The organism is Ruegeria arenilitoris (assembly GCF_013035425.1).
Taxonomy (GTDB): domain Bacteria; phylum Pseudomonadota; class Alphaproteobacteria; order Rhodobacterales; family Rhodobacteraceae; genus Ruegeria; species Ruegeria arenilitoris_A.
This window is the reverse complement of the sequence record NZ_WQHX01000001.1, coordinates 399046-513898: the sequence shown is the minus strand read 5'-3', so window position 1 is coordinate 513898 and position 114853 is coordinate 399046. Positions and strand designations below refer to the sequence as shown.

Below are 114853 nucleotides of genomic sequence, written 5' to 3'. Positions count from 1 at the left end.
TTTTCTTTTACCCGGTGACCTGGCCGGGTCGCCGGTTTTAACGTTCGCACCGCTACCGATTTCGGGTGTGCTGCGCCGGGGTTCTTTGGGCCGTGAGATGGAACGTAGATACGAAGCCTATAAATCGCAGGTGGTTAAACCGTTTTTTCGCGATCATTTTGCGCGGATAGATCGTCAGGTGGTATTAGTTGACGCATTGGGTGCCATACATAAGGGGCCACAGGCGGTCGAAGATATGCGTCGCGCGATGGTTGACACACTGTCTGCGTTCCGCCCCGGCCGAAATGCATGGCTCAGCAAATTACTGCTGGGTAAGCGTGTGGAGCGTATTCTATTCGCGGCTACGAAAGCTGATCATTTGCATCACCTGCAACATCCTCGTTTGACTGCGATCATTGAGGCTCTCACACGGGACGCGCGCGACAAGGCCAATTTCGCAGGGGCCGAAACGGCGGCCCTGTCCTTGGCCGCATTGCGCGCAACAACTGAGGAGATGCGCAGTCATAACGGGGTTGAGTTGCCCTGCATACGCGGGACCTTACTGGATAGCGGCAAGCAGGCGGCTTTCTATCCCGGCGAATTGCCACTAGACTCATCCCATTTGCTAGGTCTGGCGCGGGATGGTGCGAAAAACTGGTTGGGCGCAGAATATGAATTTATGAACTTTGCGCCGTCCTGTCTGTCCCTGCGTCCCGGAGATGGACCGCCCCATATCCGGCTCGACCGCGCCATGCAGTTTCTGATCGGAGACCGATTGTGACCGTTTTTCTTCGTTCTGCCCGCAGTACAGACGCAGGTGCCACCGGGGAAATATTGTACGATTTTTCCGACGAGCATGATTGGATGCCCAAATTGCATTCAGGCGCTGAAACCATCGCGTTTTGTGGAAGCATGATCGATAGGGATTGGGTGACCGTGGCTGAAAATGATAACAGGGTTGTCGGATTCCTGGCCCGTTGTGGGGTCGAAATCCACTCTCTTTATATCGAGCAAGCATTTCGCGGACAGGGGATTGGTCGCTACCTTCTTGATCACGCGAAATTGGAGCAAACGGAACTGTCGCTGTTTGCGTTTCAAGCCAATGCAGGCGCATGCCGGTTTTACGAGCGCAATGGGTTTTCAGAAGCTGCCCGAAGCGACGGGGCAGAAAATGACGAAAACCTTCCGGATGTAAAGTACGTTTGGCATAGCGGTGAGGCTAAGGATGTCTAAAGGCCCTGTACTGATCAACTTGGAGCAAGACGAACAGATTGCGGATGTCGCACAGGCTCCGCCCGTTCCCGATCTTGTGCAGCCGCAGGGACAGGCGATGCAGAGAGCAGCTCGATTAGCCGCAAGTGGCCCCTCAGTTCTGTCACGCTGGTTCTGGGGCTTGGCGCTTGCAGTAATTGGCGCGGTGGTTTCGGTTTCAGCTTGGGACTTCGCGACTTCTTTGTTGACGCGTGCCCCTGTTCTGGGCGGGATCATTTCCGTTTTGATGGGCGCACTTGTTTTGGTAGCAATTATCATTGCCTTGCGCGAACTGGCTGCGATCGCTCGGTTGTCGAAAGTAGATGAATTGCGCCGTGCCGCAGATGCGGCCATCGCCGAAGATGACTTGGCAAAGGCGCGCGAGGTCACGAACAGGTTGATCAACTTTTATAAGGGGCGTGAAGAAACTCGCTGGGGTCGCGATCGCACACAGGAACGCGTTGGCGATCAGTTCGAAGCATCTACTCTGCTGGGATTAGCCGAAGACGAAATACTTGCCCCCTTAGATGCCGCCGCCAGCAAAGAAGTTGAAGCCGCTGCGCGCCAAGTCGCTACGGTTACCGCGCTTGTACCATTGGCCCTAGCAGATGTTTTTACAGCTCTGGCCGCGTCGCTTCGAATGATCAGACGAATTGCCGAAGTCTATGGTGGAAGAGCAGGTTTTCTGGGTAGCTGGCGCCTGACACGCGCTGTTTTTGTTCATCTGGTAGCCACTGGCGCTGTTGCGGTTGGCGACGATTTGCTCGAACCTATTCTTGGCGGCTCGGTTCTAAGCAAATTGTCCCGCCGCTTTGGTGAAGGGCTTGTCAACGGTGCCCTTAGTGCGAGGGTCGGCGTCGCGGCGATGGAGGTCTGCCGCCCTTTGCCTTTCTCGGCGCGACACAGACCCTCGACTAGCGGCATAGTCAAGCGGGCGTTAAGCGGGCTGTTCTCAAAAACTTGATCCAACGCGCAATGATGGTCTAGCGTTTCCTATGTAAACAGGGCGGAGCCAGCCATGACCGATCACGGCCACAGCGAGCAGGAAATCACCGCCCGCATTAACGCACCGCCGGGGCGCGGAGTGTTGCGCGACGTGGTTTACGGTGGAATAGACGGTTCAGTCACCACCTTCGCCATAGTTGCAGGCGTGGCGGGTGCGGGTCTGTCACCATTCGTGATTGTCGCATTGGGTTTGGCCAATGTCCTGGCGGACGGGTTTTCAATGGCGGCAGGTAACTATTCAGGAACGAAGGCCGAATTGGATAACATTCGCCGCCTTCGCGCCGTTGAAGCAAGACACATCCAGCTTTATCCCGAAGGTGAACGGCGCGAAGTTCGCGAAATTCTTTCGCAAAAGGGCCTGACCGGAAGCGTTCTGGAAGACGCGACAGATGCTATTACAGCCAACCACGAAAACTGGATCGATCTGATGATCGAGGGAGAATACGGGCTTAGTGGCGTCGATCCACATCCGATGAAGGCTGCGATGGCGACCTTCTTTGCCTTTCTTGTCGCAGGAATGATCCCCTTGTTGCCTTTTTTGGCTTCGGTCGAAAACGCATTTACCGTCTCTGTCTGGATGACCATGGGAGTGTTCTTTTTTATAGGCGCCTTAAAAAGCCGCTGGTCATTAGCTCCTTGGTGGCGTTCAGGGCTCGAAACCACCCTGATCGGAGGTGCTGCAGCGTCGATCGCCTATCTGGTGGGGTCACTTTTTCATCCCTGACCCCTTTTCGCTTGATGTCCGTCGCAATAAATGACTTGCACAAAACATTGAAATAATAAGACAATCTGAAACAATCCCGCACATGTGCTGGGGTAACCTAGAGCAACTTAAACTTGGAGGTTTTACTTGGAAACGCTGGTTGCTCTTGTTGTTTTTGCTATTCTGGTCGCCATACCTGTGTCGATTGTCGTCCTGCTGGTCAAGCAAATACGCATGCGTCGCAGGCTGGATGATCTGGAACGCACTGTTGCGCAACTTCGTGGCGCAGATACCGAATTGCCACCGGCATCTTTACAAAAACCCGCGGAACCTCTCAAAGGACCTTGGAACCAGTCTAAAGCCAAGGAAAAACCCGCTAAAATCGAGCCAACCAAGACTCAGCGGCCCGTCAAACCGCCTAAGGAAAAATCCGAACAGAGCAATTGGCTCAGCAGATTTGGTGCTTGGCTTCGTGAAAACTGGTTTTATGCAGTTTCAGCGTTGTCGCTGGCATTGGCGGGCATATTCCTGGTCCAGTATGGGGTAGAAACCGGCTTGTTACCTCCGGCGGCGCGGGTGGTCGCAGCGCTGACCTTCGGCGCTGCGCTAATTTTGTTTGGCGAGGTCGTCCGCCGCCGATTTGGCGACGATGAAAAGTTTGCTTCCGCGTATATCCCGTCGGTGTTTTCCGGGGCTGGCTTGGTTACGCTTTTCGGAGGCGTGTTGGCCGCGCGCCAGCTTTACGATCTCATCGGTGCGGAATCCGCCCTGTTTGCGATGATAGTTGTCGCTCTGATTGGTCTGCTGCTTGGCTGGTTTCATGGTCCATTGCTGGCAGCCGTAAGCCTGATCGGTGCCTATGCAGCGCCCTTTGTTGTGGGTGGAACTTCGGAAGATCCGACATGGCTATTGGGTTACTTTCTCGCTGTTGCTGTTCTGGGTCTCGGGATCGACACGGTAAGGCGATGGGCCTGGATTTCGATCTTATCGCTAGTTGGCGCATATGGATCTGGCGCGATGTTGGTGTTGTCCGCGCCAACGACTGAATCTGGATATCTGATATTTGTTACGGTGATAGCCTTGGTTTCTATTGCGATACCTGTGCGGCGCATTTGGCCTGATCACTCTGGTCCAATGACGTTTGAAATCTTCGAACGAAAGGATGGAGATGCTTGGCCAGCGTTTCCAACGCTTTTGGGTTTCGGCACGGTGGCAGTAACATCTGGGATTTTGTCCTTTAACGGGGCGGATTCAATCGCCGAGTTTTGGCTCAGCGTGTTTCTATTATCTGGCCTCACCCTGTCTCTGACCCTTTGGGCACGAAACGCAAGGGCGCTGCAGGATGCAACCTTGCTGCCTGCTTTAGGGCTGGTTTGGTTTGTCTTAGCGCACGGCCTAGATGGTGGCTTGGCTGCGCGAGACTTTGCGATAACGTATGCTCAGACAGCTGAGGCGGATTTTCCATGGGTTGCGACTATTCTTGTCGCTTTAGGAGCCATTATTTCGGTTTGCGCTGCGTTACGATCGTTCGCTTCCAGGCGCTATTCCGTGGTCTGGGCCGGTGCAGCGGCGGTATTTGCTCCGCTTTTAGGGATAGCGCTTGAAATCGGCTGGCTTCCAGCTGTGGTAATCGGAGCCTATACGTGGGCACTGCATGCAGTCGCACTTGCAGTTTTGATGGTTGTCCTTGCCGAAAGATTTGCCCGTGTTGACGGAGAAGAGCGGATTAGAACCGCCCTGTTCACGCTGTCTGCCTTATCTTGCATGACCTTTGCCTGTGTCATTGTTCTTAGCTCAGCCGCGCTTACTATCGCAATTGTGGTTGCTACCATAGTCGCAGCCGCGCTGGACAGAGCGTTCAAGCTGCCACCGATGAGTTGGTTCATTTGGGCCGGGGTATTTTCTGTCACTGTACGCCTTGTGCTGGACCCTGGTCTTGACTGGGCGAATTCTGCTCCGTTGCTCGAAATGACGCTGGTTTACGGAGGCGCGGCGGTCGGGTTTGTAGTTGCCTGGATTGTGCTTAAACCGCTTGATCGCCCGGTTGCAAAGTTGCTTTTGGAAAGCGCGGCGTGGGCGACTGCAGGTATCCTGCTATCGTTGTTGCTGCTGCGCTGGTTGGAAGGCTTTGGGGAAGGCGGGGCGCAGGACAGTCATTGGGGGCTTGGTCTTCTTTCGGTGATTTGGCTGTTGCTGGCGTATGCGCAGGTGCAAAGGTTCGAAATTGGTGGAAAACTGACAGAATTTCGCTACTTGCTCGCTGTATTCTTTGCAGGTCACGCGGCTTATCGGCTTGGGCAGGCGCTGACCGACGCCAATCCACTTTTGGTCCCGGATGCTGACCCGGTTATGGGTCTGCCTGTTTTCAATACGTTGGCCGTTGCATATCTGCTGCCGGGACTTGCTATGCTATTTTCTGCATTGCGCATCAAGCCGATGCCCAAACTGTTACGTCAAGTCAGTTATGGTCTTGCGGTCCTATTGGGTTCTGTATGGCTCGGGTTGATGGTTCGACATTTTTGGCAGGGTGCGGCTGGAATGTATGCGGACAATGGAGTGTCTCAGCCGGAACTTTATACATATACGGTGGTGCTTTTGATTATTGGGGCAGTGTTGTTTTATCAGTCACTTGCCCGTCAATCTGGCCTGATGCGAAAGGCAGGTTTGGCAGTGATCGGTTTGGCTGTCGGCAAAGTTTTCCTAATCGATATCGCGGGATTGGGCGGTTTAATCAGGGTGTTTTCGCTTTTGGTATTGGGCTTGTCTTTAGCAGGTCTTGCGTGGCTAAACCGCTGGGCCAAACTTCGTCAGTCGCCCCAATCACCGGAACCACTGGACCATTAGCCACTGGCGTCTTATAAGCCCCGCATGTTTGACCGGATGGCCATCATTATTCGAATTATATCCCCGGCGCTCTGATATCGCGAGACGCCGGGCAAAGGTGCTTGAGAATTCGCACTGACCGCTTCGACCCATATACGACAAGATCATCCAAGGGACGCCTCCAATGTGCGCCGACATGACCCAGACACCTGACTACAAAGATACGCTGAACCTGCCCAAAACCGATTTTCCGATGCGAGCTGGATTACCCAAGCGCGAGCCTAACTGGTTGGAGCATTGGGAGAAAATCGGGGTATATGATCGATTGCGTGAAAAAGAAGGGCGCAAACCTTTTACCCTACATGACGGTCCCCCCTATGCGAACGGTCACTTGCACATTGGTCATGCGCTGAACAAGACAATCAAGGATATGATAGTGCGCAGCCATCAAATGATGGGTTTTGACGCGCGGTATGTTCCAGGCTGGGATTGTCACGGCTTGCCGATCGAATGGAAGATCGAAGAGCAATACCGAAAGAAGGGCAAGAACAAAGACGAAGTAAACGTTGTCGATTTCCGGCAGGAATGCCGCAAATTCGCTGACGGCTGGATCGATATCCAGCGTGAAGAGTTCAAGCGCTTGGGCATCACCGGCAACTGGGCCGATCCCTACATCACTATGGATTATCACGCCGAGGCCGTGATTGCCGATGAGTTCATGAAGTTTCTGATGAACGGCACGCTTTATCAGGGTTCAAAGCCTGTGATGTGGTCGCCCATCGAAAAAACCGCGCTGGCCGAGGCTGAAGTCGAGTATCACGACAAGGAGAGCTTTACCGTCTGGGTGAAGTTCAAAGTCGTTAATACGGGCGACGTGACGCTGGATAACAGCTATGTGGTCATTTGGACCACCACTCCGTGGACCATGCCGTCGAACAAGGCTGTGGTCTATGGCGAAGACATTTCTTATGGCCTTTACGAAGTCATCGGTCGCCCAGAGGAATGCTGGGCGAGGATTGGCGAGCGTTATCTGCTGGCTGATGATCGTGCTGCGGATGTTTTTGCGCGCGCGCGTCTGGATGACTCAATGTACCGCCGCGTTTGCGATGTTTCGCAGGAGGATTTAGCCAAGATCCAATTGACCCACCCGCTGGCCGGGGCCGAGGGCGGAAACGGCGAATGGGATGACATCCGTGATTTCCGCGCCGCGGACTTTGTGACCGATACTGAAGGTACCGGCTTTGTCCACTGCGCCCCTTCGCATGGTATGGAAGAATTCGAACTCTACCGCGACTTGGGCATGCTTGAGCAGGTCATCACTTATAATGTGATGGACGACGGCTCGTTCCGCGCCGACCTGCCGTTCTTTGGAGGCAAGTACATCCTGTCTCGCAAGGGTGGCGAAGGCGACGCAAACAAGGCGGTCATCGACAAACTTGCAGAAGTTGGCGGACTGCTGGCAAGAGGCAAGATCAAGCACAGCTATCCGCATTCATGGCGCTCGAAAGCGCCGATTATATACCGTAATACGCCGCAGTGGTTTGCGTCAGTCGACCGTAAGTTGAACGATGGCATGGGTGAGATGGGTGACACCATCCGCGAACGTGCTTTGCGGTCAATCGACGAGCTGGTGAAGTGGACGCCGCAGACTGGCCGCAACCGCTTGTATTCGATGATCGAAGCGCGACCGGATTGGGTTCTGTCGCGCCAGCGTGCTTGGGGCGTGCCGCTGACTTGCTTCACTAAGAAAGGCGCGCTGCCGACAGACCCGGATTTCCTTCTGCGTAGCGAAGAACTGAACGCACGCATCAAGGCTGCGTTCGAGAAAAGCGGTGCAGACATCTGGTACACAGACGGTTTCAAAGAGCTAATGTTGGATGGCATCGCCAACCCGGATGAGTACGAACAAGTCTTTGATGTGTTGGACGTTTGGTTTGACTCGGGCTCCACCCACGCTTTCGTCTTGCGCGATCGCGAGGACGGAACAGAGGACGGTATCGCAGACGTCTATATGGAGGGCACCGACCAGCACCGCGGTTGGTTTCACTCCTCGATGCTGCAGGCCTGTGGCACCAAAGGCCGTGCGCCTTACCGCAACGTAGTTACCCATGGTTTCACGCTGGACGCCAAGGGTAACAAGATGTCCAAGTCGCTGGGCAATACGATCGTTCCGGAGGAAGTTGTCAAGCAATACGGCGCGGATATCCTGCGCCTGTGGGTCGCGCAGACTGATTACACCGCTGATCAGCGTATCGGCCCGGAAATTCTGAAAGGCACCGCCGACAGTTACCGCCGATTGCGTAACACTATGCGTTTCATGCTCGGTTCTCTGGCTGACTTTACCGAAGCGGACCGGGTTGACCCAAGTGAAATGCCGCGCATGGAACGCTGGGTGCTCAGCCGTCTAGCCGATCTTGATGAACAGGTGCGCAAAGGCTACGCCGCATTTGATTTCCAAGGCGTGTTCAGCGCAGTGTTCACTTTTGCAACGGTAGACCTGTCATCGTTCTATTTCGACGTTCGCAAAGATGCGCTGTATTGCGACGGTGACAGTGCTCGTCGTCGCGCATCCCGCACCGTTTTGGACATCTTGTTCCATCGTCTTACGACGTGGCTTGCCCCGATCCTTGTTTTCACGATGGAAGAGGTTTGGTTGGAACGTTTCTCTGGCGACGAAAGCTCTGTCCATTTGGTCGATTTTCCGGATACGCCTGCGGAGTGGCGTGATAAAGAGCTTGAGGCTAACATGGCCAAGGTTCGCCGCGTTCGCCGTGCGGTCACTTCAGCCCTTGAAGTTCAGCGACAAGACAAAGTAATTGGCTCAAGCCTTGAAGCTGCGCCCATTGTTCATGTCGAAGATGCTGAAACACGCGCGCTTCTGTCCACGTTTGACGTTGACGACATGTGCATCACATCAGGCCTGATCGTGTCGGGTGATCCTTCACCTGCCGAGGCGTTCCGTGTACCCGAAATCGAAGGGATCGGAGTGGTGTTTGAAAAGGCAGATGGTGAAAAATGTCAAAGGTGCTGGAAGATTCTGCCAGATGTCGGACGCCATTCCCACTCGGGAGTTTGTGGCCGCTGTAACGATGCGCTTGGATAAAATTTTGGGTCTCCGCCGAACACTAGGGCGGAGACATTGCTTGCGCGGCTTGCGAGGGTCACGTCGATCTGCGAGCCTGAAAATATGGCGATGATAGCAGTCAATACGCAGTTCGGGCGGTTAGGGGTTGAGGAAAAAGACGGTGTTGTAACCCGCCTGATATGGGGGGGTGTCGAAGAAGGCGAAGCAACGCCGCTTCTGCAAGAAGCAGCTGCTCAATTGCGCGCATACGACATGGGTCGACTTCATCGGTTTGACCTTCCGATGAAAGTTAGCGGTTCAAAATTTCAACAGCGTGTCTGCGAAGTCATGTCGAACATTCCGTTCGGGGAAACTTTGACTTATGGCGATATAGCACGAGAATTGGACCAGCCGGCGCAACCAGTTGGCCAAGCTTGCGGGGCTAACCCAATTCCTGTGATTATCCCGTGTCACCGCGTTTTGGCCGCGAATGGTCTTGGTGGATTTTCAGGGCAGGGCGGTATTGAAACCAAAGTTGCCTTGTTACGCCACGAGGGGGCTGCCGGTCTGTTGATATGAAATGCGGAATACGGTTGCATTCTAACAGTTTGCGGCCCAACTTATACAGAATGTTGAATTTGAAGGACCGCATTCCATGAACGCCCAGACCGATCCGGCTACGCGAAAGAAGGCTATCATAGATCACCTCATGTCGCTTGAAGCGCAGGAGCTGGCGACCGCGCAGGCCCATTACGATGCTTTTCTAAAAGACTCGCAATTGGATGATCGCGAGGTGCACGACAAAGATGACATTGCGGCTTCGCGTGAAAATGCGGATTTGGCCGCAGCCTTTGACGCGCCGGTACACGCACATCATGCCAAAATCGACGTGATCGAGAACACCGATTTCAGCCTGACTGATACCGTGCAGCCCGGCGCAGTCATCAAGTTCAATAACCGCCGTTTCGTTGTCTGCGTTTCGACCACTCGGTTTGAAGTAGACGGCCATACTTATATGGGTATTTCAACCCAAAGCCCGATTTATTTGGCGATGGCAGGGCTGCGTCAGGGTGATGTTTTCACCCATAACGGCACCGAGTTTGAAGTGCAGGAAATCCTGTAGGCAAACTTCATGCTTCAACTTTTTTACGCACTGGGACAATCTGCTGGGCGATCCCGGCGGAAACCAGATAAATACTGGTGACTACCAACCCCCAATGCGCCCAGCTTTCGGGGTGAAAGTCGACCCAAGCAGACCAACCAGCGAAGAATGTCCAGGCAAAGGCCATGGGCAGGGACAAATTTCGCCAACGTTCAGTACGTATGGGGTGAATGAATTTTAGTGGCAGAAACATAGCAATCGAAAACAGCGTGACCAACATCAGGATGACCCAAAAATTCGGCTCCAAGGCAAAGACAACAATAACGAACATGTTCCAACAGCCCGGAAATCCTGAAAAAGAGTTATCTTTCGTTTTCATGCGTGTGTCCGCGAAATACATCGCGCTGGCAAACGTAATAACAATGATCGCGAACCAACCGGTCCACCCGTCCATCAAACCGGATTTGAACAAGGCAAAAGCCGGAATAAAGACATAGGTCAAATAATCGATGATAAGATCCAGCAGGACCCCGTCAAATTCCGGCGCATTTTTCTTTACGTGATAGTGACGCGCCAGCGGCCCATCGATTCCGTCCACGATGAATGAAACCACTAGCCACAAATACATAAGGCTCCATTTTTCTTCGACGGCGGCAAGCATTGCCAGCATCGCAAAAACGGCACCTGTTGCGGTAAACAAATGAACGGAAAGAGCTTTGAATCTGATTGTCATGCTGGTGTCATGTACGAACTCATCCAAAGATGCAAAGCAAAAAACCAAAGGCGGACGACCCAGAAATTCAATAATTTATTTGCTGTCAGGCCTTTGGATGCGCTCGATTATAAACCTCCATTAATCGGGCGGTATCGACCGCCGTATAGGTTTGTGTTGTCGACAATGAGGCGTGCCCAAGCAATTCTTGAATTGAACGCAAGTCACCCCCCGCAGACAGCAAATGCGTGGCAAAGCTATGGCGCATTGCGTGCGGGGTGGCTGTCGCTGGCAAGCCAAGTTGCATACGTGCCTTCGCCATGACGCCTTGAATAGCGCGCGGGTTCAAAGCACCGCCTCGAACTCCTCGAAACAACGGGGCGTCGGGCGATTGCGGGTGGGGGCAAAGCCTGAGATATCGATCGACGGCAGCGCGTGCCGCTGGAAGGACCGGTACGATCCGTTCTTTGTCGCCTTTGCCAAGGATACGTATCGTGTCTGGCAAAGGTGCGTCTGCGCCCGTCAGAGAAAGTGCCTCGGATATTCGTAGACCACACCCATAAAGCAAGGTGACAACCGCAACATCACGTGCGGCAACCCAATCTGACGGCGATTGTATCTCGACGGTTTCGATCATCGCGCGCGCTGCGTCCTCGGCCAGCGGGCGGGGTAGTTTCTTTGTGAATTTTGGTGCACGGGTGGACAAAACGGCGGTGGGCTCAAAGCCTTCTCGTTCAGCCAGCCAACGATAGAAGCTTTTTACAGCTGACAGCTTTCGCGCCAGTGATCTGGAGCCGACGCCGGCACTACGCTGTTCGGCCATCCACGCCCGCATATCGGATACTGTAACCCGCTCCAACGCAGACAATCCCTGGCGTTCACTGTGATGCAGTGTAACAAAGGAAAGGAACTCGGTCACATCGCCACGATATGCTGCAAGAGTGTTTTCGGAACGTCCGGCGAGAGCCCCAAGACCATCCAGCCAATGCTGCAAAGCGTCGCGACAGGCTGGAGAGATCAGGCTCACGACAGCCAGTGGCGCATCGAACGCTCGAACACACCGGCAAAGAACGCAAGTAAGTCAGTCCCAAGCTGTGGTGAGAAATGACGAGGATCAACGGCGCCCATTACAATCATTCCGGGCAGTCGACCTTCGCCTAGTTCCAGTTTTAAGCAAGCTTCCGACCGCAGATGCGAGGCTTTTTCACCGTAAATATTTGGGCAAGGATGCTGAATTTCACGTAAAACAACCTCACGCGGCGGGCCATTTCTGTCTCCGGCCATATACCTGTCGACCGAGCCGGGTTCAGCAACTGTAAGGATGCCGCCGAGTTTGTTAACAGCAGGATCTTCTTTGATCACAGTCGTTTCCAGAAGCAAGGTGATGTGATCGACACGTAATATTTCGGCCACATCGTTACCTAAGGCGTAAAGAAAATCTTCAAATTCAACAGGTTCTAACAGACACAGAATGGCACGATGAATCTGATTGGTACCCGCCAAATTCTCGTAAGCCGCGGCGATAACGGATCGGTGCGTATCTTCTAGCCGATCAAGCCTCGCCTCGAGCCGTTGCATCGCTATGCCACGCAGGTCAATGACGTTGTCGCCGCGTGCTTGTTCGTTGGCTGCCACTAGCGCCTGCATCAGATCCTTGTCATCTAATACAACGTCGGGTTCGGCTAATATCGCCGCACGCAAATTGTCTTTAAGTTTAGGGTTGCTGCTCATGTCCTGTCCGGTCTTTTTTTGTTGAGCGGACTTATAACATGCCTCGTTTGATTTGCCTTGAGAAAAATTCCGGTGAAAAAGGATTTACGGTCTGCCTGTGGCCTAAACTTTGCCAACTGTCAGAACCTGATTACTGTTCAGGCCCTGACAGCTTCATCTGGCGCCGATTCTGTCTTTCTATAAGCGTTACTAATTTCAGAGAATTTTTTGCCCTGTCTTCGCCCAGTCGGCTAGGAAAGCTTCCAGACCTTTGTCCGTTAGTGGGTGGTCGGCAAGCTTCTTAATCACGGCAGGAGGTGCGGTGATAACGTCCGCACCGATGCGCGCGCTGTCTGTCACGTGGTTTACCGTGCGGATTGACGCCGCCAGAATTTCGGTCTCAAAGCCGTAATTATCATAGACCTGCCGAATATCCGCAATCAGATCCATACCATCAAGATTGATGTCATCCAAACGCCCTATGAATGGTGAAATGAATGTCGCACCAGCCTTTGCTGCCAGGATCGCCTGATTGGTTGAAAAGCACAGCGTTACGTTGACCATCTGGCCTTCGTCGCTAAGCGTTTTGCAGGTTTTTAAACCGGCCCATGTCAGTGGGACTTTGACCGCGATATTAGATGCAATTTTGGCAAGCTTGCGACCTTCGGCGATCATCTCATCCGCCTCGGTAGCGACAACTTCGGCCGAAACTGGTCCGTCAACCAAGTCGCAAATCTCCTTGGTTACTTCCAAAATGTCGCGTCCTGATTTCAGGATCAAAGAAGGGTTGGTGGTCACGCCGTCCACCATTCCCAAATCGTTCAGTTCGGCGATGGCATCAATCTCGGCTGAGTCTACGAAGAATTTCATTGGGCAGTCCTTTGAAGGGTTGGCGTTGGTCGCGGATGGCTTTACCTCAAAGAGACCCGTGCTGAAACCCCTGCCGAGGATGCATTAGCCTTGAGCGCCCAAGAATTTTTCGAAGAAGGTGAGTTGGTGGCCGTTTTAACCACTCAGCCTCTTGATCGGACTTTGGATTACAAAGCACCCGAAGGAGGGTGTTTTCTTGGTGCTTTCGTCGAAGTGCCACTAGGACCACGTAAGGTGTTGGGAGTGGTTTGGGGGCCAGGGAAAGGTGATTTCGATCGCAGCAAGGTTCGTTCAGTGATCCGAAAACTCGAAGTGCCGCCAATGCGCGAAGAAATGCGGGTCTTTCTTGGACGCGTCGCCGATTATACGCTGACACCAATGCCTTCGATGCTGCGTTTGGCCACACGGGCGCCGGGTCTGGGCGACCCGCCATCGATGCGCAAGATATACCGCTTGGGTGACAGGCAGCCAGATCGAATAACCGATGCGCGCACTCGGGTGCTGGAAGTATTGCGCGAATACGGTGGTCTGGCTTTTACACTAAAGGAACTGGCCGAACAGGCTGGTGTTACTTCGTCGGTAGTAAAAGGACTAGTGAAACAGCGTGTGGTGCGAGAAGAGGACAGTCCGCGTGATTTGCCATACCCGCATCTCGATCCGGATTTACCGGGCAAGGAATTGACTGAGGATCAGCAAGATGCAGTCAATAAGTTGCAAGAGGGAGTACGTACAGAAGATTATGGCACGACATTACTGAAAGGTGTCACCGGTTCGGGCAAAACTGAGGTTTATCTTGAAGCAATAGCAGAGGTTTTGCGAAAAGGTCGTCAGGCGCTGGTTATGCTGCCTGAAATTGCCCTTACAGCAGAATTCCTAACCCGAGTCGAGGCGCGGTTTGGAGCCAGACCAGCAGAGTGGCACTCGGGCGCGACGATGACCGAGCGCCGCAGGGTTTGGCGTATGGTTGGGCAGGGTAATGCGCAGCTTGTTGTCGGAGCAAGATCAGCTCTGTATTTGCCCTTTCGCAATCTGGGCTTAGTGGTCGTCGATGAAGAACATGACACGTCTTACAAGCAGGAAGACGGTGTACATTACAGCGCCCGTGACATGGCGGTTTTGCGTGCAGCCATCTGCGGAGCGCGAGTAATTCTGGCAAGCGCGACGCCATCGCTTGAAAGCTGGGCAAACGCTCAGGCGGGCAAGTACGGTCGATTGGACCTGACTTCGCGTTTCGGAGACGCAGTTTTGCCAGAAATGAAGCCAATCGACATGCGTGCCGAACAGATGCAGCCAGGGACGTGGATTTCCCCTTCGTTGCGGCAGGCCGTTCACCAGCGGATCGAAAGGGGCGAGCAGTCGCTTTTGTTCATAAACCGACGCGGATATGCGCCTGTGACCTTGTGCCGGGCGTGCGGCGAACAAATTGCATGTGATCACTGCGATGCGCGGATGGTCGAGCACCGTTTCCTTAAGCGCTTAATGTGCCATCAATGCGGTGAGACCAAACCGATGCCAGAGGCCTGCCCATCCTGTGGCGTCGAAGGTAAACTGGCCCCGGTCGGACCAGGAATTGAGCGATTAGCCGAAGAAGCTGAGGCGACATTCCCTGATGCCGAAATAGAGATGCTCAGTTCTGACTTGTTCGGTTCGGCCCGTTCGCTGAAAGCCAAAATCGAGGAAATTTCGGAAGGAAACGCAGATATCGTCATCGGTACCCAACTTGTGGCCAAGGGGCATAATTTTCCAAAGTTGACCTTGGTCGGTGTAATCGATGCGGACCTCAGCTTGCATGGTGCGGACCTTCGGGCAGCTGAGCGGACATTTCAATTGATGCGGCAGGTGGCTGGACGGGCAGGGCGGGCCGACAGGCCGGGTCAGGCTCTTTTGCAGACGTTTCAGCCAGAGCACCCTGTCATTCGCGCAATACTTTCGGGGGATGAAGAGGGATTCTGGCGAACGGAGGCGGCGGAAAGGCAGGCGGCGGGTGTGCCCCCGTATGGTCGAATGGCTGGAATTGTATTATCTGGTCCGGAAGCCGCGCTTGTCTTTGACATTGGCAACGCGATGGCACGCAACGACGCGCCACTACGCGAAATCGGCGCCCAAGTTTTCGGGCCAGCCCCGGCACCCATCGCCCGTATTCGCGGACGGCACCGGGTAAGATTACTTGTCAAAGCACCTAAAGCTGCACCGATTCAGGATGCCATCGCCCGTTGGATTGCGCCCCTTCAGTTGAAAGGCGACATTCGTCTGACTGTCGATATCGATCCGCAAAGCTTTTACTAAGGTCTGCATCTATGCAGATCCACTGTGCCCTTGCGCTTTCTCTCTCGCCAAGCCGCTTAAATGGGCGTACAGGGCACTCATGCTGAAACTCATGCCGCTTTCCGAAGCGCGGAGCCTTCCGTTCTGGCGCCGACCCGTCACGTTGCTGTTCGCGATGGCAATTATTATGCCGATCGCATTCAACGCGTGGAGCGCCCTGCTGAACAACTTTGTGATTGAGGTAGCGAATTTCGACGGTGCAGATATCGGGCTTCTGCACACGGTGCGCGAAATTCCCGGGTTTCTTGCTGTCGGCGTGATCGCGGTAATCTTGTTTATACGAGAGCAGGTTCTGGCGATGATTTCGCTGATGTTGCTCGGCGTGGCGACTGCAGTAACGGCGTGGTTTCCCAGTCTAGGTGGCCTATTGTTTGTTACATTATTCAGCTCCATTGGGTTCCATTACTACGAAACAGTCAACCAGTCTCTGCAATTGCAATGGCTACCTATAGACCGCGCCCCTCAGGTGTTGGGATGGCTTGTGGCGATGGGTTCCGCCGCGACCATGGTCGTCTACGGCGTGATCGTACTGACTTGGGATCGTTTTGATCTGTCCTATAACGCGGTATTTATGGCTGCGGGTGGGCTTGCCGCAGTATTGGCGCTGTTTTGTTTAGTCGCTTACCCGCAATTCGATTCACCTACAGCGCAGACCAAAAAGCTGGTTCTTCGCCGCAGATATTGGTTGTATTATGCATTGCAGTTCATGGCCGGTGCGCGAAGGCAGATTTTCGTGGTTTTTGCAGGCTTCATGATGGTCGAGAAATTCGGTTTTGAGGTTCATGAATTAACCAGCCTCTACCTGATAAACTTGGCGATCAACATGATGGCAGCCCCGTTGCTGGGTAAAGCGGTATCCAGGTTCGGAGAACGCCGCACATTGATTTTTGAGTATACGGGTCTTGCCATTGTGTTTGCGGCCTACGGCGGAATCTATTGGTTTGGATGGGGTGTGCTGTTGGCCGCGATCCTTTATGTAGCTGACCATGTGCTGTTCGCATTGGCGCTGGCGCTGAAGACATACTTTCAAAAGATAGCCGACCCGGCGGACATTGCACCAACGGCTGCCGTGGCCTTTACAATCAATCATATCGCGGCTGTCTTCCTGCCAGCGCTTTTGGGATTGTTGTGGGTCGTCTCACCCGGTGCAGTCTTCGCTATGGCGGCAATGATGGCGCTTGTTTCATTGGGCCTGTCTCTGCTGATCCCGCGCCACCCGGAACCAGGAAACGAAACCGTCCTTTCCAAATATGCTCCGGCACCGGCTGAATAAGCGGAAGCTTGACCTTGACTGTCTGTGGCCCTAGGCGCTGGGTTATCTTAGACAGGAGGTCGTTATGCCTACATTCACAGCCTTGACGACTCTTTCGGGCAAAGCCCTTGCCGAAAGTCTTGGCGACGCAATGGAACGCTTATTTCCTGAACCAACGGGGGTTGGAGTATTCGAAGTAGAAGACGGTTCAGGTCTGTGGGAAGTTGGGGGTTACTTTACCGAAACTCCCGACGAAACTGCATTGGCTGTTTTGGCGGCAGCTTTTCAAGCCAGACCTTTTGTCGTTTCCGAACTTCCGGAAACGGATTGGGTCGCACATGTCCGCCGTGAATTGGCCCCGGTCGAGGCAGGCAGGTTTTTTGTTTATGGCAGCCATGATGCCGATAAGTTGCCAGACGGATGCATCCCACTTTTGATCGAGGCTGCGATGGCCTTTGGCACTGGGCACCACGGGACGACCTTGGGTTGCCTTAAAGCGCTGGATCGATTGATCGAAAAGGGTTTCAAAGCCTCCAAGGTGGCCGACATCGGTTGCGGTACCGCCGTGCTTGCAATGGCGGCAGCAAGAGTTTGGGATGGTGAGATCATTGCCAGCGACATAGATCCTGTAGCCGTGGAAGTGGCGGAGGCTAACTTGAAAGCAAATGAAATGCTCAGCGCAGTGAAATGTGTTGAAGCTGCCGGGTTTGACCATCCCGACCTGAAGGCAAACGCGCCATACGACTTGATTTTCGCGAATATTCTAAAGGGGCCATTGATTGCATTGGCGCCTGATATTTTGAGCAATTTGAGGATTGGAGGGTATGCGATTCTATCGGGAATTCTAAATGAGCAGGCAGAAGATGTTCTAAAAGTTTATTCCCAAATCGGCTTCAATCAGTCTCAAAAACAAGAGATTGGTGACTGGACAACTCTAATCTTAACAAATCAGGGCTAAAATTAGACCATTTACAGGAGTTTTTTAGAGTTTCGCCACGGATTCGGCGCATTCTGTTTTTACCGTAAAATGGTGGAAACGGGGGGCGGTTTTCGGAGGCTGCCATGACTGGAAAACAACTTGACTTTGGTCAGCGCGTAACGCGTCTGAACAAAAAACATGAAAAACTAAGTCGGGGGTATCGAGCAACGATGCGGCCTGACGGCTTGGTTGTAATGAAGCCGCAGCGCGTCAAGTCGGCGATCCCGGCCAGGGTTTTGCTGCTGTGTCTGCTTGCTTTTTTCGGGTTCAAGGCGTTGTTGCTGTTCCATCTGGGTGAACCCGCTTACAGCGAACGCGTCGAAATTCTGAGCCAGGGTACGAATGTAGAAGTTGCGGGCGCTTGGATCATGCAGATCGAACCCGTTTCGCAATTCTTTTCGGACCAGATCGCCAAGGTCCTTAACTAAAAGTTTTGATTGAGGCGGTCCTAAAAGAAACACCGCTTGCGTTTTTGCAAGCGGTGTCTGGTTGCCCTTTCATTCAGAAAAGGCTTTTGGGTTGCGAAAATTCACACCTCAGAGGCGGCCCTCGGCGACCACGTCGATATCTCCCCGGCACAACCCGATATCATCCAGTTCGCGGTCAGTTAATTCGTTAAGCGCGTTGCGTGTAACGCGAGCGTCATTCCATTCAACAACGGCGTTAGCGGCCAATGCGAAAAATGCGCCGATACGGCCAACGAGGCCGAATGAGCCAGAGGCGATGCGGGTGTTATCCAGTGCAGCCATATCCTGTTTCCTTCTTGATTGCGTTTTTGCTCGGTCGTGTATTTCAAGCGGCATCTAGTGCTGCAAATTGGATGGTACAAGAACATTTTTTGCATGGGTCGTATGCATTTATTGCAATGCTCAAAATTCCTAAAACGCCTTTAAATCATTGGTTAAATTCAGTTTAGAAACTGGTCGGTTTCAGGATATCTGCTGTCGTAAACTGGTCGCCGTGTCGTGCGCGGAACAGGCTTGTCGTTTTTAGATGTCTGTTCAATTCTCTTGGAAAATGTTCACGCTTCGTGCTAATCAGTAAGAAAGATCACAAAATCCCAAGCAGGCTGTGGCAAATCATGCGAATTCTGGGCATTGATCCAGGGCTTAGAACCCTAGGATGGGGCGTCATCGAATCGCATGGCAGCCGCCTGAGTCACGTTGCCAATGGATTGTGCAAATCAGATGGGGACGATCTTGGAGAACGGCTATTATCGCTGCACAACCAGATTGTCGAAGTGATCGCCGAACATCGGCCGGATCAGGCTGCCATTGAGCAAACGTTTGTAAACAAAGATGGGGCTGGAACGCTCAAACTGGGTCAGGCGCGTGGCGTTGCTTTGCTGACATTGGCGCAAGCTGGTCTACAGATTGGAGAATACGCGCCGAACCGGGTGAAAAAGACCGTCGTCGGTGTTGGGCATGCAGAAAAGGAACAAGTGTTGCACATGGTAAAGTTGCAGCTGCCCGGTTGCAGTCCAAAGGGAGCAGACGCGGCGGACGCGCTGGCGATTGCAATCTGTCACGCCTATTACGGAAAGTCGCAACAGGTGCAAGTCAAAGAGGTGCGGGCATGATCGGCAAGTTGGCGGGTCGGCTGGATTATCGCGCAACGGATCATATCCTGATCGACGTGCGCGGTGTAGGCTATATCGTTTATTGCTCGGATAGAACGATGGCCGCGTTACCTGTGGTGGGCGAGGCGGTCGCACTGTACACTGACATGGTCGTGCGTGAAGACCTGATGCAGCTTTATGGTTTTCCGTCGCTGATAGAGAAAGAATGGCACCGGTTGCTGTGTTCCGTGCAGGGCGTTGGAGCAAAGGTTTCACTAGCCATTTTAGGCGCTTTGGGTCCGGACGGAGTGAGCCGGGCAATTGCGTTGGGTGACTGGGGTGCGGTCAAGGCAGCCAAAGGCGTCGGGCCTAAAACGGCACAGCGAATTGTGCTGGATCTTAAGGACAAAGCGCCGGGTGTCATGGCAATGGGGGCAACGGTAACTGATGCTATCGACGGACCGGAAATTGATGTTGTGGATGTTGGCGAGCCTTTGCCTGTATTAACCAGGCCTACTGCGAAGGTATCTTCGGGTTCTGCGGCGGCCTCGGCCGGCGCGTTGTCTGCGCTTTCCAACCTAGGGTATGGCCCTTCAGATGCTGCATCCGCTGTTGCTGAAGCGGCAGCCAACGTACCGGACTCGAGCGAAGCTGAACTGATCAAGGCCGCGTTGAAACTGCTGGCCCCGAAAGGCTGACGATATGGTAGATGCCGATCCCGCCCTGCGTCCGGAACCTTTGCCCGAAGACAATGATCGCGCCTTGCGCCCACAGGGTCTGGGCGAATTTATCGGGCAGGTGGAAGCGCGGGCCAATTTGGGGATTTTCATTCAATCGGCACGACAAAGGGGTGAAGCAATGGACCATACATTGTTTCATGGTCCACCCGGCTTGGGCAAAACAACGTTGGCGCAGATCATGGCGCGGGAATTGGGCGTGAATTTCCGTATGACTTCGGGACCCGTACTAGCAAAGGCAGGGGACCTTGCTGCGATCCTTACCAATCTTGAGTCGCGGGATGTTCTGTTCATCGACGAAATTCACCGTCTGAATCCGGCGGTGGAAGAGGTTCTTTATCCTGCAATGGAAGACTTCGAGCTGGATCTCGTGATCGGAGAAGGTCCGGCTGCGCGTACAGTTCGTATCGAACTGCAGCCTTTTACTCTGGTCGGAGCAACGACACGCCTGGGGTTGTTAACCACGCCACTGCGCGACCGCTTCGGTATCCCAACGCGTCTTCAATTCTACACCGTGGACGAGTTGCACGAGATCGTTACGCGAAACGCACGTAAATTAGGCGCACCCGCAGACGAAGACGGTGCGAGAGAGATTGCCCGCCGCTCGCGTGGAACGCCACGGATTGCGGGGCGTTTGCTACGTCGAGTGGTTGACTTTGCCATTGTTGAAGGTGACGGAAGCATTACGCGCGAACTGGCAGATAGTTCACTGACCAGACTTGGCGTCGATAATTTGGGCCTTGATGGTGCCGATAGGCGGTACCTGAACTTGATCGCGGAAAACTATGCAGGTGGCCCTGTGGGGATCGAAACACTGTCAGCAGCGCTTTCAGAAAGTCGGGACTCGTTGGAAGAAGTGATTGAGCCGTATTTGTTACAACAGGGTTTGATTCAACGAACGCCTAGAGGGCGCATGCTGGCTCAGAAGGCATGGACACATCTGGGATTGGCGGCCCCCAAAAGTCAAAACGATCTGTTCGGATGACCGAAGCAATTTAGAATTTGGTTGGCGCAAGAGTAATTTTGGAAAGATGAAGGGCAACGCGTGACCCCGGACGAAATCGAAGAACTGTTTACACGTGAAAGTGGGGAGTATTTGTTCGCTCGTTGGGGGCGACCAATCGTTCCTATTGTTTTTGGTGTCGAAGAGGAAACTCTGCGAACAATAAAGGGCGCTTTCGAAGCTGTTGTGACGCTGGCAGGGCACAAGATGGCCGAGACCGATCCTGAACTGGGTGCCAACTGCATGGTGTTCTTTTTTCGGGAGTGGCAAGAATTACTGGAGGTTCCCGACCTTGACCGTCTGATCCCAGATCTTTCACCTCTGGTTGAACGGCTTTTGGCCGCAGATGCCAATCAGTACCGCATTTTCCGGTTTGATGAGGACGGAGCCATTCGTGCATCGTTTATTTTCCTGAAAATGGATAAGGAATTGTCAAAAGTTCCAGCCGAGACGTTGGCATTGAGCCAGGTTGTACAAACAATTGTTCTTTGGTCGGATAGTGCTTTTCGCAGCCAATCTCCGCTGGCATTAGCGGGCGAAAAAACAATCCTGCGACCTGAGATTGCGGCGATAATCCGTGCTGCATATGATCCTGTCTTGCCAGGGGCTGCGCAGGATCCATCTCATGCGTTGCGCCTTTTTGCCCGTTTGGAGCTGCCGCAATGACCCATACTTTTCCCGTGCGAGTGTATTACGAAGACACAGACATGGGCGGTGTCGTCTATCATGCGAATTATCTGAAGTTCATTGAGCGTGCGCGTTCAGACTATGTTCGCGCGCTTGGAAATGACCAGAACGCTATGCGAGACGCTGGGGTGGTCTGGGTCGTGCGGCGGATTGAGGCGGACTATTTGGCCCCCGCGAAATTTGATGATGTCTTGGAGGTTGAGACGAAAGTCATATCAATGTCCGGAGTTCGTTTGACCATGGCGCAGGTTGTTAAGCGTGATGAAACCGACCTGTTTCGCGCTACGGTTACAGCGGTTTGTATCAACAAAGACGGCAAACCGATCCGGCTGCCGGCAGAGATTCGCGCATTAATGTAATAAAACACACCTTTGTGGTGGTTGTGTTGGCATTTCGAACCCAACTGCGTTAGCGTCTGACAAAACAAGGCCAAGAAAATGGCTATCAGGCAAAACAAAGAGCAGGTTCATGGAAGCTGAAACGCTGGCGCTGGCGCAGGAGATCGACTTCTCCATGTGGGGGCTATTTGCCCGTGCAACATTTATTGTGAAACTTGTGATGCTGATCCTTGTGGTCGCGTCATTCTGGTCGTGGGCAATTATCATACAGAAGCTGATAAACTATCGGTCCGCCCGGAAAGAAGCGCAGGTGTTCGATGAATCCTTTTGGTCGGGGAACCCTCTGGACGAACTTTTCGAACAAATTGGAACCCAGCCCAACGGCAGCTCTGAAAAGATATTCGCTGCGGGAATGATTGAATGGCGAAGGTCGCACCGCACCGATGGGGGCTTGATTGCCGGGGCCACAGCGAGAATCGACCGATCAATGGATGTGGCCATCGCCAAAGAGGCCGAAACACTGCAGAAAGGCCTGTCGATTTTGGCGACGGTCGGTTCCACCGCGCCGTTCATCGGGCTCTTTGGCACCGTCTGGGGAATCATGAACGCCTTTATCGAAATTGCAGAGCAGCAAAACACCAATCTTGCTGTCGTGGCGCCTGGTATTGCCGAGGCATTGCTTGCGACTGGTCTTGGCTTGTTAGCTGCGATTCCGGCGGTGATTTTTTACAACAAGCTGAGCGCAGACAGTGACAGAATCGTTGGCGGCTATGAAGCCTTTGCTGACGAATTCGCGACAATATTATCAAGACAGTTGGACAGCTGACATGGGTGCGGCGGTTCAGCAACCCTCGGGCGGTAACGGTCGCAGGCGCGGGCGGCGCCGCGGACGTGCGCAACCAATGGCTGAAATCAACGTCACACCATTCGTTGACGTAATGTTGGTTTTGCTGATCATCTTCATGGTGGCCGCTCCTTTGTTGACTGTTGGTGTGCCCGTGGATCTTCCCAAGACGGCTGCAAGCGCTTTGCCGGGCGATAACGAAGAACCCTTGACGGTGACTCTGACTGCTGATGGCCGGGTGCAGATTCAAACTACCGATGTATTGCGCGACGAGTTGATTGGCAAATTGCGCGCGATAGCGGCAGAACGGAGCAGTGACCGTGTATTCCTGCGCGCTGATGGTTCCATTCCCTACGCTCAGGTGATGGAAGTAATGGGAGCGTTGAACGCGGGCGGTTTTTCCAATGTGGGTTTGGTAACAGATACCGGTGGGCCAACCCTGGACGACGGTTAAGAGTGAGGTCGCGCGGTGGATACCGGCACCAAGATTTCAGCGATTGCTCATGTCAGCCTTATTAGCTGGGCATTGTTCGGTGGCACGTTTAGGTCCGAACCGTTGCCAATGGCTGTTCAGGAAGTGTCACTTATATCAGCTGAACAATTCGCGGCGATGACTGTGCAAAAGGACGCGCCCGAGGTGCCGACAACGCCCGTTGATCTAGAACAGCCAGATGCGTCCTCACAAGATACAAACACTCCGGAGCCCACGACAGAGGAACAACCGAATCCAGAACCGATCATTCCTTCGGAACCCGAAGCGGAATCGGAACCGGAAACAGTTGAAGTTCCTTCCGAACCTGAAGTGACCGAACAACCGCCGGTGCTGGAAGAGCCGAATACCGAAACCGTCGCGTTGCCGGTGCCGCCTGGACCCGAAGCTCAGCCAAGCCCTGCTGAAAAGATTGCGCCGGAACCGATTGCGCCTCCTCCGCCAGAAGCCAAGCCGGATGACGTCGAAACTCCGCCTGTATCATTAGATGACGGTGCAGAAATTCAACAGGAACAGCAGGATCAGACCGCGCCTGAAGAAGCTGCGCCCGAAATAGTAACCGAGGCGGAAGAGGCTGACGATCCTGCGCCCAAGACGTCTCCGCGTCCGCGGGTCCGACCAAACCGCCCGGCTCCTCCGACAGAGCCCGAAGTGGCGGAAACGCCCGACCCCGAACCGACCGAGCCGTCTACCAGCGATCAAACAGCCATAAATGATGCACTGGCCGAAGCATTAGACAGCGACGCAGAGCCGTCCGGCCCGCCCCTTACAAGCGGAGAAAAGGATGCAATGCGACTGGCTGTTTCACGGTGCTGGAATGTCGGTTCGTTGTCTACAGACGCGCTGAACGTCGTTGTCGTTGTTGGTTTTTCTTTGACACCCGACGGAAAAGTCGTTGGTGGCAGCTTGCAACTGCTCGATAGCACCGGCGGTTCTTCCGGAGCTGCGAAACAGGCATATGAGGCCGCGCGGCGGGCAATTCTGCGCTGTGGGGCCAAAGGATACGATTTGCCTGCAGACAAATACGCTCAATGGCAGGATATTGAGATCACATTCAATCCCGAGAGGATGCGGATCAAATGATGAAACTTCTGATCAGTCTCTTTGTTGGCCTGACCCTAATGTCGGCGCCGGTTCATGCGCAAAGCGGGCCTCTGCGTCTGGAACTCGACCAAGGTATCATCGAACCTTTACCATTTGCTGTGCCAAGTTTCGTCCCCGACGGACCTGCAGCATCGCAATACGCTGCGGATATCTCGCGCGTAGTCGCCGCGGACCTTACAGGGACGGGATTATTCCGCGAAATCTCTTCTGATGCTTTCATCAGTCGCGTCAGCAGCTTTGATGCCCCAGTTCAATTTGCCGACTGGAAGGCAATTAATGCAGAAGCGCTGGTAACCGGTGCAGTAAATGTTTCGGGCAATCGGTTGACGGTGCGGTTCCGGGTTTGGGACGTGTTCTCGGGACAGGAGCTGGGGAACGGCTTGCAATTTGCGGGAACTACCGAAGGTTGGCGCAGAATGGCCCACAAAGTGTCTGACCAAGTGTATAGCCGGATCACCGGCGAGGGGGCATATTTCGACAGTCGCGTTGCATTTGTATCGGAAAGCGGCCCTAAGGATCAGCGCCGAAAGCGACTGGCGATAATGGATTACGATGGTGCGAACGTACAGTACCTGACGGACAGTGCGGCAATCGTTCTGGCGCCTCGGTTTTCGCCAAATGGTGAACAATTGCTGTACACAAGCTACGAGACCGGCCAACCGAGAATCTACGTTCTGGACGTAGGCCGGGTAAAGCGGCAGGAACTAAACACACAGGAAGGCACAATGAGTTTCTCGCCGCGGTTCTCGCCGGACGGAAGATCCATCGTCTACTCTTTGACCCAAGGTGGAAATACGGATTTGTGGAAAATGGATTTGGCCTCGGGTCAGAGTGTGAGGTTGACAAACACGCCAGCGATCGAAACTGCCCCCAGCTATTCGCCGGACGGATCGAGGATCGTTTTCGAAAGTGATCGTTCAGGCACGCCGCAGCTTTACATAATGCCTGCCAATGGTGGCGAGGCCACTCGGATCAGTTTTGGACAAGGGCGATATGGAACGCCGGTCTGGTCTCCTCGCGGCGATCTGATTGCGTTTACCAAGCAGAACAAGGGACGTTTTCACATTGGCGTAATGCGTACAGACGGCAGTGAAGAGAGACTGCTGACCGCATCATTTTTGGACGAGGGGCCCACGTGGTCTCCTAACGGACGGGTTATCATGTTTACCCGTGAAACACAGGGGGCGAGCGGAAGATCGACGCTGTATTCCGTCGATATCTCTGGGCGGAACCTTCGGCCCGTGCGGACACCGGACGGGGGTAGTGATCCATCTTGGGGACCACTGCAGAATTGATCGCGGGCCTGTCCGGGTGACGTTCACAACAAGCCTGGGCTGTGCTAAACATATGATAATAAACATACGGAACACGAGGCACTTAAAATGAACCTTTTGAGCAAAGCTGCGGCGCTGGGCATGATTGCCCTTATGGCCGCATGTACAAACAATGATCCTTCTGCGTTTGGCGCCGGGCAGGGCGGCAACGGTGCGTTGGTGCCGGGTTCGCCAAGCGATCCGCGTTCACCTGCCTACTTCCAGCAAACGGTTGGTGACCGGGTATTATTCGAAGTGGATCAGTCTACTTTGACACCGGCTGCTCAGACAGTTCTTCAAGGCCAGGCGGATTGGTTATTGGCCAATACCGACTTTATAGCGACGATCGAAGGCCATGCGGATGAACAGGGAACGCGCGAATACAACTTAGCCCTTGGCGCTCGTCGGGCCAATGCAGCCAGAGAGTTTTTGATCTCGCGTGGTGTCGCAGGCAATCGCTTGGAAACGGTCAGTTATGGCAAAGAGCGTCCGATCGAGATTTGCAGTATTGAGGAATGCTATTCCAAGAACCGCCGCGCGGTTACGGTGCTGACGGGTTCAACCACGGGGTAAAATGATGCGACTTGCGGGTTTGGTTGTGGCGGCGGTTGTGGCCGTCGCAGGTGTGGCACAGGCACAAGATCAGCAAACACTGGCGGATATTCGTCAGGAACTGACCGTGCTGCATGTCGAGCTTCAACGCCTCAAGCGCGAGTTCTCGACAACAGGCTCGCCATCCCCAAACCTGTCCGGAGACTCGGTGCTTGAGCGGGTGGATGCGATTGAAGCGGAGTTGCAGCGCCTGACCCGGCAAACTGAACAGCTGAACCAACGTGTCCAAAGCATTGTTACCGATGGCACCAACAGGATAGGCGACCTTGAGTTTCGGCTTGTAGAACTGGAAGGCGGAGACCTGAGCACATTAGGTGAAACAACCACTTTAGGTGGTGACAATCACGGCACGGTCGTCGCGGCACAGCCTGTCACAACGAAACCAGAAACAGAGCAAGGCGAGCTGGCTGTAGGCGAGCAGGCAGATTTCGACGCAGCGGCGCAGGCGTTAGCTGACGGAGATTACAATACAGCTGTGGATTTGTTTTCTCAGTTCGATTTGGCATATCCCGGCAGCCCCTTTGCGTCGGAAGCCAACCTGAGACGCGGTCAGGCGCTGGAAAATTTGGGCGATACCCGTGAGGCTGCGCGAGCGTTTCTGGCAAGTTTTACCGGCGATTCCGAAGGACCACTGGCGCCAGAGGCCTTGTTTGAACTAGGAGCAGCACTTGGCCGGCTCGGACAGACTGATCAGGCATGCATTACATTGGGCGAGGTCGGAGTGCGTTTTCCGGCATCAGCTCCAGCCGCATCGGCAACACGGGAAATGGCATCGCTGGGGTGTTCTTGAACGCGAACGCCCAAAACCTTCTTGAAAAGATTGAGGCTTTGTTGCCTGATCCGCTGCCTCGCCGATTAGGGGTGGCGGTGTCGGGCGGAAGTGACTCAACCGCGCTTTTGCGTCTTTTGTCTAAAATTGCGCCAACTAAGGGGATCGAACTCTTTGCTGCCACCGTAGACCACGGTCTCCGAAAGGAATCTGCCGACGAAGCTGCATTGGTGGGGGAATTTGCACAGCGATGGGGCGTTCCACATACTATCTTAAAGTGGCAGGGCTGGGACGGTAGCGGAAATCTGCAAGATCAAGCTCGGCGTGCACGATACGGATTGCTGTTGCAATGGGCGCAAGAAAGAGGGCTTGGGGCGATCGCATTGGGCCATAATGCGGATGATCAGGCCGAAACAGTTCTGATGAGATTGGCTCGTGCTGCTGGCGTGTCGGGATTGTCGGCGATGGCCGCCGTTCGCCGCGAAGGCGATATCGATATATTACGCCCTTTATTGTCGGTTACCCGGACGCAACTGCGAGATTATTTGAACACCGAAGGTATCGATTGGATCGATGACCCCTCGAATCAAGATCCACGTTTTGATCGTATTAAGGTTCGAGAAGCACTTACCCAACTTGATGAGATTGGATTGACTGCGGAAACGTTGACACGTGTGGCAGAGAATTTAGCGCGCGCCCGAGAAGCGCTGCAACAATACACACAAGATTCGGCACGAAAAGTGGTGCACGAGATAGATGGGGTTCTGTGCCTGGACCAAGATGACTTTCAGTCGCTGCCCGACGAAATTCGCCGGCGGATTATTGTTGCCGCTGTTGGTTGGATTGCAGGTCAGGGGTACCCTCCGCGCCAAACCGCCATCGATCAGACGATGAAAGCAATCTCAGCTGGAAAATCAGCAACTTTGGGCGGATGCTTGCTGACCCCGGAAGGCAAAAAAATATGGATTAGCAGAGAGCTAAGGGCTGTCAGGGACCAAGTCGCAGACCCCGGTGACCTCTGGGACAACCGCTGGATTGTAACCGGCCCCCAAGATGCCGGAGCGGAAATTCGCGCTTTGGGCGAAGAAGGCGTTGCACAGTTGGAAAATTGGCGGGACCTAGGAAGGCCAAAAGCTACTTTGCTGTCGTCTCCGGCGGTATGGTCCGGCGACACTATCTTGTCTGCACCGCTGGCTGGCCATGCAAGCGGATGGCACATTCAAATGGCAGCTAACAGGCCAGAGTTTTATGCATCAATTTTATCTCATTGAACCTGCTTGAATCATCTCTATTTTATAGAGCAACCTCGGCAGGTCCCCATCCGCCGAAATCTTTTGGGAGAATTTCCTTGGGCAACGCTCGTAACATCGCCTTCTGGGTCGTCCTGTTCTTGTTGATCCTTGCACTGTTCAATTTGTTCAGTGGGTCAGGTGGCACGCTTCAGAATAATGAAAGAACCTATTCCGAATTCGTCAGTGCTGTAGATTCAGGAGATGTCACCAATGTGACACTGGATGGTGAACAGATCCGTTATCGCACAAGCGATAACCGTGACTATGTAACCATCAAACCCACCGACGCCGAGGTGACGAAACTGCTGATCGACAAGAACATCCCTGTTCGGGCCGAAAAACAGCAGCAATCCGGGTTTCAGTCGTTTCTTATAACTCTGCTGCCGTTCCTGTTGCTGATTGGCGTCTGGGTATATTTCATGAACCGGATGCAAGGCGGTGGCAAAGGCGGCGCGATGGGTTTTGGCAAGTCCAAGGCTAAAATGCTGACGGAAAAGCACGGTCGCGTGACTTTCGATGACGTTGCTGGCATCGACGAAGCCAAGGAAGAACTGGAAGAGATTGTCGAGTTCCTGCGAAATCCGCAGAAGTTCTCGCGCCTTGGTGGCAAGATTCCCAAGGGCGCGCTGCTTGTTGGGCCTCCGGGCACAGGCAAGACTTTGCTGGCCCGCGCTATTGCTGGTGAAGCTGGAGTCCCGTTTTTCACCATCTCGGGGTCGGACTTTGTTGAAATGTTCGTAGGTGTCGGTGCATCCCGCGTACGCGACATGTTCGAACAAGCTAAGAAGAACGCGCCATGCATTGTCTTCATCGACGAGATTGACGCTGTTGGTCGGCATCGTGGTGCTGGATATGGCGGGGGCAACGACGAACGCGAACAAACGCTTAACCAATTGTTGGTTGAGATGGACGGCTTCGAAGCCAACGAGGGCGTGATCATCCTTGCGGCTACCAACCGCAAAGATGTTCTGGACCCTGCCTTGCTGCGTCCAGGTCGATTTGACCGTAACGTGACCGTTGGTAATCCCGACATTAAAGGCCGTGAGAAGATCTTGGGCGTACATGCTCGTAAGACACCTTTGGGACCGGACGTAGATTTACGCATTATCGCAAGAGGCACGCCGGGCTTTTCAGGCGCTGATTTGGCAAACCTTGTTAACGAGGCTGCTCTGATGGCCGCGCGAGTTGGCCGTCGCTTTGTGACGATGGAAGACTTTGAGAACGCCAAAGACAAGGTGATGATGGGGGCCGAGCGCCGATCGATGGTGCTTACCCAGGATCAGAAAGAGAAAACGGCATATCATGAGGCTGGCCACGCGGTCGTGGGTATGACCCTGCCGTTATGCGATCCGGTTTACAAAGCGACGATCATCCCGCGAGGAGGAGCGCTGGGAATGGTCGTCAGCTTGCCAGAGATGGATCAACTAAATTACCACCGCGATGAGTGTGAGCAAAAGCTGGCAATGACAATGGCGGGTAAAGCTGCCGAAGTCATACGCTACGGCGAAGATCACGTTTCCAACGGGCCAGCGGGCGATATTATGCAGGCCAGCCAATTAGCTCGCGCCATGGTTATGCGCTGGGGTATGAGCGACAAGGTCGGCAATATCGATTATGCAGAGGCTCACGAAGGTTACTCAGGCAATACAGCGGGTTTCTCGGTATCAGCCCATACCAAAGAGTTGATCGAGGAAGAGGTTAAGCGTCTTATCCAGCAGGGTTATGAGCGCGCGCACGGCATCCTTACCGAAAGAAACGAGGAATGGGAGCGTTTGGCGCAGGGCTTGTTGGAGTACGAAACTCTGACTGGAGATGAGATCAAGCGTGTGATGAATGGTGAGTCACCCAGTGACAGCGATGACGAGGGTGACAGCCCGGATGAGGGCAACGCACCAAGCGTCACCGCCATTCCAAAGACCAAGTCAAAGAAGACTCCGCCCGAGGGTGGTATGGAGCCTGAACCTTCAACGTGACGCTTTAGACCCGGGAATTTCCCGGGTCTTTTTCTGTCGCCGCTAGTGACCTAAATTCAATCGACTTCCTGAACAAAATGGTGCGTCTATGCCAGTATTGCGTGAAACGGAATTCTTGGCCGAAATCGTTTGGCTTGGGCATGTTCCGGCCGGAGAGTCTTTGCGAGCCGAAGCCGTAGACAGCTTGGATCTGGATTTTTCAGGTGATCGCGGGGCACGACACGAAGGAAATAACCGTCCTTCCTGCGTAAGGGTCAAAAACCTGTATCCGCGAGGAACGGAAATCCGAAATGTGCGACAGCTTTCGGTGTTGTCGGCCGAGGAAATAGATGCGATTGCCACGGAAATCGGCTTGGACAGGCTGGACCCGACCTTCTTAGGCGCAAGTATCGTATTGCGCGGAATACCTGATTTTACGCACGTTCCGCCATCGTCCCGCCTACAGATCGAGGGAGGATTGACGATAACGATAGATATGGAAAATCGGCCTTGCGTCCTTCCCGGCCGGGAAATCGAAGCTGACTTGCCCGGTTACGGTGCTGCTTTCAAACCGGCGGCCAAGGGGCGACGCGGTGTTACAGCTTGGGTCGAAAGGCCTGGAATTGCGAAGATGGGCGATAAGATGCGGCTGTTTGTGCCAGACCAACGAAATTGGGCGCCTTAGAGGGCGAGAGTTTCCGATTGTAGCCAGGCTAAGCCGTGCCACGCCGCTTCGTGGCCTGATTATGTCGGAATCCATATCTATTGCCAGTGTACACAATTGTATGGATTGAGCAGCGCCGACGCTTTGCGTTGGTATTGCACGGAATTCAATCAGGGACTCTGGCCGATGAGCTATAAATCCGACATCGAAATCGCTCGCGAGGCGAACAAGAAGCCGATTCAGGAAATCGGTGCCAAGCTGGGCATTTCCAGCGACGATCTGCTGCCCTATGGCCATGACAAAGCAAAAGTCAGCCAGGACTTCATCAACTCGGTGCAAGACCGACAGGACGGCAAGTTGATCCTTGTGACGGCGATCAACCCGACCCCAGCTGGTGAAGGCAAAACCACCACAACCGTGGGGCTTGGCGACGGTCTGAACCGTATCGGCAAGAATGCGATGATCTGCATCCGCGAGGCGTCGCTTGGCCCGAACTTCGGTATGAAGGGCGGCGCTGCTGGCGGCGGCTTTGCGCAGGTTGTTCCAATGGAGGAAATGAACCTGCACTTTACCGGGGATTTTCACGCAATCACTTCGGCCCACTCTCTGTTGTCGGCGATGATCGACAATCACATCTACTGGGGCAACGAATGCGAAATCGACACTCGTCGGGTTGCTTGGCGTCGAGTTGTAGACATGAACGATCGTGCGCTGCGTCAAATTACAGCTTCATTGGGCGGCGTCTCAAACGGTTTCCCGCGCGAAGCCGGTTTCGACATCACTGTGGCGTCCGAGGTCATGGCAATTCTATGCCTGGCGACTGACTTGAAAGATCTGGAAAAGCGTCTGGGTGACATCATTGTTGCCTATCGTCGCGACAGAACGCCAGTCTACTGCCGCGACATCAAAGCCGAAGGCGCGATGACTGTTCTTTTGAAAGACGCGATGCAGCCCAACCTTGTCCAGACACTGGAAAACAACCCTGCGTTTGTCCACGGCGGCCCGTTCGCCAACATAGCGCACGGTTGTAACTCGGTCATCGCCACCAAAACGGCGCTGAAAGTTGCGGACTATGTCGTGACCGAAGCAGGCTTTGGCGCAGACTTGGGTGCTGAGAAGTTCATGAACATCAAATGTCGTAAAGCCGGTATCGCTCCTTCGGCAGTTGTTCTGGTTGCCACTGTTCGCGCAATGAAAATGAACGGCGGTGTGGCCAAGGCTGATCTGGGCGCAGAGAATGTAGATGCAGTAAAATCAGGTTGCGCGAACTTGGGACGTCATATCGAAAACGTTAAATCTTTCGGTGTTCCTGTTGTTGTTGCGATTAATCATTTCGTTACGGACACCGACGAAGAGGTTCAGGCTGTAAGAGACTACTGCGGTGAACACGGTGTGGAGGCGATCCTCTCGCGTCACTGGGAGTTGGGTTCGGAGGGGTCCGCGCCACTGGCAGAAAAGGTTGTTGAAATCGTCGAAGGTGGTACCGCAAATTTTGCGCCGATCTACCCCGATGAAATGCCTCTTTTCGAGAAAATCGAAACAATCGCGAAAAGAATTTATCGCGCGGACGAGGTTCTGGCCGACAACAAAATCCGTAACCAATTGCGGGAATGGGAAGATGCCGGATATGGAAATTTACCGGTATGCATGGCAAAGACGCAGTATTCGTTCTCAACTGATCCAACTCTGCGCGGCGCTCCTACGGGTCATTCGGTTCCAGTGCGTGAAGTTCGTCTGTCTGCCGGCGCAGGGTTCATCGTGGTCGTCTGTGGTGAAATCATGACCATGCCCGGTCTGCCGCGGAAACCTGCGGCTGAGACCATCTGTCTCAACGAAGAAGGTCAGATCGAAGGCTTGTTCTAAGCCACCGAAAAGTAAATCTCGTGGTCCAAAAAACTTGGGCCACGAGGAGATTTTGACGCACTCTCGGAAACCGCTGCGCGATTGTTATTTCCTGCGTGATCTGCAGAGGCAGTTCCGCGAACTTGACCGCCAATTGATCGAGATGTTGATGAAGCGCATAAGTTACATCGACAGAGCGTTCGAGTAAAAACCGGCATTAGGTTTACCGGAACGAGCTCCGGACAGGGTGGAGGAAGTGGAGCAGTGTGTGCGTGCGGGTTCCGAAGATTTGGGGAAGGATCCAGATTTGGCCGAGAAGCTTTGGCGCATTTTGATTGACTGGTTGATCGCACGTGAGGAACTTGCGTTAGGCAATGACAGAGCAGGCGGGGGCGACTGCGCCCTATCGTTTTTGAAGAAAGGAAACTTAGGATGGTAGCACAGGTTATCGATGGCAAGGCCTTTGCGGCTAGAGTGCGCGCACAGGTTGCCGACCAGGTTGCCAGGCTGAAAGAGGAAAACGGTATTATCCCAGGATTAGCCGTCGTTCTGGTGGGCGAAGACCCGGCAAGCCAAGTTTATGTACGGTCAAAGGGCAAGCAAACCGTCGAAGTGGGGATGAACTCGTACGAGCATAAGTTGGATGCCGATACCTCCGAAGAGGATTTGCTGACACTGATTGACAAATTGAACAAGGATCCCGCGGTACACGGAATTCTGGTTCAGCTTCCCCTTCCAAAGCATTTAAACGAAGATCTTGTGATCAACTCAATTGATCCGGCCAAGGATGTTGACGGGTTCCATATTTCCAATGTGGGGCTTTTGGGCACCGGACAGAAATCGATGGTACCTTGTACGCCATTGGGATGTTTGATGATGCTGCGTGATTATCATGGGTCACTGTCCGGCATGAATGCGGTTGTAATCGGTCGATCGAATATTGTCGGTAAACCGATGGCTCAATTGCTTCTTGGGGATAGTTGCACCGTCACAATCGCGCATAGCCGCACTAAGGACCTGCCTGACGTGGTGCGTCGCGCCGATATTGTCGTGGCCGCTGTGGGCCGCCTCGAGATGGTTCCTGGCGATTGGATCAAAGAGGGAGCAACGGTAATTGACGTTGGGATCAACCGGATTGAACGCGATGGTAAGAACAAGTTGGTTGGTGATGTAGATTACGCAAGCGCAGTTGAACGGGCAGGGGCGATCACTCCTGTGCCGGGCGGTGTTGGACCAATGACGATTGCATGCCTTCTGGCCAACACTCTGACCGCTTGTTGCCGCGCTAATGGCTTGCCCGAACCCGAAGGGCTTACGGCATAATTCGTTCGGAATATTCGGCGCTAAGCGTCACACAACAGTTCAAAAAGGGTCGAAGAGCGCGTTCGTTTTTCGACCCTTTTGCCGTGTATTGACTTCTTCTTTGTGGAGCCATTTTAGCTGTAAGGGGCTTCTTGGTTGGCCGCTGCGAAGACTGTTTGAATTTTAAGGCAAAGAATCTGTCAGGATTTGCTCCCCAGCTGAAAAGGCTGGATTAATCTGAGACCTGATTATCTCGGCATTGGCAAAATATATGGTTGCGCGCCGGTCAGAATAGCGCGCGCATCCGCCGCCATGACATCTGCCAAAGCTGTATCTGAACAGTGCAAACCGCCTGTGTAAGTACCGTAGGCTGGCAGGATCAACCGGGCGTAATCGACCAGAAACGCCGGACGAGTGACTGTGCGCCCTTTAGCCCTCAAACGAGCCTTTGGATGGTAATGTCCTGACACTTCACCCACCTCACCCGGCTGAGCAATATGACGGAATTTCAGTGGCCCACATGACCATTCCACCAAGTGGGTACCGCCCAGTTCGACAGGACCGGGGTCGTGATTTCCTTCGATCCAAATCCAGTGACGCCCGGCTTGTAATGAAATAAGTTGAAGGCGATCAGTTGAGACAAATGCATCGGATGCTTCCAAGTCATCGAAACTGTCGCCCAGGCAGACTACTGTAGTCGCCCTGCTAAGTTCCAAATCTGTTGCCAGTCGGGACAGGGTATCGCGGCCCTCGTAGGGCGGAAGAATTTGACCGCTGCGCCGGGCAACTCTTTCAGATTTACCTAGGTGCATGTCAGACACGCACAGCAATTTCTGATCGGGCCACCACAAGGCGCCACTGCCCAAGGCTGCCAACCTTTGTCCTGAAAATTCAAATTCCAGCGCGTTCATGATACGTTCTTTTCGCGGCTTTTCGATGTTGTTGCAAGAGGAGATCACAATGTATTCAAACCTGCCTCCTGAAGCAGGCGTGCGCTTTCCTCCGCCAATAGGCGTTCTTCGGCCTCTCCCTTAACTGGAATTTTCCCAACCTCCAGGAAAAGCGGCGCGGCAAGCGGTGAAACACGTTCCAGCCGCAACATATCGATCCGTCCGTCTATACGGGAAAGCATTTCCTCAATACGTCCAAAATCGACCAACCCGCGCATTGCTTCTTCACGTGTGATTTGCATTAATAAATGGTCAGGGTCGTATCGCATGAGCGTGTCGTAAAGTATGTCAGAGGAAAATGTTGCTTGACGACCGCTTTTTCGCTGGCCACCTGTGTTCCGTTCTATGAGGCCAGCAATCGTGGCAGACGCGCGAAAGGTCCGCTTCATCACGGCGTTGCCAGCCAGCCAATTCTCCAACCCATCTCTCAAAGCACTCGGATCGAAAAGAGGGCGGGGGTCGGTCACTGCATCTAAACCCCAAATCAAAGTGGCGTAGTCCGTCGCCACAAAGCCCAAAGGTGCTAGGCCTGTCTCCTCCATCCGTTTGGTCATTAACAAGCCAAGCGTCTGCTGCGCATTCCGACCCGCAAAGCCGTAGACACAAAGATGTTCCCGTCCGTCGCTTGGAAAGCTTTCAATCAATAGTCGGTCTCTCTGCGGTAAACGTGAAATATCGCGCTGCAGCGCTAACCATTCGGCGGTGTGTTGTGGCAATTGAGGCCATTCCCGTTGCGCAAACATTCGCAAGATCCGGTCGCTCAATTGGGTCGAGGTGGCAAATTTCGTGCCAGAAAATGTTGCGATCTTGGGTTTTCGATCAGCTCGACGGCTGACTTCGACGACCATTTCCCGCAGCCCCTCGTAACGGACAATCTGTCCGCCGATCAAAAATGTATCCCCGGGAGTTAACGAAGCGGCGAACGCTTCTTCCACCTCACCTAATGGCTTTCCGCCCCGATTTCGCTTCAATCGAACTTTGAGCGTGTCAGTATCTTGAATTGTACCCAGGTTCATTCGGATCCGTTGCGCCGTGCGCGGGTCGCGCAATTGCCAAAAACCATCGGGCCGTTGCTGCAGCCGTTGCCAGCGGTCATAAGCACGTAGGGCATACCCCCCTGTTGCGCAGAAATTCAGACAAGCGTCAAATGCGTTGCGGGTTAATTCAGCGAAAGGTCCGGCTGTCGTCATTTCGTCATACAGCGCGTCGGGATCAAAAGGCCCAGCAGCTGCGGCTATTAGAATATGCTGGCACAAGACATCTCGTGGGCCGGAACCGCGCGGTTCCCCATCCAAGTCATGTGCCTTCACTGCTTCGAGTGCGGCAACGCATTCGACCACTTCGAACCGGTTGGCTGGTACAAGCAGGGCCTTAGAAGGTGCATTGTAGCGGTGATTGGCGCGACCAATTCGTTGCACCAGCCGTTTGACATTTTTCGGAGCTCCTATCTGGATCACCAGATCAACATCGCCCCAGTCAATGCCGAGATCTAAACTACCTGTACAGACGATTGCTCGAAGGTCGCCCCGTACCATTGCTGCTTCGACCCGTTCGCGCTGTTGTCGGTCCAGACTTCCGTGATGGACACCGATCGGCAAGGCATCATCATTGGCAAGCCACAGATTATGAAAGAAAATTTCAGCTTGGGCGCGTGTGTTGTGGAATATCAAAGTCGTCTTGTGTCTTTTGATCTGATCCAGAACAGCCGGAACCGCATAGGCAGCACCACCGCCAGACCACGGTGGCTTCTCGTGAGTTTGCAGCATTGAAATGTCGGGATCTGGGCCGGGGTCGGCCTGTATGATGCGACACGGATCTGGGTGTCGTGCCAAAAAACGAGCGATGGCGTCGGGGTCCTCGACCGTTGCCGATAGTCCGACACGACGCAAACCTGGGCAGAGGCTTTGAAGGCGTGCCAATGCCAACATTAACTGGTCGCCGCGTTTGCTTTCTTCCAACGCGTGGATTTCATCCACGATCACCCTTTGCACACCGTCAAACATGCGGGGCGCATCCTCGTAAGATGTCAGAAGTGCCAGGCTTTCAGGAGTCGTCAGAAGGATATGCGGCGGGTCAGCGCGTTGCCTTTTCTTTTGTGTGGCTGAGGTGTCGCCTGTCCTGTCTTCGATCCTGATGGGTAATCCGATTTCACCAACGGGGACACGTAGATTGCGACGGATGTCTGATGCCAAGGCCTTGAGAGGCGAGACATAAATCGTGTGCAAGCCGCCATGGAAACCATCGGCCAATTCCGCCAGCGAAGGCAAAAAACCGGCCATGGTCTTTCCACCGCCTGTCGGTGCTATCAGCAGAGTTGCAGGGTCGCGTGCCCGGTCGAACATCTCTTGCTGATGCGGATGGATGGACCAGTTTTTCGATGTAAACCAATTTGTTATCCGGGCGGGAATCTGCGTCATGTTCGCAGATTACCCGCCCTAATACAGATTGGTATGGGAAAGACGTCTTTAGTGAACGATTTGTTCTTCTTTAACAAACATATTCGCCCAAGCTCGATCGATCAGATCGGGGCTCATCTGATAAGGTATGCCTTCGAATTCGCAGATTGAAATCATCTGATCGATTAAAAAGATCGGTTGGTAGTTGGCGTAGATGTTGTTGATCGTCGGATATTTTACTTTTAACAGATGCACCAGCGCCGCCTCGTCCAATGGCATGCCGCGTTTGCGGGCGACCATTGCAAAGATTTTCAGGAAGTTTTCCTGATTTGGGCCGTCGATTTTGATTTTGAAGAAGATCCGGCGCAGAGCAGCTTGGTCGAAAATCTCGTTCGGGTGAAAGTTGGTCGAAAAGATCACCAACGTGTCAAAGGGAACTTCAAACTTTTCACCAGATTGTAGACCAAGGATGTCTTTGCTTTCTTCCAATGGAACAATCCATCGGTTGATAAGTGCCTGAGGTGGTTCCGCCTGACGACCAAGGTCGTCAACAATAAATATACCGCCTGTAGATTTGAGCTGAAGCGGAGCCTGATAGGTTCGCGCCGTAGGATTATAGACCAAGTCCAGCATATTGAGTGACAATTCACCACCAGTCACAACAGTCGGGCGCTCACATTGCACGTAGCGGGTATCAAATCGCTTTCGGCGGCGCAGGCTGTTTGGATCATCAGCCTCTTGTTCGATCGCCGTGTGCACAATCGGGTCATAGACCGTAATCACCTGACCAGCATATTCGATAGCGCGCGGGACGTAGACGTTATCCCCCAGCGCATCTCTGATGCCGTTAGAAATCGAGGACTTACCGTTACCCGGGGGACCATACATCAGTATCGAACGGCCGGCACTGACTGCTGGACCCAGATGGTCCAAAAGGCTGTCAGGCAACACCAGATGTCCCATCGCCCCAGTCAATTGGTCGCGAGTAACCTGAATGTTGCGAATGGACTGGCGTTTAACCTGCTCGCTGTAGACCTCCAGCGGCACAGGCATGGCACCAAAATATTCCGACTGACTTAGAGCATCCAGAGCGCGCGCTTTCCCGGCATCCGTTAGTTGGTACCCCATTTCATTGCCGCTGTTGGCATTAAGAGTTCCTGTCGCCTCAAGCAGTTTTTGTTCGCGCGCAATATCAATTAACTCCTGCGTAACAGAACTTGGTAAACAGATCGCCTGGGCGACTTCCGTTACCGTGTCAACGTTCTTGCGGAAAATTGTTTTAAGAAGAATATCTCGCATCATCACCAGCGGAAGGCGCATTTCACCCAAGCCCTTAGGGGCAGGCGGGGCAATAACGGAATTGGTCTGCATATTCATCAGCGTTGCTCGTTTATCTACTTGTCACGACAAATGCCCGATACCGGGCCGCTTGCAAAAATTTGACCAAGATTTGTGGCAGTACCAAGGCACAGGCGTGGCGTACAGAAGATTGTTTACGAGCCGTAAATAATGCCCAATATCAAATACATGATAAGAGAACCAGCAAGCGCTAACCCCATCGGGAATTGTTTCCCTCGATCCCAGCTTTCCCAATGGGGCGCAATCTGGCGCAACGGGGTATATTTTGCCAACCGATGTGATGCAACCGCACCAAGCGTGGTTGACATAAGAATGACCATTACAACCATAAAATCCGCAGTCCATATAAAGGCGGAAGCGGCCGCGCAGAACTTGGCATCACCTGCACCCATGGCACCTGCAGCGTTGAGCACGATGCCCACAAGCAGAACAAAAGGTATGTGAAGAAGCTGCCAGGCATAAACGGGCAAGGACAAGGACAGTGGCCCGACGCTGCCGGTGGACCACCCTGCTGACCATGGCCGCAACGCAAGTAAACCAATAATGACAAAAACGATTGCTAAGGCTGCAACCGCATGGTTCTTGATGCGCATCTCACGCATGTCGGTGAACGCAACGTAAACGCATATCGGCAGCACAAAAGGTAAAAACCAAGCGGCCGCCGACGCAGGAATCGTCATGTACTAGGCGTCCTCTAACGCGCGCAATGATCTGACGGCTTCGTCGAAATGCTGTGGATGCGTTGCGATCGCTTCACGGAACAGATTTTTGGCCGTATTGATATCACCCTGTTTCACCGCCGAAATACCCATCGTGTTCAGCAGCCGGGCCCGCTCGATCTGGGTCATCGGCACGACCGGCATCCCATAGTTTCCTTGCGCGCTACGCGCTAGAACCAGGTTGTTTTTCGCCGTGAACAGAGTTTTGTCCTGTTGAATGGCTTCGGCAAACAATCGCTCTGCTTCGGCATATTGTCCGCGGGTCATTTTGGAGTAGCCCCAATTGTTCATAACACTCGCGGGGCGTGTGGTCAGGCCAACGGCAGTTTCATAATAATGGTCCGCGCTTTTCCAGTCATTTCTGGAATCTGCGACCAAGGCCTCAAGACGGTAACGCTGAAACGTCTCGTAAGTCGGGGGAATTTTATCCAGTGTGGCTTTGGCTTTGTCCCAATTTCCGCTGCGGACCAAGGCGTCAGCGTATTCAACCCGGTCAGCGTTATTGGCACCGCTCATTTCAGTGACACGTTTCCACGCTGCTGCAGCCTCTGTGCTGCGCTTGGCCCTCGTCAGGCTGATTGCGAGTCCGCGTTGCAAGTCAATCCGGTCGGGATTTTTTAGTGCTGCACCTTGGAAATAGGTGACCGCTTCGTTGGGATCGGCAGCGGTAAGCAATACGTCGTTCAGGTTTGTTTCGTCGATGACGTTGACTTCCTGAAAGGTGCGTTCCACTTTTTCTTCTTCGGATTCTTTGGCGCAGGCGGATAGAACCAGTCCAAACATTATGACAGTCGGAATCAAAAAGGGTTGGCGCATTTTTGCGTCCTTTACTGCTCTTAACCTCGTTTACTGGATTTTGCGCAAAACGAATTCTCCGTCGCCGCGCCTTTCCAGTTCAAATTCTTGTTCTTGAGTGTCATTATTAGCAGGATTTTCCATTTTTGCGAGTGCTAACCGCAGATTGTCGCGGATTGCGTCACTTTCGCCATCGTCCAATGCGTAAGCGCGCCGGAATACCTGTGCTGCCTCTGCATATTCTCCAGATTCCATGAGATAAACACCCAGGTTGTTCCATGCTACAGGCCATTCCGGGTCTTCTTTGACAGCTCGACGCAGCAAAGGCCCTGCCTGACCAACGCGCCGCAGTCCGAGATTTGCCGTTCCCAACGATGTTAGAATCTCTGAAGTCATGCCTTCTTGCAAAGCTGCGCGCGTAAAAGCCTCAAGAGCCAATTCGTATTCGCCTGCAGCCATCAGTCGATTTCCAACCGTGACTTCATTAACCGACGCTCCGTCAGGATCCACGCCCGGTGCAAACGGATCGTCAGACAGACCCGTTTCTGTGCAAGAAGCCACCATGGCTAGAACCGCGGTGGCTTTAAAAATTTTGCAAAGCCCTTTGCGGGCTCTGCGAAACACTGAATCCATCAGGTTATCCGCCGACACCCGGCCCGTTACCTCTTCCGAATTCCATAATGCCTTTGGCCGATGGGCCGACTAGGATGAGCAGAAGCGGAGGAACCGTCAGCATCATAGTGGCAAGTGTCATTTTAGTTGGCAACTTGTTAGCGGCCTCTTCAGCACGCATCACCCGTTTATCGCGCATTTCATCAGCGTAAACCCGCAAAGCTTCGGCTATAGATGTACCGAATGTTGCCGATTGGATCATCACCGTCACAAAGGCACTAACGTCTTGGACACCGCAGCGAGTTGCGAAATCGCGAAGCACAACGTCCTTTTCTTTACCGGCCTTCATTTCGTACGCCACAACTTCGAATTCTGTGGCGATTTCGGGGTAAGATGCCTTCATTTCCGCCGCCACTCGGACAATAGCCTGATCCAGCGATTGGCCAGCTTCAACGCAGACCAGCATCAGGTCTAATGTATCTGGGAAACCTGCAGTAATCGCTTCCTGACGCTCGGCAACACGGCGAGTGATCCAGTACTTTGGGATAAAGTACCCGATTGCTCCGGGCACCAACAAGCGAATGCCAATTTGGGTGGAATCAAATTCCTGATCACCAGCAAAAACAGTAACCAACAACACACCAACCATGATGCCAACCATCCCAAGTGCAAACTGCGCAAAATGGAAAAACCGAACTGCATCCTTGGACTGGTAACCAGCCTGGCGCAACTTAAGCTGGACAGCAGAGTATTCCTCTTGGTTTTTAGGTTCCAGAAAAGTCGCAAACTTTTCAAGCTGTTCGTTCTGGCCCGAATTTCTGAGCCGATCTTTTTTGTCTTTTTTGTTCTTTTTCGGCGGAGCCGTCGAACGTTGCAATTTCTTCAGCGGATCTTCCGGTTGATTCAGCATCAGTGGTATCGTTATCAGGACCATGAACAGTCCCAATACACCGACCAGAATCAATGGGCCGAATTCACCCAGGTTTTCTTTCAAAAATTCGTTGACGAAGGTCAGGAATTCCATGGCAGTGTCCTCAGACCTTAATGTTGGTTAGAATTTTCATAACGATGATGTTCAGCGTCAGCATTATGCCAACAAAGAAACAGGCCGGAATGAAGTACGGTTCGTCTAAAACGGTGTCGTAGTAGTTGGGGTCTTTAACTAAAATGAACACCAAACAAGCCACAGGAAAACCGGATAGGAATTTTCCTGACCACTGAGCTTCGGCCGTGATTGCCTTTACGCGCCGGAATAGGCGGAAGCGTGCTCGGATCACCTTGGCCAAACCCGCCAGAATCTCGGCGAGATTACCGCCGGACTGCTGTTGGATCGAAACCGCGACTGCAAGGAATCGCAAGTCCTGCATGCCTAGGCGTTCGGCCATGTCTTTCAATGCTTCGCCAACGTCTCTACCGTAAGCTACTTCATCTGAAATCACACCGAATTCGGTGGCTAATGGGTCCTCGACCTCTGTCGCAACGATTTGGATCGAAGACACAAAAGGGTTGCCGACACGCAGTGAACGCACCATCAGCTCGACTGCATCGGGCAATTGTTCTTCGATCAAACTCGTGCGTTTCTTAGCTTTGTGGTTGACCCAGGCATAAACCGCGCCGATCCCGATCGCTCCGGATAGTGCAGCGCGCAAAACTGTTTCAGAGGCCGTAGCTATGCTAAGAGCCATAAAGGCAAGGCCGGACACCAATGCCATGACCATGATCAGTTGTTTTGGGCTGAACGCGATTGCGGCCTTTTGCGCTTTGTCTGCCAGTAGGGAATAGAGCGGAATACTCTGTGTTTTCATATGCTGCTGCATTTCCTTGCGCAGCTGTTCCAACACTTCTTCGCGGCCTGCGCCCTTGTCTATCATGTCCAAACGCCGATTCACGCGGCTGTTCAGACTGATCGATTTTCCAAAGGCGACCAGATAAATACCCTCGACCAAGAGGAGGACTCCCACGAAAATCACGACATATATAAGGGCCTCGAAAGGCAAGGTCATAACTTATGTCTCCTACATTGTCGTTGGATCGTAAATCGACGATGGCAAGTCAAAGCCCCACAGACGGAAGCGTTCGGAGAAGTGGCTGCGCACGCCCGTTGCAGTGAAGTGACCAATGATTTTGTTGTCAGGCGTCAGTCCAACACGTTGAAACCTAAAGATTTCCTGCATTGATATCACGTCGCCTTCCATGCCGGTGATCTCAGTGATTGATGTCATCCGACGCGAACCATCCTGTAGACGGCTGGCCTGAACAATTAGGTTCACAGCAGATGCAATCTGACTGCGGACGGCCTTGATCGGCATCTCAATCCCCGCCATTGCAATCATGTTTTCCAGACGACTGATACCGTCACGGGCCGAGTTGGCGTGGATTGTAGTCATCGATCCGTCGTGGCCTGTGTTCATTGCCTGTAGCATGTCGATGACTTCTGCGCCGCGTGTCTCGCCAACGATAATGCGGTCGGGACGCATACGCAGGGCGTTTTTCAGGCAATCGCGTGGGCTGACTTCACCCTTGCCTTCGACGTTCGGTGGGCGGCTTTCCATTCTGCCCACATGGGTCTGCTGCAGTTGAAGTTCTGCAGTATCCTCGATGGTCAGAATGCGTTCGGCATCATCAATAAAACTGGACAGAGCGTTCAAGGTCGTCGTCTTACCGGAACCAGTACCACCCGATACAATGATATTCAGGCGAGTGGACACCGCAGCTTGCAGATATGCGGCCATTTCTTCGGTAAACGCTCCGAAGTTGACCAAATCGTCGATACCAAGCTTGTCCTTTTTAAACTTACGAATGGATACTAACGATCCATCAACGGCAATAGGCGGTACCATTGCGTTGAAACGCGATCCGTCCGCCAAACGGGCGTCAACGTAAGGGTTGGATTCATCCACGCGACGACCCACGGCGGATACGATCTTATCGATGATCCGCATCAAGTGCTTTTCGTCTTTGAATGTGATGTCGCTGAGTTCCAGCTTGCCAGCGCGTTCTACAAAGATTTGTTGGGGGCCATTAACCAGAATATCGTTTACTGTGTCGTCTTGCAGAAGAGTTTCCAGCGGACCGAGGCCTGTTACCTCGTCGTACAACTCTTTGTTTAGTTGCGATCGATCTTCGCGGTTCAGAACTATGTTGCGAGATTCCAGAATTTCGCCGGCAATTGCGCTGATTTCGCTGCGAAGTTCTGCTTCGGCCGCCTTTTCCAAAGCCGCCAGGTTCAAGTTTTCGAGCAGCTCCCGGTGTAGTTCTTGCTTGATCTCGCCCAGGCGTTCCTTGCGTTTGCGATCACGATCGTTGCCGACAACTTCTGCCGCTTTTTTCTGCACTGGTTTGCGCGCTACCGCAGTAGATGCCGAAGGTTCAGCCGCAGATGCGGCCGGAGCGGCCTTTGGCGCCTGTTTCTCAACCGGTTGCGCGTCAGACTGCTTTTTGTATCTTGAAAACACGGCGGTTCTCCCTCGGATTACGCGGCTTCGGCGTTGCTGGAGCCAAGGCTATGAAGCGACTGCGCAAGTTTGGCGATTTCTTTGCGTAGCGGGTTCTTGGCGGCAGAGCTTGCCAACGGCAAACCGTGATCCCCGCTTTGCATGACGGGCTTGCCGCCATCCGGCAGGTGCAAGTCAATGGATATACCCAGGCTTTCGCCCATGCGTTTTACCCTGCTCTTGCCGCTAAGATCCGTGAATTTCGGGGCACGGTTCATTGCAAAGCGTAGCTTGTTGAATGGAAGTTCCTCGGCCTGCAACGCACGCTTAAGCCGCAATGCGTTCTGGGCCGACCGCATGTCCAGTTCGATCAATGCAAAATAGACGTGTGCGGCTTGGAGTACAGTTTCGGACCAATGAACTAGCGTCGAGGGCATGTCTACAACCACATAGTCAAAATGATTGCGGGCCGTGTCTATTACCCTTTGGATATCCTCAGGCGTGATGATGTCTAATGGCACCATGTCAGATGGCGCAGTCAAAACCTGCAGCTTGTCTTCAAATGTCTGCAGCGCCTGACCGAAGGATTCTTCGTCCATCGATGCCGTATCTGAAAGCATTTCGAAAACAGCTTCGTGACGAGGAAGATCCAGATAGGTCGAAACCGTGCCGAACTGCATGTCCAGATCGATAAGGCAAACTTTGGGTCCATCTTTGTTGGACACTGTTGCAAGTTCCCAGGCAAGATTTACAGCCAACGTTGTGGAACCGACACCGCCCGCAAGACCGTGAACGACAAATAGAGCGCCCTCTTTTGCCTCTCCATGCGTTATCGCCACGCCAGGCTGCGGGGCAACAACCGGATCAGGCTTGTTCATGCGATTGATGGCTTCCTGAAGTTCGTTTTCCGGAAGCGGGTAGGGGACAAATTCGTCCGCGCCTTTACGCAACAGCTGATGCAAGGAAGCGGGCGTGACATCTTCGGCGATCAGAACAACTTTAATGCCTTTTTCCTTGGCATGAGTGATGATTTCGCCCATCAGTGTCAGGTTGTCTTCGTCTTCGCCGTCCAGTGCAAGCGCGACAAACTGCAACGACTCAGCTTCTGGTTGGCTAAAGAAGGCCAGCGCCTCAGCAAAGCCTAAATCACCCCAACGCTCGCCCAGGACGGCTTCCATATCTTCAATCAAAAGATCAAAGTTTTGGACATCCCGACTAATGGTGCAGGCCTGTATCGCTGTATTATCGTTTTGCGGCGTTGCGCTCGTCATAAACTCAATCCTCGTCGAGAGGGCTGAGCAAACCGTACGAACTTTAGGGGTCTGTTCTGATTTGCTGTCGCCCTGTGCGGTCAGTTGTGGCCGCAAGTCACCCTATTTTTTGCAAGGTCGCTTGGAAGTTGGGCAAGAATTGGGCGCAAAAGAACCAATTGTAGGGAATTGGGCGACGATGCCGCCCAATTTGTCGCTATTGTTCGAAACCCTAACGAACAAAGCTCATTCAGTGGGGTTCGTTGAACCGACGGCCGTTTCGCTACGCAAAGTCGACTCTACGCGCGCACTTTGAACGTATTCGCGGTAAATGACCTCGGCGTACTTGCCGTCCAAAATATTTGGATGTCTGTCAACAAATCCAGACACTTCCGTCACGGTGCGACGGTTACGGCGGTCTCTGTTCTGCGTCGCGATCAGAGGCCGCGTTTTGCCAAACGAAACCACTGCCTCGAGCCGCGAACGGGAAATGCCCTGACGTGTAAGGAACGAAACTGCTGCGTTTGCCCGGCGAAGACCCAGCTGCTGGTTGTAAGCGGCTGAGCCTACAGCATCAGTGTGGCCGTAGACCCGGAACCGGGCCTCGGGGAATTGCTTGATCCAAGCAGCCTGCTGCAACAAAATCCGTTGGGCCGAAGCGTCAAGTTGTGCGCTGTCGAACGCAAAGTTGATTTGGCTTGGGACCTCGGCTGCAAAACGCTGCGCGAGTATCTGACCGTAAGTCAGTTCGCCGTTCATGATCTGAACATTGTTCAGAGTAGCGTTACCGAATGTGCCCTGGTCCAGTTCAAAGCCAGCTTCACGAGTACAGCCTGCAACAGCAACCGAAAGGCCTAGTGTTATAAACCACTTATGCATTGGTTCTATCCTTTCCATCAATCCAGGACGTAGCCGTAGGAATTGCCAAAGTCTTGTCTGGCCACTTCCGAAGCTGCACCGTTTCCAGCACGTTCAGTGTGAGCAATCTTGCCGTTAATGAACAGGTCGAATTCGCTGGGTGGTTTGACCCGATCTGTTGGCAGGGCCAAGGCCTCGCCGCGTGTCGGAGACACCAGATGGGCGGTGATGATAATGACAAGCTCGCTTTGATCGCGCTGGTATTCTGCGCTGCGGAACAAGGCACCAAGAACCGGGACGTCTCCAAGCCAAGGTATCTGGTTGTTCAGGTCGGTGAAGTCGTCCTGAATCAGGCCCGCAATCGCAAAGCTTTCGCCGTCGCGCAGCTCAACAGTTGTGCTGGTCTGACGGACGACAAAACTGGGAACGGTGTCACCATTGATTGTGAAGTTCGTATTTGGATCGATGCTAGAAACAGAAGTTGCCATTTCCAGATTGATCAGGTCGCCGTCGACTACGCGTGGGACAAAGTCGATCTCGACACCGAAAGACTTGTATTCGATGGCAACCACACCGTCATCCTGTGGGACAGGGATAGGAACCTCACCGCCAGCGAGGAAAGTCGCTTCCTGACCAGACAGTGCAGACAAGTTCGGCTCGGCCAATGTACGAGCTAACCCTTTACTTTCGAGGGCTTCAAGCAACAAACGGACTTGGGTAGATCCGGCGCCAAACCCGAATAGGATCGCGCCTGTATTGGTCTGTGCAAACGGGATGTTGTTCGCCAAGGCGTTGTTCAATCGACCTTGGCTGTTCAACGAATTGAAGCCGCCTGTCACGTCGCTGCCGCCAAAACCTAACGACGTCGAGAGGCTCTTGGCCACCTGCCGTCTCATCTCGGCAAAGCGCACTTTCAGCATAACTTGCTGTACGCCACCAACGTTCATCAGGTTCGATACCCGTTCAGGCGCGTAGCGTTCTGCCAGCTCAAGTGCTCGCGCCAAGCGGGCGCTGCTTGAGACAGTGCCCGACAGAACGATGCCATCGTTGGCGGTACGTACTTCGATCGGCTCGTTCGGCAGGATCTGCCGCAGCCTCTCTTTAAATTCGGACACGTCCGGCGAAACACGAACGCGGACATTTGTGATAAGATTACCTGCGCCGTCAAACATCGTCAGGGTCGTGGTCCCTGGCGCGCGGCCCAATATATATATTGTACGGTCCGAGAGCGTTGAGATATCCGCGATGCCAGCATTGGCAATGCTGATATCCGCGAAAGGTTGTTCGCTTTCGACCACAATAGCGCGGTTAATCGGGACATTTAGCGTCTCAGCCGTACCCTTCTTAACCACACGAAGATTTTCAGCCCAAGCGGCACCGCCGATTGGACCCATAACGAGCGTCAACCCCATAAGGGTTGCGCCTATCCAGGAACGTATTGTCATGTGACCTGCCTCTCCGATCACCACTCTATTTTTATGGGTCTAATGCCCTATGCCTTTGAACCCTGCTCTAAATCCGGATTTATTGCAATAATCAATGGTTTCCGGAATTTTCCTTATGTGGATAATACGCAACAATAGATTCGAATTGAATGGACAAGAACGACCAAGGCCGCGCCATCGGCGCGACCTTGTTTTCATTAACAGGCTGAAATTCGGTCAGTTTGTGCAGGGAATCTGCGTGACTACCATTTCGCCGCCTCGGCGCGTTTTTATGGTGCAAACCTCTTCTTCTTCAATCATTTGCACCGGCGCGGCTTCTTGGATGCCCAGCAGCTTGCGTTGGTCAACTTCTATTGCACTAGCTACAGTTTCGTCCTGAACGCCGACAAGAGCCAATGACAGCCGACCAGTGTTTTGCGCCTGTGCCAAAGCGGCAATCTGTTCGGGTGTCGCCGCTACTGTGACGGTTCGCGCAATCGTCGCGCCAGTTATGTCGGAACCGGCGGTTTGGTCGACGGCAATAAGTTCAATATTGGTTTGGATCAGCCGCGTTATTTCGCCGGCTGCGCCATCAACGGCGCCTCTTAGGGATCCAGTCCAGTAAACGTCGACACTGTCGCCGGGGCGCAAGAATCCAGACACCCCCGAAGCGACATCAACGCTGATTGCGAATGCGCGCATACCCTTTTTCAACTGTGACGTAAGACCGGCAGACTGGCCCGGCGCTGTAACCTTAACAGCCATCAAAGCTTCGTCTTTTTCCATAGCGCGCAAAACGAATCGTTCATTGTCCCCGGTTTCCGGGAAAAGAACGGTCATATCAAGGAACGAGCCTTCTGGTATGGCATTTTCGGGCCATTGTACCGTGCGCACGTCTTCAGGAATTAGCTTTTCCCCATATCTCAGAGCGCGATTCGAAACGATTACGTCTACAGTGGGAACAACTTCGACTTTCGCATTGGCCAGAGCTTCCTCACGTAGTTGTCGCTCGAGCGCTAATTTAGCCTGATTCTCGGTGATGTATTCACGCGCCATGTAGACGGCTCCGCCTGCCAGTGCGACCCCGATGATCAGGACAAGTCCAAAAACAGCCCGCATTTGTCCCTCGTTTAATTTTGGTTCCAAAGATTATGAGACGCGTCGCGTCACATTGGTTCAGTGTCAACGTTAATTTGGAATTGTGTCGAAAAGTGGGACAATCGCAGATGATATTCTGAAATTCTAATTTTTTTCAGAGGGCGTTGAGCAGCGAGCAGAGATTTATCTTTTTTATTCAAACGAAATAGGTTCGACCACGACGCTCGCAAGGACTTGTCCGCTTTGCTCATCCACATGTCGTAGTGGCTCGTGCATGTAATAATACATCAGAGCACCCAGACCAACGACCCCTGCCGTTATCACAACCCAGTCAGCGGTAATTGCACCGCCCTCGTCATTCGCGAAATTCATGAATTTTTTCAACATTACACTAAACCAGGTTTCTTGGAGCTAAAAGAAAAGGGCCATGCCTTTAAGCAAAGGCAAGGCCCCCATCATGTTTTGAAACTCACGACCGAATTAGTTGCCAAAGGTCGGAGTTGTAACGGTCGCGCTGGTCAGAGCGGACTGAACGTCGCCTGCCAGATCGCTGGCACCGGTGCGAACTTGGTTATAAGCAATTGCGGCCAGAGCAACTACGGCTGCGGTCAGAACGACCCAGTCAACTGTTACGGCGCCGTCTTCGTCTTTACGGAAGTTCTTGATGAACTTGATCATGTTGCGTCCCTCCTAAAGGATCAAACAGTTAATTAACCTCGGCGTCTTACAGAGCTTTCTCTCTCGGTCCGCTCCCGATCGTCTCGGCATGGGGATAGTTTTGCCTGTTGTGCGTGGCAGGAATTGGGCCAAACACATTTTTTTTTGTGAAAAGCTTAATTTTTTGACGGCAAAATTTTTAACACTTTGAAATTAAACAAAAAATGTTGCAATCTTTTTTAACCATACCAGTTTAGGCGATGCAATTTTACGGCAAATGAGGCGAAATCGCCCTATTTCGCTTTGTTTTTCTGGCTTTGAGGGCCGTTTCAATGTTCAAAATGATCCAAAAGAATAGATGAGGCAGGCAAAATGAATTTCCGGGACGCATTTTCATGTGTCAGCGTTGCGGTGTTTCTTCTGGTTAGTGTGACACCATTGTCCGCAACCGAGCAAGAACCGCGCGGTGTTTACAAACGTATCAAGGCGCCAGCGCCCGGTACGCGCGCGCGGGTTATGATTCAAATTACACCCGAGCAGCACGCGAATTCTCCATCGGCCCCTAGCACGGGAAACGACCTGGACGTTCCCGCAATCATCGCCCGGGCTGAGCCGCCCGCTTCGGCGGCTCCACCAGTAGGAGACGTAGCCAAGCCTGTTGGATCTTACAAAGCGTTTTGGAACCGCGTGTCGCCTGAGATGGCTCATGCAAGCTCTGGACGGCTCCGGGATGCTTTTAAGGCCTTGTCTTCGATTGGAGTCGCGGCGCCGAGATTGCAGACATTGCAAAACATAGCCGAACAGAGGGGTGTCGACATTTTGCGCTCGACAGTTGGTACAGACGTGTCTCCGGCACTTGTTCTTGCAGTTATTTCAGTAGAATCTGCTGGGCGTGTGGATGCCGTCAGCTCGGCCGGTGCGCAGGGACTGATGCAGTTGATGCCTGCGACTGCTGCCCGGTTCGGTGTTAAGGATAGCCTCAAACCCGAACAAAACATCTCGGGTGGTGTAAAGTACCTTGATTGGTTGATGGACGAGTTCGGTGACGACCCAATCTTGGTTTTGGCAGGATATAACGCAGGTGAGGGCGCTGTTCGCAAGCACGGTGGCGTTCCGCCTTACGCAGAAACTCGTGACTATGTTCCAAAAGTGTTAGCGGCGTTTCAAGTGGCCCGTGCCCTGTGCACGTCGCCGCCCGAGTTCTTTTCGGACGGCTGCGTGTTTCAAACCATGAATTAAAAGAGGCCAGTTAATCAGCGGTCCTCTTCAGTTGCCGTCGGATCAATTGACGATTTTTGCCTCGGTAGCACCACGGATTTCGTCTTCTGTGACACCATCGGCAATTTCGACGATCTTGAGACCACCGTCCACCACATCGAGAACCCCAAGGTTGGTAATAATGCGATCCACCACCTTTTTGCCGGTCAACGGCAGGGTACATTTCTGCAGCAGCTTGGATTTGCCGTGCTTGTTTGTGTGATCCATCACAACGATCACCCGACCGACGCCCGCGACCAGATCCATGGCTCCGCCCATGCCCTTGACCAAAACCCCCGGAATCATCCAGTTCGCCAGATCACCTTCCTCGTCTACTTCCATTGCACCCAGAACCGCAGCAGCGATCTTGCCGCCCCGAATCATTGCAAATGACGTGGCACTGTCGAAATAAGCCGTGCGGGAAAGTTCTGTGATCGTCTGTTTACCTGCGTTGATCAGGTCAGGATCCTCGTCACCTTCGAAGGGGAAGGGGCCCATCCCCAACATGCCGTTTTCAGACTGCAGAGTAATATCTTTGTCGCCCACATAGTTAGCCACCAGCGTCGGGATTCCGATGCCCAGGTTTACGTACATTCCGTCTTCTAGTTCTTGCGCCGCCCGCGCGGCCATCTGATTGCGGTCCCAGGGCATTATGCCTCCTCCTTCTTGCGGGTGGTGCGTTGTTCGATGCGCTTTTCATGCTCGCCCTGAATCAAACGATGAACATAGATTCCGGGAAGATGAATCGAGTCGGGGTCTAATGAACCGCGCGGAACAATTTCTTCCACTTCGGCGATACAAATCTTACCGCAAGTTGCTGCGGGCACGTTGAAATTTCGCGCTGTTTTGCGGAACACCAGGTTCCCAGTGTCATCAGCTTTCCAAGCCTTCACGATAGCGAGATCGGCAAATATTCCTTCTTCGAGAATATAAGTCTCACCATCGAAATCTTTATGCTCTTTGCCTTCGGCAATAACTGTTCCGACACCAGTTTTTGTATAAAAACCGGGAATTCCTGCACCTCCTGCCCGCATTCTTTCGGCCAGCGTGCCCTGTGGGTTGAATTCCAATTCCAGCTCGCCACTCAGGTACTGACGCATGAATTCTGCGTTTTCACCGACGTAAGAGCTGATCATCTTTTTGACCTGCTTAGTTTGCAACAGGATGCCGATCCCGAAATCGTCGACGCCAGCGTTGTTCGACGCGAAAGTCAGGTTCTGCGCACCTGAGTTTTTGATGGCCTCAAGCAGCAGCTCAGGAATCCCGCACAGGCCAAATCCGCCTGCGGCGATCATCATGCCGTCTGAGATCACTCCGTCGAGCGCCTCATTGGCATTGGCATAGACTTTGTTCATGGAAAACTCCCCCAATGACATGGTGACGAAGCAGGTTGTGCCGTCGCGTCATTGGGAAGTCAATGAAACCAAAGGGACAGTGGTATTTCTACCTAACTCGCCGCCTTCCTAGTAGAAGCCTTTTTCTTTGGCGCGGCTTTCTTTCGACCGCCCTTTTTTGCTGCTTTTTCATTTGCAAGCTCGACTGCCATTTCCAGAGTAACGTCTTCGGGTTTTATATCTTTGGGCAGGGTTGCATTGACCTTTTGCCATTTTACATATGGGCCGTAGCGACCATCCAGCACCTGAATGGCACCGCCGTCTGGATGTTCGCCTAACTCTTTCAAAGGCTTTGCTGCTGCCTGCCCGCGCCGTCCAGGGTTGGCGCGTTTTTCAGCTAAAAGTTCGACGGCCCGGTTCATGCCGATCTCGAACACGTCATTGGGGTCCTTGAGGTTGGCGTAAACTGGTTTGGCCTCTTCCTGCAGCTGATGCATCAAATACGGTCCAAACCGCCCGAAATTTGAAGTTATCATGCCACCTTCCGGATGCTCCCCGATTTGGCGGGGAAGGCTAAGTAAGGTCAGCGCCTTGCTTAGGTCCATATCATCCTTATTCCATCCACGGGGCAGTGAAGCGCGCGGTGGCTTTTTGTTTTCAGGTGTCGGTTCACCGCGCTGGACATACGGGCCAAATCGACCGGATTTCAACCAGATTTCATCGCCGCCGTCCTCGCCCAACAGTCGTTCGTCGCCCTCTGCGCCATCGCCGGCTATCGGACGGGTATAGGTGCATTCCGGATAGTTGCCGCAACCAACGAAACCACCAGTTCGCGAAGTTTTGAGGTGCAGCTGTCCAACCCCGCATTTCGGGCAGATACGTGGGTCAGACCCGTCTTCACGCGGAGGATAGAGTTGGGGTGCCAGAACCTCGTCCAGCTTGTCCAGAACTTCGGAAATCCGCAGTTCAGAAGTCTCACCAATAGCGGCCGAGAAATCGCGCCAGAATTTGCCAAGCAGGTCCTTGAAATCGCGATCACCTGCGCTGACGTCGTCTAGTTGCTCTTCCAGATTGGCCGTAAATTCATAACCAACATATTGACGAAAGAAATTCAGCAGGAAAATTGTGACGATCCGGCCTTTTTCCTCGGGAATCAAGCGGTTCTTTTCCTTGCGTACGTATTCTCGATCTTGAATTGTTGTGACAATCGAAGCATAGGTGGACGGTCGACCTATCCCCAGCTCCTCCATTCGTTTGACCAGGGTAGCTTCGGTGTAGCGGGGTGGGGGCTGCGTATGGTGTTGCAACGCCAGCACCGCTTCGTTTTCGGACAAAATCGCCTCTTTCCCCGGCTTTTCGGCGCTGTCCGTCGTTGCCTTGGTGAATTGATCCCGTAACGAGGATTTAGCAAAACGCGCAACATCGCCTTGCATTATTTGAGGCAGGCGTTTTTCGTCATCGTCGGCTACATCGTCGCGACCTTCTTCGTAGACTCGCATGAAACCGTCAAAAAGTACGACCTGACCTGTAGCGCGCAGGCCAACTTGCCCATCATCACTGCCGATTTCGACTGTTGTGCGCTCCAGCCTTGCAGCAGCCATTTGGCAGGCAATTGTGCGTTTCCAGATGAGGTCATACAGCTTACGTTGATCTTCATCCGTAACTTTCAGGGCCTTGGTGTCCCGCGACATGTCCGTCGGGCGAATGCACTCGTGTGCCTCCTGAGCGTTCTTAGCTTTGTTTTTGTACATGCGCGGGCTGGTTGGCACGTATTCAGCACCGTAACGGTCAGAAATTGCGTTCCTTGCGTCAGCGACAGCCTCGGGTGCCATGTCGATGCCATCGGTCCGCATGTAAGTAATGTAGCCGGCTTCGTACAGGCGTTGGGCAACCTGCATGGCGTGTCGCGCTCCCATACCGAATTTTCGACTGGCCTCTTGCTGCAAAGTCGATGTCATAAATGGCGCGCTTGGATTGCGGGCCGCTGGCTTGGCCTCAACCGAAGTTACGCTCAACGCGCGGCTTGTGATCGCCTGAACCGCCAATTCGGCCTGCGTGGCGTTGGCAAGATCATGTTTTTCCAGCTTTTTGCCGGCCAAAGTAACAAGGCGAGCTTCAAAAGTTTGACTGCGTGGCGTTTCGAACAACGCTTTTACCGACCAGTATTCGACCGGTTTGAATGCCTCGATCTCCATTTCACGCTCGACGATCAGGCGCAAACAAACAGATTGCACTCTGCCTGCGGATTTCGCGCCCGGGAGCTTTCGCCAAAGCACAGGCGACAAGTTGAACCCCACGAGATAGTCCAGCGCTCGTCGGGCCAAATAAGCCTCGACAAGAGGCATATCGACCTCGCGCGGGTGCTGCATCGCTTCGGTCACTGCATCTTTGGTAATCGCATTAAAGGTTACGCGGCTGACTGCAGTGTCCTTTTTGATCGAGCGACGTTTGGTCAAAGCTTCCTGCAGGTGCCAACTGATCGCTTCGCCTTCGCGATCGGGGTCAGTGGCCAGAATCAGGGCGTTGTCGTCTTTCAATGCGTCTGCAATGGCTTTGACGTGTTTACGGCTGTCATTTCCGACTTCCCATTTCATGGCAAATTCATGCTCGGGGTCGACGGAACCATCCTTGGGCGGCAAGTCGCGCACATGGCCGTAGGACGCCAAAACCGTGTAGTCAGGGCCAAGATATTTGTTGATTGTTTTAGCTTTGGCCGGGGATTCTACAACAACTACAGGCATTTAAGGGAAAACCTCGCTCGACGAATTTGACGCCTTATATGGTCGTGCAAAATGTGAGGGGCAAGACGGAATTGTCAATGCGTTCCTTGAATTGCCTTAAAAACACTGCCTTTTCAAACGACTAGGAAAACAGTTAGGGGTTTGGGTTCGGCACTTTGGTGCTTAAACCCAGTAGTCAGGCGCTCAAAGATACCAATCCACCTGGTTGCCTTTGGATTCGCCCCTCAAGCTCCAAATCCACCAGGGCGGGGCCGATTTCCTTTGCCGGAGCGCAAATGTCGCGAATTAGTTGATCTTCTGCGATTGGAGAGGGGCCAAGGCATGCCAGGATCGCTTGGTGCAGGTTTTGAACAGGCGCAGTGCTGTTTTCGTTCAGCGCAGGTTCGTTGTTTGACAAAACCGCGGATGTTTGCCTTGGGGGTAAAGCTTGGATCACATCTTGGGCAGATCGTACGAGCGCGGCACCTTCAAGGATCAAAGTATTGCATCCGGCAGCGCGTGCGTCGAATGGGTGTCCGGGTACCGCTAGAACTTCGCGTCCTTGGTCCAATGCGTCGCGTGCGGTAATTAGGCTGCCAGACTTAGCGGCCGCTTCGACCACGACGACTGCTTGTGCAAGGCCCGAGATAATGCGGTTGCGGCGTGGAAAATGCCTGGCTTGCGGCGAAATGCCCATAGGTTGTTCCGACAATCGCAGTCCGTGTTCGGCGATCTTTTCCGCAAGTTCAGTGTTTTCGGCAGGGTAAATCACATCCACCCCACCAGCCATTACTGCGATAGTCCCAGTTTTGAGCGCTGCCTGATGAGCCGAAGTATCGATTCCACGGGCCAGGCCAGATGCTATGACAAACCCCAACTCGCCCAATTCCTTAGCCAAACCCCGGGCCATCCGAGATCCCAGGGAAGAGCAATTTCTCGCACCAACAAGCGCCACTGTCGGCTTGTCCAATAGTGAGACATCGCCGATTGCCCAGAGCATTGGAGGGGCATCGGAAAGATTGGTCAGAGCAGTTGGAAAGGTGGCGGCCCCAAGGCACAGAAGCCGCGCTTCGCGGGCCTTTGCAGCCTTGAGTTCCGCCTCAATTACGCCGGGAGGGCAAATTTCATACCCGTCTATTCCGGCGGCGCGTGCCACTTCGGGCAGCGCGGCAAGCGCGTTCTGCGCTGAGCCATGTTCCCGCAACAGCCGCCGGAACGTAGCCGGACCAACCTTGCGGGATCGCATCAGACGGAGCCAGGAAAACTGATCCTCTTCCGTGGTGGGTGGGAGTGGGGGGTGATTGGAAGAAAACTGCTCTTCAGTCATCCGATGCTCCGCCTGATTGCAGAACTGGTTTACGAGAGTTTAGGTTAACAGCTTGTAAATCTTGGGAAATTTTTTACTACCTTACGAAAACCTGTATTTTTCTTGGGTTAAGTGCATGTAAAATAACAAAAAATCTTTTTGACTTGTTTTTTAAAAGTTGCGGTCCACCCAAATGTTCTAAAATGGATGGCGCTTTTTTAACCTTGTGGTGCGAAATCTGGCTTGGGTCGCCTCAGGTTGCTGACCCACCCACCGTCAATCCATCCATCAATACAGTTGGTTGGCCAACGCCCACAGGTACCCACTGGCCATCTTTACCGCAAGTACCCATACCCGGGTCCAACTCCATATCGTGGCCCAAACCACGGATACGTTTCAGAGCTGATGGTCCGTCACCGATCAGTGTGGCACCTTTCACCGGAGCGCCAATTTCACCGTTCTCGACACGGTAAGCCTCGGTACATGAGAAAACGAATTTGCCGTTGGTTATGTCAACCTGACCACCGCCAAATCCTACCGCCCAAATACCGTCCTTGATGTCAGCGACCAGCGAAGCGGGGTCGGCGTCGCCACCCAACATAATCGTATTCGTCATGCGTGGCATTGGTTTGTGCGCATAGCTTTGTCGCCGGCCATTACCGGTAGGGGCAACACCCATAAGGCGCGCATTTTGGCGATCTTGCATATACCCCGTTAAAACTCCGTCTTCTATCAGAACGGTACGAGAACTGGGTGTGCCCTCGTCATCGACGGTTATTGAGCCGCGCCGGTCTGCAATGGTACCATCATCGACCACAGTAACACCTTTTGAGGCGATTTGTTGTCCCATCAATCCAGCAAATGCAGAGCTGCCCTTTCGGTTGAAATCGCCTTCCAGCCCATGACCTATGGCCTCATGCAGCAGGATACCGGGCCAACCAGGACCCAAAGCTACTTCCATGACCCCAGCAGGGGCCGGTATCGCGTCCAAGTTGACCAATGCGATACGCAACGCCTCACGCGCCTTGTCTTGCCAGTCGGCAGGATCGATTAACCCATTAAGTCCTACGCGGCCGCCGCCTCCTGCCGAACCGCTTTCCCTTCGTCCGTTTTGCTCGACGATCACTGAAACGTTCACACGGGTCATCGGGCGTACGTCACGGATTAGCACGCCATCCGGGCGCAAAATCTCAACCTCTTGTACGGCGGCGGCGATCGTCGCACTTACTTGAACAACACGAGGATCCAGATCGCGAGAAAAGGCATCAATTTCACGCAAGGTTTCTATCTTCACTGGAAAACTGGCCGTTTCGATCGGGTCTTCGTCGGTGTAAAGGCGAGCGTTGGTGGCCCGTGGGGCCTCGGCCAAAGTGCCGCCGCCGTCGCCGACCGCAAGACGTGCCGTTTCGGCTGCCCGCTTCAACGCTGGGATTGAAACATCTGTTGAATGGGCATAGCCCGCCACCTCGCCCTGAACAGCCCGCAGCCCAAATCCTTCGGAAGCGTCGTATGATGCAGTTCGCAGGCGACCGTCATCAAACACCAGGGATTCGGATTTTCGCCTTTCAACGAACAGTTCCCCATCCTCGGCGCCTGCGGTTGCAGACTGCAGAACTGCAAGGGCTTCGTCCTGCGGAAGGGGGCCTTCAAACGGGCGAAATGGGTCGTTGGACATCAGGTGGAACCTTTCCAGATTGATCCAGATCAAGAATAGCGTCTGTTTGACGCAAGCATTTTGCTTTATCTACCCGACGGAATATGGTTTTTAACGCGGCCAAAGACAACGGGTGAGGTGTGACCGATTCACACCTTTTCGCCTGGGACGCAAAGATCAAACGATCAGGACAGAACATGAAGAATGCTTTGATGCTTTCGGGGTTTGTAACAGCCCTCTCCAGCCTTCCCGCCATGGCTCAGGAGCTTGAGATTATTGGTAAGCCGGTTGATGGCGGTGTCGGGTTCCAGCCCTCAGCCACTAGCCTGGCCGATGGAATCCAGCGTCTGGACAATATGATTCTGGTGATCATCACTGTAATATGCCTGCTCGTTGCAGGCCTTCTGTTGTACTGCATTGTGCGTTACAACCAGCGCGCCAATCCAACGCCCGCGCGGTTTTCGCATTATACCCCCGTTGAGGTCGCTTGGACGTTGGGTCCGATCCTGATTCTGGTTTTCATTGGGGCTTTCTCACTGCCGGTGCTTTTCAAACAGCAGGAAATTCCCGAGGGTGACGTGGTTATCAAGGTTGTCGGCAACCAATGGTACTGGACTTACGAGTACGTGGATCATGATTTTGCCTTCGACAGCTACTTGCTGGGGCACCCTGCAACGCTGGACGAAGGGGCGCGTCCGGCCGATGCGGACGTGACGCCGTTCGTGCTTGACGATGCAATGCGGGCCAAGCTGTCGGATGCGGGATACAGCGAAGATGAATGGCTGTTGGCCACCGATACCGCAGTTGTCGTACCGGTGAACAAAGTTATTGTGATGCAAGTCACTGCGTCCGATGTTATCCATTCGTGGACTATTCCATCTTTCGGCGTAAAGCAGGACGGCGTGCCCGGACGATTGGCCGAACTGTGGTTCGAGGCAACCAAGGAAGGTGTCTATTTTGGGCAGTGTTCCGAGCTTTGCGGCAAGGACCATGCGTATATGCCGATTACGGTGAAAGTGGTTAGTCAAGAGGCCTACGATCAGTGGTTGACCAAGGCGCTTGAGGAATATGCAGGGAAACCCTCGACCTATCAGGTGGCCGCAAACTAAGCTCGTCTGGGGCTGAGGCCCTTGGCATCGAACGTGGCGTGAGCGGCGCGGTAAACGTACCGCTTTGGCCTTAAGGGAACGGATATGAGCGACGCAAGCTTTAACGCCAGCACCGTGAACGCGCAGAGGCGCGTGGACGAGGCCAGTTTTGGCGACTATTTCGCCTTGCTGAAGCCGCGCGTGATGTCCCTCGTCGTGTTTACTGCATTGGTCGGTATGCTCGCTGCGCCTGTACCTGTGCATCCGTTTGTTGGATTCTGCGCTATCCTTTTCATAGCCATTGGCGGTGGGGCATCAGGTGCCCTGAACATGTGGTGGGACGCTGATATCGACAAGGTTATGAAGCGGACAAAAGGCCGTCCGATCCCTTCTGGCAAAGTTGAAGAAGGTGAGGCGCTGGCTATCGGTCTGGCGCTATCCGGTCTGTCTGTGATCATGCTGGGGCTGGCGACCAATTGGTTTGCAGGAGCGTTTCTGGCCTTCACGATATTTTTCTACGTTGTGATCTACACGATGTGGCTGAAACGATCGACACCGCAGAACATTGTGATCGGCGGAGCCGCCGGAGCGTTCCCGCCTGTCATAGGTTGGGTTGCGGCGACGGGTTCCGTGACACTAGAGCCATGGTTGATGTTCGCTTTGACTTTCATGTGGACACCGCCGCATTTCTGGGCTTTGGCCCTGTTCATGAGATCCGACTATGACGACGCAGGCGTGCCGATGCTGACCGTTACGCACGGACGCCGCGCGACCCGAGTGCACATTCTGATTTACACCGGGTTGTTGGCTGTACTGGCCGTTGGAACCGCATTTTCGGGTATAGGGGGGCCAATCTACCTAACGGTCGCTTTGGTTTTGAACGCGCTCTTCCTGCATGGAGCGTGGGGCATCTCGCGTAGAACCGAAGACGACTCTGAGGCCGATAATTTCAAAGTTGAACGCCGCTTCTTCAAACTTTCGCTGCTCTACCTGTTTTTGCATTTTGGTGCGATTTTGATTGAGGCGCTGGTTAAACCGTTTGGATGGGGTGGCTGGTCATGAGTCTGCGCAAGCCCCACGAATTGCATCAGCGCCGCTTTGGCCGCAACCTAGGGGTGGGGCTGACATTAGCGGCGTTTATCGTGATCATTTTCGGCTTAACGATCGTGAAGGTGTCCGGGACGGATTTCGGCATGGCAACGCAAGAGGTGCAGGACTGATGGCGTTGAAAGGTCCTCAGAAAACAGTGGTGCAAACCGTCGGTTTGGTTGTCCTGATGGGTAGCTTGGCTTGGGCGGCCGTTCCATTTTATGACTGGTTCTGCCGGGTCACTGGTTTTGGCGGAACCACGGGTGTATCCGAGCAGGCGCCAGAAGATATCCTTGATAGGGTTGTCACGGTCCGTTTCGATGCCTCGAAGGCTAAAGGCATGGCTTGGGAGTTCAAACCGGTTGAGCGTGAGATGGATGTGCGCATTGGTGAAACTGGGTTAGCATTTTATGAGGCTTATAACCCGACCGACCGACCCATTGCCGGGCAGGCCTCGTACAACGTCGCGCCATATTCTGCCGGGGGCTATTTCCAGAAAATCGCCTGTTTCTGCTTTGAGGAACAGGTCTTGCAACCCGGCGAACGGGTTCAGATGCCGGTTACGTTCTTTGTTGATCCCGAAATGGTTGAGGATCTCGAAGCGAAATATGTTCATACGATCACGTTGTCGTATACATTCTACGAAATTGACCTGCCTGAAGGCTTTGCAGCCTTCGACCAGCAGGCAAAAACAAACACGAACTAACGCCTGTAGGTGAGGGACGCTGATGGCACACGCTAAAAACCACGACTACCACATTTTGGCCCCATCGATCTGGCCGCTGATCGGCGCGGTCAGTGGTTTTGTTATGCTTTTCGGAGCGGTTCTTTGGATGCACGGTATAACACCGTGGATCTTTTGGATGGGACTAGTAGGTGTCCTGTACACAATGTTTGCCTGGTGGACCGACGTCGTCGTAGAAAGCCGGCAGGGTGATCACACTCCGGTGGTTCGTATTGGTTTGCGCTACGGGTTCATCTTGTTTGTGATGTCCGAGGTGATGTTCTTTTTTGCTTGGTTCTGGTCGTTCTTCAAACATCGGATGTACCCGATGTATGACTATGCCGGGACCGAGTACATCCAACCTGATATTCACGCGGTTGACCCTTTCCACCTGCCACTGATCAACACCTTGGTTCTTCTGTTGTCTGGCTGCGCGATTACGTGGGCGCACCATGCTCTTGCTCATGACAACGATCGCAAGGCGCTGATCAATGGTTTGGCAATCGGTATTGCGCTGGGGATCGCTTTTACTGCGTTGCAGGGTTTTGAGTATTACGAACTACTTGCTCACGAGGGTTGGCAATTTGGTGGCGATCAGTTCTACTCGAACTTCTTCATGGCCACGGGTTTTCATGGCGCGCATGTGATAATCGGCACTATATTCCTTTCGGTTTGCTTGATCCGGGCTCTTAAGGGTGACTTCACACCAGAGAAGCATGTCGGCTTTGAAGCGGCGGCCTGGTACTGGCACTTTGTCGACGTTGTTTGGCTGTTTCTGTTTTTCGCAGTTTACATTTGGGGTCAGGCACCGCTGATGTAAAAACAGCCAGATTTGCAGACGAAAAAGCCGCCCTCAAAGGGCGGCTTTTTACCATCCGAGATGCTATATTGCGCCCCATACAATTGAGTGGTTGCAATCGTACGGGCGCAACCCTTAACAAGGCGCGGGTTCCTAAAAGGAGCCATTGAGCAACGAAACATGGTTCTGAAATGCGTCGCATCCTTTTCCCACTGATATTTGGTGTTGCCGGTTTGGCGATCCTAGTATCGCTGGGTATTTGGCAGTTGCAGCGTCTGGCCTGGAAAGAGAGCATTCTGGCTGATATCGAAAGCCGAATTGCGGCCCAGCCAGTTGCTTTACCGGAAGCGGTTTCCCAAGACGAAGACAAGTATTTGCCCGTTACTATTTCGGGCGAAATGGAAACCGGTGAAATCCACGTATTGGTCTCGGTCAAACAAGTTGGCGCAGGCTACCGGATCATTCAGCCCTTCAGCGTCGACGACAGACGGATATTGGTAGATCGCGGTTTTGTTCCCACGACGGCCAAGTCGGACGCAAGGCAAACAGGCGCAATGCAGGTGACAGGTAATCTGCATTGGCCGGATGAAATCGACGGTTTCACACCCGAACCAGACGTTGATGGCAACATCTGGTTTGCTCGGGACGTTCCCAATTTATCGACAGTTCTCAAAACTGAGCCGGTTCTGCTGGTTGCGCGTTCAAATACTGATCCCGATGTTACTCCACTGCCAGTGGATACGGCGGGCATACCCAACGATCACTTGCAGTACGCAATAACTTGGTTTGGTCTGGCTTTGGTTTGGGCTGCGATGACCGGATACTTCCTATGGCGCAGCCGCGCCCCCTCTGAGAGTGACCAGCAATGAAATACATCTCGACCCGTGGGCAGGCGCCCGAACTGACATTTGAAGAAGCGATGCTGACCGGATTAGCTCGCGACGGTGGTTTGTATCTGCCTGCCGAGATTCCGGTCATGCCGCAAGACCAGATTGCCGGGTTGGCCGGACTTACCTATGAAGAGATCGCGTTCAAGGTGATGTGGCCCTTTGTCGAAGGCTCATTTGCCGAAGACGAATTCAGAGAGATCATTGAGCACGCTTATGCGGGCTTTGATCATGCTGCGCGGGCTCCGTTAAAGCAATTGAACGAGAACCACTTTTTGCTTGAGCTGTTCCACGGACCAACGCTGGCATTCAAGGATTTTGCCATGCAACTGATTGGTCAGCTGTTTCAGGTAGCCCTGAAAAGACGAGGAGATCGCGTGACCATCGTGGGTGCAACCAGCGGTGACACCGGTTCGGCTGCAATCGAGGCTTTCCGCGGCCTTGACGCAGTTGACGTATTCATACTTTTCCCTGATGGCCGCGTTTCTGAGGTACAGCGCCGCCAGATGACGACGCCTGCGGATAGCAACGTGCACGCATTGGCGGTGGCTGGCGATTTCGATGATTGCCAGTCAGCACTTAAGGACATGTTCAACGATTTTGACTTCCGTGACAGTGTCAAACTTGCCGGGGTGAATTCAATCAATTTTGCCCGGGTGCTGGCTCAGATTGTTTATTACTTCTCAGCCGCAGTTAGCCTTGGCGCCCCGCATCGCAAAGTTAGTTTCACCGTGCCGACCGGAAATTTCGGAGATATTTTCGCAGGCTACCTTGCGAAACGCATGGGTTTACCCATTGATCGCTTAGTGGTGGCAACCAATCAAAACGATATCCTGCACCGTTGCCTGACAGGTGAGGGGTATTTCAAAGGTGACACCATCCCATCGATCAGCCCGTCTATGGACATCCAGGTCAGCTCAAACTTTGAACGCGCGCTTTTCTATGCGTATGGCGAGGACGCTGGTGCAGTGTCTCAGCTGATGGAAGAACTAAAAAATGGTGGCTTCAAAGTCAGCCAAGGAGCAATGGAGTCCCTCCGCGAGAATTTTGACTCGGGCCGCGTTTCCGAAGACGAAACGTTGCAGACGATCCAGTCCACACTTGCGCACAGTGCTGAACTTGTCTGCCCGCATACAGCCGTAGGTATCAAAGTGGCCGAAGATCACCGCGCGGAGAACGTACCAATGATCACTCTGGCCACAGCACACCCAGCGAAGTTTCCGGCCGCGGTTGAGAAGGCGAGTGATGTGCATCCGCCTCTTCCCTCTCGCATGTCTGATCTGTATGAACGTCCGGAACGGGTGACCCGTATTGCCAATAATTTGGGCGCTATCGAGAAATTTATCAAAGGGCAAATTGCCGAGTGACTGTCAGACAAGATCAACTGAAGAACGGCTTTCGTATCGTCACTGAACATATGCCGGGGCTGCAATCGGCGGCCATCGGCATTTGGGTGACCGCCGGAGGGCGGCATGAACGAATTGAGCAGAACGGTATCGCGCATTTTCTTGAGCATATGGCATTCAAGGGAACCGAGCGTCGAACAGCACTGCAGATTGCAGAAGCGATCGAGGATGTGGGCGGTTACATCAACGCCTACACATCACGCGAGGTAACTGCATATTACGCGCGCGTTTTAAAGGACGACGTTGCGCTGGCGATGGATGTGATCGGAGATATTGTCCTTAACCCGGTTTTCGATCCGCGCGAGATTGAAGTCGAGAGGGGCGTAATTCTTCAAGAAATCGGTCAAGCATTCGATACGCCAGATGATGTCATTTTTGATTGGCTGCAAGAGCAGAGTTATCACAATCAACCGTTGGGGCGCACTATTCTGGGCCCTTCGGAGAGGGTAAGCACGTTTTCACGCGACGATTTGTCTGGCTTTGTGGCTGAGCATTATGGACCTGACCAAATGATCCTTTCCGCAGCCGGGGCAGTTGATCATGATGCGTTAATGGAAATGGCCGAACAGATGTTTGGTCACCTGAAACCCCGTAAAGGCTTGGTCGCCGACCCGGCCCGTTTCACCGGAGGTGAAGCGCGGCAGGAGAAAGAACTGGAACAGGCCCATTTTGCCCTTGCGCTGGAAAGCCCGGGCTATCGCGATGATGAGATTTATACCGCACAAATCTATTCGACGGCCTTGGGCGGCGGCATGTCTTCACGCTTGTTTCAAGAAGTGCGGGAAACGCGGGGGTTGTGCTACACAATTTTCGCGCAAACGGGTGCATATGCCGACACAGGTACAACCACGATCTACGCTGGAACTTCTTCTGATCAGGTCAGCGAACTGGCAAGCATAACAATCGACGAAATGAAGCGCGCGGCAGAGGAGATGACGCCTGAAGAAGTGGCCCGCGCCCGCGCTCAAATGAAGGCCGGAATGCTGATGGGGTTGGAAAGCCCTTCTAATCGGGCGGAACGTTTGGCCCGGTTGGTGCAGATTTGGGGCAGGGTGCCTTCGCTTGCGGACACTGTCGCAAAGATCGACGCTGTCAGCACCAAGGACGTGCGCAAATTTGCTGAGCAGATGGCCGTCCATGCGCCCGCAGCATTGGCACTGTATGGGCCTGTTTCTAGGGCGCCGACATTGGCTGAATTGCAGGAGAGGCGTGCGGCGTGATGCTGTTGGGCAGACGCAAGCTGAAACTCGAAACCGAGCGGTTGAGCTTGCGCCCTCCCGTTCATTCGGATTTTAACGATTGGGCAGCATTAAGGCGAGCATCCAAAGACTATCTTACACCTTGGGAACCGATTTGGGCTGACGATCACCTTAGCCGCAAGTCGTTTACAAACAGGGTTTATTGGGCACAACGATCCGTCGCCAGCGGAACTGCGATTCCATTATTTCTGTTCCGGCGCGAGGACGACTTTTTGCTGGGGGCAATAACGCTGGACAACATACGACGCGGACCCGCCCAAGCCGGAACACTTGGATATTGGACTGGTCAGGTTTTCGCGCGTCAAGGATACATGCGCGAGGCAATCGGTGCGGTTGTGCATTACGCTTTCACCCGCCTTGATCTGAGCCGAATCGAAGCGGCCTGTTTGCCCGAGAACAAAGCTTCTCGCGGATTGTTGGAAAGTTCAGGCTTCAAATACGAGGGCGTCGCCCAATCCTATCTGCAGATCAGTGGACGCTGGAGAACCCACGTTTTGTACGCAAGTTTACGCTCGGACCGGCGCGGCAAGACAGATGCAGGTTAAACACGCCTGATAAAACACCCATCGCGACGTGATCCAACGATCAAATGGGTGACTTGTCGCCCAGTTGCGCTACACTTGGTGGATGTGGCGCTTTTTACTGGCATTGCTGGTTGTTTCGGGCGGAGCTGCGGCGCAAGAGCGGCGGCCAAGCCATTGTATCGCGATTGCCGACGCAGCCCCTGGGATCGAATATCTACACAAGGTCGCATGGCAAGATCCTTTGCCAGAGTTTTCAGTCCGAATAAGCTATGTCGCGCACGCTTCGTTTCTGATCCAGACCAAAGGTGGCTTAAACGCAGTGACTGACTTCACCGGCTTCATCGGTGGTGCTGATCTGATACCGGATGTTGTAACGATGAACCACGCCCACAGCACCCACTGGACGGCACATCCCGACCCGGCAATTCCGCATGTTCTGCCGGGATGGGGCGAGTTTGGTCAAGGCATCGACCACTACCTCGATCTTGGCGAGATGCTTGTACGGAATGTTTCTACGGATATCCGGTCGGTCTATGGCGGTGTTGAAGAGCGCGGGAATTCGATCTTTGTGTTCGAAGTCGAAGGCCTGTGCATTGGTCACCTGGGTCACTTGCACCATGTTCCATCCGACGAACAGTTTGCCGCCCTGGGACGGTTGGACGTGGTCATGGCCGCTGTCGACGGTGGTACCACGATGCCTCTGCCCGAGATGATTACTGTACTTAAACGGCTCAAGAGTTCGATTATTATACCGATGCATTGGTTTTCAGGTTTTTCGCTGGAGCGTTTCTTAGTTGATATCCGGGACGAGTTCCCAGTGGAACGCGATGGTGTGTCCGAAATCGTGGTATCATTACGAACGCTTCCCGACCGACCCACCGTTGTTGTGCTTGAACCGCAATACCTTATTGATTTGGAATAGCACTTGCCGCTGTGAGCCACTTGGGGCAAGGAATGGGCATGACACTTGTCCCCGCCGATAACAGTTTTGCCGAGTTAATATGCGCGCAGTTGGGCGGCGATGTTTTGCGCCCGGTGACCCCACAATATCTGGAAGAGCCGCGTCGCCGATTTACCGGGCAAGTTGGCCTGCTAGCCCTGCCGCGATCGGTTCAAGAGGTCGCGATATTGGTGCGATTAGCTTTCGATTTAGGCGTCGCAGTTATCCCCTACGGTGGTGGCACAGGACTAGTGTGTGGGCAGGTTTCGCCCGACGGTCCCGCGCCGTTGCTGGTTTCTCTCGAACGGATGAACGAAATCCGAGCGATCTTTCCATCTGAAAATGTCATGGTAGTCGAGGCGGGTGCGGTCTTGTCCGACGTCCAGGCCGCCGCCGACTCGGTGGATCGTATGTTTCCCTTATCTCTTGCCGCGCAGGGATCTTGTCGGATTGGAGGAAATTTGGCGACGAATGCCGGAGGGGTAAACGTTCTGCGCTACGGCAATGCGCGAGATTTGTGCCTGGGGCTAGAGGCCGTCTTACCAAACGGCGATGTCTGGAATGGTCTCAGCCGGTTACGTAAGGACAATACCGGGTATGATCTGCGCAATCTGCTGATCGGGTCAGAAGGAACATTGGGGATTATCACAGCTGCTACACTGAAGTTGTTTCCCAAGCCGGCACGGGTTGGAACAGCCATGTTTCAGGTCCCGTCTCCCCAAGCGGCGATAAGTATGCTTTCACTAGCCAGAGATTTGGTCGGCGACGGAGTCAGCACCTTTGAACTGATCCATCGGCAAGGTTTGCAATTCCTGTCCGAGGTTCTTCCGAACGTCCGGCAACCATTCGAAGCCCCCCCTGAATGGAGTGTACTTATCGAATTAGGTCTTTCCGACGGTCAAAGTCCATCTGAGATGTTGGAAACTCTATACTCCAAAGCTGACGAACACGAGTTGGTGACAGATGGTGTAATTGCCCAAAACGGAACACAGCGGGAGCAATTGTGGTCTGTGCGTGAAAATATCCCCGAGGCAAATCGTCTGATCGGCTCGGTTTCAAGCCATGATATTTCCGTGCCGATTTCAGATATTCCCGAGTTTATCCGACAGGGAAACAAAACGATAATGGACTTGGGGGACTTTCGGATAAATTGTTTCGGCCACCTGGGTGATGGCAACCTGCACTACAACGTTTTTCCGGCTAAGGGTCGCGACCGAAGTGAATATGATGGCGTCCGCGAAGCAGTAAAGTTTGCAGTTCACGAGCTTGTTCATACGTTTTCCGGATCAGTCAGCGCGGAACACGGAGTAGGTCGTCTGAAAGTGCATGACCTTGAACGCTATGGCGATCCAACAAAGCTTGGGGTTATGAGAAAAATAAAAGAAGCTTTGGATCCAAAGGGAATAATGAACCCTGGGGCGGTTATCCGGCCTGAACACGGCCCGGCAGCGCCGGGCCGTATTGCCTCAGGCTGATTTACGAAGCTGGCAGGATAACTTTGTCAATCACGTGGATTACGCCATTTTCCGTTTCAATGTCGGCTTGAACTACATTTGCGTCGTTAACCATTACGCCGTTGTCCAGATCAATCGTGACGTCGCCGCCCTGTACTGTTGCGGCTGTCATGTCGTCTGACAGATCACCTGACATCACTTTGCCGGGTACAACGTGGTAGGTAAGAATTGCGACAAGCTGGTCTTTGTTTTCTGGCTTCAACAGGTTTTCCACTGTGCCTTCGGGAAGGGCTGCGAACGCTTCATCCGTTGGAGCAAATACAGTAAACGGGCCTTCACCTTTTAGGGTGTCGACAAGTTCAGCTGCTTGAACTGCGGCTACCAGAGTGTCAAAGCTGCCAGCAGCAACCGCCGTGTCTACAATGTCTTTTCCATGACCGTCGGCCATTGCGGATGAGGAGAGTACGATGGTTGCAACACTGGCTACAGCGATTTTGCGAAACATGGTTGAATATCCCTTTTTGAGAATGCCTCATGTGGCATCGTCAAACACTACGTGGATGCCTAAAAAGGGGATCACCGAAGATGATCGCAAAGTGCTGTTGAAATGCCAAAACTGCGCCCTAAGCTGCCGAAGGCACAATTGTCCATTCACACTAATGTGATCAATTTCGCGCTATAGACCCTCGAATTCGCATAGCACGTGAACATCCATTCCCATGTCTTCAAGCGCTTTGCGGCCTCCGAGCTCTGGCAAGTCGATAATAAATGCGCATGAAACGATTTCACCGCCCAATCGTTCGATCAGCTTGATGCCTGCGGCTGCTGTGCCACCGGTAGCCAGCAAGTCGTCCACGACAAGGATTTTCTCACCCGGCAGGATAGCGTCATCATGTATTTCGACAATCGCTTCACCGTATTCCAGCTTGTAATCTTGGCTGATCGTGGTTCCCGGCAGTTTGCCCTTTTTTCTGATAGGAACAAAACCCACGCTTAATTGATGCGCGATGGCGCCACCAAGAATGAAACCTCGCGCCTCAAGCCCGACAACTTTGTCGATGCGCTCGCCTGCATATGGGTGAAGCATTTGGTCGATGGCAATGCGGAACCCGCGGGGATCGGCAAAAAGGGTAGTTACATCGCGGAACATTATTCCTTCGTGTGGGAAATCAACGATGGTCCGGATGTAATCCTTAACGGTTTTATTTCTGGACATAGGGCAACCCTTTCGCGTCAAAACACGCGGGGGTGTTTGGCCCATTCAAGTCAGTCTTGCAAGGAGAGTTTCCTGAAAATTGCCTATTTATGACGTGGCTTGATTGTGTCAGGCAGCCCATAGTACCGATACAGCGCAGCCGGTAGCCAGGATAGGTGAGGTTTGCGCCAATTGCGTTGATCTCGCAATAGAAATGCTTGTGCAGTATGAAGGTTCATTGCCAATTTCCGTTTTTTATTGTTAGGTGCCCGATAAAGACAAGTTCTATGCTATGTATATACAATGCATCGCGATATGAATCAAGTTTTACGTAGGAATGAGACGCGTGGCGAAGAAAGACAGTAAACGGACGAATAAGAAGAATAGTCAGTTGGTTCTTCGTCTGGACAAAGATGAACGCGACGCTTTTGTCGAGCTATGCAAAGAATTGGATACCTCGGCAGCCCGAGAAATTCGGCGTTTTATTCGGGGTTTCATGAAAGAAAATGCCGAAGACTGATCGTATCAGGTAGGCCGCCGTAGGATTGCTGTGGCTACACCCATTCCGATCAACGTCAGTCCACCGAACCTTGTCATCCCGGTAAGTATCGCGGGACGGCGGATCACTTTTCGCAGCCGATCTGCCAATAAAGCGTAGGCCAGCGCATTCAACCCCGCCAAGCCGACAAAAGTCGCAATAAGAATTATAAACTGGGGACCAAGCGGTTCAGTGGGACGCAGGAATTGCGGAACAAAGGCTATGAAGAATGCAATTGATTTTGGGTTGAGCGCCGTGACCGCCGCCGCGTGACCGAATACGCTGCGGGCGGTTATGTCTTGACGTGTTTCGATAGGGTGTAAACCTCCGGACGGCGCGCTGCGCAGCAGCTTTAGACCCAACCACACCAGATAGGCCGCCCCGACCCACTTCAGAACCGAGAATAGGGTTGCCGATGCCAAAACCAATGCGCCTAGGCCCAGTAATGACGCTGTCATTGCAATCAAATCCCCTAGGGCCACCCCTGTCGCAGACGCAACTGCGACGCTGCGACCCTTGGACAATGCATAACTTAGCACCAAAAGCACTGTAGGACCGGGGATGAGTAAAAGGGCTGTTGAAGCGGCAACAAAGGCCAGCCAAAGATCTAATGACATGAGTCACCTGCAAATTTTGCTGTACAGAACGCCTTTTAAGTGTTCCTCGTCAAGTTCTTTGATGGCTCGGTCAAAAGACGCATCAAAGCTTCTAATGGTCCTTGTTTGAATTTTCGGCTACACAGAAGGGCAAAAACCGAGGAAACAGTGCAGAAAGTTACGGCGTAAAAAAATACCTGCGGTGCGCTTAGGCTTCCATTCAAACGGCCAGTGGCCTCAAGAAGTCCCATTCCGAGTAAAATATGTGACATGTATAGCGTAAGGCTCTGCCGTCCTGGCGCACTTAACACTGCTCCTATACGAAGCCTATCTATTGTGGGCCAAAGCTTCAGAAGAATTCCGATCACGATGCAAGCCGTCCCCGTTCCAGCCAGAACATAAAAGGGACCGGGCGGAAGCGACTGCGCGCCTAAAACGGCAACCAAGTCCGGATCAGTGACAAGTCTTGCGGGAAAAGTGGCGAAAATTGCAGCGCCAAAGCCCCAAATGATCAACCTGTTTTGAACACCTGGCCGATGCAACTGGGTGCGGGCGATTGCCATTCCAATAAGCAGAAACGCCGCCCAAGGAAAAACAGGATGCCAGCCGTTAAAGAGCAGGTTGCGAATAAAGCCGGGAAAGCTCCACAAATCACAATAATTCAGCGTGTCCCAGTTCCAACCGCGATCATAGTCTACAACCAAATGTGCAGCGGTTGAAATGAAGATGACTCCAATCGCACCAATACACAGCGCGCGGCGCTCTGCAGTCAGAAACATTGTTCCGACCATGAAATACAAAGCATAGAAATGTAATATGTCCGCTTCGAACTCGATCATGTTCAACAGACCGAGTGCGAACAAAAATGCGGCCCGTCGCATTAAAACGTGAGCAGAAATTTTTGAAAGTCCGATACCAATTCCAGCCAAAACTACGAACAATGCGGCAGCGCGCCCTTCCAGCGCGTTTATCAAAACCGAAGCCCAGTCTGTGCCCTCAGCAACTTGCGCAGCAATTCGGAAGTTCACCAGAACCATACCGCAATATGCAAGGAACCGGGCGGCGTCCAACGCTTCAAGGCGTTTCATTGATTGCCTGCCAGTGACTTTTGAACGCATTCAAAGTTAAATAACTATCTGTTTGAAATAACTATTTGAAACTTAGATGGTTAGTACTCCACACATTTCAACCAAGGTTTGACCGGATTTTCGCATCTTAGCCTGAGAACGACGTTCTAAAGATTGGATTAAGTTTTGTTCTGCGGCCTTGAATATGTGCTTGGTTGCCAAGACTTAATCCAACAAACGTATGCTCGGAGCGATCCATGTCACAGGCACAAAGCGAAAATAAGGATGTGACCCTCAGGACTTTGCGATCAATCGCGGAAAAACTGAAAGGCCCGTTAGTCCTTTTGGCTTTGTTTGTTGCGGCAATTTACGCGGCCATCGTTGGATACATGTATTTCAACCAAAGGTCTCTGCTTTTCAAACCTGACGGATTATTACCGGAACCCAGGGCTGTGGGCTTGGCTGATGTTGAAGTGATTACTTTGCCCATGTCTGACAAAACGGTTTTGACGGCTTGGGCTGCACCTCCTGCAATCGAAGGCGCGACCACGGTTTTGTTCTTCCATGGTCAAACCGGCAATTTGGGCGATAGGGCAGACCGCATGCGCGAGATACTAAATAGCGGCTTTGGGTTGCTGGCCCCCAGTTATCGTGGCTATCCGGGTAGCGAAGGACAGCCGTCTGAATTGGCTTTGATTTCTGACGGCTTACAGTTGTTCGATGGGGTTGCCAGTGAAGGTTCAGCCGTTCTGTTGCATGGTCAAAGCCTTGGTACAGCGATCGCGGCGGCAGTTGCTGAACAACGTCCGCAGGCTCAATTGCTGGTGCTTGAGGCTCCGTTCACTGCAACTGTCGACGTTGCATCGGAAAGATACCCTTGGATCCCAGTCTCTGCACTGATGAAAGATCAATTCGCGACCCGTGACTTGATCGCAAATATCACGGTCCCGACCCTGATCTTTCACGGCACTCATGACGAAACAGTTCCTATGCACCATAGCCAGACCTTGGCGGATTTGGCCGGAGAGAATGCGCAGTTTCACGTAATAACCGACGGCGCGCACAATGACCTTTGGTCCCATGGGTTGTGGGACGATGTGCAAAATGCCCTTCAAAAAAACTAGATATTTTTGGGTCAAAGAACGCGACCAGCCACCGCATCCAACTTTGCCATCAAACACGGATCACGTTTTTCAGGTGCGGTCAAAATGGCGTACTCAAGGGCGCGATCACAACCGTTGGGGCAGGGCTCCCGTTCCGGACCCAACAAAGCAGGCAGGGCTTTCACCAATGAGCGACCCTTATCAGCGTTGCTTGTTAACGTCGCGATGATGGCGCTTACATCCACTTCACCGTGATCTGGGTGCCAGCTATCGTAATCTGTCACCATAGCGATCGAAGCATAACAAAGCTCGGCTTCGCGGGCGAGTTTCGCTTCGGGCATGTTGGTCATTCCGATTACGTCACAGCCCCATTGCTCACGATACATTTTCGATTCCGCCAATGTGGAAAACTGGGGTCCTTCCATCGCAAGATAAGTGCCGCCACGGTGAATTGTGATGCCGACCGATCGCCCCGCGGTCTCGCACGCACCTGAAAGGCGCGGGCAAGTTGGATTTGCGACGCTTACATGAGCAACGCAACCCTTTCCGAAAAAGCTTTTGTCGCGGGCAAACGTGCGGTCAACAAATTGATCAACGATCACAAAATCCCCAGGCGCCAGTTCCTCACGAAACGAGCCGCATGCAGAAACTGAGATCACATCTGTTATGCCAAGTCTTTTAAGCGCATCAATATTGGCACGGTAAGGCACGCTTGTCGGCGAATGCACATGGCCACGGCCGTGACGAGGCAAGAACGCCATTTCAACGCCGTCAAGATTGCCTGTCAAAATCTGATCCGAAGGTGTTCCCCATGGCGATTCAACTGTGACCCACTTTGCGTTCTCCAAGCCGCCAACGTCGTAAATTCCGGATCCACCGATGACGGCGATTTTCGTTTGGGTCACTTTAACTCTCCGAATGGAACTCCTGTGGCAAGCTTTCTGCGGGCCCATAGGGGTTTTGGCAAGGGGCTTCGGCTTTGCCATTGCAGTCATGCACCAAACGCATAGCCGAGTCCCGCGGGGCGCGGTACCTCATTCCCAGATTGACAGCTACAAGGCCACCTTCGCGCGAACAATTGAACCCACAGGATCGCCCAATGCCACGAGCCTTGCTGCCGAGCTTTGCCAATCGCCTAGCCATTCCCGACTTGCGTTGGATGCCTGACGAAAGGCTTTCCGTCTCTCGTTTGAGGATCGAACTTCTCTCCGGCCTGACCGTGGCATTGGCTTTGGTGCCCGAGGCAGTCGCCTTTGCATTTGTCGCAGGTGTTCATCCGCTTGTTGGTCTCTATGCCGCATTTTTAGTGGGTTTGGTTACGGCGTTGATCGGCGGTCGCCCCGGAATGATCTCAGGCGCGACAGGTGCGCTAGCTGTCGTCATGGTGGCGCTGGTTGCACAGCATGGAGTCGAATACCTGTTCGCGACGGTGGTATTGATGGGGATCTTGCAGGTCATAGCGGGTGCAATGCACTGGGGCCGTTTTATTAGACTTGTGCCTCATCCTGTAATGCTTGGCTTCGTTAATGGGTTGGCAATCGTGATTTTTCTGGCCCAGTTAGGCCAGTTCAAAGTACCAGGAACAACGGAAAACACCGGCCACGGAGTAGGTGGCGGTGAATGGTTGTCTGGTATTCAGCTTTACACAATGCTTGGTCTTGTGGTGCTGACCATGGCGGTGATCTGGGTCATGCCAAGAGTCACCCGCATAATCCCAGCTCCATTGGCAGGTATAGTCGTTGTTGCAGCTTTAGTAATCGGTTTGGGTCTTGATGTTCCCCGAGTTGGAGATTTGGCTTCTATCGAGGGCGGATTGCCGTCGTTGCATGTACCGATGGTGCCACTTACACTCGAAACTTTAGAGATCATTTTACCCTATGCTGTAATTCTGGCCGCAATTGGTTTAATCGAGTCGCTGCTGACACTAAACTTGGTTGGTGAGATCACTGGCAAGCGTGGTGGCGCATCTCAGGAATGCATTGCACAGGGTACGGCCAACATTGTGACCGGCTTTTTTGGCGGCATGGGTGGCTGTGCAATGATCGGTCAGTCCATGATAAATGTAAAATCAGGCGGCCGGACTAGAGTGGCAGGTATCGCTGCAGCGTTGTTCTTGCTGGCTTTCATCCTTTATGCTGCGCCCTTGATAGAACAGATCCCATTGGCCGCTTTGATAGGCGTGATGTTTATGGTGGTGATCGGAACTTTCGCGTGGAATTCGTTCAAAATCATGCGACGAGTGCCGCGTATGGATGCTTTTGTCATTGTTCTGGTGACCATAGTGACCGTTATGGAGGACCTTGCAGTCGCAGTCGTTGTCGGTGTGATTGTTTCCGCTCTGGCCTACGCATGGAACAACGCAAAACGAATCCACGCACAAACGCGGGAGTCTGTTACTGAAGAAGGTGCCAAGGTTTACGAAATCAAAGGCCCGCTGTTTTTTGGTTCTTCCGAAGGATTTATCGAATTGTTCGATGTTTCCAATGACCCAAGCACCGTTATCGTCGACTTCGCCGAAAGCCGGGTTGTGGATCAGTCGGCCTTGCAAGCCATTGAAAACGTTGCGGCGAAATACGAAACCGCGGGTAAACGTGTGATGCTTAGACATCTAAGCCGTGACTGCCACAAGCTTTTGAACAAGGCGGGGCATCTTATGATCGACAGCGACGACGATCCGGATTACGGCCTTGCCGTAGATTACTCGGTCCGAACCGGTATTCTAGGAGGTCATTAAAGCATTGTCGCAGTGTGCTTTGCTTTCTTAGAAAATTGATATCAGACCATAATTGAGGTGGTTTAACTCTCTGGACAAGAACAACTCCGAAGGGGCGCAGACCCTGGAAACGAAAGTTTTGCTTCGCTCAATCGTCCGGACGGCTGAGCGAAAACAAGTCTTTAACGACGGAATAGTCCCGATATCCCAACCGCGCGAGGGGTCGAAACGAAGTCACATCGAATTTCCCGTCGACGATATGGTCGTCGTGAAGGTGAACTCCTGTGACTTCTCCAAACACCACGCGGTTTGCCTCTCCCGGAAGTGTCACGATTTGTGTGAGTTTGCACTCCAGAGCGGCTGGCGCGCCGTCGATGCGCGCGCACGGTATCGTTTCGCATTCGACCGGGTTTAAACCAGCATGTTCAAATTCATCTATGTGTTTTGGAAGGCTCGCAGAACTGGCATTCATTGCGTCACGATGCATGTGGCCAACGATGTTTACACAGAACACCCCTGTCGCTTCGATATTGGCCAAACTGTCCTTAGTTCCGTTTTGATCGCTTTTGGTTCCCGTCGAAGCAAACATCACCTGCGGAGGTGTATAAGCCACGCCATTGAAGAATGAATATGGCGCCAAATTGTTGATGCCATTTGCGTCGCGGGTCGATATCCAGCCAATCGGACGCGGCGTGATAATCGCGTTGAATGGATTGTGCGGCAATCCGTGGCCATCTTCGGGTCGGTAGAACATCTGAACTCCAAGCGTTTGCTCAAGCCGTAACGAAGTGTTAGGGCGAATTCCAGAAGGGAAAAGAGGGCCGGGTTGCAGCAGTTCGAAATCAGGTCGGAAAAACCGGACGATTGGTGGGAGGTTGAGGCCCTGTACGACCTGTGCTTTGCACCGGGGCGCGAAGCACTGTCGTCATATCGTTTGCGCGATGATGTGTCGCCAGTTGCCGGGTTGTCGTTGATCGCGCGTGACAGTTCGGGCGTTATGGCTGGCGCGATCCGATTTTGGCCCGTTCATGTTGGCAACTATGACGCGCTTTTGCTTGGGCCAGTTGCTGTTCACCCAACACATCAGGGCGAAGGATTAGGCGGTTTTCTAATTCATGAAGGCGTCAGCGCCGGCCACAATAAAGGTTGGGAACGCGTCATGTTGGTTGGCGACGAACCCTATTACAAGCGTTTTGGTTTCCGCCGTTTGACGGGAGTGGAAATGCCGCCGCCGACCAACCCAGAACGGGTTTTGGGGTTGGGTCTTTTACCGGAAGCCTGGCGGGGTGTCGCGGGGCAAGTATCCCGTTGGACACGCTGATTCATTGAAAATCGTCGTTAAAATGCCAATCTTTGAGACATAGGAGGGCATGAATGAGCGATGTGGTTCTAATTGAAAAGGTTGATACCGAGGCTGAGCTTGACCGGTTGGCACGACACTACAAGTCTGCCGGAGGTGCAGGGGTAAAGTTGCTGAATCGACTTGGAGGTACGGCCGAATCGTTGTTGGATCAGTTGCCTGAGCCTATAAGGGAAGGCCTGACAGAGGCGACAGAGCAGGCACTTTGGATAGCCATGCGTGCTGCCCAGGGCTCACGGAGGGCTGTCGCAGACCAAAGCCCATGGGTGAATACAGCTGTGGCAACCGCCATGGGAGCTGCCGGTGGTATTGGAGGAGTGACCTCGGCGTTGGTGGAACTTCCGGCAACTACGGCGATGTTGTTGCGATCAATTCAAGGTGCCGCAGTCCGCGAAGGCTTTGATCCAGAGGAAGAAAATGTAAAGTTCGACTCAATTCGCGTTCTGTCTACTGCGGGTCCGTTGAGTGAGGATGATGGGGCGGATTTGGGTTTCCTTTCTGCTCGCCTGACACTGGCGGGCCCCACAATGCAACGCATGATCGCTGCAATCGCACCGCGTTTGTCCGTTGTCTTGGGTCAGAAGCTGGCGGCCCAATCGGTGCCAGTTCTGGGGGCGTTGGCAGGAGGCAGTACCAATTTTATTTACACACGTTATTACCAACAGATCGCGCAGGTCCATTTCGGGCTACGCAGACTGGCTATAGACGCCGACATACCCCACGACGAACTCGTGCGTAAATTGTCGCACCGCATGGTGAATTGAAGCTGCCTCAGTCGCTCTCATTTGGCACTATTCCCTTTATGTGGTAGAGTGGTTTTCGAACAGTACAAGATAGGCCGTTTAACAAGGTTTTTGTTTTGAGACAGGCCACATCCGTTGATGGATATTGAACGAACGATACAAGCAAGTGCAAAGGTCGCTAACCTTCCGGTTTTCGAGCAATCCGCAGCATTGTGTTATCGGTTTACAAAAGGGAAGCCGGAAATCCTGTTGATCACGACACGCAGGTCGGGGAAATGGATTATACCAAAAGGATGGCCAACCAAAGGTTTGACAAGCGGCCAATCTGCTGCGCTTGAGGCTTGGGAGGAGGCTGGCGTTTCTGGAATGTGCGCCAATGCACCGCTCGGCCAGTTTAGTTACGTCAAGACACGCTCTGGGGTGGGGCCAGCGCAGTTTGTTGTTGATGTTTTTCCTCTGCATGTGCGTAGGCTCTCGGCAAAATATCCAGAAAATGACGTACGTAGACGCAAGTGGTATTCGCCCAAAAAAGCATCGCACCGTGTAATTTTACCCGGACTGGCGGTGTTGCTTCAGGGATTTGCGCCTAAACTTAACTGAACGACTACCGGAAAGACTTGATCTTGCTCATCGGCTCAGTATCTATTCGCCAACCAAGGGTTTGGACCGAATTATGATTCAATACGCACTTAAATGTAACTCTGGACACAGCTTTGACAGTTGGTTTCAGTCTGCAGAGGCCTTTGACAAGCTTGCCTCTGCAGGAATGGTGAGTTGTGTCGTTTGCGGTAGCACGCGGGTTGAAAAGGCGATTATGACTCCTCGGGTAAGACCGGCACGGCAGGCTGTTCAGGTTGCTGACAAAACTGATGTGAATTCGGTCGATGAGGCAACGGCTAAACCTGACGTCGAAAGTGCCTTGACCGAGTTGCGTCGGAAGGTCGAGGAAAACTCGGATTACGTCGGCAAAGCGTTTGCCAGTGAAGCGCGCAAAATGCACCTGGGCGATGCGCCCGAGCGTGCAATATACGGTGAAGCAAAACCGGAAGAGGCAAAGGCGTTGATCGAAGATGGCGTCCCTATAGCGCCTTTACCTTTCGTTCCGACTAGAAAAACCAACTAGGTCGTGCATGTCGTCATAACTGGGGCTAACCGCGGGATCGGTAAAGCTTTGGCAGACGTCCTAAGAAAGCAGGATCATCAAATTACAGGTACGGCTAGGGACGGCAGCGCGGAAGTCACGTTGGATGTAACCGACGCAGCGCAACATGTTGCAATGGCCGAGAAACTTGAAAGCCGACCGGTTGATCTGCTGATTTGTAACGCTGGGGTATATTTGGACAAGGGGCAAAAGGCTGATGGCTACCTTTCTGAGATTTGGGCCCAAAGTTTCGCGACAAATGTAACCGGTGTTTTTTTGACTATTCAGGCATTGCTGCCCAACTTGAAAAAGGCTCGTGGAAAAGTGGCGATACTGTCGTCTCAAATGGCGTCGCACACGCGAGCTCCAGGCGGCAGTTATATTTATCGCGCCTCAAAGGCCGCAGTCTTAAACTTAGGCCGGAATTTGGCTACGGATTTGCGACCGGATGGTGTTGCGGTTGGGATTTATCACCCAGGTTGGGTTCAAACTGACATGGGGGGGCGCGCTGCTGATGTTTCAGTCAATCAGGCTGCAAACGGCTTGATGGAACGATTTAACGAGTTATCCCTCGAAAATTCGGGGTGTTTTGAGACCTGGGAAGGTCACAAGCATCCTTATTGAGAATTCAGCGCAGCCTTTGGAATTTCGTATACTTCACCGGGTTCGATGAAAATAACCATAATATCACCAGGTGTCTCATAAGACAGTTTTGACGTCGAACTGCTTGAATCCGGTATGCCGTTAGTAAAATAGATATTGCGAACTTCGCCGGTTGGCAAAAGCACTGCCAGTGTGGCCGTCCCGTCATCACGGCGACGCAACTCAGCATTGCAGCTCTGCAAGGATGCTCCTGCTGTCGCAGCACATGGGACAGTGCCCAAAGCGTTCTTTCCATCTGTTCCGGACTGAGTCGCAACCTGCGCGATGACAGGAGATGAGAGCAGTGAAAAAGCCAAGGCAAAACGCAGCATGGGAATCCTCATGATCTAAGCGGTCGTTTCTACGCTGACACCGCCCGTCCGTCTTGTAAAGGTGCGCTATCATTACAACAAAGCCCACTTGCCCTTGCTGCCCCCCTCGCATAATAGGCACGGGAACTGAATTCAAAGGCGCGGAGACACCAGCCCCCATGCCCGTACTCGTTATGAAATTCGGCGGCACTTCGGTTGCCAATCTTGACCGGATCCGCCGCGCGGCAAAGCGCGTTGGCGTAGAGGTGTCCAAGGGATACGACGTTATCGTCATCGTCTCAGCAATGTCGGGAAAGACTAATGAGCTTGTGGGATGGGTCGACGAAACATCACCGCTGTACGATGCCCGGGAATATGACGCGGTTGTATCATCTGGGGAGAATGTCACCGCCGGCCTGATGGCCCTTACATTACAAGAAATGGATGTACCCGCACGCAGCTGGCAAGGCTGGCAGGTTCCGCTGCTGACGAATAGTGCGCACAGCCAGGCTCGGATCGAGGAAATACCGACCGACAACATAACGCAAAAGTTTGGTGAAGGTATGAAAGTCGCGGTGGTGGCTGGCTTTCAAGGTCTCAGTCCCGAAGGTCGGATAACCACGCTGGGTCGCGGAGGTTCTGACACCACAGCTGTTGCCTTTGCCGCAGCGTTCGACGCAGAACGATGTGACATCTATACCGATGTAGACGGCGTCTACACCACCGATCCGCGCATTTGCGAAAAGGCTCGTAAGCTTGACAAGATAGCATTTGAGGAAATGCTTGAACTGGCATCCTTGGGTGCCAAAGTTCTGCAGACCCGTTCGGTAGAATTGGCAATGCGTAACAAAGTAAAACTGCGCGTTCTTTCGAGCTTTGAAGAACAATCCGACGAGGCCGGTACTTTGGTCTGCGACGAGGAGGATATCATGGAATCCAATGTTGTGGCCGGTGTGGCCTATTCCCGCGACGAAGCCAAAATGACGGTCGTTTCAGTTGCCGACCGTCCCGGCATCGCGTCGATCATATTCTCTGCGCTTAGTGATGAGGGCATCAATGTCGACATGATCGTCCAGAACATCTCGGATGAAGGGCGTACGGACATGACTTTCTCCTGTCCTACCGATCAAGTGGCGCGAGCGGAAAAAGCGCTTCTTGCGATCAAGGAAAAAGGTGAACTGAACTACGCCGAACTGGTCGCAGATACCGATGTTTGCAAGGTCTCGGTGGTAGGTATCGGTATGCGGTCGCAATCTGGTGTGGCGGCGAAAATGTTCAAGGTGCTCTCGGATGAAGGGATCAATATCAAGGTCATCACAACCTCTGAGATCAAAATTTCCGTTCTAATCGACAGGAAATACATGGAACTTGCGGTTCAGGCACTGCATGATGCCTTTGAACTGGACAAGGCGGCCTGAGTATTTCGACCTGCGGGTGCGCCTGATACCATAGAGCAAAGAGCGATGGCGGACGGCACCGAAACTGAGTCCCGCAAGCTGCTGAGACGGCTGCGTGAAGAGATGGCAAGCGAAGCCGCCGGTCAGGAACGCCTTGACCGGATTACGCACCTAATTGCAGATAGCATTCGCAGCGAAGTTTGCTCGATTTATTTGTTTCGAGATCAAGACACGCTTGAGCTTTGCGCTACCGAAGGCTTGTCTCCTGAGGCGGTCCACAAAACACGCATGCGGATGGGCGAAGGCTTGGTTGGTCGCGTTGCCAAAAGCGGGAAGGTTGTAAACACAGCCAATGCGCCTTCGGCCAAGGGGTTCCGCTATATGCCGGAAACGGGCGAAGAGCGGTTCTCGTCGTTTCTTGGTGTTCCGGTGCAGCGTTTGGGGGAAACTCTGGGTGTGCTGGTCGTTCAGTCGCGTGAAGCACGGGAATTTACAGCTGACGAAGTGTATGCTCTGGAAGTGGTCGCAATGGTTCTGGCCGAGATGGCTGAGCTGGGCGCATTTGTTGGAGAAGGCGCGGCGCTTTCTCCTTTGCACCAACAATCGGTGCAACTCAGTGGCGGACCTGCTCAGGAGGGCTCGGCTGAGGGTCATGTGTGGCTCCACGAACCGCGCGTTGTAGTTACGAATCCAATCGCCGAAGATCCGCATAGAGAACGTGAGCGACTGAGCGATGCCGTTGAGGAATTGCGTGTGGGCGTCGATAAGATGCTGGAAATCTCACAGGGCGGTGACAAAGAGCAGCTTCAGGTACTCGAAGCCTATCGCATGTTCGCCAATTCCAAAGGCTGGATGCGCCGGATGGAAGAGGATATTGCGCTTGGCCTAAGCGCCGAGGCAGCGGTCGAGAAGGAACAATCTCAGGCTCGTGCCCGCATGGGGCAGGTCACAGATCCGTACTTAAGGGAACGGTTGGCAGATCTGGATGATCTCTCGAACCGGTTGCTGAGAATTCTGACAGGGCAGGGCGGGACCAATGGCAAGGATCTTCCTCCCGATCCGATCCTGATTGCCCGCAATATCGGGCCCGGCGACCTTCTGGAGTATGGTCGGTCCTTGAAGGGGATTGTGCTGGAAGAAGGATCGGTTGGTAGCCATGCAACGATTGTTGCCCGGGCGCTGGCGATACCGTTGGTTGTTCATGTGGGGCGGATAACAACCGAAGCTTTGAACGGAGACCATATTCTGGTCGACGGCGATAACGGGGTTGTTCATCTGCGGCCGGAAGACACTGTTGTCACAGCCTTCCGGGACAAGGTCGCAATGCACGCAAAGGCGCAGGAACGCTATGCGTCGATCCGTGAAACGCCCACAGTAACTCAGGATGGTGCGCGCATTAGCCTTGTTATGAATGCGGGTTTGATGGCCGACTTGCCGTCGCTTGGGACGTCGGGCGCTGAAGGCGTTGGGCTTTTCCGGACCGAGTTGCAATTCCTGGTACGGAATCAAATGCCGAAACGATCCGAACTTGTAATGCAATATCAGAGAGTTCTGGATGCAGCTGGCGAGAAACGAGTCGTTTTCCGTACTTTGGATATCGGGTCAGACAAGGTTCTGCCGTACATGAAGCATGTGGACGAACCGAATCCTGCGCTGGGCTGGCGTGCGATCCGTGTCGGATTGGACAAGCGCGGCGTGATGCGGATGCAATTGCAGGCCCTGTTGCGGGCAGCAAATGGTCGTCCATTGACAATCATGTTCCCGTTTGTTGCACAGGCCGATGAATTTCGCGAAGCGCGTTGGGAGGTCAATAAAACTATCGAGCGTGAGAAAAAATTGGGCCACGTGCTACCCGAAAAGCTGGAAGTCGGGGCAATGCTCGAGACACCTTCGCTTGGCTTTGCGCCACAGAAGTTTTTTGAAGAGGTGGACTTTATTTCAATCGGTGGAAACGACCTGAAACAGTTCTTCTTTGCAGCAGACCGCGAGAATGAGTTGGTGCGCCGTCGGTATGATACTCTGAATGTCAGTTTCCTCAGTTTCATCGAGCGTATTGTTGAACGGTGTGAAATTTCGAAAACGCCTCTCAGTTTCTGTGGTGAAGATGCAGGCCGACCGGTAGAGGCGTTATGCCTTGCGGCTATGGGAATGCGCACTCTGTCCATGCGCCCGGCGTCGATTGGCCCGGTCAAAAGTCTGTTGCTGCGCTCAAATCTGCAGGATGTGCGCAAGATCATCGCTGATTCCCGCCACAGAGGTGAACAGTCCGTCCGCCCGGCTGTAATGGACTGGCTGCGCCATCAGGTCTAAGCTTGAAAATCGTGCATTTTCCCGATTTCCAGCTTGCTTTTTGCGTGTCACCTTTCTATTCATTCGGTGAATGTTAGCGATAACAATTGGCGGTGGAGATGCTAAAATGCACTCCATCCGGTTCATGCTTACGTAATATGTCGCGTTAAGCTGAATACACGAACTCGAAGAGGAGCCTGAAATGGTTTCACGCGTAATTCCAGTGGATCCGTTTGACCTGGTATTATTCGGCGCGACAGGTGATTTGGCGCAACGCAAAATCTTGCCGGGGCTTTACCATCGTTTCGAAGTCGGCCAGATGCCTGAGGACGCTCGAATAATCGGATCTGCGCGTTCCGATATGGACAGCGATGGTTTCCGGGAATTGGTGCGGAGGTCTATGCAAGATTTCGCCCCTGAATTCAAAAAAGAAACTTTGGATCAGTTTTTGAACCGCGTGGAATATGTTCCGGTAGACGCATTAGGTGAAGCTGGCTGGGCGGAGCTGACCAAAACCTTGCGTCCGAAAGTCGTGCGTGCATTTTACCTTTCAGTCGGGCCCAGCTTATTTTCGGGCATCGCCCAAAGTCTGAACGACCATGGCCTGGCCACTAAGGACAGCCGCATTGTGGTTGAAAAACCCTTTGGCCACGATCTGGCATCAGCTCAAGCGTTGAATCAGGGGCTGCGCGCTTGTTTCGAAGAACATCAGATTTATCGCATTGACCATTATCTGGGTAAGGAAACCGTCCAGAACCTAATGGCTTTGCGATTTGCAAACTCTCTGTTCGAGCCGCTTTGGAACGCGACCCACATAGACCATGTTCAAATCACAGTGGCAGAAACGGTCGGTGTCGAGGGGCGTGGGGCTTACTATGATCAGTCCGGTGCCATGCGTGACATGATTCAGAACCATTTAGTTCAGCTGCTCTGCCTGACCGCGATGGAACCTCCCTCTAAGTTTGCACCTAACTCCGTGCGTGATGAAAAGGTCAAAGTTATTGAGGCGCTGGAACCCGTCGCGCAAACCGATATAGCACGCGGTCAGTATCGAGCGGAAAAAGGTGAAGGCGGCTATGTCGATCACGTCGGCAACCCGTCCAGCCGTACCGAGAGCTTCATAGCGCTCAAAGTGCATGTTGGGAACTGGCGCTGGGCCGGGGTTCCTTTCTATTTAAGAACTGGCAAGCGATTGCGTGCTCGTGAGTCTGAGATTGCCGTGTTCTTTCGCGACCCGCCACATACGATTTTCCCGAATGTTGGTCCCTTGCAGGGCAACGTGCTTGTGATCCGCCTGCAACCAGACGAGGGCATCACATTGCGCACTACAATCAAAGACCCCGGACCGGGAGGTTTCCGCCTTTCTGACGTAGCTCTGGACATGAGTTTCGCTGACGCACTGGGTGACGAGGCCCGGGCGCCTGACGCCTATGAGAGGTTGGTGATGGACGTGATCCGCGGTGACCAGACATTGTTTATGCGTGGGGACGAGGCTGAGGCTGCATGGGCCTGGGTGGACCCGATCATTCGTGGGTGGGAAGAACGCGGCGATCGGCCTTCGCGTTATGATCAGGGAAGTTCCGGGCCAGAAGAGGCGTTGATGCTGATGCATCGGGACGGACGCCGCTGGCGTCAAATCGGAGGTTAGGAATGGTTCATTCAGTCATTGCCGATGTAACCCAACGGATCATTGATCGCAGCGCGCCATTGCGTGGTCCGCACCTGGAACGGATGGAGCAAGCGAAGTCCAAGGGCCCCGCCCGAGGACATTTGTCCTGCAGCGGTCAAGCCCACGCTTATGCCGGGGCCGGCGAAGATCAACAAGCCATGGCAACGGGCACTGCGGGCAATCTGGGCATTGTAACCGCCTACAATGACATGCTTTCTGCGCATCAACCGTTCGAACGTTATCCTGAACTTATTCGCCAGGCTATCCGTGTTGCAGGTGGTACAGCGCAGGTGGCCGGTGGTGTCCCGGCGATGTGTGATGGCGTCACACAGGGCGAGGCAGGAATGGAATTATCCCTTTTTTCCCGCGATGTGATTGCTTTGGCGACAGGAGTTGCGCTCAGCCACAACACCTATGACGCTGCCGTTTTTCTGGGGGTGTGTGACAAGATTGTACCGGGACTGGTGATCGGTGCGCAGGCATTTGGCCATCTTCCTGCTGTATTTTTGCCTGCGGGTCCAATGACCAGCGGCTTACCGAATGATGAAAAAGCCAAGGTTCGCCAGAAATTCGCTGCAGGCGAAGTTGGCCGCGAAGAACTCATGAAGGCCGAAATGGCCGCCTATCACGGACCGGGTACTTGTACCTTCTACGGAACCGCCAACACCAACCAAATGCTGATGGAGTTCATGGGTCTGCACCTGCCAGGCTCGAGCTTTGTTAATCCTAACACACCCTTGCGTGACGCGTTGACCGAGGAAGGCGCCAGGCGCGCATTGTCTCTCAGCGCGCTGGGCAATCATTACACGCCTGTCTGTCAGATTCTCGATGAACGCGCTTTCGTGAACGGGATTGTTGGCTTAATGGCCACCGGAGGGTCAACGAACCTGCTTATCCACTTGATTGCGATGGCGCGGGCAGGGGGTATCGTTCTGGATTGGCATGATTTTTCTGAAATTTCTGCCGTTGTACCATTGGTCGCGCGTGTTTATCCAAACGGGTTGGCCGATGTGAATCATTTCCACGCGGCAGGAGGTTTGGGTTTCACGATCGGCACCTTATTGGATGATGGCCTGTTGCACCCTGACACACTTACCGTGGCGGGGCAGGGTCTGCATCGTTATACGCAAGAACCCAAGCTGATCGACGGAGAGCTTGCTTGGCAAGACGGCGCGGGCCACAGTTTGAACGAAAAGATCGTCCGCCCGGCATCGGACCCGTTTCAACCCACCGGTGGTCTGTCACGCTTGACCGGCAATCTCGGCACCGGTGTTATGAAAGTCTCGGCTGTTGCCCCTGAACATCAAGTTGTTGAGGCGCCCGTGCGTGTGTTTCATGATCAGGACGATGTCAAAGCCGCATTCAAAGCCGGAGAATTCACCGATGACGTCATTGTCGTTGTTCGCTTTCAGGGGCCAAAGGCAAATGGAATGCCCGAGCTGCACTCGTTAACGCCAATCCTTTCGATACTGCAGGGGCGTGGACAAAAGGTGGCTCTGGTCACCGATGGCCGCATGTCGGGGGCGTCCGGAAAGGTTCCCGCGGCGATCCATGTCTGCCCCGAAGCGCTGGATGGCGGAGCTATAGCTCGCCTATGCGACGGTGATGTTCTGCGCGTGGATGCCGTTAAGGGAGAGCTGGAGATTTTGACGCCCGGTGTTCTCGACCGCGCCTCGGCGACGACTGACTTGTCGGCCAACCAACACGGGGTGGGTCGAGACCTTTTTGGAGCATTCCGTAACGCCGTCGGTTCTGCCGACGCCGGTGCCAGTATTTTTGGAGCCTGACAAATGACATCAAAGACAGATCGCACCCGCGAAATTTGCTCGCTTGCCCCGATCGTCCCGGTTTTGGTTGTCGAGGATGCTGCACAGGCCAGTCCGCTGGCCGAGGCATTGGTCGCTGGCGGGTTGCCGGCCCTTGAGGTTACTTTGCGCACCCCCGCAGCACTGGATGTAATCCGTGCGATGGCCCAAGTGCCAGGCGGTGTGGTAGGCGCCGGGACCCTGATTACCCCCGAAGATGTACGCAACGCTAAAGAGGCAGGGGCTCAGTTCGGTGTTTCGCCCGGCGCTACGGACGCGTTAATCGCTGCGTGTGAGGCAGAAGGCCTGCCGCTATTGCCCGGCGCAGCCACGTGCAGCGAGGCAATGCATCTTTTGGAGCAGGGATACGACGTGCTTAAGTTTTTCCCGGCCGAGGCCTCCGGAGGGGTGCCCGCGCTGAAAGCCATCGGCGCGCCGTTACCACAAATTAGCTTTTGTCCCACCGGCGGCGTTTCCACCGCGAACGCAAAGGACTATTTATCCCTCCCCAATGTGGTTTGTGCCGGCGGTAGCTGGGTGGCGCCCAAACAGATGGTTATTGACGGCGATTGGTCTGGAATTGAGGCGCTTGCCCAAGAGGCATCAAAGCTGATGGATTGACGCCGCTGGAACCTTCGTTAGGGTTAGCGTCAATTCAAACAGGTTGATCCCATGAAAAATCCCATCTCTCTCGCGCAGGGACGCGAGTATTTGGCCATTCCCGGCCCCTCAGTCATGCCTGACGTTGTTTTGCAGGCCATGCACCGCGCGTCGCCTAACATTTATGAAGGCGAACTGATCGACATGATGCCTGATCTGACCCGTGATCTTTGCGGCGTTGCGCGCACTGACCACCAAGTCGCGATCTATATTGCCAACGGTCACGGTACATGGGAGGCAGCGCTTTCCAATGTTATAGCTCCGGGCGACATTGTACTGGCCCCGGCATCGGGATTATTTGCTCACGGATGGGCCGAAATGGCGGCGGGAATTGGGGCGCAAGTCAAACTCATCGACTTTGGCACGTCGTCACCTTGGGAATTTGACCAGATTGCAGAAACACTGCGTGAGGATTCTGCGCATGATATCAAGGCTGTATTGGCGGTGCATGTGGACACTTCCAGCTCGATCCGAAACGACATTCACGCGTTGCGAGATTTATTGGACGAGTTGGATCACCCTGCCTTGTTGATGGCAGATTGCATAGCGTCATTATGCTGCGATCGGTTTGAAATGGATGCCTGGGGCGTCGACGTGATGGTGACTGCCTGTCAGAAGGGGCTGATGACACCTGCCGGGGTTGGTTTTGTTTTTTTCAACGACAAAGCGCAGGGTAGACGCGCACAGATGCCCCGTGTTTCGAAATACTGGGACTGGCAACCGCGCGCAAACCCTGATCAGTTTTATCAGTTTTTTAATGGAACGGCGCCGACGCAACACCTGTACGGTTTGCGTGCCGCTTTGGACTTGATACACGGCGAAGGGATAGAACACATTTGGGCTCGTCACCGGCAATTGGCAAAGGCTGTTTGGGCTGCGTGTGAACGTTGGTCCGAGGGTGGCGCACTTCAAATTAATGTTGATGAGCCGACGCATCGCAGCCACGCAGTAACTGCATTGCGCCTGACCGAAGGGCGAGGCACGGCATTGCGAAACTATTGCAAGGATCAATTAGGCCTGACCCTTGGCATTGGCCTTGGCATGGAGGACAAGGAGTCTTGCTTTCGTCTTGGACACATGGGTCATGTTAACGGTCAAATGATCCTGGCGATGCTTGCAAGTATCGAGACGGGCATGGCCGCGCTGGACATACCAAGAGGTTCGGGAGCTGTCGAAGCTGCTGCCTTGGTATTAGCGAAACAGAGTTAACGAGCGTTCGGGAAGTCGGCCGTGATCTAGTTTGGTCTGTTTCAAGTGTTCAGACTCGACGCTGCGGCAAGCGCCAGAGGCAAAGCTTTGGCAAAGGCATCCATGTCCGACTGTTCACCGCAACTAACACGGATACAGCGGTTTTGTGGCGAGGCGAAAGGCATTCGGACGAAGATTCCCTGTTTCACAAGCTCATCCAGAACTGTCTTGGCAAAGGCGCCATCACGTCCGCAATCGATGGCCACAAAATTTGTGGCCGAAGGCAATGGCTTCAGACCGTTAGAACGGGCTATTTTGTCTATCTGATCTCGCGCTCTTGCGATGTGACCTTGCACTTCAGTCAGCCAAGTTTGGTCCCGCAATGCCGCCAAAGCACCCACCTGAGCGACTCGGTTCATTCCAAAATGATTTCGAACTTTGTTGAAGGCTTCGATCAACTCCGGTGCGCCGATAGCATATCCAACCCGCGCGCCAGCCATGCCGTAGACCTTTGAAAAAGTACGCAACCGTATAACACGCGTATCGTCTTTTGCGATCTTTGCGGCAGTGCCCGGCGGCGCGCATTCTACATAGGCCTCATCCAATACCAACAGACAGCCGTCGGGTAACGCGTCCAATGCGGCCATGACGTCCGAACCGGAATGCCAGCTTCCCATAGGGTTGTCGGGGTTTGCCAGGTAAACCAGCTTGGCATCCACCTCTGACGCTTTGGCAAACAACTTGTTCGGGTCTTCGCGGTCATCTGAATAAGGCACTTTGTGGATGTCGCCACCGTACCCGGCAACGTGGTAGTTGAATGTCGGATAAGCACCGTCAGATGTAACAACCGTATCACCGGGAGCAATCATCAACCGCACCAGATAGCCCAGCAATCCATCGATGCCTTCACCCACAACGATGTTTTCGGGTTCCACTTCGTGAAATTCGGCCAGCGCATGGCGCAAATCATAATTTTCTGGATCGCCGTACATCCAAATATCGGCAGTTGCCTGCTGCATCGCTTGAACCGCCCGAGGCGAAGGGCCAAAAACGCTTTCGTTTGCGCCCAACCGCGCAACAAACGGGGCGCCTCGTCGACGTTCTTGTGCCTCTGGGCCAACGAATGGCACGGTTGCTGGAAGGGATTCGGCAAGAGATGTATAACGCGGATTGTTCATGCAGGCAGATAAACGCAAGGTAGCGTTCCCGGCAACCTTGCATGCTGCATTGATGAGCTACAATCTGTAAGCAACTTAGCAGGAGGGCCGTATGTGCGGGTTGTATTCGGCTTATTGATAATCGGAGTAATGTATTTGTTCCTCTGGCCGGTTCCGGTGGCTCCCATCGCCTATGAATTTCCAGATCCACCCGGCTTTTCAGGTGATTATGCAGAAAACGCAGCATTGGATAAATTGGAACTGGTCAACTTGCCGCCAGGCGAAGTCGGCCCCGAAGATATAGCGGTTCTGCCGGACGGCGCTGTCTATACCACCAGCCTTTCAGGGAACTTGTATCGGATTGACGGTAACTCGTTGGTAGAAATTGACAATCTGGGTGGGCGTCCCCTTGGTCTTCATGCTGGACCAGGTGGAGCACTTTACATAGCTGACAGTTTTCGCGGTGTGATGCGATGGGACGGACCGGGCACATTGCGAAATGTCGTCTCCGAAATTGATGGGAACCCAGTAATATACGCAAACCAGTTGGCGGTGGCCAAGGATGGCACCATCTACTTTTCGAACTCATCTGACCGGTTCGACCCGGAAACCATGGGCGGCACGAAACAAACGTCAGTCCTGACGATATGGGAGCAATCCGAAAGCGGCTACGTAGCACGCCATGATCCCGGCGGGACCACAGTAAAAATTGCAGAAGGTTTCGTTTACACCAACGGCGTCGCCCTTTCCCCGGAAGAGGATTTCCTGTTGATTGCCGAAACGGGGAGAGCCCGGCTCCATAAACACTGGCTGAAAGGGCCCAAAGAGGGGACAACCGAGGTTTTGCTGGATAACCTTCCCGGCTATCCTGACAACATCGAGGCGCAGGGCGATGGTACCTATTGGATGGCCTTTGCCAGCCCCCGAGTACCGTCCGAGGTTCTGATGCCATATCCATTTTTGCGCAAAGTGGTTTGGAGATTGGGTCCAATGGTTCGACCCGCACCAATTCATCGCGGTATGTTGGTGCACTTTGACGGCGATGGTAAAATATTGCGAACCCTGCAGGACCCTGATGGACGGTTGGGTATCACCACAGGTGGCAAAATCGTCGGCGATCAGTTCTATGTCATGACACTGGACTCTCCGTGGTTCGGCCGGATGCCAGTATCGCAGATGCCCTGACGTCGCAGTGGAATCGCGCCGAACTTTCAGGGCAAGGTGCAAGAAATACGGTTTAGGAGTTTCTGATGGCGCGCGTTTCTGTTGAATACAAAGATCACATCGCGGTTGTAACGCTGACCCGCGGCGACAAGATGAATGCGCTGGATGATGCGATGATAAAAGCGATCTTGTCTGCAGGGCAGGAGGTTGCGGCCTCAGAGGCCCGAGCCGTTGTTTTGTCAGGTGAGGGCAAAAGCTTCTGCGCGGGGCTGGATATGGCCAGTTTCGCAAGCATGGCGCATACCGATCCCACCGAATGGCTGATGACGCGCAGTCATGGTGACACCAATGAGATGCAGGAACTTGCTATGGTTTGGCGCCGCGTACCTGTGCCGGTAATTTGTGCCATAAAGGGCGTGGCCTATGGCGGTGGGTTGCAGATCGCGCTTGGTGCAGATGTACGAATTGCCCACCCCGACGCCAAGTTGGCCTTGATGGAAATGAAATGGGGCATCATCCCTGATATGGGCGGCATGGTGTTGTTGCCCCAGCTTGTTCGATCTGACGTTTTACGACTGCTCACCTATACTGCGCGCCCAATAGGAGCGTCGCAGGCGGCAGAATGGGGGCTGATCACCAAGCTGTCAGATGATCCCATGACCGAAGCGCTTGCGTTGTCCGAAGACATTGCAGGTAAGAGCCCTTCTGCTATTCGGGCGGCTAAACGTTTAGTCGAGATTGCAGAAAGCAAATCCCGAGCTGAAGTTTTACTGGAGGAATCTGCGGAACAAGTTGAATTAATCGGAAAACCTGATCAAATCGAGGTCGTTTCAGCGCACATGCAAGGCCGCAAACCAGAGTTCAAATGACTATCGCAAAAATGCGCGTCTAGCGTCCCTGGCCATGTGATACCGCATCTCAAGATCAGCAATTTTCGCCATCGCGGTCTTTCGAGCATCTGGATCGGTTATTTTTGGGTAACCTTTTCGGGCAGCGTCCAATTCTTTTTTGATCTCGAATTCCTCGGGCAAAACACCGGCTTGCGCCATGATCCGATGGCCTGCGGCAATCGCGGGATCTGACAGCGCTTCGGGTGAGCGATCTGGTAAAGGCTTACCTTCGCCTTCCAGTCCCTTTAGCTGACCTTCGGCCTGTGCTTTCTTGATCTGGCGTTCCACCAGCTTTCCTAATGATCCAAGCATAATCAAATAATACCTGACAGTCGGTCAGGGTAAAAGCACTCAACGAACTCGGTTGGTCACAAGGTATGCGGCGCCACCTGCTAAAAGACCCACGACAGCAGCGCCAAGCCCGAAGACAGTGATACCCGACGCGGTAATCGCAAAAGTCAGAATAGCTGCTTCGCGCTCGGCGGGGACTTCAAGTGCCGCAAAGATCGAATTGGCCATTACGCCAATTAGCGCGACGCCTGTCAGGGTGCCCATCAGTAAGGGATCTGCGTGCGCCGCGAATCCAGTAATGGCAACCGCGAAGACACCAAATAGGCAATAAAAAACACCGGCCATAAACGCTGACCAATAGCGCTGGGTTGGATTTGGATGGCTATCCTCATTGGAACACATCGCAGCGGTTATAGCGGCCAGACAGGTGGCAGGGGCACCGAAAGGACCAGACAGAATGCTCGCGCCACCGACAGCCGAAAACAGTTTGCCCGGGTTGGGAGCATAGCCGAAGCTTCGCATTACCGCGATGCCAGGGATGTTTTGTGTGGCCATTGTGACGATAAACAGGGGAAGGCCTATCCCAATGGCGGAAGCTACCGAAAAGGTCGGCATCGTCCAAACGGGAACAGCCGCCAGCTGTTCAGGGCTGACTGAATTGTTCCCGGCGCTGAGGACCACGACGATTGCGGCCGCTATCACAGCTGACGGAACTGCAATTAACCTGTTGATCCGCCCGGCGACGAACCATGTTACGATGACGGGTAACGCCTGCCACGGCATTTCGACTGCCGCTTTAAAGGGCACTATGCATAATGGCAGCAACACACCGCCCAACATTGCTTGCGCCAAAGTTGTCGGTATCGCTGCTGCCAAACGACCAAGTGGGCGCCATAATCCAGCGACAAATGTTAGCGCACCTGCGCATAAAAATGCGCCGACCGCCCCCGAAAAGCCCGCGGCAGGGGTGGCGGAAACAGCCAGAAGAGCGGCCCCCGGCGTGGACCAAGCGACGCTAATCGGTTCTTTGCACCAAAGGCTGAGAATGATCGCCGTCAACCCCATCGCCACTGCTGCCATTGATAGGCCAGAGGCAGCTTGGGAAGATGATGCGCCCATAGCGTCAAGACCTTGCAGAACAATCGGAAACGAGCTGAAGAAACCGACAACGGCCACCACCAGTCCGGTCGAAATGGTTTGTATCGGGGGAAGAGATAGCGCCATCTTGACCTCGGGAGTTGTCACTGGCTTGTGCTATCAATCGCAAGCAGGGGTGAACAGGGGTAAATGATTGGTTGAAATGAAAGCCCCGCCGAAGCTTGTCCGGCGGGGTTGTATAGATTTCTGAACTACGAATACAAAATATCAGGCGATTTCGGCCAGACGCGCAAGCGCCTCGTTCAACTTCGCCTCTTCTTCTTCACGGGCCGCGAGGTTGGCTTTGGCTTCCTCAACCACTTCCTCCGGTGCCGAAGCCACGAATTTGGGATTATTCAGGCGCCCACGCAATCCGCCCAGTTCTTTGGCAAGCTTGCCCTTTGCTTTCTCTAAACGTTCTTTTTCCGCGCCGATGTCGATGATATCCGCCAACGGTAGGCCGAAAGAAGCGCCGGGTGCTGCGATTGAGATCGTGCCTTTGGGTAGTTCATCCGACTTAGTCAAGCTGTCGATCCGCGCCAGTCGTTTAATCAGCGTCTCATTGCGGTCCCAAGCGACCTGGCCGTTCGCATCGATCTCGGTCACCAGCATCGGCACGTATAGGCCAGCAGGTACCCGCATCTGCGCGCGGGCCGAGCGGGTGTTTTCGATCAATGAGATGACCCAGTTCATCTCTTGATCCGCATCAGCGTCAATCAGGTCGGCGGCGACATAGGTCGGCCAGTCAGCGTGGACAACCAATTTGGCACGGTTGCCGGTCAGGCCCCAAAGCTCTTCGGTAATGAAGGGCATGATCGGGTGCAGCAGGACCATGCACTGATCAAGTACCCAACGCATGGTGGCGCGAGTTTCGGCCTGCGCCGCGGTGTCGTCTCCTTGCAGCAGCGGTTTGGACAGCTCCACATACCAGTCACAGACCTTACCCCAGACGAAGGCGTAAAGTCCATTTGCCGCATCGTTGAAACGGTAGCTGTCCAGCGCTGCGTCAACTTCTTCACGTACACGGGCGGTTTCACCGATAATCCAGCGGTTTACGGCTGCCTTAGGTTTCAGGTCGGTTACATCCAGCTGCGGAACGGCGTCGGTAAAGACTTCGTTCATCTCGGCAAAACGGACGGCATTCCAAAGCTTGGTACCGAAATTGCGATAGCCGGTGATGCGTTCGCGGGACAGTTTCAGCACGCCGCCAATCGCCGCCATCGATGCATTGGTAAAGCGCAGAGCGTCGGCGCCGAATTCGTCTACGATCTCTAGCGGGTCGATGACGTTGCCGGTGGTTTTGGACATCTTCTTGCCCTTCTCGTCGCGGACTAGCTGGTGCAAGTAAACGGTGTGGAATGGGACTTCGTGTACCACGGCCAACTGCATCATCATCATCCGGGCAACCCAGAAGAACAGTATGTCGAACCCAGTGACCAAAACATCAGTCGGGAAGTAACGCTGCAGTTCCTCCGTCTGCTCTGGCCAGCCAAGTGTGCCGATAGGCCAGAGACCGGAGGAGAACCATGTGTCAAGGACGTCAGGGTCGCGCCAAACCGGGAAAATCAGTTTGGTTGGGTCTTGCCCAACTGCGTATTGAGCCAGGCTTTCAGCGAATTGATGAATCGCCTCGTGCTTGTCCGCGACTTCAATAACGGTGGCGTGGCTTAGCGGACTGGGAATATCAGCGTTGTCGTCAGTGAACTTTTCAATCACTGCATCGAAACTGGGCGCGCATTCCATAACATTGCCACGGTGCAGCATGCCGCCTTCGCTTAACAAACGACCCAGTTCGACTAGATCCAGGTTGCCGTCGTTCTCGTCATCGATGAAATCTTCCGCCGACAGGTCCAGGCCATACCAAACAGGAATTTGGTGCCCCCACCAAAGTTGGCGCGAGATGCACCAGGGTTCGATATTTTCCAGCCAGTGGTAATAGGTTTTTTCGCCGGACTCGGGTATGATTTTGACAGTGCCGTCCATGACCGCGTCGAGCGCGGGGCCAACGACCTTGGCGGCGTCGACAAACCACTGGTCGGTGAACATTGGTTCTATGACTACTTTCGAACGGTCGCCGAAGGGCTGCATGATCGGTTTGCTTTCGACCAACGGAACCAGCTTGTCCGCGCCTTCGTGATCAGGTTTCAAAGCGGTTGATCCCAAGCGCGGATCATCCGCGCGGGTCATCACGGCCAGACCGTCAGCAGTGATCTCTTCGACCACCTTCGCACGCGCCTCGAACCGGTCGAGGCCGCGCAGGTGATCGGGGATCAGGTTGATCGCGTCGATTTCGTTCTCGGTGAAGTCCCGCCCACGCGCATATTCCTGCGCCTTATCGGCCTCCTCGGCGTAAGGCGCACCATCGGCCCGCATCGCGCCTTTGGTGTCCATCAGGCGGTACATCGGAATACCGCCGCGCTTGGCGACCATGTTATCGTTGAAGTCATGCGCGCCCGTGATCTTCACCGCGCCGGAGCCAAAATCAGGATCCGGATATTCATCGGTAATGATGGGAATCTGGCGGCGGTGTTCCTTTGGGCCAACCGGAATTTCGCATAGTTTTCCAATAATTGGAGCGTAACGCTCATCTTTGAGATGAACCGCTACAGCGCCGTCGCCCAGCATTGTTTCGGGGCGTGTCGTGGCGATGGAAATGTAGTCGCGCTCTTCCTCCAGCACGATATTCCCGTCCTCGTCCTTTTCGACATAGGTATAAGTCTCTCCACCCGCCAGTGGATATTTAAAGTGCCACATGTGGCCCGCGACTTCGATATTTTCAACCTCAAGATCCGAAATCGCGGTTTCAAAATGAGGGTCCCAATTGACGAGGCGCTTGCCGCGATAGATCAGGCCTTTTTCGTACATGTCGACGAATACCTTTATAACGGCATCGTGGAAATTGGCCGAATTCTCATGCCCCGTGCGCGGGTCACCCGCCGCCCCCGCCATAGTAAACGCATTGCGCGACCAGTCGCACGAGGAACCGAGGCGTTTTAGTTGTTCTATGATCGTGCCGCCGTACTCGCCCTTCCATTCCCAGACTTTCTCAAGGAATTTCTCACGTCCCAACTCGCGTCGCCCGGGCTGTTGAGTAGCGGCAAGCATTTTTTCGACCTGCATCTGTGTTGCGATACCGGCATGGTCCTGTCCAGGCTGCCACAAAGTATCGAACCCACGCATGCGGTGCCATCGGACCAGTATGTCTTGCAATGTGTTGTTGAATGCATGACCCACATGCAGCGCGCCTGTCACGTTCGGCGGCGGGATCATGATGGTAAAGCTTTCGTCGCGTGATTTGTTTGCGCCAGCCTTGAAGGCTCCAGCCTGTTCCCAAGCCTTGTATATCCGGGCCTCGGCCTCGGCCGCATTGAATGTCTTTTCCATCGCCATCGGGTGCGTCCTGCGTCAACGAATTTGGGTCAGCGCCTGCAATAACGAATGGACGCAAAAAGGGGAAGGGGCCGCGCGCAACCTCCCGCTTTGAACTACGGGTTTGAAAAACTCAGGCTTTGGCTGATGCTTCAGATCCGTAAAGCTGTAGGTTTTTTGACGCGCCTTGCGCCATGGCTTTGGCTTGATCCAAGCGGATTTGTGCATGCAGGTTCAGAGCATCGGCAGAAAACAATTCAGTGGGTGCCGGAATTTGGATGAAATTCCCTACTTTATCGCGGCCTCTTGCCAGCATTGCATAATCGCGGTCGGCAATTTTCTGTTGCGCGTTTGGGTTTAAATACCGGATTGCCAAACCGATCCTGCGGTCGTTTGAAACGTTGGGACCTGATCCGTGAATCGTCAGCCCATGGTGCAAAGACATTTGCCCCGGTCGCAATTCGATATGAGTTTTATCTTCTTCTGCAACGTCCACGGCCACTTCCTGACCGCGCGACAGCAAGTTGTTGTCCGAGAAAGTGTCGTTGTGGGGAAGGATAGGGTTTCTGTGGCTGCCTTTGACGAAATCCATACAACCACTTTCAACAGTCGCTGGCGACAGCGCGATCCACGCGGTTAGTTGGTCTGGCGTTTCTCCCATACCCCAATAGGTCAGGTCCTGATGCATTCCGACGACCTGGGTGGTTCGAGGTTCTTTGATGAATAACTCCGCCGACCAAAGCAGAATATCTGGCCCCAAGACACCTTGAACAACATCCAAAACGCGGGGATCAAGTGCTATACGAGCTACTGACGGCATGACCACATGGGCGTTGACACGTTTGTACATATTCAATGGCAGCGGAAGGTCAGCTTCGCGCCAACTGTCTTCAATTTCTTCCAGCTCGTCACGAAGTCGCGGTTTCCGCCTCCGAAAACACAGTTATTGGAAAAACGAAGCCGTTTTCCCAGTAATCTGAGACCGCTTGATGGGTTAATTGACCATTTGAAAGTGGAACAGAAGCAGGCATGGGCCCTCCGACATACCGGTTTAGGCTCATGCTATGAGAAGGATTGTACAGCGCCACGTCAAATTCAGACAAGCGTGTCGCAATCAGGCTATCTGGCGATAATTTTTGTAGGCCGCTGGACAAGAGAAAACCACGCGCTAGGGTCGCAGCCAAAAGTCAGGCATAGGATTGCTCCATGGAAAAGTTTGGAAAAAGCCAACCCGTCAAACGTACCGAAGATCTGCGTTTCTTGACTGGGCAGGGCACCTATATGGATGACTCTGTTCCTGAAAATGCTCTGTTTGCGGCATTCTTTCGCAGCCCGGTCGCACATGCAAAAATCACATCGCTAGATCTTGAAGCTGCACGCGCGTCAGAAGGTGTGCATTTGGTGATGGCATGGGAAGATTTGGTTTCCACCGGTATCGATACTGTAATGAGTGCAACGACGGTGGCCAATCGGGACGGGTCGCAAGCTGCGGCACCCGAACGGCACATGCTGGCCAAAGGGCGTGTTCGGTTTGTTGGCGAGCCGGTTGCTGTCGTCGTTGCCGATACGCCGATACAGGCACGAGACGCGGTCGAACAAATCTGGATGGAGACGGACGATCTTCCGGCGAAGATGGACGTTGCGGCCGGAGGCGAGGTCTTGCATCCCGAGGCGCCAGACAATCGTGCGTTTGATTGGGGGCTTGGAGACGAAGCCGCGACAGAGGCCGCATTTCAAAGTGCCGCATATACTGTTTCCTTGGACGTCCACGACAACCGCGTCATCGTAAATTCGATCGAGCCGCGTGGCTGTCAGGCCACTTGGTTCGAAGAGCGCCTGCATTTTGCCTATGGTGGACAAGGTGTCTGGGGCATGAAGGCGCAACTTGCCAATAAGCTAAAACTGGAACCAGACTCGATCCGTGTGACAACTCCAGATGTCGGTGGCGGATTTGGCATGAAGGCGATGCCCTATCCCGAGTATTTCTTGATCGCGGTTGCCGCCATGCAGCTAAAGCAGACTGTTCACTGGATGTCTGACCGATCCGAAGCGATTCTGTCGGACCACCATGGTCGTGATCTGACTTCACTGGCAGAATTGGCATTTGACCAAAACTACAAGATCACTGCTTATCGGGTACACTCCAGATGCAACTTGGGCGCATATAACAGTCATTTCGCGCAAGCCATCCAAACCAACCTTTTCAGCCGTGTTTTAATGGGCGTTTATGATGTGCAAACAACCTATTTGCGAGTTGAGGGGTTTTACACCAATACGACTCAAGTTGATGCCTATCGTGGCGCTGGTCGGCCCGAAGCGATCTACGTACTTGAACGGGTTATTGATAGGGCCGCGCGTGAACTGAGTATTGACCCGTGGGAGTTGAGGCGGAGGAATTTCATCCGCCCAGATGCATTTCCTTACGAATCTGCCACTGGTGAGACTTATGACGTGGGCGAATTTGACATGGTCCTGTCGCGCGCGAACTCTCAGTCCGAAGGTTTTGCCCAACGCAAGGCGGCAGACGCCCAGCGAGGCCTGATCCGCGGACAAGGTTTATGTTATTACATCGAAAGCATTCTGGGCGACCCCAACGAAGGCGCCAAAGTCGAGTTTTGCGAAAATGGAACTGTAAACCTTTATGTCGGCACCCAATCGAACGGGCAGGGGCATGAAACGGTCTACGCTCAGTTCCTTTCAGACCAGACCGGAATTCCGGCTGAGCGGATCAATGTCGTGCAGGGCGATAGCGATAGGTTGGCGCAGGGTGGTGGCACCGGCGGTTCCCGTTCGGTGACAACGCAAAGTAATGCTACTTTGGTCACGATTGACACGATGATTGCCGCATTCACGCCTTATCTTGCGGATAAAATGGGCGTTGAGGAAAGCATTTTGACATTCGATCATGAAACATTTCGCGCGCCTGGTTCTAACCTGACGCCCACGCTGATCGAGGCCGCAGAAATGGCTCGGGCTGACGGGCGAAGTGACCTGTTACAGCATGAGGCCCGCGCCAGATTGGAGGCGCGTAGCTATCCAAACGGAGCGCATGTTGCCGAAGTTGTGATCGATCCCAAAACCGGGGAGTCTCGGGTAGAGCGGTACATAGTAGTCGATGATTTTGGAAATCTTATCAACCCTTTGCTGGCCGAGGGGCAAGTCCACGGTGGTGTTGTGCAGGGAATTGGACAGGCCTTGAATGAGCATGTTGTGCATGATGCTCAAGGGCAACTGCTCACGGCTTCGTTCATGGACTACGCCTTGCCCCGCGCCGCTGACGTACCCATGATTAAGTTCACCTCGGCGCCCGTTCCATCAACTGCAAACCCCATGGGTATGAAAGGCTGTGGCGAAGCGGGGACCGTAGGCGCATTAGCGGCCGTGGCGAACGCGGTTCAAGATGCGCTCTGGGATTTTGGGGTGCGGCAAGCGGATATGCCATTCACTCCTCATAAGGTATGGGAATTGCTGAACGATGGTTCTGTCGCGGCTAAGTAGAAAGGTTCTGGGGTGGCTCGGGAGGCCTTTGCGGTCTGAGCATTCTGCAGAAACACGCCACCGAGAACCTGTCAGCCACGTCATCATCCTTGACGGTACGATGTCGACCCTGGACCCGGGTTTTGAAACTCACGCCGGTCAAACCCTGCGTTTGTGTCGCGAAATGGGCAGTAAAGTTTCAGTTTTCTACGAGGCAGGCGTGCAATGGGAAAGCTGGAAATCCTCGCTGGATGTGATGATGGGACGCGGTATCAATCGACAGATTCGGCGTGCTTACGGTTATCTTGCCTCTCGCTACAAGCCGGGCGACAAGATTTTCTTCATCGGGTACTCGCGCGGTGCTTACGGTGTGCGCAGTTTGGCGGGTGTAATTGATATGATTGGCTTGCTGAAGGCGGAGCACGCGACGGAACGAAATATCCTGCAGGCCTATCGTCACTATGAATGCAACTCCAATGGCGAAGCTGCGGCAACTTTTAGCAAAGCTTTCTGCCATGAGAATATCTCTATCGAAATGGTTGGCGTCTGGGATACGGTCAAGGCGCTTGGTTTGCGCCTGCCATTGCTTTGGCGCTGGGCCGAAGAACGCCACTCGTTCCACAACCACCAGCTTGGCCCGGCAACGCGTCACGGATATCACGCCATCGCTTTGGACGAGACTCGAGAAGTTTTTGAACCGGTGTTGTGGCAATGTACCCCAGACTTTAAGGGCCACGTTGAACAGGTTTGGTTTCGGGGAACTCATGGAGATGTAGGCGGTCAGTTGAACGGTTTTGAGGAGGCCCGTCCGCTGAGCAACATCTCACTTATATGGATGCTGGATAAGACCGAACTGCATGGACTGCCACTGCCCGACGGTTGGCGAGACCGTTTCCCAACAGACCCTGCCGCGCCATCCGTGGGAACCTGGAGGGGCTGGGGAAAGATATTCCTACTTCGCAAGCACCGGAAAGTGGGAAGGGATCAGTCTGAACGCTTGCACGTCTCGGTTTCACCCGACGAACTGCCCAAATGGGTACCTATCCCGGATTTACCATCACATCCCGCGCAGTAGATTGATCGAAAAATACCTTGGCTCAACTTGATTTTGCCTAAAAAGCTTTCCCTAAAAGAGTAGCGTTTCCCCAAATTAGAGAATACATGAACTGGGCATTCGCCCTGACGCCAATTCGCCTCTTGCCGAATAAGCAGCCATAGTGTTCCGCCCGGTTAGTTCCTTGGTTGTTGATGGCTTCTCAGGCGCCAGCCCCTACCTCCGGCGGTCGCGGCGTGAACTCATTGGTTGGAACGCAACGCCTACATGTGCTTCGCAATATGGCTTGCCGGCCTCGACTGGCAGGCCACAAAACCAGAAGTCTTCGGTCGCAGGGTCGCCGACTGGCCACTTGCAGGTCTTTTCTGTCAGTTCCATCAGCGAGAGTTTCTTCGCCTTCTTTTCCACTTCGTTGACCTTGGCCAATGCTTCTGGGCTGATCTCGTTAGCCGAAGGTTGTGGCGGTAACGGTTGACCGGCCGGGATAATCTGACGACGGGCTGGAACGGCGGGTTTAGCTTCAGCCGCAGGGGAAGGAGAGGGACGTGCCGGTTCGGTCTTGGGTGCGGGCTTTGGCTTAGCCTCTGCTTTAGGCGCTGGGGCTGGTTTTTCCTTGGTTTCGGATTTAGCCGGCGATGCGCCTGTTGCACGGTTCGACAGGCCCAGACGGTGCACCTTACCGATCACGGCGTTGCGGGTGACACCGCCCAGTTCCTTGGCGATCTGGCTAGCCGACTGGCCTTCGCCCCACATTTTTTTGAGCTGTTCTACGCGCTCGTCAGTCCAGGACATGGGTTGCCTTTCAAAAAGCGGGAAAGCGGCCCCGGATTCGGGCCGCCTTCGGAATTCGTATCAGCCACCTATTGTAAACACTGCGTCCCGAGTTACAAGCAGTCTTCGAATCACTTTGGGGCCGGATAATGCAGATTCCTGCAAAACAAACTCCGCGCAGTTTTGGTAGAGTTAACTGGATGGGGCTTTCCACGCTAGCTAAACGGGAAACCCTGCGATTTCTCGTGGTTTGGACCCAGACGCTTCTGGCGCCATTGGTTACTGCTGGTTTGTTTCTGCTCATCTTCACAATAGCTATAGGTCCCGGTAGGCCCGATGTGATGGGAGTGCCCTTTCTTATTTTTCTGGCACCGGGAATAATGATGATGACGGTGATCCAGAACGCTTTCGCAAACACTTCGTCGTCGATGGTCATTGCCAAGGTGCAGGGCAATATCGTCGACACGTTGATGCCACCCCTATCGCCGCTCGAGATTCTTTTGGGATATCTGGCCGGAGCCATTTCACGTGGTGTTATGATCGCCCTTATCGTTGCGGTCGCCTTGGCTGTCGTTTTGGGCCTTGTCCCTCAGAACCCGCTTTTTTCCTTTGTATTTGTTATCCTTGGCGGCGCTTTCATGGGAGCGCTTGGGCTTTTTGCCGGAATATTCGCGAACAAGTTCGACCAGATGGCGGCCATAACCAATTTCATTGTAACTCCATTGGCTTTCCTGTCTGGGACGTTCTATTCGGTACAGGCTCTACCACCCGTTTTGAACAGAATTAGCCACGTGAATCCTGTGTTTTATCTGATCGACGGGCTTCGATATGGAATGATCGGCGTGTCTGACAGTTCACCATACCTGGGAACCGCTATCTGCATTTTTGCAACGTTTTTGGTGTGTGGAATCACCTGGCAGATGCTTCGCACTGGTTACCGGCTCAAGGCCTGACGCAATCTTGCCTCGCGCCAGACGAGTATGAAAGCTCCTGTCATGATGATGGCGGACCCAACCAGAGTAACCGGGTCGGGAATCACACCGAAGACTGTGAAATCATAACAAGCTGCAAAAATCAGAGTCGCATAGCTGATAGGTGCTACAAAAGATGCATCCGCCCGCGCCATCCCGTTGACGAAACAAGCCTGAGCGCAAGCCATCAAGAATCCAATTCCCGCCAACGCAATCCATTGTGCAGTTGTCGGCATCTGAAATACGAAACTCACCGCGACCGTGGCGATTGTCAGCCCCATCGCGTTGTTAATAAACAATATCTGGATCGGAATTTCGCGCCCCGAAAGCTTTTTGATGAAAATTAATTCCATTCCGATAACAGCAGCTGCTGCCAGAGCCAGCAGAGCGGCTGGCTGAAAACTGTCAGGTGTTGGTCGCAGCAGAATTAGTGCGCCGGAAAGCGCGACGGCGGCTGCCAGCCATCGCCAAGGGCCGACACCTTCTTTGAGCAACGGAATGGCGAGAACCATAGCGAAAATCGGGTTCAGAAATGAAATTGCGGTGGCGTCCGCGATTGGGATGAATGCGACCGATGCGAACATCAAGGTAATCCCTACCCAACCAAAACTCGTTCGTCCGATATGCAGACCCCAATGCGGGCGGCGCAATTCTGGCCGCAATAAAGCAACTGCAGTTACAATTACGAAAAACGCAAACAAAAAACGCCCGTGGCTAATTTGAAATGGATGCAAAGCCGGACCCAGAGCGTCAGTGCCGAGCGCCTTTGCTAACAACGTCGTTCCCGCAATAAATGCACTTGCAGCGAGAATCAGCAAAGCTGCTAAGGGTGGGTTTTGCGGCTTAGTTACAAACATGAGGTATCCGGTGCGTTAGCCTGTGGAAAATGGCAAGAGGGAATGTCACCTTGCTGATCGAATTTCGATCAACGTAATTTTCAGGGTTTTCACAGTGATCTGTTCTCGCTATACGGCGCGTCATGATCAAACACGCAAATATCCTGCTCCTTCGACGCCGACGCTTTGTTGCTTAATCGGCCCGTTTGATCTTTGTGTGCCATCAGAATATGGCACATTCCCAACCAAATCTGTTGACGAACCCGGCCTTTGTGTTTCACTCACAAGGCTTATCTTACCCGAAAGGATGATCCGATGATCCCGTCCGTTCTGCCTACTTACAATCGTGCGCCTCTAACATTCGTGAAGGGCGAGGGCGCTTGGCTGACCGAGGCAGATGGCCGACGTTTTCTGGATCTCGGCGCCGGCATTGCCGTCAACGCGCTGGGCCACGCCCATCCTGCCTTGGTGAATGCTTTGACAGAACAGGCGCATGCTCTTTGGCATGTATCGAATCTGTATCATATCCCCCAGCAAAAGATGCTGGCAGACAAGTTGGTAGAACACACATTCGCCGATACAGTGTTTTTCACCAATTCGGGTACGGAATCTTGCGAGCTGGCCGTCAAGATGGCTCGAAAGTTTTTTTATGACAAAAGCCAAACTGAACGTGTCGAGATTATCACGTTCGATGGTTCGTTCCACGGTCGGTCCTCGGCCGGGATAGCTGCAGCCGGTTCAGAGAAAATGACCAAGGGCTTCGGCCCGCTGCTGCCTGGTTTTGTTCATATCGCTTTCGGCGACTTGGACGGTGTCACAAACGCAATTACGGAAAAAACTGCGGCTATTATGATCGAGCCGATTCAAGGTGAAGGCGGAGTCCGTCCCGTTCCCGATAGAGAACTCAAAGCTCTGCGCCAGATTTGTGACGACAACGGTTTGCTGTTGATCCTTGATGAGGTCCAATGCGGCGTCGGTCGTACAGGCAAACTTTTTGCCCATGAATGGGCAGGTGTCACGCCGGACATCATGATGATCGCCAAGGGAATTGGTGGCGGGTTTCCCTTGGGCGCGGTATTGGCCACCGAAGACGCGGCCAGCGGTATGACTGCCGGAACGCATGGCTCGACCTATGGTGGCAATCCGTTAGGTTGTGCTGTGGGCTGCGCGGTAATCGATCAGGTTGCCACTCCGGCGTTTTTGGATGGCGTTAACCGCAAGGCAGGGCTGCTGCGGCAAAAACTGGAAGGCCTTATTGCCGATCATCCAGATGTGTTCGAAGAAGTGCGCGGCTCTGGCCTGATGCTGGGTTTGAAATGCAAGCCTAACAATCTTGATGTGGTCAACGCAGGATACGACAATGAGGTAATTACGGTGCCTGCAGCTGATAACGTGATCCGCCTCTTGCCGCCACTGACCTTGACCGAAGACGACATTGCGCAAGCGATGATACGCCTTGAAAAAGCAGCCAAGCAGATCGAATCCAGCCTGGCCACGGCCTGATCTTTTTCCTTTCTAAACTAAAATGTGAGATCGGATTATTGCCGTCCGCCAACAGTAAAAAGCGAAACGAAATGAATCACTTCCTAGATATTCACAAGACCGATGCAGCGGATTTGCGGTCAATGATCAATCAGGCAAGCACAATGAAACAGGCTCGTCTGGGACGGCCGAAGGCGGCACTTGATGACGATCAGCCGCTAAAGGACCGCATGGTGGCGTTAATATTCGAAAAGCCTTCGACACGGACCCGCGTTTCCTTCGACGTCGGTGTTCGTCAGATGGGCGGTCAGACAATGATGTTGTCGGGCAAGGACATGCAGTTGGGTCATGGCGAAAACATTGCCGACACTGCCCGGGTCTTGTCGCGCTATGTTGACATGATCATGATCCGAACATTTGACGAATCCATTCTTACGGAAATGGCGGAATACGCGGATGTGCCAGTTATCAACGGGCTGACGGACCGAACCCATCCTTGCCAGATAATGGCAGATGTTTTGACCTTTGAAGAGCATCGAGGTCCGATCGCGGGAAAGAAAGTTGTTTGGACCGGGGACGGTAACAATGTATGTGCCTCTTTTCTACATGCTGCTGGCCAATTCGGTTTTGACCTTACCTTCACCGGACCGGCTCAGTTTGACCCCGAAGAGGACTTCATGGGATTTGCACGGCAAAAGGGATCAAAAATCGTGATTGAGCGCGATCCCTATAAAGCCGTTGAAGGCGCAGATCTTGTCGTCGCGGACACTTGGGTTTCGATGCATGATTCTCAGTCTGCAAAGGAACGGCGGCACAATCTGCTAAGGCCATATCAGGTTAACGCGGATCTCATGTCCCATGCCAAATCTGATGCCCTGTTCATGCATTGCCTGCCTGCGCACCGCGAAGAAGAAGTGACGTCCGAGGTGATGGACGGGCCCAACTCGGTCATATTTGACGAGGCTGAAAACCGACTGCATGCGCAAAAGGCGGTAATGCGGTGGTGTCTTGGCGTTTGAAGAGGATCACTTCCCTCAACGCGACCAGATCATCCAAACACGCAGATCAGCGAGTGTTTTTACGCTGGCCACTAAGACCAATATGCAAAGCACAGTTTTGGTCATAATCTCCATCGTTCCCTCGATCAACATGGCGTGAACAATACCTCCAACCACGGTTACAGATGCCAGAAATGTATGAGCCAAACGCCACGTTTTGAAACGTATGCGCAAACGCCGACGCGCCAATGCAAGCGTGCCAGCCGCGAATATCGCCCACATCGCAATAACGCCCCAAGCTGAGAACGGAGTTGGGGATACGAACAGCAGCGCGTCGATTACATCTGGTGGGCTTGTGATCCACAGCCCTGTAACATGAATAACGACTGCCAGTACCAGAGCCACTCCAACCCATTTGTGCGTGGTTCGGCTGCGCTTCGGCGAAAGACCTGGCAATTTACCGCTGGCCAGTAAGGGCTGAAAAAGCAGCAGGACCATCCCAACGACCCCGGCAAATCCGGCCGTGATATAGATTGGTTGTCTCCAAGCTAGCAGCGGACTATTCGCAGCGGCGGCAATTGGCAGAATTGCTACTATTACCAACGCCGACCATGTTATGATCACGCGCATGCGTCGCATCTCTGATTATCCGTTGAAGTCAGATGGGTTGCAGGACGAAATGGGCAATCAGGGATTTGTCCTTGGCGCTGGGCATAATCGGCCGCAGGAAAACAGTCTCAAACTCACCACTGTCATAGGCAAGGTGTCCATGAGGTTGGCCAAACGCGGGGACAATCTGCGGCATCTCTAGACGAAACTCACCCTTGGCGTCAGTTAGCGTCGCGCCATGACTATGTGGATCTCGCTCATGACCTTCCGTCGTGTGGGCCCATATTTGAATGCGTTGCCCTGGTAGCGGGGCCCCATCTCCTGCGCGGCGGACGGTACCAGTCATCCAAAATCCTCCGCCTCCTATGCGATCCACAATGGGGGCACCGGGCCGGTAATTGTTGGATCCGCCGCGCATTGATGGCGTCGGGGCAAGACTGTTTGCCCTGGCAGGAACAAAAAACGAAGATGCTCCGGCTGTCAGCACAGCACCACCGGCGACCATGAAAGAACGACGAGTGAAAGGCGTATCAGTCATCAATAGGTCTCCTGCAATTCGCAAAATTTTAGCTCGGGTTGGCACGAGCCGCCGTCATCATGTTCTAAACATAGCACGCCCGAAACCAATTCCGAGCATCACCGGCAGAGAATTGCGCAATCGTTTGGCCGCGTGGAAGTCTGGCTTCGGCTTACATTTTCGAAAGTCTTTGACCCCCCGCAAGAGGGGATGCAAACCTCGGCTTTGTAAAACGTGATTGGAAAGGTCTTGAATTGAATACAGCTAGTCTTGTCTCACCCGAGGAAGTTGCAGCCTTTCAAAGAGACGGGGCCGTCGTTTTACGGTCGAAATTTTCTGCAGACTGGCTTTCTTTGCTACGCGAAGGCATAGACGCTGACCTGAAAACACCAACCGAAAATTTTACACGTCACACAAAGGACCCTTCTGCTCCCGCATATTTTGAGGACTACTGGGCTTGGAACAAGTTTTCGCAGTTTGAAAAATTTGTCCGGAATTCTCCTTGTGCAGCAATTGCGGCTGAATTGCTTAAGGCTGAATCTGTAAACCTTGTTATGGACAATTGGTTTCTGCGAGAGGCCGGATCAACGTCGCGCCCACCATTTCATCAGGATCTGTCTTATTTTGACTTCGAGGGCACGATGTGTGTCCTTTGGTTGCCGTTGGAACCGGTAACGAAGGAAAACGGGATTGCCTTCGTGCAAGGATCACATTTGTGGGACAAGCTTTTTATGCGAGTCCGGTTCGCGGATGGGCACCCAAGTTACGAACAAACCGAAGTCGCAGGTAAAACCTATTACGCGCCACCGGATATTAACGATAATCCAGACGCATATAATTTGCTGCAATGGGATATGGAGCTGGGGGATTGCATATTTTTCGATATGCGAACGCTTCACGGTGGTCTTTCTTCCACCACGCCTACCGAAACGGTACGTCGCTACACCTTAAGAATGACCGCGCCGGATGGTGTCATTCGATACCGCGGGGACTGGGCCAAGGATGAGCGTAAACAATTTGAAGCCGCTGGTTACCGCGAAGGAGACAGGATTTCAGGTCCATTTTTCCCTCAGCTTTGGCCCAAATAGAAGACCTAAGCCGGGATAAAGGAAACACGGAACTTCGATCAAGCCTCTTTGACTTCACTAACGCCGTCATGTGTTGCACCCAATCTGTGCATTGACGCACTTTTCAAGTGTTAAGAGTGACATATATCCTCGAATAGCGAACATTGAGCCAAATACTGCGCGGCTCCGACCAAGGGAGAAAAGGTATGAGTTGGAACCCGACCCACAACCCGGAATGTGTAAACGACAGTTCGGCGCTTGAAACACTGATTATCCCGCGCGCACGTGATTTGGGCGGGTTCGAGGTGCGGCGAGCGTTACCATCGGTTGATCGTCAATTAGTTGGTCCATTCATCTTTTTTGATCAGATGGGTCCCGCCGAATTCATAACCGAAGGTGGCCTTGACGTGCGCCCGCACCCGCATATTGGGCTGGGTACGGTAACCTATCTTTACAACGGAGAGTTCGAGCATCGCGACAGCCTTGGCACTCATCAGATGATCTACCCAGGTGAAGTCAATTGGATGGTCGCGGGTCGCGGGGTCACACATTCAGAACGCACCAGTGATGAAACGCGCGGTCATCGCCACAGTCTTTTTGGCATTCAAACTTGGATCGCACTGCCCGAGGCACACGAAGACATGGCCCCTGATTTTGAACACCACAAACAAGGCGCTTTGCCCAACATTCAGGATGCAGGTGTCAGCGCGCGGTTGATCCTTGGATCGGCTTATGGCGAAACCAGCCCAGTGACCATGATGTCAGAGACATTTTATCTTGATGTTCAGATGGAGCCGGACGCATCTTTTCCTTTGCCGGATGATCATGAAGATCGCGGAGTTTACGTCACCGAAGGGTCGGTGGAGATCGCCGGAGATATTTTTGAGGCCGGTCGCATGATGGTATTCCGCCCCGGGGATCGCCTGTCGGTCAAAGCCGGACCGGCCGGGGCGCGGTTAATGCTGTTAGGCGGGGCAACTATGAATGAGGACCGATATATCTGGTGGAACTTCGTTTCTTCTTCAAAGGAAAAAATCGAAACGGCAACACGGGAATGGAAAAAGGCCGATTGGGCAGCAGGAGCCTTTCAGCTTCCGCCGGGTGATGATCAGGAATTTATTCCGATCACAGAGGAACTCGAGCGCACCAAACCGCGACGAGCACGCTAAAGGCGATTTCGAAAACCCGCTTGCCCGACTGACCAAATTTGGCGACCCTCCAAACCAACGGGAGTGTCGCCATGAAGATTGTCATCGCCGGCGCGGGCAGCATCGGGTGTTATTGCGGTGGATTGCTGGCTGAAGTTGGGCACGAAGTCGCTCTATTGGGTCGTGCCAGAGTTCTTGACCCTATTCGGCAACACGGCCTGACAGTCACTGATTATTCAGGTCTGTATCGTCACATTTCACCTAAGGATTTGACACTGACTGAAGACGCCGTTTGTTTGCAGAGCGCAGAAATCGTTATTGTGACGGTAAAAACTGGCGCGACTGCGGAAATGGCTTCTTTGATCGTACAAAACGTGGCTGATCATGCACCAATACTTTCGTGGCAGAATGGTATGGAAAGCAGCCGCATTTTAAGACGTGAACTGCCTGATCATGATGTTCGGGCTGGTATGGTGCCTTTTAACGTCGTACCAGTCGACCCAGCCACATACCATCGCGCCTCCTCTGGCGAGATCATAATCCAAAGCGGTCCGGGCGAATTAGGAAAGTTGCTTGGCAGTGAATTGCAGCAAATTATTGAAAGCAACGACATAGAAGCCGTTCAATGGGGTAAGCTTCTGATCAATCTCAACAACGCACTGAACGCTTTATCCGGCCTAACGCTTCGGGAGCAGCTATTGAGCCGTCAGTGGCGACGCTTGTTGGCGGATCAAATGGTCGAAGCACTTACAGTACTTAAAGCCTCAGGAATCAAGGCGGCTTCGACAACACCATTGCCAGTTTGGGTCACGCCTTACATTCTTCGTCTTCCGACCCCGGTTTTTTCCCGCATAGCTGCGCGCATGTTGACAATCGATCCAACCGCGCGAACTTCGATGGCTCATGATTTCACGGCTTCACGTTCTACAGAAATCGACAGCTTGCAAGGAGAGGTAATTCGCCTTGGGGAAAAGGTCGGAGTCTCAACGCCGATTTGCCAGCGTGTCGCTGATCTAATTAAGAAAGGAAACTGCGAACCGATGAACCCGGATCAAGTTGTGCGAGATGATCCGGTTGTTTGAATTCACACTCGAAAGCGACTTCGCACCCGGTGCTCACATCGCATCCAATAGCTTGTAAAAAAATCCCCATCGGCCGATGGCAACACCATTGCGTTTCACACCTTGAGCTGAAGGACAGAATATAAGCTCAGACACTCAGCAAAAGGTCGCGCAGTTCCGGTTCCCGCACACGTTCGGCGGCAATCTTTGGTGATACCCAGGCGCGTTTCCTTTGAGCCATCTCGGGGAATTTGTCCGACAGCTTATCTACACTGATGTGGTAGACGCTGGTCAGAATTGGCTGAGAAGTGCCGTCGTTGAGGACTTTGTCATAAGTGAATTGACCAATTGGATCGGGATCAACTGTCTTTGCGCGCACTCCAGCCTCTTCCCAAGCTTCCTGTTGCGCGGTACCAGCCCCATCCAACCCATCAATCGGCCAACCTTTGGGTATTACCCAACGACCGGTGTCTCTGCTTGTAATAAGCAAAACCTCGGGCTGATTATTTGTGGTTCGCGTGCACAGGGCTGCGAACTGCACCTTTGGGGGGCGCAGGGAAAACGGTCTAGCAACCTTTTTCCATAGATTTCGCAGCCATTTAGACATTTTGATCCCTTCTTCGACGAAAGCGTCGTGGCCAGTCGTCGATAAATAGGCGTTTAAGGCCGGGTTCTCAACGATTATTTCGCATTGATTGTAAATTCTTATTATTATTTGGAAATTCGAAAAAATTTATTAACGGGTTGGCGAACATGTTCATTTAGTTCTTACGTGCTTTAGCACGCAGTGTCGGATCCGCTTGCGTCGGATCTTCGGGCCAGGGGTGTTTTGGATACTGGGCACGCATGTCTTTACGGACTTCCGCATAAGATCCGGTCCAAAACCCCGGCAAGTCACGGGTGATCTGGATCGGCCTTTGCGCAGGCGATAACAAAGTGATCTTTAAAGGTGTCCCGCCTACGATCGGATGCTTAGTAACTCCAAAGACTTCTTGCAGGCGAACCGCGATCTCAGGTGTCTCGCTGCCGTAATCTATCGGCACCTTCCGTCCCAATGGCGTTTCAAATGAACCCGGAGCGCGTCGGTCAAGCTCCTGAGTTTGACTCCAGTCCAGGCGCGACCTGAGCGCTGGCAAAAGGTCGAACCGCTTCCAGTCGTCAGCGTTCCTCACTCCGGACAGCATGGGTAAAAGCCAATCTTCAAGTGAGGCCATTAGCCCTTCGAGGGAAAAGTCAGGTAAGTCCACACCATCAGCGCGGACCAGTTCGACGCGTGCAGCCAACCGTGCCGCTGCACCGTTGAACCTCAATCCAAGGTCACGGACACCATCGAGCATCGCTTTTGCAACGATTTCTGGCGGTACATCTTTCCAAACACGTTCCTCCAGAGATATTGCACCAAACCGTTCTTTTCGACGGGCAATGACGCGACGCTCTCGTTTTGACCATTCACAACTGTTCGTCCACTCAATTTGATCCGCAAACAAGTCCCTGATCTCACCTTCAGAAATTCTGACGGCCATGCGAATTTTGGCTTCCCGTGGGTTTCCGTCTGTATCGACTGCCAGAATAAACGGAGCAGACGCCAACGGGTCGCTGGCGTCCAACACGGCGCCCTTGCCACCGGACAGGATATATCTTGGCATGTCGCCTTTGCGCCTTTGCCCGATACGATCAGGGTAGGCCATAGCTGCCATAGCTGCCGGAGACAATTTTTTGGTGCCCTTTTTTGAATGGGTTTCAAGGCGTCTGGTTTCTGCCTTTATTCGATCCAAAACGCCTTTGTTCGCAGGCCAGGGCCGGTTTTGTTGAAAAGTTTGCCGATTACGCAGCGCCTCAAGGCGCAACAAAAGGTCTGCCGGGGCACCTTTGAGCGGGTCCCTTTCGGCCAACAGGGCCGCTAACTGTGCAGCTTGGGTACCTGCACGCACCAGCATATGACCCAAACGCGGATGAAGCGGAAATGCCGCCAAAGCACGGCCATGATCCGTTATCCATCCCTTACCATCCAATGCACCCAACATCGTGAGCAGTGAACGAGACTCGGCCATTGCTCCTTCGGGTGGTTGCGTCAGAAATGAAAGCTCACTTGGTTCGGCTCCCCAGAGTGACAATTCAAGAACCAGTCCAGTTAGATCGGTTGCTTCGATTTCGGCGGGGGGAAAGGTAGCCAAAGCGCCTTCTTCTCCTTTCGACCATAGTCTATAGCAAATGCCCGAGGCCACCCGTCCCGCACGTCCCGCGCGTTGCGTTGCTTCGGCCCTTGTGACCCTTTCTGTGACCAGTCGCGACATGCCAGAGCCGGGATTGAACCGGGATCGACGCGCCTGGCCCATATCGACCACGACACGAACATCAGGAATGGTTAACGAGGTTTCAGCAATCGAAGTCGCCAAAACTACTTTTCTTCCATTTATCGAAGGGGAAATCGCCTTGCGTTGGTCCGCGAACGGCATTGCACCAAAAAGCGGGAAGACATCGCACTGAGCTGGCAATTGACTGCTCAACGCTGCTTCAGCTTGCCGTATTTCCCTTTCGCCCGGTAGGAAGGCCAAAATACTACCACCGGTCGCGCGCGTATTACGCTCCGCTTGAACGATCAGATCTGTAAACGCTTCCAACCGCCGTGCGCCTACGCCCAGAGGGTGGTTTAACCAACGAATATCTACTGGAAAGCTGCGGCCTTCGGATGTCACCAGCGGTGCGTTCATCAATTGCCCAACTGGTTCAGTGTCCAATGTTGCCGACATTACCAGCAGCATCAAATCTTCGCGCAAAGCGCCTGCAACTTCGAGGCAAAGAGCCAGCCCCAAATCAGCATTCAGGGATCGTTCGTGAAATTCATCGAAGATTACAGCGCCTACTCCGGGTAAATCAGGGTTAGATTGCAGCATCTGGGTCAGAATGCCCTCGGTAACAACTTCGATACGTGTTCCCTTGGAAACTTTTGACTCACCGCGTACCCTGTAGCCGACGGTTTTACCCATGGGTTCCCCAAGTGTTTCTGCCATACGCTCGGCAGCGGCTCGGGCGGCCAGGCGGCGCGGTTCAAGCATGACAATCCTGCCCTGGCAAAGGTCAGCCTGAAGCATAGCAAGGGGCACACGCGTAGTTTTACCAGCACCGGGCGGGGCCTGCAAAACGGCGCGACCGCGGGATTTCAGTGCCGATATCAATTCGGGCAGGACTTCATCGATCGGTAGGGTCGTCATGTCGGCTTTATCCGCCAACTGCAGCCATAGGTCCAGTTCCTGCTATTGGCTCAAATTCAAGGCCGTTTCACATAGCATACTCGTCTCAAACAATGACCGAACGTGCTCGCCAACCCTTTCGCCAGCAAATGAACGGAGACTGCGGATCCGGGTCGTAAAGGAAGCCACTGCCATTTCCCCCAGTTTGCCCCTAATCCTGTGCAGAACAATTTCAGGCCTCTATGGTCTGGACAAACGCCCCAGTGCAACGGCAATTAGTGATGTCGCAGGACATCGGGATTGACATGGACACAAAAAGCCTGAGTGACAGGATATTGAATCACGACCGCCGAGCGTTGGCTCGCGGCATAACGTTGGTCGAAAGTGCACGCGCTGATCACAGGTCGCAAGCCTCGGAATTGCTGGCCCGCTTGGCCGGGGCTGGTCGCCAGTCGTTGCGCATAGGTTTGTCAGGTACTCCGGGGGTGGGCAAATCCACCTTTATTGAAAGCTTTGGCATGATGTTGATTGGTCAGGGTCTTAAGGTCGCTGTGTTGGCGGTTGATCCGAGCTCTGCCAGATCGGGCGGCTCGATATTGGGCGACAAAACGCGCATGGAGCGGTTAAGCCGCGAGAAAAATGCGTTTATCCGACCCTCGCCAAGCCAAAGCCATTTGGGCGGCGTCGCCCGCCGCACCCGGGAAGCCATCGCTCTTTGCGAGGCTGCGGGTTACGACGTGGTGTTGATCGAAACTGTCGGTGTTGGTCAGTCTGAAACTGTCGTATCGGAGATGTCCGACTTGTTCCTTTTGCTTCTTGCACCCGCAGGTGGGGACGAATTGCAAGGCGTCAAGCGCGGCATCATGGAAATGGCCGACATGATTCTTGTGAATAAGGCAGACGGAGACCTTAAAGCGGCCGCCACACGTACCTGCGCAGATTATGCAGGAGCTTTACGGCTACTGCGCAAG

The 114853-nt window shown here is 53.4% G+C and carries 109 protein-coding genes (2 of these 109 running past the window's edge); 65 read left to right on the top strand and 44 right to left on the bottom strand.

Features of this window, described 5'->3' with window-relative positions; translation table 11 throughout:
- The 8 genes from GOV45_RS02465 to GOV45_RS02430 all read left to right on the top strand — a co-directional run.
- Positions 1-760: the 3' portion of a YcjX family protein gene (locus tag GOV45_RS02465; RefSeq protein ID WP_170475340.1), read on the top strand. 656 nt of this gene lie to the left of the window's left edge; 760 of the gene's 1416 nt are visible here — the last part of the coding sequence; its start codon lies off the left edge, out of view; the stop codon is at positions 758-760.
- Positions 757-1212, top strand: a complete 456-nt coding sequence (locus tag GOV45_RS02460) for a GNAT family N-acetyltransferase (protein ID WP_170473753.1) — start codon at positions 757-759, stop codon at positions 1210-1212. Before GOV45_RS02465 ends, GOV45_RS02460 begins: the two co-directional genes overlap by 4 nt.
- Positions 1205-2194 carry a YcjF family protein gene (locus tag GOV45_RS02455; RefSeq protein ID WP_170473750.1) on the top strand — a complete coding sequence of 330 codons (990 nt, stop codon included), beginning with the start codon at positions 1205-1207 and terminating at the stop codon, positions 2192-2194. The genes GOV45_RS02460 and GOV45_RS02455 overlap by 8 nt, the downstream gene beginning before the upstream one ends.
- A 54-nt stretch (positions 2195-2248) precedes the next feature.
- Positions 2249-2959 carry a VIT1/CCC1 transporter family protein gene (locus GOV45_RS02450; protein ID WP_170473747.1) on the top strand — a complete coding sequence of 237 codons (711 nt, stop codon included), beginning with the start codon at positions 2249-2251 and terminating at the stop codon, positions 2957-2959.
- Between the two features lie 126 nt (positions 2960-3085).
- Entirely contained in the window at positions 3086-5782 is a 2697-nt protein-coding gene (locus tag GOV45_RS02445) for a DUF2339 domain-containing protein (RefSeq protein WP_170473745.1), read from the top strand.
- Positions 5783-5945: 163 nt separating this feature from the next.
- The gene (gene ileS, locus GOV45_RS02440) at positions 5946-8864 is read left to right on the top strand and encodes an isoleucine--tRNA ligase (protein ID WP_170473742.1); all 2919 of its coding nucleotides are present in this window, start codon (positions 5946-5948) and stop codon (positions 8862-8864) included.
- An 84-nt stretch (positions 8865-8948) separates the two neighbouring features.
- The gene (locus GOV45_RS02435; protein ID WP_170473739.1) at positions 8949-9404 is read left to right on the top strand and encodes a methylated-DNA--[protein]-cysteine S-methyltransferase; all 456 of its coding nucleotides are present in this window, start codon (positions 8949-8951) and stop codon (positions 9402-9404) included.
- 76 nt (positions 9405-9480) lie between these two features.
- Positions 9481-9948: a hypothetical protein gene (locus tag GOV45_RS02430; RefSeq protein ID WP_170473736.1), complete on the top strand. Its 468-nt coding sequence runs from the start codon at positions 9481-9483 to the stop codon at positions 9946-9948.
- Between the two features lie 7 nt (positions 9949-9955).
- Here GOV45_RS02430 and GOV45_RS02425 read toward each other — a convergent pair whose 3' ends face one another.
- The 4 genes from GOV45_RS02425 to fsa form a co-directional block, all read right to left on the bottom strand.
- A complete protein-coding gene (locus GOV45_RS02425) occupies positions 9956-10660 on the bottom strand; it encodes a CDP-alcohol phosphatidyltransferase family protein (protein WP_170473733.1) in 705 nt (234 codons plus the stop codon).
- Positions 10661-10745: 85 nt separating this feature from the next.
- The gene (locus GOV45_RS02420) at positions 10746-11666 is read right to left on the bottom strand and encodes a tyrosine recombinase XerC (RefSeq protein WP_170473731.1); all 921 of its coding nucleotides are present in this window, start codon (positions 11664-11666) and stop codon (positions 10746-10748) included.
- On the bottom strand, positions 11663-12370 hold the full coding sequence (locus GOV45_RS02415) for a DUF484 family protein (protein WP_170473729.1): 708 nt from the start codon (positions 12368-12370) through the stop codon (positions 11663-11665). Before GOV45_RS02415 ends, GOV45_RS02420 begins: the two co-directional genes overlap by 4 nt.
- A gap of 195 nt (positions 12371-12565) precedes the next feature.
- Positions 12566-13219: a fructose-6-phosphate aldolase gene (gene fsa, locus GOV45_RS02410; RefSeq protein WP_170473726.1), complete on the bottom strand. Its 654-nt coding sequence runs from the start codon at positions 13217-13219 to the stop codon at positions 12566-12568.
- A 90-nt stretch (positions 13220-13309) separates the two neighbouring features.
- Here fsa and GOV45_RS02405 point away from each other — a divergent pair, with 90 nt between their 5' ends.
- From GOV45_RS02405 to GOV45_RS02390, 4 genes are all read left to right on the top strand, one after another.
- The gene (locus GOV45_RS02405; protein WP_170473723.1) at positions 13310-15505 is read left to right on the top strand and encodes a primosomal protein N'; all 2196 of its coding nucleotides are present in this window, start codon (positions 13310-13312) and stop codon (positions 15503-15505) included.
- Positions 15506-15584: 79 nt separating this feature from the next.
- A complete protein-coding gene (locus tag GOV45_RS02400; RefSeq protein ID WP_170473720.1) occupies positions 15585-16817 on the top strand; it encodes an MFS transporter in 1233 nt (410 codons plus the stop codon).
- Between the two features lie 64 nt (positions 16818-16881).
- The gene (locus GOV45_RS02395) at positions 16882-17754 is read left to right on the top strand and encodes a 50S ribosomal protein L11 methyltransferase (protein WP_170473717.1); all 873 of its coding nucleotides are present in this window, start codon (positions 16882-16884) and stop codon (positions 17752-17754) included.
- 104 nt (positions 17755-17858) lie between these two features.
- Positions 17859-18203, top strand: a complete 345-nt coding sequence (locus tag GOV45_RS02390; protein WP_170473715.1) for a hypothetical protein — start codon at positions 17859-17861, stop codon at positions 18201-18203.
- Between the two features lie 108 nt (positions 18204-18311).
- Here the strand turns inward: GOV45_RS02390 and GOV45_RS02385 are convergent, their stop codons facing one another.
- Positions 18312-18524: a DUF1127 domain-containing protein gene (locus GOV45_RS02385; protein ID WP_170473714.1), complete on the bottom strand. Its 213-nt coding sequence runs from the start codon at positions 18522-18524 to the stop codon at positions 18312-18314.
- 332 nt (positions 18525-18856) lie between these two features.
- Here GOV45_RS02385 and ruvC point away from each other — a divergent pair, with 332 nt between their 5' ends.
- The 16 genes from ruvC (at position 18857) to folD (ending at position 34303) form a co-directional block, all read left to right on the top strand.
- Positions 18857-19354, top strand: coding sequence for a crossover junction endodeoxyribonuclease RuvC (ruvC, locus tag GOV45_RS02380; RefSeq protein ID WP_170473713.1), 498 nt, complete (start codon positions 18857-18859; stop codon positions 19352-19354).
- Positions 19351-20031 carry a Holliday junction branch migration protein RuvA gene (gene ruvA / locus GOV45_RS02375; RefSeq protein ID WP_170473711.1) on the top strand — a complete coding sequence of 227 codons (681 nt, stop codon included), beginning with the start codon at positions 19351-19353 and terminating at the stop codon, positions 20029-20031. Before ruvC ends, ruvA begins: the two co-directional genes overlap by 4 nt.
- Positions 20032-20035: 4 nt before the next feature.
- Positions 20036-21055, top strand: coding sequence for a Holliday junction branch migration DNA helicase RuvB (gene ruvB / locus GOV45_RS02370; RefSeq protein ID WP_170473710.1), 1020 nt, complete (start codon positions 20036-20038; stop codon positions 21053-21055).
- Between the two features lie 60 nt (positions 21056-21115).
- Complete coding sequence (locus GOV45_RS02365; RefSeq protein ID WP_170473708.1) at positions 21116-21739, top strand: hypothetical protein; 624 nt, start codon at positions 21116-21118, stop codon at positions 21737-21739.
- The gene (gene ybgC / locus GOV45_RS02360) at positions 21736-22119 is read left to right on the top strand and encodes a tol-pal system-associated acyl-CoA thioesterase (RefSeq protein ID WP_170473706.1); all 384 of its coding nucleotides are present in this window, start codon (positions 21736-21738) and stop codon (positions 22117-22119) included. The genes GOV45_RS02365 and ybgC overlap by 4 nt, the downstream gene beginning before the upstream one ends.
- 109 nt (positions 22120-22228) lie before the next feature.
- Entirely contained in the window at positions 22229-22924 is a 696-nt protein-coding gene (gene tolQ, locus GOV45_RS02355; protein WP_170473705.1) for a protein TolQ, read from the top strand.
- Between the two features lies 1 nt (position 22925).
- Positions 22926-23396 (top strand): protein TolR, encoded by a 471-nt coding sequence (gene tolR / locus GOV45_RS02350; RefSeq protein ID WP_170473704.1) that lies wholly within the window; start codon positions 22926-22928, stop codon positions 23394-23396.
- A 15-nt stretch (positions 23397-23411) separates the two neighbouring features.
- The gene (locus GOV45_RS02345; RefSeq protein WP_170473701.1) at positions 23412-24515 is read left to right on the top strand and encodes an energy transducer TonB; all 1104 of its coding nucleotides are present in this window, start codon (positions 23412-23414) and stop codon (positions 24513-24515) included.
- Entirely contained in the window at positions 24512-25831 is a 1320-nt protein-coding gene (gene tolB, locus GOV45_RS02340; protein ID WP_170473698.1) for a Tol-Pal system beta propeller repeat protein TolB, read from the top strand. Before GOV45_RS02345 ends, tolB begins: the two co-directional genes overlap by 4 nt.
- An 87-nt stretch (positions 25832-25918) precedes the next feature.
- Positions 25919-26422 (top strand): peptidoglycan-associated lipoprotein Pal, encoded by a 504-nt coding sequence (gene pal / locus GOV45_RS02335; RefSeq protein ID WP_170473696.1) that lies wholly within the window; start codon positions 25919-25921, stop codon positions 26420-26422.
- A gap of 4 nt (positions 26423-26426) precedes the next feature.
- Entirely contained in the window at positions 26427-27251 is an 825-nt protein-coding gene (ybgF, locus tag GOV45_RS02330) for a tol-pal system protein YbgF (RefSeq protein ID WP_170475338.1), read from the top strand.
- Positions 27242-28501, top strand: a complete 1260-nt coding sequence (tilS, locus tag GOV45_RS02325) for a tRNA lysidine(34) synthetase TilS (RefSeq protein WP_437436505.1) — start codon at positions 27242-27244, stop codon at positions 28499-28501. The genes ybgF and tilS overlap by 10 nt, the downstream gene beginning before the upstream one ends.
- A 77-nt stretch (positions 28502-28578) precedes the next feature.
- On the top strand, positions 28579-30495 hold the full coding sequence (gene ftsH / locus GOV45_RS02320) for an ATP-dependent zinc metalloprotease FtsH (protein WP_170473690.1): 1917 nt from the start codon (positions 28579-28581) through the stop codon (positions 30493-30495).
- A gap of 88 nt (positions 30496-30583) precedes the next feature.
- Positions 30584-31159 carry an MOSC domain-containing protein gene (locus GOV45_RS02315; protein WP_170473687.1) on the top strand — a complete coding sequence of 192 codons (576 nt, stop codon included), beginning with the start codon at positions 30584-30586 and terminating at the stop codon, positions 31157-31159.
- Between the two features lie 165 nt (positions 31160-31324).
- Positions 31325-33001, top strand: coding sequence for a formate--tetrahydrofolate ligase (locus tag GOV45_RS02310; protein ID WP_170473683.1), 1677 nt, complete (start codon positions 31325-31327; stop codon positions 32999-33001).
- Positions 33002-33412: 411 nt separating this feature from the next.
- A complete protein-coding gene (gene folD, locus GOV45_RS02305; RefSeq protein ID WP_170473680.1) occupies positions 33413-34303 on the top strand; it encodes a bifunctional methylenetetrahydrofolate dehydrogenase/methenyltetrahydrofolate cyclohydrolase FolD in 891 nt (296 codons plus the stop codon).
- A gap of 227 nt (positions 34304-34530) precedes the next feature.
- Here the strand turns inward: folD and pdeM are convergent, their stop codons facing one another.
- The 15 genes from pdeM to GOV45_RS02230 all read right to left on the bottom strand — a co-directional run bounded on the left by pdeM (position 34531) and on the right by GOV45_RS02230 (position 49855).
- Positions 34531-35193 (bottom strand): ligase-associated DNA damage response endonuclease PdeM, encoded by a 663-nt coding sequence (gene pdeM / locus GOV45_RS02300; RefSeq protein WP_170473678.1) that lies wholly within the window; start codon positions 35191-35193, stop codon positions 34531-34533.
- A 44-nt stretch (positions 35194-35237) separates the two neighbouring features.
- Positions 35238-37649: a ligase-associated DNA damage response DEXH box helicase gene (locus GOV45_RS02295; RefSeq protein WP_170473675.1), complete on the bottom strand. Its 2412-nt coding sequence runs from the start codon at positions 37647-37649 to the stop codon at positions 35238-35240.
- Positions 37650-37697: 48 nt separating this feature from the next.
- Positions 37698-39005 carry an ATPase gene (locus tag GOV45_RS02290; protein ID WP_170473673.1) on the bottom strand — a complete coding sequence of 436 codons (1308 nt, stop codon included), beginning with the start codon at positions 39003-39005 and terminating at the stop codon, positions 37698-37700.
- 116 nt (positions 39006-39121) lie between these two features.
- Positions 39122-39667 carry a prepilin peptidase gene (locus tag GOV45_RS02285; RefSeq protein WP_170473670.1) on the bottom strand — a complete coding sequence of 182 codons (546 nt, stop codon included), beginning with the start codon at positions 39665-39667 and terminating at the stop codon, positions 39122-39124.
- Between the two features lie 3 nt (positions 39668-39670).
- Positions 39671-40522 (bottom strand): tetratricopeptide repeat protein, encoded by an 852-nt coding sequence (locus tag GOV45_RS02280; protein WP_170473667.1) that lies wholly within the window; start codon positions 40520-40522, stop codon positions 39671-39673.
- A 30-nt stretch (positions 40523-40552) separates the two neighbouring features.
- A complete protein-coding gene (locus GOV45_RS02275; RefSeq protein ID WP_254447884.1) occupies positions 40553-41065 on the bottom strand; it encodes a tetratricopeptide repeat protein in 513 nt (170 codons plus the stop codon).
- Between the two features lie 73 nt (positions 41066-41138).
- A complete protein-coding gene (locus tag GOV45_RS02270; protein ID WP_170473661.1) occupies positions 41139-42137 on the bottom strand; it encodes a type II secretion system F family protein in 999 nt (332 codons plus the stop codon).
- 10 nt (positions 42138-42147) lie between these two features.
- Positions 42148-43116 carry a type II secretion system F family protein gene (locus GOV45_RS02265; protein ID WP_170473658.1) on the bottom strand — a complete coding sequence of 323 codons (969 nt, stop codon included), beginning with the start codon at positions 43114-43116 and terminating at the stop codon, positions 42148-42150.
- 12 nt (positions 43117-43128) lie between these two features.
- Positions 43129-44568, bottom strand: a complete 1440-nt coding sequence (locus tag GOV45_RS02260) for a CpaF family protein (RefSeq protein ID WP_170473654.1) — start codon at positions 44566-44568, stop codon at positions 43129-43131.
- A 17-nt stretch (positions 44569-44585) separates the two neighbouring features.
- Positions 44586-45818 (bottom strand): AAA family ATPase, encoded by a 1233-nt coding sequence (locus GOV45_RS02255; protein ID WP_170473651.1) that lies wholly within the window; start codon positions 45816-45818, stop codon positions 44586-44588.
- Between the two features lie 225 nt (positions 45819-46043).
- Complete coding sequence (locus GOV45_RS02250; protein WP_170473649.1) at positions 46044-46676, bottom strand: OmpA family protein; 633 nt, start codon at positions 46674-46676, stop codon at positions 46044-46046.
- A gap of 17 nt (positions 46677-46693) precedes the next feature.
- Entirely contained in the window at positions 46694-48100 is a 1407-nt protein-coding gene (locus GOV45_RS02245) for a type II and III secretion system protein family protein (protein ID WP_170473646.1), read from the bottom strand.
- 216 nt (positions 48101-48316) lie between these two features.
- Complete coding sequence (gene cpaB / locus GOV45_RS02240; RefSeq protein ID WP_170473644.1) at positions 48317-49198, bottom strand: Flp pilus assembly protein CpaB; 882 nt, start codon at positions 49196-49198, stop codon at positions 48317-48319.
- A gap of 171 nt (positions 49199-49369) precedes the next feature.
- A complete protein-coding gene (locus GOV45_RS02235; protein WP_437436504.1) occupies positions 49370-49549 on the bottom strand; it encodes a hypothetical protein in 180 nt (59 codons plus the stop codon).
- 108 nt (positions 49550-49657) lie between these two features.
- A complete protein-coding gene (locus GOV45_RS02230; protein WP_170473639.1) occupies positions 49658-49855 on the bottom strand; it encodes a hypothetical protein in 198 nt (65 codons plus the stop codon).
- Between the two features lie 351 nt (positions 49856-50206).
- Here GOV45_RS02230 and GOV45_RS02225 point away from each other — a divergent pair, with 351 nt between their 5' ends.
- A complete protein-coding gene (locus tag GOV45_RS02225) occupies positions 50207-51073 on the top strand; it encodes a lytic transglycosylase domain-containing protein (RefSeq protein WP_170473636.1) in 867 nt (288 codons plus the stop codon).
- 42 nt (positions 51074-51115) lie between these two features.
- Here GOV45_RS02225 and GOV45_RS02220 read toward each other — a convergent pair whose 3' ends face one another.
- The 5 genes from GOV45_RS02220 to tldD form a co-directional block, all read right to left on the bottom strand.
- Positions 51116-51742 (bottom strand): 3-oxoacid CoA-transferase subunit B, encoded by a 627-nt coding sequence (locus GOV45_RS02220; RefSeq protein ID WP_170473633.1) that lies wholly within the window; start codon positions 51740-51742, stop codon positions 51116-51118.
- Positions 51742-52446: a CoA transferase subunit A gene (locus GOV45_RS02215; RefSeq protein ID WP_170473630.1), complete on the bottom strand. Its 705-nt coding sequence runs from the start codon at positions 52444-52446 to the stop codon at positions 51742-51744. Before GOV45_RS02215 ends, GOV45_RS02220 begins: the two co-directional genes overlap by 1 nt.
- 92 nt (positions 52447-52538) lie before the next feature.
- Entirely contained in the window at positions 52539-55166 is a 2628-nt protein-coding gene (topA, locus tag GOV45_RS02210; protein ID WP_170473628.1) for a type I DNA topoisomerase, read from the bottom strand.
- Positions 55167-55341: 175 nt separating this feature from the next.
- Entirely contained in the window at positions 55342-56472 is a 1131-nt protein-coding gene (gene dprA, locus GOV45_RS02205; protein WP_170473625.1) for a DNA-processing protein DprA, read from the bottom strand.
- A 232-nt stretch (positions 56473-56704) separates the two neighbouring features.
- Entirely contained in the window at positions 56705-58126 is a 1422-nt protein-coding gene (gene tldD / locus GOV45_RS02200) for a metalloprotease TldD (RefSeq protein ID WP_170475336.1), read from the bottom strand.
- Positions 58127-58302: 176 nt separating this feature from the next.
- On the opposite strand from tldD, the gene coxB reads away from it, so the two are divergent.
- The 11 genes from coxB (at position 58303) to GOV45_RS02145 (ending at position 68296) form a co-directional block, all read left to right on the top strand.
- On the top strand, positions 58303-59214 hold the full coding sequence (gene coxB / locus GOV45_RS02195) for a cytochrome c oxidase subunit II (protein ID WP_170473622.1): 912 nt from the start codon (positions 58303-58305) through the stop codon (positions 59212-59214).
- A gap of 84 nt (positions 59215-59298) precedes the next feature.
- The gene (cyoE, locus tag GOV45_RS02190; protein WP_170473620.1) at positions 59299-60255 is read left to right on the top strand and encodes a heme o synthase; all 957 of its coding nucleotides are present in this window, start codon (positions 59299-59301) and stop codon (positions 60253-60255) included.
- Positions 60252-60413, top strand: coding sequence for a hypothetical protein (locus tag GOV45_RS02185; RefSeq protein ID WP_170473617.1), 162 nt, complete (start codon positions 60252-60254; stop codon positions 60411-60413). The genes cyoE and GOV45_RS02185 overlap by 4 nt, the downstream gene beginning before the upstream one ends.
- Positions 60413-60988: a cytochrome c oxidase assembly protein gene (locus tag GOV45_RS02180; RefSeq protein ID WP_170473614.1), complete on the top strand. Its 576-nt coding sequence runs from the start codon at positions 60413-60415 to the stop codon at positions 60986-60988. The genes GOV45_RS02185 and GOV45_RS02180 overlap by 1 nt, the downstream gene beginning before the upstream one ends.
- A gap of 22 nt (positions 60989-61010) precedes the next feature.
- The gene (locus GOV45_RS02175) at positions 61011-61826 is read left to right on the top strand and encodes a cytochrome c oxidase subunit 3 (protein ID WP_170473611.1); all 816 of its coding nucleotides are present in this window, start codon (positions 61011-61013) and stop codon (positions 61824-61826) included.
- A gap of 170 nt (positions 61827-61996) precedes the next feature.
- Positions 61997-62674 carry an SURF1 family protein gene (locus GOV45_RS02170; RefSeq protein WP_170473608.1) on the top strand — a complete coding sequence of 226 codons (678 nt, stop codon included), beginning with the start codon at positions 61997-61999 and terminating at the stop codon, positions 62672-62674.
- Positions 62671-64059 carry a threonine synthase gene (thrC, locus tag GOV45_RS02165; protein WP_170473606.1) on the top strand — a complete coding sequence of 463 codons (1389 nt, stop codon included), beginning with the start codon at positions 62671-62673 and terminating at the stop codon, positions 64057-64059. The genes GOV45_RS02170 and thrC overlap by 4 nt, the downstream gene beginning before the upstream one ends.
- Positions 64056-65318 (top strand): M16 family metallopeptidase, encoded by a 1263-nt coding sequence (locus GOV45_RS02160; protein ID WP_170473603.1) that lies wholly within the window; start codon positions 64056-64058, stop codon positions 65316-65318. Before thrC ends, GOV45_RS02160 begins: the two co-directional genes overlap by 4 nt.
- Entirely contained in the window at positions 65318-65902 is a 585-nt protein-coding gene (locus tag GOV45_RS02155) for a GNAT family N-acetyltransferase (protein WP_170473600.1), read from the top strand. The genes GOV45_RS02160 and GOV45_RS02155 overlap by 1 nt, the downstream gene beginning before the upstream one ends.
- A gap of 82 nt (positions 65903-65984) precedes the next feature.
- Complete coding sequence (locus GOV45_RS02150; protein WP_170473597.1) at positions 65985-66803, top strand: MBL fold metallo-hydrolase; 819 nt, start codon at positions 65985-65987, stop codon at positions 66801-66803.
- Positions 66804-66841: 38 nt separating this feature from the next.
- A complete protein-coding gene (locus GOV45_RS02145; RefSeq protein WP_170473595.1) occupies positions 66842-68296 on the top strand; it encodes an FAD-binding oxidoreductase in 1455 nt (484 codons plus the stop codon).
- Between the two features lies 1 nt (position 68297).
- On the opposite strand, the gene GOV45_RS02140 is transcribed toward GOV45_RS02145, so the two are convergent.
- Positions 68298-68780, bottom strand: coding sequence for a fasciclin domain-containing protein (locus tag GOV45_RS02140; protein ID WP_170473593.1), 483 nt, complete (start codon positions 68778-68780; stop codon positions 68298-68300).
- Positions 68781-68951: 171 nt separating this feature from the next.
- Positions 68952-69491, bottom strand: a complete 540-nt coding sequence (locus GOV45_RS02135) for an adenine phosphoribosyltransferase (RefSeq protein WP_170473591.1) — start codon at positions 69489-69491, stop codon at positions 68952-68954.
- Between the two features lie 325 nt (positions 69492-69816).
- On the opposite strand from GOV45_RS02135, the gene GOV45_RS02130 reads away from it, so the two are divergent.
- Positions 69817-69990 (top strand): hypothetical protein, encoded by a 174-nt coding sequence (locus GOV45_RS02130; protein ID WP_170604722.1) that lies wholly within the window; start codon positions 69817-69819, stop codon positions 69988-69990.
- A gap of 5 nt (positions 69991-69995) precedes the next feature.
- Here the strand turns inward: GOV45_RS02130 and GOV45_RS02125 are convergent, their stop codons facing one another.
- Positions 69996-70625, bottom strand: a complete 630-nt coding sequence (locus GOV45_RS02125; protein ID WP_170473587.1) for a LysE family translocator — start codon at positions 70623-70625, stop codon at positions 69996-69998.
- Positions 70626-70660: 35 nt separating this feature from the next.
- Complete coding sequence (locus tag GOV45_RS02120) at positions 70661-71692, bottom strand: DUF418 domain-containing protein (RefSeq protein ID WP_170473585.1); 1032 nt, start codon at positions 71690-71692, stop codon at positions 70661-70663.
- 236 nt (positions 71693-71928) lie between these two features.
- Between GOV45_RS02120 and GOV45_RS02115 the strand changes: the two genes are divergently transcribed.
- Positions 71929-72795 carry an alpha/beta hydrolase gene (locus GOV45_RS02115; RefSeq protein ID WP_170473583.1) on the top strand — a complete coding sequence of 289 codons (867 nt, stop codon included), beginning with the start codon at positions 71929-71931 and terminating at the stop codon, positions 72793-72795.
- Positions 72796-72806: 11 nt separating this feature from the next.
- On the opposite strand, the gene GOV45_RS02110 is transcribed toward GOV45_RS02115, so the two are convergent.
- On the bottom strand, positions 72807-73679 hold the full coding sequence (locus tag GOV45_RS02110; protein ID WP_170473580.1) for an S-methyl-5'-thioadenosine phosphorylase: 873 nt from the start codon (positions 73677-73679) through the stop codon (positions 72807-72809).
- A gap of 194 nt (positions 73680-73873) precedes the next feature.
- On the opposite strand from GOV45_RS02110, the gene GOV45_RS02105 reads away from it, so the two are divergent.
- Entirely contained in the window at positions 73874-75508 is a 1635-nt protein-coding gene (locus tag GOV45_RS02105) for a SulP family inorganic anion transporter (protein WP_170473577.1), read from the top strand.
- 127 nt (positions 75509-75635) lie between these two features.
- Here GOV45_RS02105 and GOV45_RS02100 read toward each other — a convergent pair whose 3' ends face one another.
- Positions 75636-76241: a flavin reductase family protein gene (locus tag GOV45_RS02100; RefSeq protein ID WP_170473575.1), complete on the bottom strand. Its 606-nt coding sequence runs from the start codon at positions 76239-76241 to the stop codon at positions 75636-75638.
- A gap of 72 nt (positions 76242-76313) precedes the next feature.
- On the opposite strand from GOV45_RS02100, the gene GOV45_RS02095 reads away from it, so the two are divergent.
- The 5 genes from GOV45_RS02095 (at position 76314) to GOV45_RS02075 (ending at position 79355) form a co-directional block, all read left to right on the top strand.
- Positions 76314-76808: a GNAT family N-acetyltransferase gene (locus tag GOV45_RS02095; protein ID WP_170473573.1), complete on the top strand. Its 495-nt coding sequence runs from the start codon at positions 76314-76316 to the stop codon at positions 76806-76808.
- Between the two features lie 53 nt (positions 76809-76861).
- The gene (locus GOV45_RS02090; RefSeq protein ID WP_170473571.1) at positions 76862-77611 is read left to right on the top strand and encodes an EcsC family protein; all 750 of its coding nucleotides are present in this window, start codon (positions 76862-76864) and stop codon (positions 77609-77611) included.
- A gap of 117 nt (positions 77612-77728) precedes the next feature.
- Positions 77729-78190 carry an NUDIX hydrolase gene (locus GOV45_RS02085; protein ID WP_170473569.1) on the top strand — a complete coding sequence of 154 codons (462 nt, stop codon included), beginning with the start codon at positions 77729-77731 and terminating at the stop codon, positions 78188-78190.
- 73 nt (positions 78191-78263) lie between these two features.
- Positions 78264-78713, top strand: coding sequence for a DUF1178 family protein (locus GOV45_RS02080; RefSeq protein ID WP_170473567.1), 450 nt, complete (start codon positions 78264-78266; stop codon positions 78711-78713).
- A gap of 3 nt (positions 78714-78716) precedes the next feature.
- Positions 78717-79355: an SDR family NAD(P)-dependent oxidoreductase gene (locus tag GOV45_RS02075; protein ID WP_170473565.1), complete on the top strand. Its 639-nt coding sequence runs from the start codon at positions 78717-78719 to the stop codon at positions 79353-79355.
- On the opposite strand, the gene GOV45_RS02070 is transcribed toward GOV45_RS02075, so the two are convergent.
- The gene (locus tag GOV45_RS02070) at positions 79349-79705 is read right to left on the bottom strand and encodes a hypothetical protein (protein WP_170473563.1); all 357 of its coding nucleotides are present in this window, start codon (positions 79703-79705) and stop codon (positions 79349-79351) included. The two genes, GOV45_RS02075 and GOV45_RS02070, sit on opposite strands and share 7 nt — an antisense overlap.
- A 158-nt stretch (positions 79706-79863) precedes the next feature.
- On the opposite strand from GOV45_RS02070, the gene GOV45_RS02065 reads away from it, so the two are divergent.
- The 6 genes from GOV45_RS02065 to GOV45_RS02040 all read left to right on the top strand — a co-directional run bounded on the left by GOV45_RS02065 (position 79864) and on the right by GOV45_RS02040 (position 88713).
- Complete coding sequence (locus GOV45_RS02065; RefSeq protein ID WP_170473560.1) at positions 79864-81102, top strand: aspartate kinase; 1239 nt, start codon at positions 79864-79866, stop codon at positions 81100-81102.
- A gap of 45 nt (positions 81103-81147) precedes the next feature.
- Entirely contained in the window at positions 81148-83391 is a 2244-nt protein-coding gene (gene ptsP / locus GOV45_RS02060; protein ID WP_170473557.1) for a phosphoenolpyruvate--protein phosphotransferase, read from the top strand.
- Between the two features lie 181 nt (positions 83392-83572).
- Positions 83573-85018: a glucose-6-phosphate dehydrogenase gene (gene zwf, locus GOV45_RS02055; RefSeq protein ID WP_170473554.1), complete on the top strand. Its 1446-nt coding sequence runs from the start codon at positions 83573-83575 to the stop codon at positions 85016-85018.
- 2 nt (positions 85019-85020) lie between these two features.
- On the top strand, positions 85021-86826 hold the full coding sequence (edd, locus tag GOV45_RS02050) for a phosphogluconate dehydratase (RefSeq protein ID WP_170473551.1): 1806 nt from the start codon (positions 85021-85023) through the stop codon (positions 86824-86826).
- A 3-nt stretch (positions 86827-86829) separates the two neighbouring features.
- On the top strand, positions 86830-87465 hold the full coding sequence (locus GOV45_RS02045) for a bifunctional 4-hydroxy-2-oxoglutarate aldolase/2-dehydro-3-deoxy-phosphogluconate aldolase (RefSeq protein ID WP_170473549.1): 636 nt from the start codon (positions 86830-86832) through the stop codon (positions 87463-87465).
- A gap of 51 nt (positions 87466-87516) precedes the next feature.
- Complete coding sequence (locus GOV45_RS02040; RefSeq protein ID WP_170473546.1) at positions 87517-88713, top strand: pyridoxal-phosphate-dependent aminotransferase family protein; 1197 nt, start codon at positions 87517-87519, stop codon at positions 88711-88713.
- A 41-nt stretch (positions 88714-88754) separates the two neighbouring features.
- Here GOV45_RS02040 and GOV45_RS02035 read toward each other — a convergent pair whose 3' ends face one another.
- Positions 88755-89870 carry a pyridoxal phosphate-dependent aminotransferase gene (locus tag GOV45_RS02035; protein ID WP_170473545.1) on the bottom strand — a complete coding sequence of 372 codons (1116 nt, stop codon included), beginning with the start codon at positions 89868-89870 and terminating at the stop codon, positions 88755-88757.
- A 93-nt stretch (positions 89871-89963) separates the two neighbouring features.
- Here GOV45_RS02035 and GOV45_RS02030 point away from each other — a divergent pair, with 93 nt between their 5' ends.
- Positions 89964-91034: an SMP-30/gluconolactonase/LRE family protein gene (locus tag GOV45_RS02030; protein WP_367648645.1), complete on the top strand. Its 1071-nt coding sequence runs from the start codon at positions 89964-89966 to the stop codon at positions 91032-91034.
- A 65-nt stretch (positions 91035-91099) separates the two neighbouring features.
- The gene (locus GOV45_RS02025; RefSeq protein ID WP_170473542.1) at positions 91100-91882 is read left to right on the top strand and encodes a crotonase/enoyl-CoA hydratase family protein; all 783 of its coding nucleotides are present in this window, start codon (positions 91100-91102) and stop codon (positions 91880-91882) included.
- On the opposite strand, the gene GOV45_RS02020 is transcribed toward GOV45_RS02025, so the two are convergent.
- The 5 genes from GOV45_RS02020 to GOV45_RS23205 form a co-directional block, all read right to left on the bottom strand.
- Positions 91883-92215: a DUF1992 domain-containing protein gene (locus tag GOV45_RS02020; RefSeq protein WP_170473540.1), complete on the bottom strand. Its 333-nt coding sequence runs from the start codon at positions 92213-92215 to the stop codon at positions 91883-91885.
- A 39-nt stretch (positions 92216-92254) separates the two neighbouring features.
- Positions 92255-93418: a benzoate/H(+) symporter BenE family transporter gene (locus GOV45_RS02015; RefSeq protein WP_170473537.1), complete on the bottom strand. Its 1164-nt coding sequence runs from the start codon at positions 93416-93418 to the stop codon at positions 92255-92257.
- Between the two features lie 141 nt (positions 93419-93559).
- On the bottom strand, positions 93560-96721 hold the full coding sequence (locus tag GOV45_RS02010; protein WP_170473534.1) for a valine--tRNA ligase: 3162 nt from the start codon (positions 96719-96721) through the stop codon (positions 93560-93562).
- Between the two features lie 112 nt (positions 96722-96833).
- Entirely contained in the window at positions 96834-97550 is a 717-nt protein-coding gene (locus GOV45_RS02005) for a phytanoyl-CoA dioxygenase family protein (protein ID WP_254447883.1), read from the bottom strand.
- 58 nt (positions 97551-97608) lie between these two features.
- On the bottom strand, positions 97609-97761 hold the full coding sequence (locus tag GOV45_RS23205; RefSeq protein WP_254447882.1) for a hypothetical protein: 153 nt from the start codon (positions 97759-97761) through the stop codon (positions 97609-97611).
- Positions 97762-97906: 145 nt separating this feature from the next.
- Between GOV45_RS23205 and GOV45_RS02000 the strand changes: the two genes are divergently transcribed.
- Both GOV45_RS02000 and GOV45_RS01995 read left to right on the top strand, forming a co-directional pair.
- Positions 97907-100198: a xanthine dehydrogenase family protein molybdopterin-binding subunit gene (locus GOV45_RS02000; protein WP_170473524.1), complete on the top strand. Its 2292-nt coding sequence runs from the start codon at positions 97907-97909 to the stop codon at positions 100196-100198.
- Complete coding sequence (locus tag GOV45_RS01995; protein WP_170473522.1) at positions 100176-101252, top strand: DUF2235 domain-containing protein; 1077 nt, start codon at positions 100176-100178, stop codon at positions 101250-101252. The genes GOV45_RS02000 and GOV45_RS01995 overlap by 23 nt, the downstream gene beginning before the upstream one ends.
- A gap of 195 nt (positions 101253-101447) precedes the next feature.
- On the opposite strand, the gene GOV45_RS01990 is transcribed toward GOV45_RS01995, so the two are convergent.
- Positions 101448-102023, bottom strand: a complete 576-nt coding sequence (locus GOV45_RS01990) for a GcrA family cell cycle regulator (RefSeq protein WP_170473520.1) — start codon at positions 102021-102023, stop codon at positions 101448-101450.
- A gap of 128 nt (positions 102024-102151) precedes the next feature.
- Between GOV45_RS01990 and GOV45_RS01985 the strand changes: the two genes are divergently transcribed.
- The gene (locus GOV45_RS01985; RefSeq protein WP_170473518.1) at positions 102152-102955 is read left to right on the top strand and encodes an ABC transporter permease; all 804 of its coding nucleotides are present in this window, start codon (positions 102152-102154) and stop codon (positions 102953-102955) included.
- Here the strand turns inward: GOV45_RS01985 and GOV45_RS01980 are convergent.
- A complete protein-coding gene (locus GOV45_RS01980; protein WP_170473516.1) occupies positions 102937-103830 on the bottom strand; it encodes a DMT family transporter in 894 nt (297 codons plus the stop codon). The two genes, GOV45_RS01985 and GOV45_RS01980, sit on opposite strands and share 19 nt — an antisense overlap.
- 294 nt (positions 103831-104124) lie before the next feature.
- Between GOV45_RS01980 and GOV45_RS01975 the strand changes: the two genes are divergently transcribed.
- Both GOV45_RS01975 and argF read left to right on the top strand, forming a co-directional pair.
- Positions 104125-105312: an aspartate aminotransferase family protein gene (locus tag GOV45_RS01975; RefSeq protein ID WP_170473514.1), complete on the top strand. Its 1188-nt coding sequence runs from the start codon at positions 104125-104127 to the stop codon at positions 105310-105312.
- 71 nt (positions 105313-105383) lie between these two features.
- The gene (gene argF / locus GOV45_RS01970) at positions 105384-106310 is read left to right on the top strand and encodes an ornithine carbamoyltransferase (protein WP_170473511.1); all 927 of its coding nucleotides are present in this window, start codon (positions 105384-105386) and stop codon (positions 106308-106310) included.
- Between the two features lie 15 nt (positions 106311-106325).
- Here the strand turns inward: argF and GOV45_RS01965 are convergent, their stop codons facing one another.
- Positions 106326-106928: a ferric reductase-like transmembrane domain-containing protein gene (locus GOV45_RS01965; protein WP_170473508.1), complete on the bottom strand. Its 603-nt coding sequence runs from the start codon at positions 106926-106928 to the stop codon at positions 106326-106328.
- 19 nt (positions 106929-106947) lie between these two features.
- Entirely contained in the window at positions 106948-107436 is a 489-nt protein-coding gene (locus tag GOV45_RS01960) for a twin-arginine translocation pathway signal (RefSeq protein WP_170473505.1), read from the bottom strand.
- Positions 107437-107669: 233 nt separating this feature from the next.
- Here GOV45_RS01960 and GOV45_RS01955 point away from each other — a divergent pair, with 233 nt between their 5' ends.
- From GOV45_RS01955 to GOV45_RS01945, 3 genes are all read left to right on the top strand, one after another.
- Positions 107670-108503: a phytanoyl-CoA dioxygenase family protein gene (locus GOV45_RS01955; RefSeq protein WP_170473502.1), complete on the top strand. Its 834-nt coding sequence runs from the start codon at positions 107670-107672 to the stop codon at positions 108501-108503.
- A 185-nt stretch (positions 108504-108688) separates the two neighbouring features.
- On the top strand, positions 108689-109651 hold the full coding sequence (locus GOV45_RS01950; protein WP_170473500.1) for a pirin family protein: 963 nt from the start codon (positions 108689-108691) through the stop codon (positions 109649-109651).
- 71 nt (positions 109652-109722) lie between these two features.
- Positions 109723-110712: a 2-dehydropantoate 2-reductase gene (locus tag GOV45_RS01945; protein ID WP_170473497.1), complete on the top strand. Its 990-nt coding sequence runs from the start codon at positions 109723-109725 to the stop codon at positions 110710-110712.
- A gap of 127 nt (positions 110713-110839) precedes the next feature.
- Here the strand turns inward: GOV45_RS01945 and GOV45_RS01940 are convergent, their stop codons facing one another.
- Both GOV45_RS01940 and hrpB read right to left on the bottom strand, forming a co-directional pair.
- Complete coding sequence (locus tag GOV45_RS01940) at positions 110840-111298, bottom strand: NUDIX hydrolase (protein WP_170473494.1); 459 nt, start codon at positions 111296-111298, stop codon at positions 110840-110842.
- 154 nt (positions 111299-111452) lie between these two features.
- Complete coding sequence (hrpB, locus tag GOV45_RS01935; RefSeq protein WP_170473491.1) at positions 111453-113903, bottom strand: ATP-dependent helicase HrpB; 2451 nt, start codon at positions 113901-113903, stop codon at positions 111453-111455.
- Positions 113904-114187: 284 nt separating this feature from the next.
- Between hrpB and meaB the strand changes: the two genes are divergently transcribed.
- Positions 114188-114853, top strand: the 5' portion of a protein-coding gene (gene meaB / locus GOV45_RS01930) for a methylmalonyl Co-A mutase-associated GTPase MeaB (protein WP_170475332.1). 306 nt of this gene lie beyond the right edge of the window; 666 of the gene's 972 nt are visible here — the first part of the coding sequence; the start codon lies at positions 114188-114190; the stop codon falls past the right edge of the window.

What these genes read in the sequence shown, in the direction of transcription:
- GOV45_RS01950 (WP_170473500.1), top strand. Translation starts at nt 108,689, where the DNA reads ATGAGTTGGAACCCGACCCACAACCCGGAATGTGTAAACGACAGTTCG.
- GOV45_RS02250 (WP_170473649.1), bottom strand. Translation starts at nt 46,676, where the DNA reads ATGCATAAGTGGTTTATAACACTAGGCCTTTCGGTTGCTGTTGCAGGC.
- GOV45_RS01985 (WP_170473518.1), top strand. Translation starts at nt 102,152, where the DNA reads ATGCAGATTCCTGCAAAACAAACTCCGCGCAGTTTTGGTAGAGTTAAC.
- GOV45_RS02455 (WP_170473750.1), top strand. Translation starts at nt 1,205, where the DNA reads ATGTCTAAAGGCCCTGTACTGATCAACTTGGAGCAAGACGAACAGATT.
- GOV45_RS02035 (WP_170473545.1), bottom strand. Translation starts at nt 89,870, where the DNA reads ATGAACAATCCGCGTTATACATCTCTTGCCGAATCCCTTCCAGCAACC.
- ruvB (WP_170473710.1), top strand. Translation starts at nt 20,036, where the DNA reads ATGGTAGATGCCGATCCCGCCCTGCGTCCGGAACCTTTGCCCGAAGAC.
- GOV45_RS02185 (WP_170473617.1), top strand. Translation starts at nt 60,252, where the DNA reads ATGAGTCTGCGCAAGCCCCACGAATTGCATCAGCGCCGCTTTGGCCGC.
- GOV45_RS02155 (WP_170473600.1), top strand. Translation starts at nt 65,318, where the DNA reads ATGCTGTTGGGCAGACGCAAGCTGAAACTCGAAACCGAGCGGTTGAGC.
- cpaB (WP_170473644.1), bottom strand. Translation starts at nt 49,198, where the DNA reads ATGCGGGCTGTTTTTGGACTTGTCCTGATCATCGGGGTCGCACTGGCA.
- argF (WP_170473511.1), top strand. Translation starts at nt 105,384, where the DNA reads ATGAATCACTTCCTAGATATTCACAAGACCGATGCAGCGGATTTGCGG.
- GOV45_RS02295 (WP_170473675.1), bottom strand. Translation starts at nt 37,649, where the DNA reads ATGACGCAGATTCCCGCCCGGATAACAAATTGGTTTACATCGAAAAAC.
- zwf (WP_170473554.1), top strand. Translation starts at nt 83,573, where the DNA reads ATGGTTTCACGCGTAATTCCAGTGGATCCGTTTGACCTGGTATTATTC.
- GOV45_RS02220 (WP_170473633.1), bottom strand. Translation starts at nt 51,742, where the DNA reads ATGCCCTGGGACCGCAATCAGATGGCCGCGCGGGCGGCGCAAGAACTA.
- GOV45_RS01980 (WP_170473516.1), bottom strand. Translation starts at nt 103,830, where the DNA reads ATGTTTGTAACTAAGCCGCAAAACCCACCCTTAGCAGCTTTGCTGATT.
- GOV45_RS02265 (WP_170473658.1), bottom strand. Translation starts at nt 43,116, where the DNA reads ATGACCTTGCCTTTCGAGGCCCTTATATATGTCGTGATTTTCGTGGGA.
- GOV45_RS02425 (WP_170473733.1), bottom strand. Translation starts at nt 10,660, where the DNA reads ATGACAATCAGATTCAAAGCTCTTTCCGTTCATTTGTTTACCGCAACA.
- GOV45_RS02245 (WP_170473646.1), bottom strand. Translation starts at nt 48,100, where the DNA reads ATGACAATACGTTCCTGGATAGGCGCAACCCTTATGGGGTTGACGCTC.
- GOV45_RS01965 (WP_170473508.1), bottom strand. Translation starts at nt 106,928, where the DNA reads ATGCGACGCATGCGCGTGATCATAACATGGTCGGCGTTGGTAATAGTA.
- tolQ (WP_170473705.1), top strand. Translation starts at nt 22,229, where the DNA reads ATGGAAGCTGAAACGCTGGCGCTGGCGCAGGAGATCGACTTCTCCATG.
- pal (WP_170473696.1), top strand. Translation starts at nt 25,919, where the DNA reads ATGAACCTTTTGAGCAAAGCTGCGGCGCTGGGCATGATTGCCCTTATG.
- ruvA (WP_170473711.1), top strand. Translation starts at nt 19,351, where the DNA reads ATGATCGGCAAGTTGGCGGGTCGGCTGGATTATCGCGCAACGGATCAT.
- GOV45_RS02435 (WP_170473739.1), top strand. Translation starts at nt 8,949, where the DNA reads ATGGCGATGATAGCAGTCAATACGCAGTTCGGGCGGTTAGGGGTTGAG.
- GOV45_RS02070 (WP_170473563.1), bottom strand. Translation starts at nt 79,705, where the DNA reads ATGCTGCGTTTTGCCTTGGCTTTTTCACTGCTCTCATCTCCTGTCATC.
- thrC (WP_170473606.1), top strand. Translation starts at nt 62,671, where the DNA reads ATGAAATACATCTCGACCCGTGGGCAGGCGCCCGAACTGACATTTGAA.
- GOV45_RS02395 (WP_170473717.1), top strand. Translation starts at nt 16,882, where the DNA reads ATGCCTACATTCACAGCCTTGACGACTCTTTCGGGCAAAGCCCTTGCC.
- GOV45_RS02015 (WP_170473537.1), bottom strand. Translation starts at nt 93,418, where the DNA reads ATGGCGCTATCTCTTCCCCCGATACAAACCATTTCGACCGGACTGGTG.
- GOV45_RS02115 (WP_170473583.1), top strand. Translation starts at nt 71,929, where the DNA reads ATGTCACAGGCACAAAGCGAAAATAAGGATGTGACCCTCAGGACTTTG.
- ybgC (WP_170473706.1), top strand. Translation starts at nt 21,736, where the DNA reads ATGACCCATACTTTTCCCGTGCGAGTGTATTACGAAGACACAGACATG.
- tolB (WP_170473698.1), top strand. Translation starts at nt 24,512, where the DNA reads ATGATGAAACTTCTGATCAGTCTCTTTGTTGGCCTGACCCTAATGTCG.
- GOV45_RS01975 (WP_170473514.1), top strand. Translation starts at nt 104,125, where the DNA reads ATGATCCCGTCCGTTCTGCCTACTTACAATCGTGCGCCTCTAACATTC.
- GOV45_RS02415 (WP_170473729.1), bottom strand. Translation starts at nt 12,370, where the DNA reads ATGAGCAGCAACCCTAAACTTAAAGACAATTTGCGTGCGGCGATATTA.
- GOV45_RS02235 (WP_437436504.1), bottom strand. Translation starts at nt 49,549, where the DNA reads ATGAATTTCGCGAATGACGAGGGCGGTGCAATTACCGCTGACTGGGTT.
- GOV45_RS02045 (WP_170473549.1), top strand. Translation starts at nt 86,830, where the DNA reads ATGACATCAAAGACAGATCGCACCCGCGAAATTTGCTCGCTTGCCCCG.
- folD (WP_170473680.1), top strand. Translation starts at nt 33,413, where the DNA reads ATGGTAGCACAGGTTATCGATGGCAAGGCCTTTGCGGCTAGAGTGCGC.
- GOV45_RS02255 (WP_170473651.1), bottom strand. Translation starts at nt 45,818, where the DNA reads ATGACGAGCGCAACGCCGCAAAACGATAATACAGCGATACAGGCCTGC.
- GOV45_RS02430 (WP_170473736.1), top strand. Translation starts at nt 9,481, where the DNA reads ATGAACGCCCAGACCGATCCGGCTACGCGAAAGAAGGCTATCATAGAT.
- GOV45_RS01960 (WP_170473505.1), bottom strand. Translation starts at nt 107,436, where the DNA reads ATGACTGATACGCCTTTCACTCGTCGTTCTTTCATGGTCGCCGGTGGT.
- GOV45_RS02040 (WP_170473546.1), top strand. Translation starts at nt 87,517, where the DNA reads ATGAAAAATCCCATCTCTCTCGCGCAGGGACGCGAGTATTTGGCCATT.
- GOV45_RS02005 (WP_254447883.1), bottom strand. Translation starts at nt 97,550, where the DNA reads ATGTACAAACGTGTCAACGCCCATGTGGTCATGCCGTCAGTAGCTCGT.
- GOV45_RS02310 (WP_170473683.1), top strand. Translation starts at nt 31,325, where the DNA reads ATGAGCTATAAATCCGACATCGAAATCGCTCGCGAGGCGAACAAGAAG.
- coxB (WP_170473622.1), top strand. Translation starts at nt 58,303, where the DNA reads ATGAAGAATGCTTTGATGCTTTCGGGGTTTGTAACAGCCCTCTCCAGC.
- GOV45_RS01940 (WP_170473494.1), bottom strand. Translation starts at nt 111,298, where the DNA reads ATGTCTAAATGGCTGCGAAATCTATGGAAAAAGGTTGCTAGACCGTTT.
- GOV45_RS02020 (WP_170473540.1), bottom strand. Translation starts at nt 92,215, where the DNA reads ATGCTTGGATCATTAGGAAAGCTGGTGGAACGCCAGATCAAGAAAGCA.
- GOV45_RS02140 (WP_170473593.1), bottom strand. Translation starts at nt 68,780, where the DNA reads ATGTTTCGCAAAATCGCTGTAGCCAGTGTTGCAACCATCGTACTCTCC.
- GOV45_RS02175 (WP_170473611.1), top strand. Translation starts at nt 61,011, where the DNA reads ATGGCACACGCTAAAAACCACGACTACCACATTTTGGCCCCATCGATC.
- GOV45_RS02180 (WP_170473614.1), top strand. Translation starts at nt 60,413, where the DNA reads ATGGCGTTGAAAGGTCCTCAGAAAACAGTGGTGCAAACCGTCGGTTTG.
- GOV45_RS02270 (WP_170473661.1), bottom strand. Translation starts at nt 42,137, where the DNA reads ATGGAATTCCTGACCTTCGTCAACGAATTTTTGAAAGAAAACCTGGGT.
- GOV45_RS02025 (WP_170473542.1), top strand. Translation starts at nt 91,100, where the DNA reads ATGGCGCGCGTTTCTGTTGAATACAAAGATCACATCGCGGTTGTAACG.
- GOV45_RS02275 (WP_254447884.1), bottom strand. Translation starts at nt 41,065, where the DNA reads ATGGTGGCTTCTTGCACAGAAACGGGTCTGTCTGACGATCCGTTTGCA.
- hrpB (WP_170473491.1), bottom strand. Translation starts at nt 113,903, where the DNA reads ATGACGACCCTACCGATCGATGAAGTCCTGCCCGAATTGATATCGGCA.
- dprA (WP_170473625.1), bottom strand. Translation starts at nt 56,472, where the DNA reads ATGACTGAAGAGCAGTTTTCTTCCAATCACCCCCCACTCCCACCCACC.
- fsa (WP_170473726.1), bottom strand. Translation starts at nt 13,219, where the DNA reads ATGAAATTCTTCGTAGACTCAGCCGAGATTGATGCCATCGCCGAACTG.
- GOV45_RS01945 (WP_170473497.1), top strand. Translation starts at nt 109,723, where the DNA reads ATGAAGATTGTCATCGCCGGCGCGGGCAGCATCGGGTGTTATTGCGGT.
- GOV45_RS02135 (WP_170473591.1), bottom strand. Translation starts at nt 69,491, where the DNA reads ATGTCCAGAAATAAAACCGTTAAGGATTACATCCGGACCATCGTTGAT.
- GOV45_RS02315 (WP_170473687.1), top strand. Translation starts at nt 30,584, where the DNA reads ATGCCAGTATTGCGTGAAACGGAATTCTTGGCCGAAATCGTTTGGCTT.
- GOV45_RS02010 (WP_170473534.1), bottom strand. Translation starts at nt 96,721, where the DNA reads ATGGCGATGGAAAAGACATTCAATGCGGCCGAGGCCGAGGCCCGGATA.
- ileS (WP_170473742.1), top strand. Translation starts at nt 5,946, where the DNA reads ATGTGCGCCGACATGACCCAGACACCTGACTACAAAGATACGCTGAAC.
- GOV45_RS02125 (WP_170473587.1), bottom strand. Translation starts at nt 70,625, where the DNA reads ATGTCATTAGATCTTTGGCTGGCCTTTGTTGCCGCTTCAACAGCCCTT.
- GOV45_RS02100 (WP_170473575.1), bottom strand. Translation starts at nt 76,241, where the DNA reads ATGTTCTACCGACCCGAAGATGGCCACGGATTGCCGCACAATCCATTC.
- cyoE (WP_170473620.1), top strand. Translation starts at nt 59,299, where the DNA reads ATGAGCGACGCAAGCTTTAACGCCAGCACCGTGAACGCGCAGAGGCGC.
- tolR (WP_170473704.1), top strand. Translation starts at nt 22,926, where the DNA reads ATGGGTGCGGCGGTTCAGCAACCCTCGGGCGGTAACGGTCGCAGGCGC.
- GOV45_RS02390 (WP_170473715.1), top strand. Translation starts at nt 17,859, where the DNA reads ATGACTGGAAAACAACTTGACTTTGGTCAGCGCGTAACGCGTCTGAAC.
- GOV45_RS02230 (WP_170473639.1), bottom strand. Translation starts at nt 49,855, where the DNA reads ATGATCAAGTTCATCAAGAACTTCCGTAAAGACGAAGACGGCGCCGTA.
- GOV45_RS02080 (WP_170473567.1), top strand. Translation starts at nt 78,264, where the DNA reads ATGATTCAATACGCACTTAAATGTAACTCTGGACACAGCTTTGACAGT.
- GOV45_RS23205 (WP_254447882.1), bottom strand. Translation starts at nt 97,761, where the DNA reads ATGAGCCTAAACCGGTATGTCGGAGGGCCCATGCCTGCTTCTGTTCCA.
- ruvC (WP_170473713.1), top strand. Translation starts at nt 18,857, where the DNA reads ATGCGAATTCTGGGCATTGATCCAGGGCTTAGAACCCTAGGATGGGGC.
- GOV45_RS02085 (WP_170473569.1), top strand. Translation starts at nt 77,729, where the DNA reads ATGGATATTGAACGAACGATACAAGCAAGTGCAAAGGTCGCTAACCTT.
- ptsP (WP_170473557.1), top strand. Translation starts at nt 81,148, where the DNA reads ATGGCGGACGGCACCGAAACTGAGTCCCGCAAGCTGCTGAGACGGCTG.
- tldD (WP_170475336.1), bottom strand. Translation starts at nt 58,126, where the DNA reads ATGTCCAACGACCCATTTCGCCCGTTTGAAGGCCCCCTTCCGCAGGAC.
- GOV45_RS02280 (WP_170473667.1), bottom strand. Translation starts at nt 40,522, where the DNA reads ATGCGCCAACCCTTTTTGATTCCGACTGTCATAATGTTTGGACTGGTT.
- GOV45_RS02120 (WP_170473585.1), bottom strand. Translation starts at nt 71,692, where the DNA reads ATGAAACGCCTTGAAGCGTTGGACGCCGCCCGGTTCCTTGCATATTGC.
- GOV45_RS02400 (WP_170473720.1), top strand. Translation starts at nt 15,585, where the DNA reads ATGCTGAAACTCATGCCGCTTTCCGAAGCGCGGAGCCTTCCGTTCTGG.
- ybgF (WP_170475338.1), top strand. Translation starts at nt 26,427, where the DNA reads ATGCGACTTGCGGGTTTGGTTGTGGCGGCGGTTGTGGCCGTCGCAGGT.
- GOV45_RS01990 (WP_170473520.1), bottom strand. Translation starts at nt 102,023, where the DNA reads ATGTCCTGGACTGACGAGCGCGTAGAACAGCTCAAAAAAATGTGGGGC.
- GOV45_RS02090 (WP_170473571.1), top strand. Translation starts at nt 76,862, where the DNA reads ATGAGCGATGTGGTTCTAATTGAAAAGGTTGATACCGAGGCTGAGCTT.
- GOV45_RS02150 (WP_170473597.1), top strand. Translation starts at nt 65,985, where the DNA reads ATGTGGCGCTTTTTACTGGCATTGCTGGTTGTTTCGGGCGGAGCTGCG.
- GOV45_RS02225 (WP_170473636.1), top strand. Translation starts at nt 50,207, where the DNA reads ATGAATTTCCGGGACGCATTTTCATGTGTCAGCGTTGCGGTGTTTCTT.
- GOV45_RS02105 (WP_170473577.1), top strand. Translation starts at nt 73,874, where the DNA reads ATGCCACGAGCCTTGCTGCCGAGCTTTGCCAATCGCCTAGCCATTCCC.
- GOV45_RS02145 (WP_170473595.1), top strand. Translation starts at nt 66,842, where the DNA reads ATGACACTTGTCCCCGCCGATAACAGTTTTGCCGAGTTAATATGCGCG.
- GOV45_RS02215 (WP_170473630.1), bottom strand. Translation starts at nt 52,446, where the DNA reads ATGAACAAAGTCTATGCCAATGCCAATGAGGCGCTCGACGGAGTGATC.
- GOV45_RS02170 (WP_170473608.1), top strand. Translation starts at nt 61,997, where the DNA reads ATGCGTCGCATCCTTTTCCCACTGATATTTGGTGTTGCCGGTTTGGCG.
- pdeM (WP_170473678.1), bottom strand. Translation starts at nt 35,193, where the DNA reads ATGAACGCGCTGGAATTTGAATTTTCAGGACAAAGGTTGGCAGCCTTG.
- GOV45_RS02385 (WP_170473714.1), bottom strand. Translation starts at nt 18,524, where the DNA reads ATGGCTGCACTGGATAACACCCGCATCGCCTCTGGCTCATTCGGCCTC.
- GOV45_RS02285 (WP_170473670.1), bottom strand. Translation starts at nt 39,667, where the DNA reads ATGACGATTCCTGCGTCGGCGGCCGCTTGGTTTTTACCTTTTGTGCTG.
- GOV45_RS02450 (WP_170473747.1), top strand. Translation starts at nt 2,249, where the DNA reads ATGACCGATCACGGCCACAGCGAGCAGGAAATCACCGCCCGCATTAAC.
- topA (WP_170473628.1), bottom strand. Translation starts at nt 55,166, where the DNA reads ATGCCTGTAGTTGTTGTAGAATCCCCGGCCAAAGCTAAAACAATCAAC.
- GOV45_RS02000 (WP_170473524.1), top strand. Translation starts at nt 97,907, where the DNA reads ATGGAAAAGTTTGGAAAAAGCCAACCCGTCAAACGTACCGAAGATCTG.
- GOV45_RS01995 (WP_170473522.1), top strand. Translation starts at nt 100,176, where the DNA reads ATGGTTCTGTCGCGGCTAAGTAGAAAGGTTCTGGGGTGGCTCGGGAGG.
- GOV45_RS02065 (WP_170473560.1), top strand. Translation starts at nt 79,864, where the DNA reads ATGCCCGTACTCGTTATGAAATTCGGCGGCACTTCGGTTGCCAATCTT.
- edd (WP_170473551.1), top strand. Translation starts at nt 85,021, where the DNA reads ATGGTTCATTCAGTCATTGCCGATGTAACCCAACGGATCATTGATCGC.
- GOV45_RS02290 (WP_170473673.1), bottom strand. Translation starts at nt 39,005, where the DNA reads ATGAATATGCAGACCAATTCCGTTATTGCCCCGCCTGCCCCTAAGGGC.